This is a genomic window from Koromonas soli (genome assembly GCF_059726265.1).
On record NZ_AP040872.1, the window covers coordinates 3,276,051 to 3,391,393 of the forward strand.

General features: G+C 57.4%; 90 protein-coding genes and 5 tRNA genes (2 of these 95 cut by a window edge). 38 read left to right on the forward strand and 57 right to left on the reverse strand.

All coding sequences use genetic code 11. From position 1 onward, the window contains the following. A protein-coding gene (locus AC6IY8_RS14200; protein ID WP_497775180.1) for a carbohydrate binding family 9 domain-containing protein crosses the window boundary here: on the forward strand, positions 1-1,451 show its 3' portion. Its footprint begins 709 nt before the window's first position; 1,451 of the gene's 2,160 nt are visible here — the last part of the coding sequence; its start codon lies off the left edge, out of view; the stop codon is at positions 1,449-1,451. Positions 1,452-1,456: 5 nt separating this feature from the next. Here AC6IY8_RS14200 and AC6IY8_RS14205 read toward each other — a convergent pair whose 3' ends face one another. From AC6IY8_RS14205 to AC6IY8_RS14215, 3 genes are read right to left on the reverse strand one after another with little or no spacing between them, the layout of a single operon-like run. After that, on the reverse strand, positions 1,457-1,816 hold the full coding sequence (locus AC6IY8_RS14205; RefSeq protein WP_497775181.1) for a carboxypeptidase-like regulatory domain-containing protein: 360 nt from the start codon (positions 1,814-1,816) through the stop codon (positions 1,457-1,459). Positions 1,817-1,849: 33 nt separating this feature from the next. Further along, the gene (locus AC6IY8_RS14210) at positions 1,850-2,227 is read right to left on the reverse strand and encodes a hypothetical protein (protein WP_497775182.1); all 378 of its coding nucleotides are present in this window, start codon (positions 2,225-2,227) and stop codon (positions 1,850-1,852) included. Beyond that, entirely contained in the window at positions 2,214-2,465 is a 252-nt protein-coding gene (locus AC6IY8_RS14215; RefSeq protein ID WP_497775183.1) for a hypothetical protein, read from the reverse strand. The genes AC6IY8_RS14210 and AC6IY8_RS14215 overlap by 14 nt, the downstream gene beginning before the upstream one ends. A 72-nt stretch (positions 2,466-2,537) precedes the next feature. On the opposite strand from AC6IY8_RS14215, the gene AC6IY8_RS14220 reads away from it, so the two are divergent. Then, positions 2,538-3,935, forward strand: a complete 1,398-nt coding sequence (locus AC6IY8_RS14220; RefSeq protein ID WP_497775184.1) for a M28 family metallopeptidase — start codon at positions 2,538-2,540, stop codon at positions 3,933-3,935. Positions 3,936-3,949: 14 nt separating this feature from the next. Beyond that, entirely contained in the window at positions 3,950-4,825 is an 876-nt protein-coding gene (locus AC6IY8_RS14225; RefSeq protein WP_497775185.1) for a rhomboid family intramembrane serine protease, read from the forward strand. 71 nt (positions 4,826-4,896) lie between these two features. Here AC6IY8_RS14225 and AC6IY8_RS14230 read toward each other — a convergent pair whose 3' ends face one another. Genes AC6IY8_RS14230 through AC6IY8_RS14240 form a run of 3 tightly spaced genes read right to left on the reverse strand, consistent with a single transcriptional unit; the run spans position 4,897 to position 7,642 of the window. Further along, entirely contained in the window at positions 4,897-5,235 is a 339-nt protein-coding gene (locus AC6IY8_RS14230) for a hypothetical protein (protein ID WP_497775186.1), read from the reverse strand. Further along, a complete protein-coding gene (gene pyk, locus AC6IY8_RS14235; protein ID WP_497775187.1) occupies positions 5,232-6,752 on the reverse strand; it encodes a pyruvate kinase in 1,521 nt (506 codons plus the stop codon). The genes AC6IY8_RS14230 and pyk overlap by 4 nt, the downstream gene beginning before the upstream one ends. A gap of 2 nt (positions 6,753-6,754) precedes the next feature. Continuing rightward, complete coding sequence (locus AC6IY8_RS14240) at positions 6,755-7,642, reverse strand: YihY/virulence factor BrkB family protein (RefSeq protein WP_497775188.1); 888 nt, start codon at positions 7,640-7,642, stop codon at positions 6,755-6,757. A gap of 160 nt (positions 7,643-7,802) precedes the next feature. Between AC6IY8_RS14240 and AC6IY8_RS14245 the strand changes: the two genes are divergently transcribed. Further along, on the forward strand, positions 7,803-8,135 hold the full coding sequence (locus tag AC6IY8_RS14245; RefSeq protein ID WP_497775189.1) for a hypothetical protein: 333 nt from the start codon (positions 7,803-7,805) through the stop codon (positions 8,133-8,135). A gap of 43 nt (positions 8,136-8,178) precedes the next feature. On the opposite strand, the gene AC6IY8_RS14250 is transcribed toward AC6IY8_RS14245, so the two are convergent. Then, entirely contained in the window at positions 8,179-8,661 is a 483-nt protein-coding gene (locus tag AC6IY8_RS14250; RefSeq protein ID WP_497775190.1) for an aminoacyl-tRNA deacylase, read from the reverse strand. Between the two features lie 326 nt (positions 8,662-8,987). Here AC6IY8_RS14250 and AC6IY8_RS14255 point away from each other — a divergent pair, with 326 nt between their 5' ends. After that, positions 8,988-9,341: a hypothetical protein gene (locus AC6IY8_RS14255; RefSeq protein WP_497775191.1), complete on the forward strand. Its 354-nt coding sequence runs from the start codon at positions 8,988-8,990 to the stop codon at positions 9,339-9,341. Between the two features lie 113 nt (positions 9,342-9,454). Here the strand turns inward: AC6IY8_RS14255 and AC6IY8_RS14260 are convergent, their stop codons facing one another. From AC6IY8_RS14260 to AC6IY8_RS14315, 12 genes are all read right to left on the reverse strand, one after another. Next, entirely contained in the window at positions 9,455-9,949 is a 495-nt protein-coding gene (locus AC6IY8_RS14260) for a GNAT family N-acetyltransferase (RefSeq protein ID WP_497775192.1), read from the reverse strand. 16 nt (positions 9,950-9,965) lie between these two features. After that, positions 9,966-10,589: an LOG family protein gene (locus AC6IY8_RS14265; RefSeq protein WP_497775193.1), complete on the reverse strand. Its 624-nt coding sequence runs from the start codon at positions 10,587-10,589 to the stop codon at positions 9,966-9,968. Positions 10,590-10,710: 121 nt separating this feature from the next. After that, a complete protein-coding gene (locus AC6IY8_RS14270; protein ID WP_497775194.1) occupies positions 10,711-11,646 on the reverse strand; it encodes a hypothetical protein in 936 nt (311 codons plus the stop codon). A 70-nt stretch (positions 11,647-11,716) separates the two neighbouring features. Next, entirely contained in the window at positions 11,717-15,208 is a 3,492-nt protein-coding gene (locus tag AC6IY8_RS14275; RefSeq protein WP_497775195.1) for a glycosyl hydrolase family 28 protein, read from the reverse strand. A 307-nt stretch (positions 15,209-15,515) separates the two neighbouring features. Beyond that, positions 15,516-21,179 carry an Ig-like domain-containing protein gene (locus AC6IY8_RS14280; protein WP_497775196.1) on the reverse strand — a complete coding sequence of 1,888 codons (5,664 nt, stop codon included), beginning with the start codon at positions 21,177-21,179 and terminating at the stop codon, positions 15,516-15,518. Positions 21,180-21,396: 217 nt separating this feature from the next. Then, positions 21,397-23,556: a glycoside hydrolase family 28 protein gene (locus AC6IY8_RS14285; protein WP_497775197.1), complete on the reverse strand. Its 2,160-nt coding sequence runs from the start codon at positions 23,554-23,556 to the stop codon at positions 21,397-21,399. 66 nt (positions 23,557-23,622) lie between these two features. Beyond that, positions 23,623-25,368, reverse strand: coding sequence for a hypothetical protein (locus AC6IY8_RS14290; RefSeq protein ID WP_497775198.1), 1,746 nt, complete (start codon positions 25,366-25,368; stop codon positions 23,623-23,625). Positions 25,369-25,481: 113 nt separating this feature from the next. Further along, positions 25,482-27,002 carry a UxaA family hydrolase gene (locus AC6IY8_RS14295; RefSeq protein WP_497775199.1) on the reverse strand — a complete coding sequence of 507 codons (1,521 nt, stop codon included), beginning with the start codon at positions 27,000-27,002 and terminating at the stop codon, positions 25,482-25,484. Between the two features lie 87 nt (positions 27,003-27,089). Beyond that, the gene (locus AC6IY8_RS14300) at positions 27,090-28,646 is read right to left on the reverse strand and encodes a tagaturonate reductase (RefSeq protein ID WP_497775200.1); all 1,557 of its coding nucleotides are present in this window, start codon (positions 28,644-28,646) and stop codon (positions 27,090-27,092) included. A 13-nt stretch (positions 28,647-28,659) separates the two neighbouring features. Next, positions 28,660-29,340 (reverse strand): bifunctional 4-hydroxy-2-oxoglutarate aldolase/2-dehydro-3-deoxy-phosphogluconate aldolase, encoded by a 681-nt coding sequence (locus tag AC6IY8_RS14305; RefSeq protein ID WP_497775201.1) that lies wholly within the window; start codon positions 29,338-29,340, stop codon positions 28,660-28,662. A 10-nt stretch (positions 29,341-29,350) separates the two neighbouring features. Continuing rightward, positions 29,351-30,445: a PfkB family carbohydrate kinase gene (locus tag AC6IY8_RS14310; RefSeq protein WP_497775202.1), complete on the reverse strand. Its 1,095-nt coding sequence runs from the start codon at positions 30,443-30,445 to the stop codon at positions 29,351-29,353. Positions 30,446-30,453: 8 nt separating this feature from the next. Continuing rightward, positions 30,454-31,791, reverse strand: coding sequence for an MFS transporter (locus AC6IY8_RS14315; protein WP_497775203.1), 1,338 nt, complete (start codon positions 31,789-31,791; stop codon positions 30,454-30,456). Positions 31,792-32,343: 552 nt separating this feature from the next. Between AC6IY8_RS14315 and AC6IY8_RS14320 the strand changes: the two genes are divergently transcribed. Together AC6IY8_RS14320 and uxaC are read left to right on the forward strand one after the other, a co-directional pair. Continuing rightward, positions 32,344-33,129 carry a FadR/GntR family transcriptional regulator gene (locus AC6IY8_RS14320; protein ID WP_497775204.1) on the forward strand — a complete coding sequence of 262 codons (786 nt, stop codon included), beginning with the start codon at positions 32,344-32,346 and terminating at the stop codon, positions 33,127-33,129. 24 nt (positions 33,130-33,153) lie between these two features. Continuing rightward, positions 33,154-34,593 (forward strand): glucuronate isomerase, encoded by a 1,440-nt coding sequence (gene uxaC, locus AC6IY8_RS14325; protein ID WP_497775205.1) that lies wholly within the window; start codon positions 33,154-33,156, stop codon positions 34,591-34,593. Between the two features lie 66 nt (positions 34,594-34,659). Here the strand turns inward: uxaC and AC6IY8_RS14330 are convergent, their stop codons facing one another. From AC6IY8_RS14330 to AC6IY8_RS14410, 17 genes are all read right to left on the reverse strand, one after another. Beyond that, the gene (locus AC6IY8_RS14330) at positions 34,660-35,019 is read right to left on the reverse strand and encodes a hypothetical protein (RefSeq protein WP_497775206.1); all 360 of its coding nucleotides are present in this window, start codon (positions 35,017-35,019) and stop codon (positions 34,660-34,662) included. Positions 35,020-35,190: 171 nt separating this feature from the next. After that, complete coding sequence (gene rpoC / locus AC6IY8_RS14335) at positions 35,191-39,399, reverse strand: DNA-directed RNA polymerase subunit beta' (protein WP_497775207.1); 4,209 nt, start codon at positions 39,397-39,399, stop codon at positions 35,191-35,193. A 230-nt stretch (positions 39,400-39,629) separates the two neighbouring features. Next, the gene (gene rpoB, locus AC6IY8_RS14340; RefSeq protein WP_497775208.1) at positions 39,630-44,111 is read right to left on the reverse strand and encodes a DNA-directed RNA polymerase subunit beta; all 4,482 of its coding nucleotides are present in this window, start codon (positions 44,109-44,111) and stop codon (positions 39,630-39,632) included. A gap of 832 nt (positions 44,112-44,943) precedes the next feature. Beyond that, on the reverse strand, positions 44,944-45,324 hold the full coding sequence (gene rplL, locus AC6IY8_RS14345; RefSeq protein ID WP_497775209.1) for a 50S ribosomal protein L7/L12: 381 nt from the start codon (positions 45,322-45,324) through the stop codon (positions 44,944-44,946). 318 nt (positions 45,325-45,642) lie between these two features. After that, on the reverse strand, positions 45,643-46,191 hold the full coding sequence (gene rplJ / locus AC6IY8_RS14350; RefSeq protein ID WP_497775210.1) for a 50S ribosomal protein L10: 549 nt from the start codon (positions 46,189-46,191) through the stop codon (positions 45,643-45,645). A gap of 80 nt (positions 46,192-46,271) precedes the next feature. After that, the gene (rplA, locus tag AC6IY8_RS14355; protein WP_497775211.1) at positions 46,272-46,985 is read right to left on the reverse strand and encodes a 50S ribosomal protein L1; all 714 of its coding nucleotides are present in this window, start codon (positions 46,983-46,985) and stop codon (positions 46,272-46,274) included. Positions 46,986-47,213: 228 nt separating this feature from the next. Beyond that, positions 47,214-47,645, reverse strand: coding sequence for a 50S ribosomal protein L11 (gene rplK, locus AC6IY8_RS14360; RefSeq protein WP_497775212.1), 432 nt, complete (start codon positions 47,643-47,645; stop codon positions 47,214-47,216). A gap of 82 nt (positions 47,646-47,727) precedes the next feature. After that, the gene (gene nusG, locus AC6IY8_RS14365; RefSeq protein ID WP_497775213.1) at positions 47,728-48,408 is read right to left on the reverse strand and encodes a transcription termination/antitermination protein NusG; all 681 of its coding nucleotides are present in this window, start codon (positions 48,406-48,408) and stop codon (positions 47,728-47,730) included. A 45-nt stretch (positions 48,409-48,453) separates the two neighbouring features. Beyond that, positions 48,454-48,711, reverse strand: coding sequence for a preprotein translocase subunit SecE (secE, locus tag AC6IY8_RS14370; protein WP_497775214.1), 258 nt, complete (start codon positions 48,709-48,711; stop codon positions 48,454-48,456). Between the two features lie 90 nt (positions 48,712-48,801). Next, positions 48,802-48,876 (reverse strand) — tRNA-Trp (locus tag AC6IY8_RS14375). Positions 48,877-48,959: 83 nt separating this feature from the next. Continuing rightward, entirely contained in the window at positions 48,960-49,112 is a 153-nt protein-coding gene (rpmG, locus tag AC6IY8_RS14380) for a 50S ribosomal protein L33 (RefSeq protein WP_497775215.1), read from the reverse strand. A 172-nt stretch (positions 49,113-49,284) separates the two neighbouring features. Continuing rightward, positions 49,285-50,469 (reverse strand): elongation factor Tu, encoded by a 1,185-nt coding sequence (gene tuf / locus AC6IY8_RS14385; RefSeq protein ID WP_497774670.1) that lies wholly within the window; start codon positions 50,467-50,469, stop codon positions 49,285-49,287. A gap of 247 nt (positions 50,470-50,716) precedes the next feature. Next, positions 50,717-50,792: transfer RNA gene (locus AC6IY8_RS14390), tRNA-Thr, on the reverse strand. A 37-nt stretch (positions 50,793-50,829) separates the two neighbouring features. Next, positions 50,830-50,904, reverse strand: a tRNA-Gly gene (locus AC6IY8_RS14395). A 10-nt stretch (positions 50,905-50,914) separates the two neighbouring features. Then, the gene (locus tag AC6IY8_RS14400) at positions 50,915-51,154 is read right to left on the reverse strand and encodes a hypothetical protein (protein WP_497775216.1); all 240 of its coding nucleotides are present in this window, start codon (positions 51,152-51,154) and stop codon (positions 50,915-50,917) included. Positions 51,155-51,209: 55 nt separating this feature from the next. After that, positions 51,210-51,296: transfer RNA gene (locus AC6IY8_RS14405), tRNA-Tyr, on the reverse strand. A 273-nt stretch (positions 51,297-51,569) separates the two neighbouring features. Further along, positions 51,570-51,645 (reverse strand) — tRNA-Thr (locus tag AC6IY8_RS14410). Between the two features lie 302 nt (positions 51,646-51,947). Here AC6IY8_RS14410 and AC6IY8_RS14415 point away from each other — a divergent pair. The 3 genes from AC6IY8_RS14415 (at position 51,948) to AC6IY8_RS14425 (ending at position 54,499) form a co-directional block, all read left to right on the forward strand. Next, positions 51,948-53,018, forward strand: coding sequence for a hypothetical protein (locus AC6IY8_RS14415; protein ID WP_497775217.1), 1,071 nt, complete (start codon positions 51,948-51,950; stop codon positions 53,016-53,018). 90 nt (positions 53,019-53,108) lie between these two features. Next, positions 53,109-53,393, forward strand: coding sequence for a hypothetical protein (locus AC6IY8_RS14420; protein ID WP_497775218.1), 285 nt, complete (start codon positions 53,109-53,111; stop codon positions 53,391-53,393). Positions 53,394-53,530: 137 nt separating this feature from the next. Continuing rightward, positions 53,531-54,499 (forward strand): ABC transporter ATP-binding protein, encoded by a 969-nt coding sequence (locus AC6IY8_RS14425; protein WP_497775219.1) that lies wholly within the window; start codon positions 53,531-53,533, stop codon positions 54,497-54,499. A 31-nt stretch (positions 54,500-54,530) separates the two neighbouring features. On the opposite strand, the gene AC6IY8_RS14430 is transcribed toward AC6IY8_RS14425, so the two are convergent. Further along, a complete protein-coding gene (locus AC6IY8_RS14430) occupies positions 54,531-55,946 on the reverse strand; it encodes a response regulator (protein ID WP_497775220.1) in 1,416 nt (471 codons plus the stop codon). 189 nt (positions 55,947-56,135) lie between these two features. On the opposite strand from AC6IY8_RS14430, the gene AC6IY8_RS14435 reads away from it, so the two are divergent. The 4 genes from AC6IY8_RS14435 (at position 56,136) to AC6IY8_RS14450 (ending at position 60,825) form a co-directional block, all read left to right on the forward strand. After that, positions 56,136-57,056, forward strand: coding sequence for a peroxiredoxin family protein (locus tag AC6IY8_RS14435; RefSeq protein WP_497775221.1), 921 nt, complete (start codon positions 56,136-56,138; stop codon positions 57,054-57,056). Positions 57,057-57,260: 204 nt separating this feature from the next. After that, on the forward strand, positions 57,261-57,581 hold the full coding sequence (locus AC6IY8_RS14440; RefSeq protein WP_497775222.1) for a PadR family transcriptional regulator: 321 nt from the start codon (positions 57,261-57,263) through the stop codon (positions 57,579-57,581). After that, positions 57,578-59,077: a hypothetical protein gene (locus AC6IY8_RS14445; protein WP_497775223.1), complete on the forward strand. Its 1,500-nt coding sequence runs from the start codon at positions 57,578-57,580 to the stop codon at positions 59,075-59,077. The genes AC6IY8_RS14440 and AC6IY8_RS14445 overlap by 4 nt, the downstream gene beginning before the upstream one ends. Positions 59,078-59,229: 152 nt before the next feature. Then, the gene (locus tag AC6IY8_RS14450) at positions 59,230-60,825 is read left to right on the forward strand and encodes a hypothetical protein (RefSeq protein WP_497775224.1); all 1,596 of its coding nucleotides are present in this window, start codon (positions 59,230-59,232) and stop codon (positions 60,823-60,825) included. Positions 60,826-60,919: 94 nt separating this feature from the next. Here AC6IY8_RS14450 and acnA read toward each other — a convergent pair whose 3' ends face one another. Next, entirely contained in the window at positions 60,920-63,613 is a 2,694-nt protein-coding gene (gene acnA / locus AC6IY8_RS14455; RefSeq protein WP_497775225.1) for an aconitate hydratase AcnA, read from the reverse strand. Positions 63,614-63,912: 299 nt separating this feature from the next. Here acnA and AC6IY8_RS14460 point away from each other — a divergent pair, with 299 nt between their 5' ends. Then, positions 63,913-64,608, forward strand: a complete 696-nt coding sequence (locus AC6IY8_RS14460) for a hypothetical protein (protein WP_497775226.1) — start codon at positions 63,913-63,915, stop codon at positions 64,606-64,608. Positions 64,609-64,662: 54 nt separating this feature from the next. Here AC6IY8_RS14460 and AC6IY8_RS14465 read toward each other — a convergent pair whose 3' ends face one another. After that, a complete protein-coding gene (locus AC6IY8_RS14465) occupies positions 64,663-66,126 on the reverse strand; it encodes a GH39 family glycosyl hydrolase (RefSeq protein WP_497775227.1) in 1,464 nt (487 codons plus the stop codon). Between the two features lie 151 nt (positions 66,127-66,277). Here AC6IY8_RS14465 and AC6IY8_RS14470 point away from each other — a divergent pair, with 151 nt between their 5' ends. Then, positions 66,278-67,372 carry a hypothetical protein gene (locus AC6IY8_RS14470; RefSeq protein WP_497775228.1) on the forward strand — a complete coding sequence of 365 codons (1,095 nt, stop codon included), beginning with the start codon at positions 66,278-66,280 and terminating at the stop codon, positions 67,370-67,372. Positions 67,373-67,436: 64 nt separating this feature from the next. Here the strand turns inward: AC6IY8_RS14470 and AC6IY8_RS14475 are convergent, their stop codons facing one another. After that, the gene (locus tag AC6IY8_RS14475) at positions 67,437-68,486 is read right to left on the reverse strand and encodes a biotin--[acetyl-CoA-carboxylase] ligase (protein ID WP_497775229.1); all 1,050 of its coding nucleotides are present in this window, start codon (positions 68,484-68,486) and stop codon (positions 67,437-67,439) included. 78 nt (positions 68,487-68,564) lie between these two features. Here AC6IY8_RS14475 and AC6IY8_RS14480 point away from each other — a divergent pair, with 78 nt between their 5' ends. Next, positions 68,565-69,485, forward strand: a complete 921-nt coding sequence (locus AC6IY8_RS14480) for a DMT family transporter (RefSeq protein ID WP_497775230.1) — start codon at positions 68,565-68,567, stop codon at positions 69,483-69,485. 58 nt (positions 69,486-69,543) lie between these two features. On the opposite strand, the gene AC6IY8_RS14485 is transcribed toward AC6IY8_RS14480, so the two are convergent. From AC6IY8_RS14485 to AC6IY8_RS14500, 4 genes are all read right to left on the reverse strand, one after another. Then, entirely contained in the window at positions 69,544-70,449 is a 906-nt protein-coding gene (locus AC6IY8_RS14485; RefSeq protein WP_497775231.1) for a pirin family protein, read from the reverse strand. A gap of 70 nt (positions 70,450-70,519) precedes the next feature. Next, positions 70,520-71,077 (reverse strand): YceI family protein, encoded by a 558-nt coding sequence (locus tag AC6IY8_RS14490; RefSeq protein ID WP_497775232.1) that lies wholly within the window; start codon positions 71,075-71,077, stop codon positions 70,520-70,522. Between the two features lie 170 nt (positions 71,078-71,247). Beyond that, complete coding sequence (locus AC6IY8_RS14495) at positions 71,248-71,814, reverse strand: YceI family protein (RefSeq protein ID WP_497775233.1); 567 nt, start codon at positions 71,812-71,814, stop codon at positions 71,248-71,250. Positions 71,815-71,898: 84 nt separating this feature from the next. After that, positions 71,899-73,269 carry a hypothetical protein gene (locus AC6IY8_RS14500; protein ID WP_497775234.1) on the reverse strand — a complete coding sequence of 457 codons (1,371 nt, stop codon included), beginning with the start codon at positions 73,267-73,269 and terminating at the stop codon, positions 71,899-71,901. Between AC6IY8_RS14500 and bcp the strand changes: the two genes are divergently transcribed. Beyond that, positions 73,268-73,729, forward strand: a complete 462-nt coding sequence (gene bcp / locus AC6IY8_RS14505) for a thioredoxin-dependent thiol peroxidase (protein ID WP_497775235.1) — start codon at positions 73,268-73,270, stop codon at positions 73,727-73,729. The two genes, AC6IY8_RS14500 and bcp, sit on opposite strands and share 2 nt — an antisense overlap. A gap of 122 nt (positions 73,730-73,851) precedes the next feature. Here bcp and AC6IY8_RS14510 read toward each other — a convergent pair whose 3' ends face one another. Continuing rightward, the gene (locus tag AC6IY8_RS14510) at positions 73,852-74,985 is read right to left on the reverse strand and encodes an L-dopachrome tautomerase-related protein (protein ID WP_497775236.1); all 1,134 of its coding nucleotides are present in this window, start codon (positions 74,983-74,985) and stop codon (positions 73,852-73,854) included. A gap of 318 nt (positions 74,986-75,303) precedes the next feature. On the opposite strand from AC6IY8_RS14510, the gene AC6IY8_RS14515 reads away from it, so the two are divergent. After that, complete coding sequence (locus AC6IY8_RS14515) at positions 75,304-76,818, forward strand: carboxylesterase/lipase family protein (protein ID WP_497775237.1); 1,515 nt, start codon at positions 75,304-75,306, stop codon at positions 76,816-76,818. Positions 76,819-77,704: 886 nt separating this feature from the next. Beyond that, the gene (locus AC6IY8_RS14520; protein ID WP_497775238.1) at positions 77,705-78,322 is read left to right on the forward strand and encodes a DNA-3-methyladenine glycosylase; all 618 of its coding nucleotides are present in this window, start codon (positions 77,705-77,707) and stop codon (positions 78,320-78,322) included. Positions 78,323-78,417: 95 nt separating this feature from the next. Here the strand turns inward: AC6IY8_RS14520 and AC6IY8_RS14525 are convergent, their stop codons facing one another. Beyond that, complete coding sequence (locus tag AC6IY8_RS14525; RefSeq protein ID WP_497775239.1) at positions 78,418-78,663, reverse strand: hypothetical protein; 246 nt, start codon at positions 78,661-78,663, stop codon at positions 78,418-78,420. A gap of 147 nt (positions 78,664-78,810) precedes the next feature. On the opposite strand from AC6IY8_RS14525, the gene folP reads away from it, so the two are divergent. The 3 genes from folP (at position 78,811) to AC6IY8_RS14540 (ending at position 80,899) form a co-directional block, all read left to right on the forward strand. After that, the gene (gene folP, locus AC6IY8_RS14530; protein WP_497775240.1) at positions 78,811-79,743 is read left to right on the forward strand and encodes a dihydropteroate synthase; all 933 of its coding nucleotides are present in this window, start codon (positions 78,811-78,813) and stop codon (positions 79,741-79,743) included. A 125-nt stretch (positions 79,744-79,868) separates the two neighbouring features. After that, positions 79,869-80,300, forward strand: a complete 432-nt coding sequence (locus tag AC6IY8_RS14535; RefSeq protein ID WP_497775241.1) for a BON domain-containing protein — start codon at positions 79,869-79,871, stop codon at positions 80,298-80,300. Between the two features lie 35 nt (positions 80,301-80,335). After that, positions 80,336-80,899: a general stress protein gene (locus tag AC6IY8_RS14540; RefSeq protein ID WP_497775242.1), complete on the forward strand. Its 564-nt coding sequence runs from the start codon at positions 80,336-80,338 to the stop codon at positions 80,897-80,899. Between the two features lie 87 nt (positions 80,900-80,986). Here AC6IY8_RS14540 and AC6IY8_RS14545 read toward each other — a convergent pair whose 3' ends face one another. The 4 genes from AC6IY8_RS14545 to AC6IY8_RS14560 all read right to left on the reverse strand — a co-directional run bounded on the left by AC6IY8_RS14545 (position 80,987) and on the right by AC6IY8_RS14560 (position 83,904). Beyond that, complete coding sequence (locus AC6IY8_RS14545; protein ID WP_497775243.1) at positions 80,987-81,430, reverse strand: RsbRD N-terminal domain-containing protein; 444 nt, start codon at positions 81,428-81,430, stop codon at positions 80,987-80,989. A gap of 147 nt (positions 81,431-81,577) precedes the next feature. Further along, positions 81,578-81,874 carry a transcriptional regulator gene (locus AC6IY8_RS14550; RefSeq protein WP_497775244.1) on the reverse strand — a complete coding sequence of 99 codons (297 nt, stop codon included), beginning with the start codon at positions 81,872-81,874 and terminating at the stop codon, positions 81,578-81,580. Beyond that, positions 81,867-82,496, reverse strand: coding sequence for a hypothetical protein (locus AC6IY8_RS14555; protein WP_497775245.1), 630 nt, complete (start codon positions 82,494-82,496; stop codon positions 81,867-81,869). The genes AC6IY8_RS14550 and AC6IY8_RS14555 overlap by 8 nt, the downstream gene beginning before the upstream one ends. 160 nt (positions 82,497-82,656) lie before the next feature. Beyond that, complete coding sequence (locus AC6IY8_RS14560) at positions 82,657-83,904, reverse strand: metallophosphoesterase (RefSeq protein WP_497775246.1); 1,248 nt, start codon at positions 83,902-83,904, stop codon at positions 82,657-82,659. Positions 83,905-84,065: 161 nt separating this feature from the next. On the opposite strand from AC6IY8_RS14560, the gene AC6IY8_RS14565 reads away from it, so the two are divergent. After that, entirely contained in the window at positions 84,066-85,457 is a 1,392-nt protein-coding gene (locus tag AC6IY8_RS14565) for a deoxyribodipyrimidine photo-lyase (RefSeq protein ID WP_497775247.1), read from the forward strand. Between the two features lie 117 nt (positions 85,458-85,574). Here the strand turns inward: AC6IY8_RS14565 and dtd are convergent, their stop codons facing one another. Continuing rightward, the gene (dtd, locus tag AC6IY8_RS14570; protein WP_497775248.1) at positions 85,575-86,024 is read right to left on the reverse strand and encodes a D-aminoacyl-tRNA deacylase; all 450 of its coding nucleotides are present in this window, start codon (positions 86,022-86,024) and stop codon (positions 85,575-85,577) included. A gap of 222 nt (positions 86,025-86,246) precedes the next feature. On the opposite strand from dtd, the gene acpP (AC6IY8_RS14575) reads away from it, so the two are divergent. The 3 genes from acpP (AC6IY8_RS14575) to fabF all read left to right on the forward strand — a co-directional run bounded on the left by acpP (AC6IY8_RS14575) (position 86,247) and on the right by fabF (position 88,103). Beyond that, the gene (gene acpP / locus AC6IY8_RS14575) at positions 86,247-86,492 is read left to right on the forward strand and encodes an acyl carrier protein (protein ID WP_497775249.1); all 246 of its coding nucleotides are present in this window, start codon (positions 86,247-86,249) and stop codon (positions 86,490-86,492) included. A 124-nt stretch (positions 86,493-86,616) separates the two neighbouring features. Beyond that, positions 86,617-86,862, forward strand: a complete 246-nt coding sequence (gene acpP, locus AC6IY8_RS14580) for an acyl carrier protein (protein WP_497775250.1) — start codon at positions 86,617-86,619, stop codon at positions 86,860-86,862. A gap of 2 nt (positions 86,863-86,864) precedes the next feature. After that, entirely contained in the window at positions 86,865-88,103 is a 1,239-nt protein-coding gene (gene fabF, locus AC6IY8_RS14585) for a beta-ketoacyl-ACP synthase II (protein WP_497775251.1), read from the forward strand. 235 nt (positions 88,104-88,338) lie between these two features. Here fabF and AC6IY8_RS14590 read toward each other — a convergent pair whose 3' ends face one another. Continuing rightward, positions 88,339-89,010 carry a TetR/AcrR family transcriptional regulator gene (locus tag AC6IY8_RS14590; RefSeq protein WP_497775252.1) on the reverse strand — a complete coding sequence of 224 codons (672 nt, stop codon included), beginning with the start codon at positions 89,008-89,010 and terminating at the stop codon, positions 88,339-88,341. Between the two features lie 159 nt (positions 89,011-89,169). On the opposite strand from AC6IY8_RS14590, the gene AC6IY8_RS14595 reads away from it, so the two are divergent. The 7 genes from AC6IY8_RS14595 (at position 89,170) to AC6IY8_RS14625 (ending at position 100,281) form a co-directional block, all read left to right on the forward strand. After that, positions 89,170-92,319 (forward strand): efflux RND transporter permease subunit, encoded by a 3,150-nt coding sequence (locus AC6IY8_RS14595; protein ID WP_497775253.1) that lies wholly within the window; start codon positions 89,170-89,172, stop codon positions 92,317-92,319. 32 nt (positions 92,320-92,351) lie between these two features. Continuing rightward, on the forward strand, positions 92,352-93,704 hold the full coding sequence (locus tag AC6IY8_RS14600) for an efflux RND transporter periplasmic adaptor subunit (RefSeq protein WP_497775254.1): 1,353 nt from the start codon (positions 92,352-92,354) through the stop codon (positions 93,702-93,704). Further along, positions 93,704-95,215 (forward strand): efflux transporter outer membrane subunit, encoded by a 1,512-nt coding sequence (locus AC6IY8_RS14605; RefSeq protein ID WP_497775255.1) that lies wholly within the window; start codon positions 93,704-93,706, stop codon positions 95,213-95,215. The genes AC6IY8_RS14600 and AC6IY8_RS14605 overlap by 1 nt, the downstream gene beginning before the upstream one ends. Before the next feature lie 22 nt (positions 95,216-95,237). Continuing rightward, positions 95,238-95,981: a hypothetical protein gene (locus AC6IY8_RS14610; protein WP_497775256.1), complete on the forward strand. Its 744-nt coding sequence runs from the start codon at positions 95,238-95,240 to the stop codon at positions 95,979-95,981. A 38-nt stretch (positions 95,982-96,019) separates the two neighbouring features. Continuing rightward, complete coding sequence (locus tag AC6IY8_RS14615; RefSeq protein ID WP_497775257.1) at positions 96,020-96,424, forward strand: hypothetical protein; 405 nt, start codon at positions 96,020-96,022, stop codon at positions 96,422-96,424. 194 nt (positions 96,425-96,618) lie between these two features. Next, the gene (locus AC6IY8_RS14620; RefSeq protein WP_497775258.1) at positions 96,619-97,554 is read left to right on the forward strand and encodes a DmsE family decaheme c-type cytochrome; all 936 of its coding nucleotides are present in this window, start codon (positions 96,619-96,621) and stop codon (positions 97,552-97,554) included. 15 nt (positions 97,555-97,569) lie between these two features. Next, positions 97,570-100,281: a hypothetical protein gene (locus tag AC6IY8_RS14625; RefSeq protein ID WP_497775259.1), complete on the forward strand. Its 2,712-nt coding sequence runs from the start codon at positions 97,570-97,572 to the stop codon at positions 100,279-100,281. Positions 100,282-100,500: 219 nt separating this feature from the next. On the opposite strand, the gene AC6IY8_RS14630 is transcribed toward AC6IY8_RS14625, so the two are convergent. The 5 genes from AC6IY8_RS14630 to AC6IY8_RS14650 all read right to left on the reverse strand — a co-directional run bounded on the left by AC6IY8_RS14630 (position 100,501) and on the right by AC6IY8_RS14650 (position 111,001). After that, a complete protein-coding gene (locus AC6IY8_RS14630; protein ID WP_497775260.1) occupies positions 100,501-101,397 on the reverse strand; it encodes a glycoside hydrolase family 16 protein in 897 nt (298 codons plus the stop codon). Positions 101,398-101,439: 42 nt separating this feature from the next. Then, positions 101,440-104,913, reverse strand: a complete 3,474-nt coding sequence (locus AC6IY8_RS14635) for a 1,3-beta-D-glucan phosphorylase, GH149 family (protein WP_497775261.1) — start codon at positions 104,911-104,913, stop codon at positions 101,440-101,442. Next, positions 104,910-105,932, reverse strand: coding sequence for a glycosyl hydrolase family 17 protein (locus tag AC6IY8_RS14640; RefSeq protein WP_497775262.1), 1,023 nt, complete (start codon positions 105,930-105,932; stop codon positions 104,910-104,912). Before AC6IY8_RS14640 ends, AC6IY8_RS14635 begins: the two co-directional genes overlap by 4 nt. 34 nt (positions 105,933-105,966) lie before the next feature. Continuing rightward, positions 105,967-107,394 (reverse strand): MFS transporter, encoded by a 1,428-nt coding sequence (locus tag AC6IY8_RS14645; RefSeq protein WP_497775263.1) that lies wholly within the window; start codon positions 107,392-107,394, stop codon positions 105,967-105,969. Between the two features lie 142 nt (positions 107,395-107,536). Further along, entirely contained in the window at positions 107,537-111,001 is a 3,465-nt protein-coding gene (locus tag AC6IY8_RS14650; RefSeq protein WP_497775264.1) for a carboxypeptidase-like regulatory domain-containing protein, read from the reverse strand. A 181-nt stretch (positions 111,002-111,182) separates the two neighbouring features. Here AC6IY8_RS14650 and AC6IY8_RS14655 point away from each other — a divergent pair, with 181 nt between their 5' ends. The 4 genes from AC6IY8_RS14655 to AC6IY8_RS14670 form a co-directional block, all read left to right on the forward strand. Further along, a complete protein-coding gene (locus AC6IY8_RS14655; RefSeq protein ID WP_497775265.1) occupies positions 111,183-112,250 on the forward strand; it encodes a LacI family DNA-binding transcriptional regulator in 1,068 nt (355 codons plus the stop codon). 290 nt (positions 112,251-112,540) lie between these two features. Beyond that, entirely contained in the window at positions 112,541-114,298 is a 1,758-nt protein-coding gene (ilvB, locus tag AC6IY8_RS14660; protein WP_497775266.1) for a biosynthetic-type acetolactate synthase large subunit, read from the forward strand. Between the two features lie 62 nt (positions 114,299-114,360). After that, on the forward strand, positions 114,361-114,966 hold the full coding sequence (gene ilvN / locus AC6IY8_RS14665; RefSeq protein WP_497775267.1) for an acetolactate synthase small subunit: 606 nt from the start codon (positions 114,361-114,363) through the stop codon (positions 114,964-114,966). 95 nt (positions 114,967-115,061) lie between these two features. Beyond that, positions 115,062-115,343: the beginning of an MFS transporter gene (locus AC6IY8_RS14670; protein WP_497775268.1), read on the forward strand. Its footprint extends 954 nt past the window's final position; the window shows 282 of its 1,236 coding nt (coding positions 1-282); the start codon lies at positions 115,062-115,064; its stop codon lies off the right edge, out of view.

Below are 115,343 nucleotides of genomic sequence, written 5' to 3' on the forward strand. Positions count from 1 at the left end.
TTAATCCGGACTTCGCACAGGTGGAATCGGACACGCCGCAGAATGTGCTCAATCAGCGGTTCGAGGTGTACTTCCCTGAGAAACGTCCATTTTTCCTGGAGAATGCAAATTTCTTTGAGGCACCGCTGATCTCGGTAAACCAGCAGACGCGTCTTGTATTCACCCGGCGCATTGCCGACCCGAAATACGGGTTGCGGTTAAGCGGCAAGCAAGGACCATGGAATACGGGGTTTCTCTACGCAGATGATTGCGCGCCGGGAAAGATCGTTGCACCGGCAAACCCGGATTATCACCGCTGCGCCACCTTTGGCATCGGGCGCGTGAGTCATGACCTCGGCAAGCAGTCGAGCGTTGGAGCGATGTACACCGACCGCGAGTTCAACGGCACATTCAACCGGGTCGGCGGGCTGGACGGCAATTTCGTGCTGAACAAGAACTGGACCGCGAGCTATCGCGGCTATATGAGTTCGACGCTCGACCGCGATGCAGGATACCTCTTTGGCCAGCACCATGAGGGCGTGCTCATAGGCAGCGGGCTACGCTTCACGTTCAATGTGCAACTGCTCGACATCACGAACAACTTCCGCGCAGAAGCCGGATTTGTGCCACGCACGGATCAGCGCGCGATCAATCAGTACGGGCATTTCTACTGGCGTCCGAAGAGCAAGTGGCTGGTGCAACATGGGCCGGAGGAAAATGCGACTCAGCTATGGGATCACCGGGGCACAACTCTGCAACAGGTGGTGAGCTTCGACTACGTAGTTGAATTTCATCCGAACATCATCGTTGCGCCGATTATTGCGTATGAATCCGATGTGCTGCGCCCGACAGATTTCCCGGGATTACCGGGTAACCGGCAGTATGTGCAAGACGCGGTAGGACTAGTGTTCAAGGGCACTCCGAAACGATGGCTGACATGGAATACGAGGATCATGCGGGACGGCACACCGGTGATCGTGACTCCACCGGGACAGATGCCCTACACCGGCGACGAGACGGCGATCACGCAAACTCTGGGTGTGAAGCCCATCAGCGGGTTGCAGATCGACAATACCTACATCCTTGAGCGAATTGTGAATGGCAAGAACCATCATGCGGTGTTCAACAGCCACATCATTCGTTCACGGGTGAATTACCAGTTCACACGCGAACTCTCGTTGCGCGTGATCGGGCAGTACAACGGGCTCATCGCAAACACGAACCAGACTTCGCTGGCGACGCAGAAGAACTTGAATCTCGACGTGCTGCTCACCTATCTGCTGCATCCGGGGACGGCCGTGTACATCGGGTACAACTCGAACATGGAAAACATCGATCCCGGGCTGTGCATGCATCTGCCGGGTTCGACGGAGTGCGACCCGAACGGCACAGGAGTGCTGCGCACGCGCAATCGATTCACGAACGATGGACGTCAGTTGTTTGTGAAAATCAGTTATCTATTCCGCAGATGAAAAGGCTATTTTTCGAGCTTGAGGTTGATGTGCGCCTGCTTGCGGGTGTCGAATGAGCTGAGGGTCTTGACCTGGCTCTTGTGGCCTTTCCACTCGGCGCGGATTTCGTAGTCGATGTTGGGAGAGAGATTGTTGAAGCGGTAGCTGCCGTCCGGTTCGGTAATAAAGGTACTGACGGCGAGCGTGCGAGTGTTCTTGAGATAAACGATGGCGCTGGGAACAACCTTGTCGTCGTGGTCGAAGATCTGACCGGTGAGATTGCGCGGAGCCGTGGTTTCGTCGCCCTTTTTACCGCCGAACAGTTGGGCGCTCAAGCATGCGGACAGCAATACGATGGCCGCAGTAATCCATAGAACTCGACGCACGGTACACCTCCAGTCGCAAGACTACTTAGGATTCTACTCCTTGAGGTGTACGCCGATATCGACGCGCTCGTCACTTTCTACGTGTATGTGGGTTTCCGATAGCTTGTCTTTAGAGCGTTTCAGATCCGGAATGAGGACGTAATCGGCTTTTTGCGCCGGGACGCGGAAGGCGAATTCGCCACGATGATCCGATATCGCCTCCCAGCGAAACTTCTTTTCGCTGGCCCGACGCAATTTCATGCGGACGCCGTACACCGGACGCTCTCCCGGCCCCCACAGGGTGCCGAAGATCAGAGCATACGACGCAGGCTTTTCACTACCCATGGCGGGCGCGACACAAGCAGACAACCACAGCACAAGAACCGCCGAGGTCGCCAGAAGCCTGAGCCGGCGCCGCCTAGTAATCGCCATCTTCGTCGGAATCTTTCAGCTCTTCGTCCTCCTCATCGCTGACCTTGGTCAGTTCAAGAGGGCCGACACTAACGACTTCGAAATCACTGCCGCACTCGGTGCACGATACGATTTCGCCTTCGTCTAATTCATCTTCTTCAATATCCAGATCGCTCTCGCACTCTGGGCACAGGACCATGATTTCCTCCACCATCTTTCTCAAGCCGCAGATGCTTGCACACACGCTGCGTCCCGCCATTTATATTTAGATTCTCTTCCGTGCAGCGTCAAGTGGCGTCACACAAAGAAGTGACTGACTCGGAGCGTTTGGATGCTGAAGATAAATGTAAGGAACTTTTTTTCTGTGTGCGGGCTCGCCCTTCTTACCTGCTACTGCCCGGCACAAAATGCGTCGATTTCACCGGATAAGCTCGATTCCACAGCTCCCGATCCAAAGATTCAGCGGGCGGTCGCAGCCGTCTCGGCCGAGCGACTGAAAGCGAGCGACCTGACTCTGGTCAATTTCGGAACCCGGCATACCCTTGGAAGCTCATTGCCAGCGGATAAGCATCCGGGGGTGATCGCCACACGCCAGTGGCTGACAGCACAGTTGGAACAGATCGCGAAGGACTGCAAAGGCTGCATGGAGGTGAAGGGCTACTCATTCACGGAAGGTCCGGCTGCGCGTATTCCACAAGCGGTGGAGCTGACCGACGTGTACGCGATACAGAAGGGGACCGACCCAGAGGCCTCCAGGCACATGGTTGTAATCTGCGCGCACTATGACACGATTGCGATGGCGCGCATGAACGACCCCGAGGCTCCCGCTCCGGGCGCGAATGACGACGGCAGCGGCACCAGCCTGGTGCTGGAAGCGGCGCGCGTACTAAGCCAGCAGAAGTTTCCGGCGACGATCGTATATGCAATCTTTCCCGGCGAGGAGCAGGGACTGTTTGGCAGCCGCGGTTTCGCGAGAATGGCGAAAAATGAGGGTTGGAAGATTGAAGCCGTGCTGAGCAACGACATCGTGGGCGGCGACAACACGCGCGACCAGCAGGGCCTGGTACGAATCTTCTCCGAAGGGCTTCCCGCGGCGGCAACGGAGGCCGAAGCCCGACGAGTACGCCTGCTAGGCGCGGAAAACGATTCGCCGTCGCGTCAACTGGCGCGGTTCGTGGCTTCGGACGCAGTGCCATATCTGCCATCGAAGAGTGTTCATCCCAAAATGATCTTCCGGCAGGATCGTTTCCTGCGCGGAGGCGATCATACGCCGTTTAACGAGCTTGGCTTCTCCGCGGTTCGGATTACGGAGTTCCAGGAGAATTTTGACCACCAACATCAGCTTCCCCGGCAGGAAAACGGCATCGAATATGGTGATTTGCCGAAGTTCGTGGATTTCGAGTACCTGGCCGGAGTGACGAGGCTCAACGTAGCAGCAGCGGCGCTACTCGCTTCAGCACCGGCCGCGCCTGCGGATGTTAAGCTCGAAACCAAGGCGCTGGTGAACTCCAGCACGCTGCACTGGACAGCCTCTCCCGACGGGCGCGCGTCAGGCTACGAAGTTTTGTACCGAGACACGACAGCCCCACAGTGGGAGCATGTCATTCCAGCAGGTCGGGAATCGCAGATCACGGTGCCGCAATCGAAGGATAATTTCGTATTCGCGGTTCGCGCCTACGATGCGCAAGGACACCGCAGCCTGGCAGTGTACCCGGCGCCGGAGCGATAACGCAGAGGAGAACTATGGCACGCGGTGGACCCGCAACGACGTTTGGATTTCCCCCGTTCACACGCGCGGTGAAGGCGCTGATCATCATCAACGTGGCCGTGTACCTAGCCATGCTGCTGATCCGGCTTACGGTGCCCGCACTGAACGTGTTCGTCCAGTACTACCTGTACCTGCGTCCCGTGGCCGTCGCACACGGATTTGTGTGGCAACTCCTCACATATGGGTTCATCCATGACCCAGGTGCCATCTCGCACCTGCTGTTCAACATGCTCGGCCTCTGGATGTTCGGCGCGCAGTTCGAGATAGACTTTGGCACGCGGAAGTTCTACGAGTTCTATTTCTGGTGCCTGATCGGTGCGGCTCTGACGGCACTCGCCGTGGGAGCGATTGGCATCATCGCCTATCCGCACGTGCCGATTCCGCTGTTTTCAATCATGGGCCAGATCTGGACTCAGCCCGCTATCGGCGCATCGGGCGCGGTTTACGGACTGCTGATCGCCTTCGGCATTCTCAACGGCGACCGCCAGGTGTACATGTTCCCGCTGCCGATCGCGATCAAGGCGCGCTACATCGTCGCAATCTGGTTATTCATCTCGTTTGTGAGCGCATTTGGCGGCGCAAATGGTGTTGCAGAGTTTGCTCACCTGGGCGGCGCGCTGTTTGGCTGGCTCTATCTGCGATTTATCCCACGATATGGATTGCAGACGGTCGCCTCGGAAGGAATCTTCGGTATTCGCAATCGCTACTATCGTTGGAAGCGGCGGCAGGCGGCCAAGAAGTTCGAGGTTTATATGCGGAAGAACAAGCGCGAGGAATATTTCGACGAGAACGGCAATTTCCGGAGCTCCTCGATCGATAAGAAGGATGATGATTCAGGCTGGGTAAACTAGTTTCGACGGAACAGAAACGTGAAGGCCCTGCGTTTGCCATGGCGGCAAACGTGGGGCCTTTCTGCTGGAAGCTAGACGCCGCTCTCAAGCATGTCTTCGACGATTCCCTCTTGCGTCGAGAACACGGGCTGAAGCTCTTCGTAGATGGTGTTGATCGTGCCGAACTCGTGCAGCTTCTGCCAGTAATAGTGGACGGCGGGATCCTGCATGGCCGTGTTGCGGGCTTCTTCCGATACCCAGATGCGCATATGCACCAGGGTTCCGGGCTGCTTGCGATCATGGAACAGCATGTCGCGCGAATATTGTTTTGAGTACATCATCGCGTAAAACTCGCGCAGAAAAGCCATCATCTCCGGCTCTTTGCCGGTATGCGCTTTCATGATCGCCATCGACCGGATCGAATCGCTCATCGTTTGGAGTCCTTTGCTCTTGTTTTCTTCTGTTTCGCGGCAGGCCCGCCAATCGCCGGACGAATGCGATGCAGGCGAATGAAATTGGTCGAGCCCTGAAGCACCATGCGGGTTCCGCCAACAATCGCCACAATGTCGTCGGTGGTCGCAACTCCGGTGCGGCGCAACTCGGCTTCGGTCGCCTGGATCATCTCCTCTACCGTGTGCGGCGGGTCGATAAGTACGGGCCGCACTCCCCAGTACAGGTTCAGGCGATTGCAAACCTTCTCCACCGGAGTGAAGGAATAAACCTCCGCCCGAGGACGGTACTTCGAAATGAGTCCAGCGGTGTTGCCGGTCGCGGTAAATACGGCGATACCGCGCAGATTCAAGTCTTCACCTACATGGGCCACACTCTCGCAGATTGCCTCGGGAATCGTCAACTCGCGGGCATCACGGCGCTGAATGGGTGTGACATTGCGAATGTCGGCTTCGGCCTCGACTACGATGCGAGCCATCATGCTAACAGCCTCGCGCGGATACTTGCCGGTCGCGGTCTCGCCTGAAAGCATGACCGCATCCGAACCGTCGTAGATCGCATTGGCCACGTCGCTGGCCTCAGCGCGCGTGGGGCGCGGATTCTGAATCATGGAGTCCAGCATTTGCGTTGCGGTAATGACCGGCTTGCGCCAGCTCTGGGCGCGACGGATGACGTGCTTCTGGATGATGGGCACACGCTCGGGCGGCACCTCGACACCGAGGTCGCCGCGAGCCACCATGACTCCGTCTGCGATTTCCAGGATCTCCTCAAGGTTCTCGATGGCTTGCGGCTTTTCAAGCTTCGCAATCACCGGGGTGTCACATCCGGCTGCGGCGATGATCTTCTTGACAGCCTTTACGTCAACGGCGGAGCGAACAAACGAAATCGCGACGGCATCGACGTCGGCTTCGAGACCGAAGGCGAGGTCTCGTTTGTCCTTGGGCGTAAGCGAAGGGACGCTCAAGACCGCGCCGGGAAGATTGATCCCCTGGTGTTCGCCCAGCATGCCGCCATCAACCACCTCACAGAGAACGTCGTCGCCACGAACTTTCAGCACCTTGAGCGAGAGCTTGCCATCGGAAAGCAGGATGCGCGAGCCGGGCTCGGCTTCCTTAGCAAGCGTCTTGAAGGTAGTGCCTATGAGCTCGGCTGTGCCCTCAATTTCTTTGTTGGTGATGGTGACGCGCGCGCCACGAACAAGGTTCACCGGCTGATGATTGCGGAGAGTGCTGGTGCGAATTTTGGGCCCTTGCAGGTCCTGCAGCACGCAGACGCTGCGTCCGAGCTGGGCAGCAACCTTGCGCAGCGTGTGAATGCGCTCCAGATGCTCCTCGTGAGTTCCGTGCGAGAAGTTCAGTCGCGCGACATCCATGCCCAGCATGAGCAATTCGCGTATTTGTTGCTCGCTGTTGGAAGCCGGACCGAGTGTGCAAACGATCTTGGCGCGGCGTCGCGCCATGGGCTGAAGTTGATTCTCCTCGGCCAGCAATGCTTTCACGTTCATATTCCTTTTGAATTCCCTTCACCGGCGGCTTCCGGTTCAAGTTTGGAGAAGGCTCCAAACAGGTAGCGCGGATAGCGAAGCGCATTGAACTCCGACCCAATCAAGACAACCAGAGACACGAGGTAGAGCCAGATCAGCAATGCAATCGCGGTTCCGACCGAGCCATAGATCACGCCGTAGTCCGCATAGTGGCGCAGATACCACCCGAAGATGGTGGTGGATGCAAACCACAACCCCGTTGCAAGCACGGAACCGGGCAGCACGCGATGCCAGGGCTGCGTGCGCGGCAGTCCGTGATGATAGATCAAGGCCAGCACGGCGATTGTAGTAACCACCGCAATGAGCCAGCGCAGGACGGTCCACACGGCAAGAATGTAGATGTCAAGATCATGATTGGCACGAAATGCCAGCCAATGTTCAATCTGATGTCCGAAGGCCAGCAGAAAGCTGGCAAACGCCATGGGAAGTCCGGCCATGAAAACGAGCATGAATGACACCATTCGCTCCTTGGTCAGATTCCACGTCTTCGGAAGTTGATAAGCGCGGCGGAAGCCTTCCATCCACGAAATCATCACGCCGGAACCGGTCCAGAGCGTGATGGCAGAAGTCGTGACAATCATGCGAAAAGGCGCCGGTTTGCGTCCTTCAAAAAACGTCAGAATAGAAGGAGCGGTTCCTGAAGGCATGATGCCGCCAATTGCAAACGAAATTTCACGTATGAGACTTAGAGTGCTGTGAGACGCAGTAAGAATGGATGAAATAAGAAGAACGGCAGGAAACAGGGTCAGAATAGCGGAAAAAGCCGTAGCTTTCGCGACCGCAAACTGGTCGTGCTCCAGCGTTTTCACAAGTGCAATCTGTACCTGCTTCAGGAATCGCAGCATAGACGTGCTGTGCCTGCATTCTCCAAGGCCAAAGTTGGCCATAGTGATTGTAATCGACAGGCCAACCCTGCGGAATGGGCAAGCTGCCCTCCGAACCGTTATATTCCTGAGCCCGACCGCTGCCGCACAACCTCGAGACGGACGCAACCCTCTGAGGGATATGAAACAAGCCAAGACCCATTCCTCAAGAAAAAAGGTTGACTCGAAGCCCTACGCAAAGACTTCCCGTTGCTGGCCGGGGTACGAGCCTGTGCCTGGCAAGAGCGAACACCAGGAAGGAAGTTGCCGCAAAAAGCCCGCCAGCCGGAAAGCAGGCAAGGAAGTAGATCGCGAAACCGCGCGCAAAAAACAGATCAAGCTGGGCGGAACACGCGCAGAAGAAGCACACACGAAATCGCCCGATGCGGCCGAGCGCAGAGCGCATTCCAAGCGTCGCACCAGCACCACGACCTCTAAGAAGAGCAGGACCTCGAGCGCCAAGGCAAGCCGATGAATGCGGAAAGCACCGGCGGAGTGAGCCTCCGCCGGGTTGCGACCTATGCCGCGTAGGTGACAGAACGTGTGGCGAATTCGATGACCGTGGGATTTACCAGCCGCTCAAAATCCTTGTAAGCAAGCTGGATCAGTTCGAGGTGCGAACCAGCGTTGAATGCTATCTCCTTATCACGGGTGAGAGATGGATCGGCGTACACTGGCACTCCATAGAGGTTTCCGAATGGGGGCATCGCTCCGACCTCACAGTCGGGAAAGCGATCTTTGAAATCGCGTTCGCTGGCCAGAGAGACCTCAGCGCTCTCGGTTTGTCTGGCAAAGGCTCTTAAATCGACATGCTTTGAAGCAGGCAGCACAGCCATGCAGAGGTGTCCGTCTTTCTTCAGCATGACGGTCTTCGCCAGTTCGTTTCCAGAGATGTGTGCACTCGCCGCGACACCCTGGGATGTATATGCCATGCTGTGGGTAATAACGACGTACTTGATGTGATTGTCATCGAGAAACTCGCGAAGCTTCCTGATGGGCATAGAACCTCCTGTCGTGCGCGGTTGGGATTGCGCGAGGTGCGTACCGGAGACGCACCGGGTAGCTTAAGAGGTATTGCTCTCTGGCACTGCCGTCCGGGCTCGTCAACATACGCGGAAGGCGACGTATATTCTACGTCCATAGCGAGCTGTGTGAAGGGCTCGCAGAGCCTTAGTACGAAAACCATCCCAAAGCCAGAGCGGCCCACGAGAATTTGACCTCGCAGGCTGCAAGTCGCAGATTCTAAGAGCGATAGAAATGATAACCCCGGAGCTTTCCAATTGCGAAAAGTCGTGTTATTTTCTCCGCGGTTGCGATGGGAGGCAGTATGCAACTCCAACTTACGCCCAACGAACTCCAAGTCCTTAATGACGCTCTTTCACGGCAGAACCGGGAACTCACTCAGGAGATCGCCCATACGGATCATCGCGAATACAAACTGATGTTGAGGAAGAAACTGGAGAAACTGATCATCCTTCAGGGCCAGATACTGCACGACAAATATGTGTCGAGCGACGAGAATAGCGCACTGCTCTCCGAGGTGCTCGACGAGCGAGAGCGCTCACTTTATTTCGAGATTGCGCGAACAGATGACCGGCAGTTCAAGCATCTCCTGCAGAAGAATCTTGAATGGCTGGAGAGCGCGCATAGCAAGATTGTAGAAACTCGTGCGGCTGCTTGAGGGCAAACTGATTGGCGTTCATTCAATGAACACAGGAGATGGCGAGGCTAATGACAGCTCGCCTCCCTGGTATGAATCGAATGCGCAGTGGGCGAGAATCGGCGATACTGCGCTTACAACTGCTTTTCCATCTTGATCAACTCAACTGGCATCGTGAGCTTTCGACGCAGGTCCTCGTGCGGCTCCTCAATGCCTGTTTCTACATAACCAAGACTGCGATAGAGAGGCGGGAGCGCGGTGCGCAGGCTGACGACGGCAATCTCTGCGATCTTGCATCCGGCTGTGCGTAGTGCCTGCTCCGCCGCGTGCATGAGCGCCTTGCCGATGCCTTGATGCTGATGTCCCAGGCTTACGGCGAGCATGCCGATGTAACCTCGCTCACCACGCACTTCATAGTACGCAGAAGCTAGTAACTCTGAGCCGCGATGCGCGAGTAGGAAGTGACCGGTGCGAAACTGCTGCACAAGCTGCTCGCAACTTGTGCGTGGCCGGTTCACAAAGAACGACTCTACTTCGAACGCGGCATTCACCAAGGTCATGATCTCGGGTATGTCGTCGGTCGTTGCTTCGCGAATGCAAAGTCGGGCTGGCTGTGTTGAACTCTCCACAATCGGCTCCAAAGGTTTACGGTTTCACTCCGGTGTCAGGGCGGGCTGCGATCCATTTCGCTTCCAGAGGCGCGGATTCATACTCCCGAATTGCCCGCAACAGCGCCTCCGGATGGCGCTCACTGATGACCATCGAGCGTCCGGACTGCTTGAGGAATCCCTGCTCGGTAACATGATCGAGAAAAGATGCGAGCCCGTTGTAGAAACCTTCGCAGTTTAGGAACGCAACGGGCTTGGAGTGAATGCCGAGCTGCGCCCAAGTCCAGATTTCGAAGGTCTCATCCAGTGTGCCAATGCCGCCTGGCATCGCGATGAACGCATCGGAAAGCTCCGCCATCATCGCCTTGCGCTCGTGCATGGTCGTGGTGATGCGCAGATCGCTCAGGCCGAGATGCGCCACCTCGCGATCGACCAGTGCTTGCGTGATGACGCCGATGACCTCGCCTCCTGCGGCGAGCACGGCATCGGCAATGGTCCCCATGAGCCCGACAGATCCACCGCCGTACACGAGGCCGATACCCTCGCCCGCCATTCGCGCGCCAAGTTCGCGAGCTGCTTGCGCGTACTCGGGACGTGCCCCAATGCTCGATCCGGAAAAGACACAATACCGTCGCCGAAGCTTACTGCCGACTACCGTCATTTTGCGAAAACTCTCCGAGAACCAGATATATATTCTTGATTATGACGATCGTTTGAACCCTTCACAACAGACGAGAAAAGGCGACCCCCGGAGGGCCGCCTCAGTCACTGCGCAAGGACGGCTAGCGGGAGACCGCCTGAAAGAACTCGGTCTTCAACATCGCCTGAAACTTGGAGTCATCTGCCCTGAATTTCACTATGAGCCTGCCACTGTCGGATTCGACTTCGATGCCGTCCATCGCGCTCTTTTCAACCGCGCTTCCGGCGGCTTTCTTGTACAGAATGCCTGCCTTGATCAGCGCCGACAGAGTACCCGCCGTGAATGAGTCTGAGGTCTGCACGTTCAAACCAAAGTCGATCCCCTGCTGCAGGTCCAGCGTGTATCGAGACGCCAGAAGGCGTTTTTTGATCATGTCGTAATCAGCGAGAGACGCAGCCTCACCCAGGGCCGAATGCAGCATATACTGTGTCCCTTGCTGGTCAAGAACGCTCCAGATCGGGGCGGCACCGGCCTCGGCAATGGTTTGCATCATTTCCGTGTTCGCGGCGATTCCGCGCTGATCTCCATCTCGAACATCAAGGCCATCCTTCACGGAAGCAGGCTCGCCAAAGCACATTGTGTCGTCATCCAGGAACGTCATTACAAACCCGCTGCCGATAGACCACAAATCCGAATCACGATATTTTTCGCTCTTCAGTTTTTTCAATTTCAGCCGGGCCACGATCTTCTTCGGTTCGAACTGGCCGCTCGCCACACCAAAGTTGCGTAGCGTTCCCTTCGCGTTCCGGTAGGAAACGAAGGCCAATTGTTCGACATCCGCGTCCGGATTTACGCCCAAGCCACGAAGCGAGGTTTCGAAGAATCTCAGGTTGTCCGGCAGTATGCGATTCTTTAGAGCGATTCCGCTTGATGAGTTACGAAGGACACGGTAGTCCACAGAGACAATCTGCTGAAGCTGAGACGGAAGCACGGTACGCGCGCTTGTTCCCAATGGGGTCGCCAGAGCACTTGCGCAAGATAGAGCAACCACTAACAACACAATTGAAATCTGTCTCATGATTACCTCTACGCAACATGCACAACGGGCTTGGCGATTCTCATGCGCCAAGCCCGCGCGTTTGCATGCCTCACTTGATGGTCAGGGTTACTGCAAGCGACGATTGCGATGTAACGGTGCTCGACGACGTAGCCGGCGAGGATGAGTTGCCACCACAAGCTGACAACGAGATGAGCAATGCAATCGCAAAGAAAGCGAGTAACACCTTTCGATGAGCCGATTTCCTTCGCTTAGCTCCGAACCAAAGCATCGCAAACGGCATTGCCAACAACCCGCTCCAACTCGCCATCAACTTGCGAGATTGCGAGTTCGCGGAAAATGGCTGAGTTGCCGTAAAAATCACGGTGAATTGATAGGTCCCCGGAACTGCAGTCGCTGAGGTCGCAACCGCAATTGTCTTGTCCGCGCTATTGAACGCTCCACACGAGACGCCAGCAGGCAGATTGACGCACTCCGCAGAGAGCGACGGATCAACGCGAACGCTCGTTGATGCGACTTGTTGCCACGTGGACACCTGGAGCGATGCAGACTGTCCTCGAGCAACGGTCAGGCTTGGATTCGCGGACGTGACAGTCACTGCTCCTGCTGTGTTCGAAGCGGTGTCGATCGCAAAAGTCATGGAAGCGCTGCCACCACCCGGCGCGGGAGTGAAGACCGAAACCTCCGCGGTCCCCACATTTTGCAGATCGATATACGTGATTGCCGCAGTCAACTGTGTAGCGCTTACAAACGTGGTATTGCGGGCAGTGCCATTCCAACGCACAACCGAATTTGACGTAAAGTTTGCGCCTGTCACGGTCAGAGTGAAAGCCGTGTTTGCCGGCGCAGATGCGGGACTTAAGGCAGTGATGATCGGTGCCGAAGCCGCTGGCGGCGCAGAAATGGTCAGCGTTCCAGATCCGGAAGCATTGGTATAGTTCGCGTCGCTGCTGGTGAAGTTCGCCGCAACGGAGTATGAGCCAACAGCAGAGGGCGCGGTGGCAACTCCGTTGTAGGTGATTGCCATTGTGCCGGTGACCACCACGTTGCCGATTCCGGACGCGACTGCACTGCAGGGATGAGGGTTGCCATCAGATGTAGCCGAGGGACAAGAGACGGCTACGACTGGCGTAGCCTTTGCGATCGCGAGTGTACCGGCGGCACTGCTGTTGCCGTAGGCAGAATCAGTGCTGGTGAAGTTGGCGCTGACCTGATAGGTTCCCGCCGCGCTGGGCGCAGTGTTACTGCCTCCGTAAGTGATGGACACTGTTCCGTTCACGGCCTTTCCGTCAGAGCCGAGTGTCGAGGCGGTGCAATCATGCGCGTTTCCGTCGTAGGTCGCAGCCGCGCAAGACAGCGTAGTCACAGTCGGGATCACGCTGATCGTCACCGTGGAGGCAGGCGAGGTGGCAATAGCAAAATCCACATCTCCGCTGTAGGTCGCAGTGATTGAATGCGTGCCGAGCGCAAATGTGGTCGTCAGGTTTGCAGTTCCGTCAACCACGTTTGCGGTCCCAAGGAGCGTGCTGCCGTCGAAGAACTTGATTGTGCCTGAGGGCAGAAGGCTGTTGGCGGCGCTGATGCTTAGTTGGGCGCTGAGCGTGACGGCCTGAGTCGGTCCCGCAGCTTGGGGCGTTGCCGTGACAGCAAGCAACGGCGTGTCCTGAGCCACGGTAACACTCAGCGGAGACGAACTGGATGCGCTATAAACAGCGTCGCCCGAGTATGCTGCGGTTACAGAGTAGGTCGCACCCGTTAGCGAGTTTGACGTCAACGTCGCGACGCCATTTACCACCGGAGCAGAACCAATGTTTAACGATCCGGCTGAAAACAGCACCGTACCGGTGGGCGTGCCTCCGGCAACCGTGGCGGTGAATGTGGCCTGATTGCCTGCTATCGGAGAAACCGGCGAAACCGCGACGCTTGTACTTGTCGCCGTGCCGCCGCCCACAACCAGGTTGTAGTTACCGAACGTGATCGCCGAATAATTGCCATCGCCGGAATACTGCGCCGTGAGTGCATGCAAACCGGATGACAGGGGGTTCAGCGCGATGCTCACCAGTTCCGTTCCCGTCCTGCCCGAAGCAGCGAGTGTTGCCTGCCCAACCTGCACGGTACCGTCATAGATAGTGACAGTGCCAGTGGGCGCCGGCAACGCCAGTCCGGCGTTGGGATCTGCAGCAAGGGCCTTGAGATAGTCGGCATAAGCGATGTCTTTGGTGGTGAAAACCTGTGCCTGGACCATCAGGTTGCTTCCGCTCGAGACCTGTTGCGGACCTGGGATCAGTTCACCGGCGATTGGCGAGAAAACTGAAAAGCCCGGAGCTGCGGCATCGGGGCACGAGTATGGAGACGCCGAAGAAGAGATAGTGTTTGTCAGAGTGACGTTCTGTTGAGACAGGTTCAGATCGCCTAATTGCTGGGCGAAGTTCACCGGGTCAGGTCCAAGCGTCACAATCGCGTTCTGCGGAGTGTGGTCGCCGTACTTCGTCTGGAAGTCTGAGTTGCTCGCGATGGGAGCGGTACTGATATTGTCAACGACAACGTTGCTCAGCGTTACATCGGTCGGGACCGCGGGGCTATATCCCTGGATGAGGACCTGGTGCACTGAAATCCCACCGCCGGAAGCACGCGTATTCTGGACGGCGTGCAAGTTCTGCACGAGGATATTCTTGTAAGAGGGGATGTAGTTCCCTGTCGTGCTCTTGCCGGAGTAGAAAGGATCAAACCATATCGGGTAACGAACATCTTGCGTACAGATATTGCGATATGCGAGGTGTTGAACCAACCCGCCTCGGGATACGTCCGACTTAACATGGACGGCAGCCGCACTGCCATCATTGGGATTGCCCGAGATCGCAATGTTATTCACCAGCATCCTGTTAACGCCGTTTGCGGTGTAGCTGCCGATCGAGACGCCATGGCCATTGCCAAAGTAGTTGTTGGTTATGGTTATGTATTGCGCGCCGGGAGCCTTGTCCCCTCCAACCGCGATCTGATCATCCCCCACGCTGATGAACGATTTGTTGATGGTCACATTCGTGGAATAGCCGGGGTCGATGCCATCTGAATTTCGCGCGTCATATGGCGAAGTCACCTTCACGTCCCAGGCTGTGAAATTCGTATCGGTGTTCAGCCCAACGTGGACCTTCGGGGAATTCACTAAGCGAACCTTGTATAGCGTGAAACGGTCCGTGTTGGTGACATTTAGCAGACGGGGATTGTTCTGGTTCAGATTGAGATTATCTGCATTTCGCGCCAGATCCCACCACGTAAGGCCGGAGCCACTCAACATCGGCATATTCCCGCGACCATCGATGGTGCCGTATCCCATGATCCCGGCGCCGTCAGCGCGATTTGCGGTGATGACGGGGCTGCAATAATTGCTGCCAGTCTGGATCGTGCCGCAGTAGTTCGATCCAGTATCGAAATCCTGCGGGTTGCGCGAAGCAAACACGGTCACGCCAGCATCCACGATCAGCGTGACGCCCTTGACCATGTTGATCTGACCAATGAGATATGCGTTATTGCTTGCGCCATCGGTCGCCAACTCCACAGCTTGTCCCGCCGGGCAAGCGTTCATCGCGTTCTGAATCCTTGCGGTATCAAGCTGCGTTTCGCTGGAAATCGTTCCAAGCGCAGCACCGGCACTCAACAGGGCTGTCAGTTTTGTGCAAACAGGCGGAAGAACTGGCTCGTTCACCGAGCGTGGGTCTTGGGCTTGCAGAAAAGTTAACGCAAGCAGGACGAAGAGAAGTACTCCAGAAACACGCCGACAAGACTTCATATAACTCACCCTCAATAAATGCCAGAACGCTTCCTACAGCAGAGCAAGAATTGTCCCGAGACACTTCGCAGTCGTGCCTCGGGACATACGTTAGCTATCGGTACTACGGCTGAGGATTCCAGCCACCGGGGAACGTGGAAAAGATGTTCGCCCTGGTGTCATAGCCGTAATTGGTTATGTCACTCGGCGTCATCTGATAGCTGTTGGCAGATCGTGCTGAAACATCCAGCAGATTGCCTGACAGATCCATGCTGCCTTGTTCGCGCCAGCCACTTGCCGCTGTAGCAGTGGACGGGTTGGGCAACGGATTGCCAGAGATGTTGGCCGCCCATCCCACGGGAGCGATATGAGTGTCCATCTTGCAATTGATGTACAAGACGTTGTCCACCCATGAACCGGACTGCGCGCGGGCTAGGTACGTTGCCGCGCCGGCGCCAGTGGCAACGGTCTGCCCACCAGGTCCCGTTCCCTGAGTCAACGCGCTGTTCAGGAAGACGAACCCCTTCTCTCCAGACACGGTGCGTGCCTGCACGAGGTATCCGCCTGAGGGTGTGCTGGATTGCGTATCGCCGACCTCGCGAATCTCGCTGTTTTCGAACAACGACACACGATTGTTGCCCCAGATGAAGTCTACGTTTCCGGTAACTAGCGTCTGGTAGAACCAACTGTACCCCTTCACTTGCAGGGTGTCCTGTTCGCTATCGAACTCGGCGTTCTTGGCGACTAGACGTCCCGTGTCGTTATTGAAGTAGATTGTCTCAGCCTGATTGGAAACGTTTTTGTTGCGAAGGTGTGTGTTCTTCAACGTCAGGTTCTGAAGGGTGAGCAGATCACTGCCTTCGACGAGGAAGACCGCGCGTCCACCTGTCAACGAAGGCGATGCAGCGGAACTGCTGCTACCCGAGCCAGAATTGAACTGCTCATAATTCTCGTACTGAATGAAGGTACCCGACTGCCCTGCACCGTTGATCGTGACGCCGTTGACATTGCGCAGGAACAAGAGCTCCTGGTAGGTGCCACTTGCAACATTAATCGTGGTCGGCACAGTCGGAGCATTCTGCATCAAGTAATTCAATGCGCCCTGCACGGTGCGGAAGTTCGCATCAGTGCCGGTGGCATTGACCGATAGAGTGATGAGTCCCGATGCCGGAGCATTTCTCGTCGTAAAACTCCATCCGCCGACTTTACCGATTCCAGTAAAGTTCTGGCCCGACAAGGTGCCCGTAATCGAGCCATCCGAAATCGCCACGTAATAGCTGGTGTTGTACGCCAGCTTGGACTGGTGCGGCGCGATGACGACGCTGTTGCCGGAAATCCAGATCGGCGTGGTGTTCACGGCGCGAACGTTGCTCGAGTAATTCAGACCAATAAGGTCCGTCGCACCCGAGAACGGGATGACATCCACCAGGCTATCGTCGTCGCTCTTGAAGATGCGAACCGACCCGTTGCCATTCAGTGTCGGCAACGAATCGAATGTCAACGTCAAGTGGTCGTCTATGTAAGCATCAGTCTGTCCCGGAGCTGGCAACAACTGCCCGGCGCCGAGAGAGTAGGTCGCCGCAGGCTGAACAAACTGCGGTCCCACGGTAGCGCTCACCGTCACCGAAACGTTCGGATCGGAGGCGCTGAAGAACACGATCTTCGCCGTGCCCGCGCCGACGGGAGTGAGGTCAACCTTTGTGCTGTCTCCGCTCTCCATGCTTGCCGTTACTATGGAGGGATTGCTGGACGCGACATAGTACGTGTCCGGAGTGCCGTCGCCCTTAAGAGCCGTTACGGTGAGTGTGGTAGGAGCGTCGCCCACCTCCGCCGTGTAGGCCGTCGCGCCTGCGCCCATTGCCGTCTTAACCGTAAGCTGCGCGGGTTGCGTGGGCTTTTTGTTAGGATCGCCGACTCGAATATCGTCGATGAGGAATGAGCGGTTCGACGTGAACAATCCTATCTTTCCACTGGTCCAGGTCGTATCGTTGCCGGTGCTGTTGATCTTCACACCGTTCAGATACACCGTACCTACGCCACCGATAAGTTCGTAACGTACTGTGTACCAGGTTCCAGTGCTGCCGTTCAGCCCCATAAGGTCGAACACTTGCTTGCCGCTCTGAAAGGACCGGCCGAGAGTGAGAGTGGTACCACTGAGCTTTGCCACACCCGCCTCGAGTGCCCCCTGCGTAGGAGGCGTTTGCAGATTCATGCCGCCATAGTTCCAGCCCGGAGAAGTGGCGGGACTTCCTGGCGTGGTCGGAGTTTGGAAACGGGCGATGAAGTACAACTGCTTGCTGCCCGTGCCGGAGGTATTATTCACCGGCTTAATGCGTGCCTCTACAAAGTAGTCGTTGGGATTGCTGCGGCTACCCGTTGCCGCTTGCCACGAGCTGTCCTTGATGAGTGCAACTACGCCGCCCGCAGATCCTGCCGCGTACTGCAATACATTGTTGCCGGCCACGTTCGCATCCGCGATCACGGAGAATGTGCCACCGCTGAGCGGAGTCAGATCCCAGTTGGAAACCGTGTTGTTGCCAACGGTCTCCGCCTGGAAGTCGTCGCAGAACCATTCCGTCCCATCGCATCCCGAGGTCTGCGACTTGACGGTCAGCGCAACCGTTGTTTTCTTGCCGGAGCCGCTGGTGATCGTGATGTTAGAGGTGCCCACCGCGACCGGAGCAATCGTGAGCTGATCGTCAGTGACCGTAGTACTCGCAACCGCTCCGTTGTCGTCAGCCGAGACGGTGAAACTATCTGGCGTTATGCCATCGGATTTCACGGCTGAGATGATCACGACATGCGAAGATCCGCCTACATTCGAGGTGTATTTGGTAGTCGGAGGCGTCAGCGTGATTGCGGAGGCATCCGCCCCAACGGTCACTGTAATCGTGGCAGTAAGGCCCGAGCCGCTGCTAATGGTGAACGTTGCTGTGCCCATACCAGTCGGCGTGATGGTGAGCGTGTTTCCAGTAACAACCGCAGTTGCAATGGAGCCGGTAGTATCGCCGCTGGTTACCGAGAACGTATCCGCCGTACCGTCGCTCTTCACCGCCGTTACCGAGACGTTGATCGGAGCGCCTCCGACAGTCGTCGTGTAGGTCGCGGTTGACGGCGAAATCGTGAGTGAGGTCAGGTTCGCCGTGATCGTAGCAACAATCGTGCTCGTGAGCCCGGAACCGGTCGTAATCACGATGTTGGCTGTGCCTGCCGCTACCGGGGTTATGGACAACACGTTGCTATTGGCCACAACGGTAGCAACGCCCGTGTTGCTCGAAGATACAGTGAACGTATCAGGAGTGACACCGTCATTCTTGATCGCAGTTACGGTGACGTTATAGGCAGCACTGCCGACCATTGCTGAGTAAGAAAGCGCGGATGGCGAGAGCGTGAGGCTTGAATTGGTCGTAACTGTTGACGCTGAAATGGTGGCAGCAATTGTGCGTGTAATCTTCGGATTGGAGCCACTGGTGAAGATGATATTCGCTGTTCCCGCTCCAACAGGTGTAATCGTTACGACATTGCCGCTTGCTGTGGCTGTGGCTACCGCCGTGTTGCTGGATGACACGGTGAAAGTATCGGGCGTAATACCATCCTGCTTGACCGCCGTTACATTCACTAAATAAGGAACGCTACCCGCCTCGGCTGAATAAGTTGTTGCATTGGGAGTAAGTGCAAGCTGCACCGCGCCAACTTTGATGTCGTCGATCAGGAACGACTTGTTATAAGTGAACAGTCCCACCTTACCGGCAGTGAAAGTTGTATCCGCGACGGAAGCGCCCATCTGTACGCCATCGACGTACAGCGTCTGAACACCCCCGATGATTTCATAGTGCACGTTATACCATTGGCCATCGGAACCCCCTTGTGTGCCCTGAACAAGAGGAATCGTGGTCTTCGACACTTGGGAGATCGTGCCAGCCTTCATGTAGCCGACATCTACCCTGGTAGTGCTCTGCAGGTTCATTCCGCCGAAATACCAATTGTTGGGATCCTGGTAGCGGCCAATCATGTACAGCTCTTTGTTGCCCTGCTTACTGTTGTTCTGAGGCTTGATGCGCGCCTCAAAGTAATAGTCCGACTTGTTCGGCATGTTTGCCCATACCGAGTCCTTGATGAGCGCAATTACCTGCCCCGGCGCAACGATATCTAACGAAGAGGAGCCAGCGGTGTATTGCAGCACCATATTGGCTGGAACGGCAGGATCGGGTAGCACGCTGAATGAAGCGTTGCTGCCAAATGGCGTCAGATCCCAGTTGTTGCTGTTGCCAGAGGCGAAATCATCGCAGAACCACTCCGTGCCGTCACATCCGGAAATGCGCGCGGCAGTGATCGTAGCCGCAATCGTGGTCGTCACATTAGGATCAGATCCACTTGTGAAGACGATGTTGGCCGTGCCCGCAGCAATTGGCGTGATTGTGACTACGCTCCCACTGGCGACAGCCGTCGCGACGGCCGTATTGCTTGACGTGACGGAATATGTGTCGGACGTTACTCCGTCAGCCTTGAGGGCCGCGACGTTCACAATGTATGGCGTGCTACCCGCAGCAGCGGTATATGTCTGAGCAGCAGGAGAAAGGGTAATTCGCGCCTGAGTGCTGGCCGTTATGGTTGCAACGAGTGTCGTTGTGAGGCCATCACCTGTAGTAAACACAATGCTTGCGGTGCCGACTGCAACCGGCGTTATGGTTGCAACGCTGCCGCTTACTGCGACGCTCGCTACTGCAGCATTGCTCGATACTGCGGTGAAGGTGTCGGGCGTTACGCCGTCATTCTTGATGGCAGTTACAGTTACATTGTACGGAGTGCTGCCAACGCTCGCAGAATAAGCAAGAGTTGAGGGTGAGAGCGTCAGTTTGGGGCTCGCCGTTGCCGCAGAAACGGTTGCAACAATGGTGCGAGCGATCTTCGGATTGGATCCACTGGCAATCACAATATTTGCAACACCTGCTGCCACCGGCGTGATTGTGACAATTTGGCCACTCACAGAGACGCTTGCCACACCTGGATTGCTGGACAGGGCTGTGAAGGTATCCGGGGTCACCCCGTCGTTTTTCACTGCCGCTACGCTCACGTGGTAGGGTGTGCTACCGGCAACGGCACTATAGGTCAGGGCTGAGGGGGAGAGGGAGATCGCGGTCTGATCGGGCGCGATGGTCGCCAAAATCGTGCGGGTCACAGCGGCATTCGAGCCGCTCGTGAACACGATGTTCGCAGTACCGGCCGCCACCGGAGTAATGGTCACCACATTACCGTTGGCAGAAGCGGTGGCCACAGCAGTATTGCTGGATGACACGGTGAAGGGACCCGCGGTTACGCCGTCCTTCTTCGTGGATGTGACTGTAACCGTATAGGGAGCACTGCCCGCAATAGCCGAATACGAAGTAGTCGCTGGAGACAGCGTAATCTGTGTCTGATCGGCCGCGATCGTCGCTATGATCGTGCGGGTGATTCCAGAGCCGGCGGTGAACGCGATGTTCGCGGTACCTGCCCCGATTGGTGAGATGATCGCTGTGGTCCCATTCAGCGACACGCTTGCCACTGCCGGGTTGCTGGATGTCACGGTGAATGTATCGGACGTAACTGGTGCGCCCTTGGTGGCAATGACGTTTACCATGTAAGGAGCGTCGCCAACGATGGCCGAATAACTCAAGGCCGAGGGTAAGAGCGAGAGTTGTGCAGGAGTTGGAGGTGTAGCGCTACCCTTGCCATTGCCTCCGCATCCAACCAGTATTCCCAAACAGGCGACTATGATTACGGCTAAAGCCTTGCGAATGTCGAACCTCATGCGTCCCCCTTGGCGCATCGTCTGTATCTCCAACTGCTCATCTACGCGGGCCCACAATCTTCAGTGAAACCTTGCTCTTTGTGTTACCTATTGCGACGGCGCAAAAGGCGAGGGCTCTCATGCTTGAGCGCGGCCTGCAACTCACAACGAATAAGTCAGACTCACCCCACCATCACCCGCTCAATGCAGGCGATGGCGAGAGTGAATCTGCTTAGATTTAGTAGGTGACCGGCATCGGCCAACTGCTTCCGGTAGGACTGGTCAGCGATGGGAAATCAACATACGCCTGGCTACAGTCCACTACTTTCTGTTTCACCTGAGTCGGATCCAGAAATTCAACCGGAGTAACTCCCGTCACGACTACTCTCTTTTCAGCATCAGTGAGGAGCGGGAGATTCACCAACCCGGAGAGCGTCAGATTCGCATCAGAGTCGATCACTCCGAGGCTGGTCGGTGAATCCGTCACAACATTGTTCAGCGTCATCACCAGCGGGTACTGAGGATTGCTGGTCGTGGCCTGGAAGCCTTGCAGCTTGACGTCTGTCTTGCCTTCAATGCTCACGTTGCTGAGATGAATGTCGTGAAAGTTTGGAATAGCTCCGCTGCCCGCCTTCGTGCTGTAGTAGGGCGTGAACAGCAGTGCATTTTCCAGGTTCTTCATGCAGATGCTCTCGTAGTAGATGTTCATGACCTCGCCACCACGAGCTTGGTCCGACTTGATGCGCAGTCCCTCTTCTCCGCCATTGAAGCTGTTGTCGTACACGTGCACATTGCGAACACCTGCATTTGTCTCCGAACCGACTGAAATGCCATGTCCTGCATAAATATGGTTATGTGCGATCACAATGCCGTGAGGAAGGGTCGAGAATACGCCACGATCTCCATCGATTCCAGGCAGGCCCGAACCAGAAACGCTCGGGTTATTGCTTCCCTTCAGCGCGATGTCATCATCGCCGCTGCTGATGTAGTTGTAAGCAAAGTAGGCGTTCTTCAGATATCCGTCGAACGCGATCTTTCCTGCGGAAGAGGTAGCGCCACCGCTACCCGTAGTAAGCGCGACTGAGGTCAGCTTTGAAGAAGATCCCGGATCGAAAGAGTCGGTATTCTTTACGTTGCCCTCAATGCCATTTCCGCCGGCGGTAAACAACGCGCCTGTATAAAGTGGATTACCATTGCCCGCCGGAGCCTGATACGCCGCGAGCGACGGAGTTTGTACTTTGACGTTCCAAACGATAAGGCCATCGATTCCGCTTGGAACTACGTGGAAGTTCGCACTGTTGTTTAAGGTGATCTTGTACAACGTGAGATTCTTGGCGTAGTTGTACACCATCAAGCGGGGCACGGACTGCGAACTATAACCGGTCGTGCCGTTCTCGACCATGTTTCCCAGATAGGCCAGATCCCACCAGGTCATATTGCGCGCGGTAGATTTGGAATTAACCACTGTGCCTCCGTTGTCGCACGGAGTGCCATCGGGCGCGAAAGCAGACGGGGACTTGGCGTAGTACGCGTAAGTGTTGGAGCAAGTCAGGTCGGCCTTCAACAGGGGATAGTACTTGTTGGTTGTAACGATCTCGGCGTAGCCCCTGCCGTCGATCGAGCCCTCACCCATGACAGCGGAGTTGACCAGGTTCGTACCAGAGATGAATGCGCTGCAGTTGCTTGAGCTCCCAGCCTTGCTCGAGCTCACCGCTGTGTTACCGCAATACGTGGTGGCGCTGGGCAGGTAGGTCATCACATCGCGCGATGCGTAGAGCGTGACACCCTTATCAATCCACAAGGTGACGCCGGATGGCAGAACCAAAGGCCCACTGATGAAGGCGTTGCCGCTACCACTGGTGCTCTTAACCAGGCGCACTGCAAACTTTGACGACCGATACTGTAGCTTCGACAACTCCTCGGCGGAAGCACCCGAAATGTTGGTGTACTTGTTGCCTGCGGCAGTTTGAGCTGCGGTCTGGGTTACAACGGCTGCGGCATCGGCCTGATAGATGGCCGATCCCACTTCGGCATCTACCGCTGCGCCGCACGCATCGAGCGCTGCCTGAATTCGCGCTTGATCGGGGTTCGTTGTGGCAGTATTAGCGGCAACGCCGACTCCCGCAATTGTTGGATCTGCCGCAGGCGGCAAAGAACCGTCCGTGAACGAAACCAGTGAGTTTGAAGCCTCAAGCGTTGTACACACCTGGGCAGCGGTGGGCAGCTTCGGCTCGGGCGGCAACATCGCATCCGTAGCAGTCGAAGTTCCGACCTGAACCGTCTGAGCAGGCTCTTTATAACTCGTTCCTCCACATCCCACCAACGCAGTCATCACAAATGACAGCACAATCAACAATGCTGCCTTTGCCATCGATTTCTTTTGATCTGATGTCTTCATTCGTTCCTCCTTGTAGCCAGGGGCCAACTGGCCCGCGCTCCGGCGCAGGGCCAGCATCAGAAGCAGTTAGGGCAGCACAAAACGTATGGAAGTCATAACAATGTCGTCGCGGCCTTTCGGTTCGCCACCGACAGCCCGCCACGTATTGCGGTGCAGGTGCTCATAGTTCATTCCGTACTGCAGCGTGCCGTATGACCCGCGAATAAAGCGATACCAGAAGCCGGCAATCACCTGATTGAGATCGCGGTTCTGACCAACGCAAGTCGGCAGGTTCGGCGTAGGCACTTCAACCTGGCATTCCTGATTGCTGATGAGCGGGCTTCCATAACCAGTGCCCAATCCGTTCGAATTCAGATAGGCTGCGCGCTGGTAGTACTCGTTGCCTTCATAGGCAAACATGGAGAGTCTCCAGTTGGGACGATATTCCAAACCAGCGGAGACATGCAGCTGTTTGAGAGGAACCGGACTTCCATCCGGATGCAAGGTGATGTCGGGACCGCCGCCAGATCCATAACGACCGATTCCTTCACCGGCAAGACCTTCGGTGATTAAATCCAGCTTCTTCGTCAGCGGAAACTTGGTGCTCAGGCCCACACCTGCGCCATAGGCGCTGAAGTTGGTTCCATTGTTGCGAGTGCGGAAATAGCGATAGATGCCCTTTAGTTCGTAATGTCCCCAGCCCGGTTCGATGTTGATCTTTGCAATAAGATCGGGAGCAAGGTTCGTGGAGAAACCGTTTGCAACGCCCGCAGCATAAGGAATGACATCGCTGGAGGGTGAAGTCGCATTCGTACTGGTGTTCAGCCCAAACATGTATTCCGGTGCATTGGTTGAGCTGTAGGTGGTTTCAGGATTCTCGGCCGAGAAACCAATCCACACCTTGTTATTGAAATTCTTGGTGACGCGGAAGGCTGTCTGCCGTTCCCATACATGTCCAAGAATGAACGAACCCTCAATCAAATCTCCGGGTGCGCTATCTTCCTGTCCGGTCGACATTCCTTCCTTATGGCGCACCATCAAGCTCCACATCTGACCACCGGTGAAGCTCCAGCCATTCTTAAAATCGGAACGAATCCACAATTGACGCTGGCGGGGCGAGAAGCTGTTGGACTTGATGTCATTAGCTGCAGTGACACCGTAGAAATCAATTTCACCAAAGCCCGTGAGGTCGATATTGCGATACTTTGTCTTTATCGCAATGGACGCACGCGTTGCACGTGCGCTGGCGTGAAATTCGCTGAGGTTTGCATTGGCCGTGCGGTCGAAGGGAACCCCGCCAAGACTGCTACCCATGTCAGAGTTTTCATTGTGCGTACGGAAGACGCTCTCGGCCGCGATGAATCCACCGGGAATGATCAACAGCTTCTTATAGCGCAGGGCCAGGGGATTTTCGAGCGCGTCCAGCCGTGCCTTGCTTTCCTTCACACTCGCGTTCGTGGCTTCCAACTCCAGCGGCGTGACCGCGGGAGCAGCTTGCTGGCTCGTCTTATTCGTGAGCTGCTCATTAGCTTTTTCAAGCTGCTCCGATCTGCGCTTCAGATCCAGCTTGAGCTCCTGGATTTCCTTCTGCTGCTCATCGACCTTCTGTTCCAGCGCTCCGAGCGTGTCTGCAAATTTCTTGAGCTGACTCGATTCCGAATTCGCATCCGCAGCGGTCTGGGCAACAGCGATTGAAGGGACAAAAGATAAGGTGAAGAAGATCACCAGTCCAACTAGAGGCTTCCAACAGAAAGCGGTCCCCTTCTTGAACTGAGTATTCGTCAAAGGCTTGACGACTTGCGAGAGTTGTCGAACAACTTGATGATTCACCATGTGTTTGTATGGCCTTTTCAGTTTCCAAAAGTCGGTTGCTGCCTTGCTGCTGGAAGACGTAATCCGATCGAGAACTTTGAACACTTGCCGAGACAGTCGAAACAGAATCAGGTTTACAGCGTTACCCCGTCCTTCCAGATCGCTATCTCTCGATATCCATTGATTTCGCTCTTCGTGCGCTTGCGTCCGGATGCGACATCAAGCACGAGACTGAATAACTCATCGGTCAACGTGTCCATGCTCGCGCTTCCGTCCGCAAGAGGCCCGGCGCTAAAGTCGATCCACCCGGGCTTGCGTTCGGCTAATGCATTGTTCGTGGAAATCTTCACCGTCGGAACCGGGAATCCCATGGGCGTGCCTCTTCCAGTTGTGAAGAGGACCATATGAGCACCTGCAGCGCTTAAGGCCGAACCCGAAACTCCGTCATTTCCCGGCCCATTCAGAAGAGCAATCCCCTTCAGGCCTGTCGCTGCTTGCTGTCCGTAATCGAGCACCTGCTTGATGGCAAAGGTGCCTGCTTTCTGGACGCAGCCGAGCGACTTCTCGGCCAAAGTCGTTATGCCACCTTCTTTATTTCCGGGCGATGGATTCTCGTCGATGGGCTCGTCGTGTCGGCGGAAATATTGACGGAAGTTATCGATCAGTCGAATTGTTCCGTCGTGGACGCTTGAGCTCACTGCGCGATCAAGCAGAACTCTCTCAGCTCCGAACATCTCCGGAACCTCAGTCAAAATGCTTGTTCCGCCACATGCTGCGAGTTTGTTTGCGACCCGGCCAACAAGCGGATTGGCGGTGATGCCGGAAAGGCCATCAGATCCGCCACACTTCATGCCCAGCATCAACTCCGAAGCGGAAATCGGTTCTCTGTGAAACTGTCCTGCGTATTCCGCAAGCTCGTGAACGAGATTGATTCCTGTGTCGAGTTCGTCTGTTACTTCCTGCGCATTGAAGTACCGCACGCGATCGCTGACATCACTTCCTAGATACTTGAGAAACGACTTCATACGGTTGTTTTCACAACCGAGTCCAACCACCAGCACACCCGCCGCGTTCGGATGCTTAGCCAGTCCGGAGAGAAGCAGCTGCGTGTACTTCAGATCGTCTCCAAGCTGTGAACATCCAAATGGGTGATTGAAAGTATGGATACCTTCCACTGCACTGCCTTCACGCACTAATTCTCGGGTGGCGTGCTCAGCGATCTGTGTGGCAACGCGGTTGACACATGCGACCGTGTTGATAATCCAGATTTCATTGCGAATTCCAGCCGTTCCATTTGATCTGCGGAAACCATCGAAGGTCGGCACGACTTTCCCCGAACCGTTACGCGCTACAGCGCTTGTATCCGTGCGCGAGACATACGTTCCGCACTCCAGTTTTTCTGCCAGAGAGCTAGCCACGTTATGAACGTGGACATGCTCTCCTGGATGAATGTCCCGCTTAGCAACGCCGATCGGGTATCCATACTTAACGACTGCAGTTCCCGCCGGAATGGCTCGCAAGGCGACTTTGTGACCAGCCGGAATGCTGTTAACTGCCGTTATATTTTCCACACCCTGGCCTTCAGAAATGCCGCGCAACGCTACCGCGACATTGTCTTCCGGGTGGATCTGGAGAATGACTGCTTGAGAGTTCATGAAAGTAAAGTTGACTCCTGCTCTTTAGGTACGGGTGCTTCGAATAACTGTGATAAAAGTCCGACTACCACTGCTTACAACCAAGCCCTACCCTACTTTCGCAAGAGCAGACGCCATTCCGTCTTTCACGATCATCAACAGGTATTCAGCTATCGCCGAGGAAAGGCCTGAGATCGCCCGAAGGTCCTTTCCCCACCACTCTGTTTGTGTAAGCACGGCCTCAGCCAGCACAGTGAGCGACGCCAGTGTTCCGTCACATGCGGACCATAATTCAGCAAACTTTTTCAGAATTGAAAGGTCATCCGTAATCAGGTATTCGCTTCCGTTGCATTGTCCGACCAGAGAGGCACCCCGAATTTCGCTTCCCCGATAGAACGCAATCAGCGCCGCGAGCCCAAACGTCAAACGCGCAGGCAGCTTGCCATTCACGGCCACGTACTTCTCCAGCGAAGGCAACACACGCGCCTTATATTTGGAAACCGAGTTGAGCGAGATACTCAAGAGGGCGTGCTTGATGAAAGGATTGCTGAAGCGTTCGAAAACATCGTCGGCAAACTTATCCAGCTCTTGCTTCGGCAGGCTGAGGGTTGGAATTACCTCTTCAGCAATTGCCTTCTTCATGAACCCACCAGTGAGAGGATCGTCCATGATTTCGCCAACATAATTCTTACCCGCTAAGAAGGCCGCAAGAACAGAGCATGTGTGTGCACCGTTGAGGATACGTACTTTCCGCTCTCGGTAAGGAGTCATGTCCTTCGTCCAAACGACATTGAATCCCGCTTCCTTGAGTGGAAGTTCTTTTGCAACATGCTCGGGAGCTTCGATCACCCACAAGTGGAACACTTCGGCACAGTCGAAAAGATCGTCCTGATATCCAGCCTTCTTCCATAGTGCTGGGGCTTCTTCTCTCGGGTATCCCGTGACGATGCGATCGACAAGAGTGTTTGTGAAGGTATTGGCCTTTTGCACCCATTCCACAAAGCCCGCTTCCAACTGCCAGTTGGCTGCGGTTTGCAGTAAGGTTTTCTTCAGGTTGGCACCATTTCGATCGATCAGCTCGCAAGGCAACAGGACGAACCCCTTGTCCATGTCTCCATGGAATGCCTTGTACCGCTCAAGGAGGAAGCGCGTTAGCTTGGCCGGGTAAGAGCTGGGAGGACAATCCGCCGCTCTGTCATCCGGATTGTATGTAATGCCAGCTTCGGTCGTGTTCGAAACGATCCAGCGCAACTCAGGATTGTGAGCACATTGCAGATAAGCATCGAAGTCGCTATACAGATCGATGCCTCTACTTATGCAGCTTATGACCTGCTGTTGCTCGACAACCTTGCCGCCCTGAACACCACGCAACAATAAGGTGTACAGTCCGTCCTGCTGATTCAGCTTAGGAATGAGCCCCTGCGCGACGGGTTGAACGACTACCACTCTGCCGTTGAACAACCCTTTCCGGTTCATTCCATCGATCATCCAATCGACAAATCCGCGCAGGAAATTGCCTTCGCCAAATTGCAAAACTCGTTCAGGAAAGCCGGACGCCGGCACCGTTTGAACAAGACTTCCCTCGTTACTTAACAATTCCGCACTAAGAGGCGGCAGGATTCCCGAACTCGTAGTCATTTCGATATCACTCTCTTTTTCTGCCATTGCTGCTGTTCGGCTAATTTCCGGCGTGCATGGTTTGGGTCGAGTTTCCGCCTCGAACTTTTGTCACGATAGCGACGTACTTCGACGCAGTTTCCGTTATTACCTCGGGCTTTCCCTGGGCGATTGCTTTCGTATCGACGAGATCGCTGCCCACTCCGAGTGCGACAGCGCCTGCGCGCAGGAATTCCTCTGCCGTTGCGAGCGAAACACCCCCGGTGGGTATTAGCTTGAGCTGAGGCATGGGACCATGCAGCGCCTTCAGGTACTTCGCGCCTCCCACGGAACTGCACGGGAATACCTTCACGATGTCGGCACCGGCCTCCCACGCGGTCAGAACTTCGGTTGGAGTCAACGCTCCGGGGAGCACTGCAATTCCATATCGCCTGCACAACTCGATCGTCTTCAGATTGAGCACCGGGCTGACAACGAACTGCGCCCCTGCAAGCATGCAGGCCCGAGCGGTTTCGGGATCGAGGACGCTTCCTGCACCGACGAGGAGCCGACTTCCGTATGTCTGGACCAGAGTGCGAATCACCTCGATTGCTCCTGGCACAGTCATCGTGACTTCCATGGTCGAGATGCCGCCCTTGATAATTGCTTCTGCCGTCGCGACCGCTTGTTCAGCGGACTCAGCACGCAACACGGGCAACAACCCGGTTTCTTCTATTTTTCCAAGGACCTGATTTTTCTCCATGACTTCTCCTCTAACGCAACACGCGAGCCGTGCCGCCCTTCATAACTCGTTCCACTTCTTTCAGCGTCGCCATTGTGGTGTCGCCCGGCGTAGTCATCGCCAGGGCTCCATGTGCCGCGCCACACTCAACCGCATACTGAGGCCCTTTGCCGGAAAGGAATCCATGGATCAGGCCCGAGGCAAAGGAATCTCCGCCGCCAACACGATCGTAGATTTCAAGATCAGGACGGCTCGTGGCCTCGTAGAACTGGCCATTCATGTAGCAGATTGCGCCCCAGTCATTGCGGCTCGCGGTAGTGGCCTTGCGAAGTGTGGTTGCAACCACCTTGAAGGGGAACTTCGAAACGACTTTCTTGATCATCGCCTTGAAGTTTTCAGCCTGGATGTCGCCGATGTTTTCATCGACGCCCTCTACTTCGAAGCCCAGCGAGGCGGAGAAGTCTTCTTCATTGCCGAGCATTACATCGACATAGGGAGCAATAGCGCGATTGACTTCCTGCGCCTTTGCTTTCCCACCGATTGCTTTCCACAACGAGTCGCGATAGTTCAGATCGTAGGAAACAATCACTCCGTGACGGCGAGCAGCCTTCATTGCTTCAAGAGCGACCTCGGGAGTTGTCTCCGAAAGCGCACAGAAGATGCCGCCGGTGTGGAACCATCTTGCGCCATACTCACCGAAAATTTTGTCCCAGTCGAAATTGCCAGCTTTCAATTGGGAGACGGCCGTGTTGCCTCTATCGGAACATCCCAACGCGGAGCGAACTCCAAATCCACGCTCCGTGAAATTGAGACCGTTGCGTACCGTGCGTCCCACGCCGTCATAATCGACCCAACGTACAAATGACTGATCTACTCCACCCTGATACATCAGATCTTCGATCAACCGACCTACTGGGTTATCCGCCAGAGCCGTAACTACAGCTGTGTCATACCCAAAGCAACGCTTGAGGCCGCGAGCGACGTTGTACTCTCCGCCACCCTCACACACATCAAAGGACCGCGTCGTCCAAGTGCGCTTATCGCCCGGATCCAATCGCAACATGACTTCGCCAAGACTGACCTGGTCCCACTGGCATCCTTGCTTTTCTTTCACGTTCAACGACATTGAAACTCCTAAGAAACAGAACTTTCTGCCAGCACCGCGTCGATACCTGCTGGCTCAAGGTTTGGAGCCAACAACTGAAGCAGCAGCAGTGAGAAGAGATATACAGATCCGACCAGAACGAACATGGGGAGATAGCTACCAGTTAGCTGCAGGACGAATCCGGTGAATGTCGCAATAAACATTCCGGCGATACCACCGACACACGTCCCCATTCCAACGATCGACGCAACCGCACGTCGGGGGAACATGTCGGACCCGACTGTGTACATATTTGCCGACCAAGCCTGATGGCTGGCGCACGCCAAAGAGATAATGGCAACCGCACCCCAGAGTGACGAAATTCGCGCAGCGAGAACGATAGGCGTCACCGTAGAGGCAAAGATCAACATCGCCGTCTTGCGTGAACGATTCACTGACCAACCGATCTTGAGAAAGTGCGAAGACAGCCACCCGCCAAAGATGCTGCCCAGGTCAGAAAACAGATAAATTACAACGAGAGGAGGACCCAGCTTACTAAGGCTCAGACCATGCTGCGTGTTGAGAAATTTAGGCAACCAGTAAAGGAAGAACCACCAGATAGGATCCGTCAGCCCCTTGGCGAGAATGAAGGCCCACGCTTGGCGATGTGCCAAGAGTTGAAGCCAGGGAATCTTCGCTTCCTGATCCGGCGCATCGCTCTCGATGTATTGCAACTCGGCGGCTGATAGACGGGGATGCTGCCGCGGTTTCCGATACGTCATCAGCCAGAGGACGATCCATGGAGCCCCGCAAAGGCCGGTGATAATGAAGGCCGCACGCCAACCGTAATGAACCGCTATCCAAGGCACGACCAATGGAGCGATGATGGCGCCGATATTGCTGCCGGAATTGAAAATGCCCGTGGCAAACGCACGCTCCTTACGAGGGAACCACTCCGCAACGGTCTTGATCGCCGAAGGGAAATTTCCCGCTTCGCCAAGTCCTAACGAAAAGCGTGCAACACCAAAACCGAAGGCACCTCTCGCCAAGGCATGCCCCATGGAGGCGATGCTCCAGATGGCCATCGCGATCGAATAGCCTACCCGTGTGCCGATCCTGTCAACAATGGCACCGAAGGCGAGAACGCCACCGGCATAAGCGGCGACAAACGCGGTGACGATATATCCATACTGAATCTCGTTCCAATGTAGGCTCGTTTGTAACACCGGAGCGAGAATGCCGAGTACCTGACGATCCATGTAATTGATCGTGGTCGCGAAAAACAACATCGCGCAGATTACCCAGCGATGCCGTCCGATATTTCCCTTAGCGCCGCCGCAATCGTCCGCTACGACATTCAAAGCTGCGTTCGCGCTGTTAATCGCCATCGTTGCAAACCTCTCAATCGTTGTTACAAAGGGCCTTCGCCATCACCAAATCGAGGAATGCCATAGCTCCTGCACACGAACGCTCTGCTTGTTTCGGGTCCATGTGTGGTCTGACCAATTTGGTATGCACATACGTAATACTTTGAGCTACCAACGTGTGTCAATAAAAATTATTTATATGGAACAAAAATATTCCGGATGAAGCGCTGGAGCTCGCCGAGCCTGCAAGAGTAACAACTTGTGTATTTTGTGTCAGTTATTGTGAAACACCGATGCTGTGCAGTACAGGAAATGCTTTAAACGGGAACGCCGCCGTGGCAGTTCATGATGCTCGTGCAAGGAAACGTAATCCTGGTCCTGAGCGCCCGAACGAGGGGAGTTTCTACAATGGTCATACCACTAACCCCTAACCGAAGAGAGCACCAGACATCAATTACATGTTGCATATTGCAATTTGGCGCGCAATAATTCACTGCCAACGTCGTAGTGGTTTTACCAATTGGGAAAAGTTGTCTGTCGTGCGGTTCAGGGCAGAACGGAGTTTTGCGAACCATGGGAACCTCTGTATTCACAAAACCAAAGAGAGCGCCAGGCACCAAGCTTGCTGTCGTAAAAAGACCGCGCGAACAGGCATCCGAAAAGCAGGCATCCGAGCAGGTGTTGAACTACCTGCGAGAGCTGATACATGCCGGAAAACTGAAGCCGGGAGATCGCCTTCCAGCGGAACGGACGTTGGCTGCCGATTTACGAGTCAGTCGGCCAACGATCAGGGCCGGATTGCGCAGCCTTGTTGCAATGGGCATTCTTGACGCACGTCGCGGCTCGGGCACCTACGTTGTAAACATCGATAGCCCTCCCGTGCTCGATGCCAGTCCCCTGACGTTGATGGCGACCTTGCGTGGATTCACAAAGGAAGAGATGTTTCAGGCGCGTCTTGCTTTGGAAACAGCGGCGGCGGGGCTTGCGGCTGAAAATGCCACGTTCGAGCAATTGGCATTGCTCGCAGAAGAACTGGCCGGCATTTTCGCCTCAATTGATCGCCCGGAAGCCTTTCTCGTGCACGATGCCAAGTTCCATTCATTGGTAGCAGCAGCGTCTAACAATCGCATTCTTGCGGCACTGACAGGGATGGTGGTCGCCGCAATGTACGACGTGCGAAAGACAACAGTTAAGCAAGCTGCCGACCTGAAGGAATCCGCCGAAATGCACCAGAGGGTCTATCGTGCAATTCGCAATCAGAATGCGCAGGAAGCAAGAGACGCGATGCAGGACCACTTGAACCGCGCGCACCGGGCGCAACTCATGGAACCTGCAGCGCCTGATCGCAAGAATCGCTGAATACAAGTAGTTGCTGGAGTGCTTATGTGTGCTTTCATTCATGAAGATTTTTTGTTGAATAATCCTACCTCCAAGTTGCTATACCATTCGTTTGCCGAGCAGGAACCGATTCTGGACTACCACTGCCACCTCTCGCCCAAGGACATTGCGCTCAATCGTCGCTTCGAAAATTTGTTCGAGATTTGGCTTGAAGGCGATCACTACAAATGGCGCGCTATGCGCACACACGGAGTCGATGAGTCCTTCTGCACGGGAAACATAGCGCCTTACGACAAGTTCCTTGCGTGGGCGAAGACCGTACCGCATACTCTGCGCAATCCGCTCTACCACTGGACGCATCTCGAGTTGAAGAGGTATTTCGGAATTACCGAGCTTCTCGACCAGAACACGGCACAATCGATATGGGAACGGGCCAACGCACAACTGGCGACTGACGAATTAACCACACAGGGCATTCTGCGCAAGTTCAAGGTTGCGGCCCTTTGCACCACCGACGATCCGAGCGACGATCTCCTGTACCACAAGCAGATTTCCGAAGCAGGAATTGAGACGAAAGTGTATCCGGCGTTTCGTCCCGATAAGGCTCTTGCCGTTCAAATACCAGAAGCGTTCAACACGTGGGTTGCGAAGCTTGAGGAGGCAAGCAACGTTGAGATCGGAAGCTTCAGTGCATTCCTCGATGCGCTCAAGCAGCGGCATGATTATTTTCATCTGATGGGCGCCCGGGTTTCCGACCACGGGTTGGATTCCTGTTACGCGACACTCTGCACCGAATCGACTGCGGCTGACATATTCAGCAAGGTACGTGCAGGCGTGGCCGCAACTCCTCTCGAACATGAGCAGTTCGCTTCGTTCCTGATGTTGTTCTTTGGACGGCTCGATGCTGAAAAGGGCTGGGTCAGCCAACTTCATGTTGGAGCTCTGCGCAACACGAATACGCGCATGTTCCGCCGACTCGGCCCAGATGTGGGTTTTGACTCTATCTCGGATCGCTCGCAAGTCGAAACACTGCGCAGATATCTCGATCAGCTCGACAGTGAGAACTCATTACCCAAGACGATCCTGTATAACCTGAATCCCGCCGACAACTATGCCTTCGCAACGATGATTGGCAATTTCCAGGATGGCTCGGTCGCCGGCAAAATGCAGTTCGGCAGCGGTTGGTGGTTCCTCGATCAGAAGGAAGGGATGAGCTGGCAGATGAACGCACTGTCCAGCGTAGGCCTTCTCTCGGAATTTGTTGGGATGGTAACAGACTCGCGTTCATTCATGTCTTACCCACGCCACGAATATTTCCGAAGAGTGCTCTGCAACCTGCTGGGCACCGACATTGAGCGCGGAGAGCTTCCGAACGACAAAGAATCCGTGGGGGCGATGATACGAAATATCTGTTTCCACAATGCTCAGGCTTACCTAGGCCTTGAGACCGGCAAGCTGAACGCCGAGACCGCAACAGCTCGGTAGCTTACCTGCCCACGGATCAGCAGAAAGTCCTCACCGCAATGAGGACTTTCTCTTTTTCTGGGCAATCTACTTCGGAGTTTTTTCCGAGCTATCCGTCTCCGTGGTCGTCGTAGTTGAGTCCGCGTGGGAGGACGACTCCTGCTTCGTCGGATGCGTCCTGCCTGAACTCTGGCTTTCGATATTCGTGTTTGAATTTTGGCCGTAACCGGAATCGTTGTTCAGAGTGCTGGAGTCGGAACTCGCGCTCGGAACCGCGGGGCCTGCATAGGGCTGATCGTGTCCCGCTCCAACCGGATTCTCCATGTTGGGTTGAGCATCCCGGCTATTCTGCTCATCGTTGCTCTGACTATGATCGCGGCCTGACTGCGCTAACGCCAGACCCGAACCAAGTACAACAACTGACAACATGCCCAGAATCTTCTTCATCCCTCAAGCCCTCCTGCGTGTCCATGAAAATTAGAGTGGCAGAGAATAGTTCGGGTTCGCTCAATCAGCGCTGATCTGAGAATTCGACCTCGCTAATTCACTCGAAAGAAAAGGGCCGCGTCCGAAGACGCAGCCCCTAGTTGTTGCGATTGCTCGATAAAACCGAGCAGTTTAGCTTTCGGTGGTGAGTTCTTCCGCTTCGTTCTCGCCTTCGGTCCGCATAAGCTCGAGGTTGCGTTCGAACTCCTCCTGCTCCTTGCGGATCTCTTCCTGAACGTTTTCGGCAGCGGCTTCGAGTTCCGGAGCCAGTTGCACGTTGCGGTAGTACTCCATGCCGGTTCCGGCAGGAATCAGGCGGCCGACGATGACGTTTTCCTTGAGACCGCGCAGGCTGTCCATGGAGCCAGTGATGGCTGCCTCGGTGAGCACGCGGGTAGTCTCCTGGAACGACGCCGCCGAGATGAAGCTGTCGGTCGAGAGCGAAGCCTTGGTGATACCGAGCAGCAGTGCACGACCAGTGGCCGGCTTGCCGCCTTCGGCGATCACTCGCTCGTTCTCTTCACGGAAGCGGAACTTGTCGATCTGCTGTTCAAGCAGGAAGTTCGTGTCTCCCACATCCTCGATCTTCACCCAGCGCAGCATCTGGCGCACGATGACTTCGATGTGCTTGTCGCTGATGGCCACGCCCTGCAGACGATAGACTTCCTGGATTTCATTGACCAGGTAGGCCTGCAGTTCCTTTTCGCCGAGCACGGCAAGAATGTCATGCGGGTTCAGCGGACCATCCATGAGCTGTTCGCCAGCACGGATGCGTTCGCCTTCCTGCATGTTGATGTGGATGCCGCGGGGAACCGAGTATTCCTTTTCGGTGCCGTCGTCGGCGACCACATACACCTTGCGCTGACCCTTGGAAACTTCGCCGAACTTCACCACACCATCGATTTCGCTGATGATCGCGGTTTCACGCGGCTTGCGGGCTTCGAAGAGTTCGACGACGCGCGGCAGACCACCCGTGATGTCCTTGGTCTTCGTGGTTTCACGAGGAATCTTTGCCAGCACATCGCCCGGCGAGACCTCGTCTCCGTCCTGCACCATGAGGTGAGCGCGCGAGGGCATCAGGTAGCGCTTGTTGCCCTTGGCTCCCTTGATGACCAACGCCGGCTGGCGCTTTTCATCTGGGGAATCGATCACAACATGACGCGACAGGCCGGTGACTTCGTCCACTTCTTCCTGCAGCGTCGTGCCATCGATCAGGTCCTTGAAGGCCACGGTACCGCCGATTTCGGTGATGATCGAGAAGGTGTAAGGATCCCACTCGAGCAGCGTCTGTCCGAGCTTCACCTGGTCGCCTTCGTTCACCTTGAGGTGAGCGCCGTACACGACAGCGTAGCGTTCCTTTTCGCGCCCCTTGTCGCCCAGAACCACGATGGAACCGTTGCGGTTCATCACCACAAGTCCGCCGTCCTTGCTGCGAACGGTCTGGAGGTTGATGAAGCGCACCGTGCCGTTGTTCTTGGCTTCCTGACGCGACTGCTCGCTGACTCGCGATGCCGTACCACCGACGTGGAAGGTACGCATGGTCAACTGCGTTCCAGGCTCACCGATGGACTGTGCCGCGATAACGCCGACGGCCTCGCCCAACTCGACCAGGCGACCCGAAGCAAGGTTGCGTCCGTAGCACTTGACGCAGACGCCGCGCTTGGATTCGCAGGTCAGCACGGAGCGGATCTTGACGCGCTCAATGCCTGCTGCCTGAATCTGTCCAGCCAGATCCTCGGTGATTTCCTGGTTGATGTCGACGATGACGTTGCCTTCGTAGTCCTTGATCTTCTCAAGCGAGACGCGGCCCACGATGCGGTCGCGCAGCGCTTCGATGACGTCTCCGGCTTCGACGATCGACCCGACGTAGATGCCATCGGCCGTGCCGCAGTCGTACTCGCTAATGATCACGTCCTGCGAGACGTCAACCAGACGGCGAGTGAGGTAGCCCGAGTCGGCCGTCTTCAGAGCCGTATCGGCCAAGCCCTTACGAGCGCCGTGCGTCGAGATGAAGTACTGCAACACGGTGAGACCTTCGCGGAAGTTCGCCGTAATCGGGGTCTCGATGATTTCACCAGAAGGCTTGGCCATCAAACCGCGCATACCGGAGAGCTGGCGGATCTGCTGTTTCGAACCGCGGGCGCCGGAATCGGCCATGACGTAAATCGGATTGATCACGCCGGCCTTGTCGCGCTTCTGCATGTTGCCGAACATCTCGTCTGCCACCTTTTCGGTGATTCCCGACCAGATTTCGACCACCTTGTTGTAGCGCTCGCCCTGGGTAATGGCGCCGTCGAGGTACTGCTTCTGAACGGCAATCACCTGGTTCTGAGCATCGCCTACCACGGCCTTCTTCGAATCCGGAATGACCATGTCGTCGATGCCGATCGACAGACCCGAACGCGTTGCCGACTGGAAGCCCAACAGCTTAACTTCGTCGAGCATGCGAACCGTGGTCTCAAGACCGAACTTGAGGTAGCAGAAGTTCACCAGTTGGCTGATGCCCTTCTTCTTGAGCAGGCCGTTGATGTACGGCATCTCGGAAGCAGCAACGCGAAGGCGATCGTTAAGGATCGCGCGGCCCACAGTGGTGTTCACGAACTGACGGTCAAAGTGAACTGGCTCGGTGTGCGTGATTTCCTGATCGTCGTACGCAGTCGTCAGGTCGATCACTTCGCCCGTGTAGCGCAGACGGATCGGGGTCAGGGTTTCGACCTCGCCAGCCTCGCGCGCCAGCAGCACTTCTTCGATATTGGCAAAGGCGCGGCCTTCGCCCTTCGCATCCACCTTGGCCTTGGTCAGGTAATAGATACCGAGCACCATGTCCTGCGTAGGAACGGTGATCGGCTGGCCTGACGCGGGCGACAGGATATTGTGCGACGCCAGCATGAGGACGCTGGCTTCGACCTGCGCTTCCGGCGACAGTGGAATGTGAACGGCCATCTGATCGCCGTCAAAGTCGGCGTTGAAGGCGGTGCAGACCAGCGGGTGAATCTTGATGGCCTTGCCCTCGACCAGCACCGGCTCAAATGCCTGAATGCCCAAACGGTGCAGGGTTGGAGCGCGGTTCAACATGACCGGATGGTCCTTGATGACCTCTTCCAGGATGTCCCACACGATCGGTTCCTGCTGCTCCACCATTTCCTTGGCCTGCTTGATGGTCGAGCAGTGCCCCGTCTGTTCCAAGCGGTGATAAATGAATGGCTTGAACAGTTCCAAAGCCATCTTCTTCGGCAGACCGCACTGGTGCAGCTTGAGATCCGGGCCGACCACGATGACCGAACGGCCAGAGTAGTCAACGCGCTTGCCGAGCAGGTTCTGGCGGAAACGGCCCTGCTTGCCTTTGAGCGTATCGCTCAACGACTTTAGCGGACGGTTGTTGGCACCGCGCAGTACGCGGCCACGGCGGCCGTTGTCGAACAGAGCGTCCACCGCCTCCTGCAACATGCGCTTTTCGTTGCGCACGATGACTTCGGGGGCGTGCAGGTCCATCAGCTTCTTGAGACGGTTGTTGCGGTTGATCACGCGGCGATACAGATCATTGAGATCCGAGGTCGCGAAGCGGCCACCGTCGAGTGGAACCAAGGGGCGCAACTCCGGCGGAATGACCGGGATCACGTCGAGAATCATCCACTGCGGCTTATTGCCGCTCTTACGGAATGCCTCGGTGACCTTCAACCGCTTGGCATATTTCAGCCGCTTCTGCAGCGAGGTCTCGGTGCGCATCTTTTCGCGCAACTCCACCGTGGCCGTCTCCACGTCCACGCGCTTCAGCAGTTCCTTGATGGCTTCGGCGCCCATCATGGCCTTGAAGCCCGTAGCGCGATACTGCAGGTCGAGTTCGCGGAACTTAACTTCGTCCTTGATGATCTCGCGTTCCTTTACCGGAGCTTCGCCGGCTTCGACCACCACGTAGGCTTCGAAGTACAGCACCGACTCCAGATCGCGGAGCGAGATATCGAGGATGTGCCCGATACGGCTGGGCAGGCCCTTGAAGAACCACACGTGCGAGCAGGGCGAAGCCAACTCAATGTGGCCAAGTCGTTCGCGGCGCACCTTGCTGAGCGTAACTTCCACGCCGCACTTGTCGCAGATGACGCCGCGGTGCTTCATGCGCTTGTACTTGCCGCACAGGCACTCCCAGTCTGTGACCGGGCCAAAGATGCGGGCGCAGAACAATCCGTCGCGCTCCGGCTTGAAGGTTCGGTAGTTGATCGTCTCCGGCTTGGTTACTTCACCGTGCGACCAGCTGCGAATCTTCTCCGGCGAGGCGAGCTGAATCTTGATGGCGTCGAAATCCGCAATGTTGTTTCCGAGATCGAATGGGCTCGAGCGGTACAAATTGCCTCCTCACCTGGACGTTCGGTTTAGCGTCCAGGACTTGCGGCCTTGCGCGGCCGCCCTTCGGCTTCCGGTCGTCGGATCCCAAAATCGTTGGCCGTCAGAGCCAACTTCGTTGGGAGCCGTCAATTTCTTCCCGCCTGCTGCCGGAAGCGCAGCCTGCAGGTTCAACTCATAAGTGCGAGAGAGCGGTGGACACCGGCTGACGACCGGTGCCACCCTCCAAATCGCTAGTCGGCCGCCGCAGGAACAGGAGGCTCAGCCGGAACACGCGGCTTCACCTTCACCAGTTCCACATCAAGACACAGCGCCTGCAACTCGCGGATCAGCACGTTGAACGACTCCGGCACGCCGGGCTCGATGGCTGCTTCGCCCTTGACGATGGCCTCGTAGATCTTCGTACGGCCATATACGTCGTCGGACTTCGCGGTCAACAGCTCCTGCAGAATGTAGGCCGCACCGTAAGCTTCCAGCGCCCACACTTCCATTTCGCCGAAACGCTGTCCACCAAACTGCGCCTTGCCGCCCAGCGGCTGCTGGGTAATGAGCGAGTACGGTCCGATGGAACGCGCGTGGATCTTGTCGTCAACCAGGTGAGACAGCTTGAGCATGTAGATGTAACCGACCGTTACCGGCTGCTCAAATCGCTCGCCCGTCATGCCGTCGTACAGGTACGTCTTGCCCGAGGTCGGCAGTCCAGCACGCTCCAGCAGCGCTTTGATCTCAAACTCCTTCGAGCCGTCGAATACCGGCGAAGCGAAGTAGCAGCGCTCCTGTAGATCGCGTGCGATCTTGATCAGCTTCTCGTCGTCAATGCCGTCAAAATCCGGAACGAACGGCATGCCGGTGAACAGCTCGCGAATCGACTTGCGGGCCTGCTCAGCGCCGTTGCCGTACTGGCCCAGCAGCTCGGTAAGCTGCTTGCCGATTTCGGCTCCAGCCCATCCAAGGTGCGTTTCCAGAATCTGTCCGACGTTCATACGGGAAGGCACGCCGAGCGGGTTCAGCACGATCTCCATCGGCGTTCCGTCTTCGAGGTAAGGCATATCCTCTTCCGGCAGAATGCGCGCGATGACACCCTTGTTGCCGTGGCGTCCGGCCATCTTGTCACCGACGGAAAGCTTGCGCTTCATGGCAACATAGACCTTGACCAGCTTGATGACACCCGGCGGCAACTCGTCGCCCTTCTGAAGCTTTTCGATCTTCTCGCGGATGATCTTGCGCAGTACGTCGATCTGGCGCGAGGTCATCTCCTCGATTTCATCGATCTGCTCATTTACACGTGGATCCTTATCGTTGAGCTTGATGCGCTTCAGGTTGCGGGTCGAGATGCGCTCGATCGTCTCGCGATCAAGAACCGTGTCCTTGGTCAACAGACGCTTGTTCGTGCGCTCGTCGTGCAGGTCAGCCTGCACGGTCTTTCCACCCAGCAATCCTTCCAGTCGCTTCAGCCGTTCGTCGGTAAGGATTCGGATTTCGTCCGAGAGGTTCTTTTCGAGACGTGCCACCTGCATTGCTTCGATGGCCTTCGCGCGCTCGTCCTTTTCCTGGCCCTTGCGCGAGAAGATCTTCACGTCCACCACCGTGCCTTCGATGCCCGGAGGGCACGTCAGCGAGGCATCGCGAACATCGCCGGCTTTTTCGCCGAAGATGGCGCGCAGCAGCTTCTCTTCCGGCGTAAGCTGGGTTTCGCCCTTCGGCGTGACCTTGCCTACCAGAATGTCGCCTGCCTTTACATTGGCGCCGATGCGGATGACGCCGCTCTCGTCGAGATCGCGCAGTGCATTCTCACTCACGTTGGGGATGTCGCGGGTGACTTCTTCCGGCCCCAGCTTGGTGTCGCGCGCTTCGATTTCAAACTCCTCGATGTGCACCGAGGTGTAATAGTCTTCGCGAACCATCTTCTCGGAAACAAGGATGGCGTCTTCGAAGTTGTAACCACGCCATGGCATGAAGGCCACCAGCACGTTGCGTCCCAGCGCCAGCTCGCCGTTATCGGTGCAAGGACCGTCGGCAATTACCTGCCCCTTGACCACGCGATCGCCCTTCTTCACGATGGGCCGCTGGTTAATACAGGTGTTCTGGTTGGAGCGCTTGAACTTCGTGAGCTGATAGATGTCACTGCCCACCTCGCGCGAAAGCTGCATCGGATGATGCTCGCCTTCAACACGAACGATGATGCGCTCGGAGTCCACCGAATCGATGATGCCCGAGCGGCGGGCCAGAATCACAGCTCCCGAGTCACGCGCCGTAACGCCTTCCATACCGGTGCCGACAATCGGAGCCTGTGCGCGAAGCAAGGGAACCGACTGCCGTTGCATGTTCGCGCCCATCAGTGCGCGGTTGGCGTCGTCGTGCTCGAGGAAGGGAACCAGCGAGGCCGCGACCGAAACCAACTGCTTCGGGCTGACGTCGATGTAGTCCACTTCGTTCTTGCTGACGAGGACAAAGTTGCCCTGCTTGCGAGCGTTCACCAAGTCGGTGACGATGTTGCCACGCTCATCAAGCTCGGCGTTCGCCTGCGCGATGGTCCACTTGTCTTCTTCCCAAGCCGATAGATAGAAGGAGAACGGTTCATAATCGACCGCCTTCTTGTTCTTTGCGCGCAGCTCTTCGTTCACCTTGAGAACTTCGTCCTTCTCGAGGTGATCGCCCACCTTGTACTCGCTGTCACCGGCGTTGAGCACGGTCACGTGATCGAGCACGCGTCCGTCCTTGACGCGGCGGTAAGGCGACTCGATGAAGCCGTAGTCGTTGATGCGCGCATAGCAGCTGAGCGACGAGATCAGACCAATGTTCGGACCTTCCGGCGTTTCAATCGGGCAGATGCGGCCATAGTGCGTGGGGTGAACGTCGCGAACTTCAAAGCCCGCGCGTTCACGCGACAGACCGCCTGGTCCGAGTGCGGAAAGACGACGCTTGTGCGTGATTTCCGACAGCGGATTGGTCTGGTCCATGAACTGCGACAACTGCGACGAACCGAAGAACTCGCGGATGGCGGCCATGACCGGCTTGGCATTCACCAAGTCGTGCGGCATTGCCGTAGACATCTCCTGGTACACGCTCATCTTTTCCTTGATGGCGCGCTCCATGCGGACGAGGCCGATGCGGAACTGGTTCTCCATCAACTCGCCCACGGCGCGTACACGACGGTTGCCGAGGTGATCGATGTCGTCCACCGAACCGACGTTCTTGCGCAGCTTCAGCAGGTAGCTGATCGTGGCGTAGAAATCATCCGGCTCCAGCGTGCGGACCTTGCGGTCGGTCGCATCTTCGTTGTCAAACAGCTTGATGTTGAACTTCAATCGGCCCACAGCCGAGAAATCGTACTTGCGGGGATCGAAGAACATGCCGTGGAACAGCGCGGTGGCCGTATCCAGGGTCGGCGGATCACCGGGACGCAGCTTGCGGTAGATTTCGATCAGCGCTTCCTGCGGAGTCTTCACTGAGTCGCGGCGCAGCGTACCGGCAATGACCGTGCCCACGTCATCGCGTTCCGGGAAGAACAGGTGAACCTCAGTGACACCGGCGTCAATCATCTTCGCCAGCTTATCGGCCGTCAGTTCGTTGTTGGCTTCAAGAAGAACTTCGCCGGTGTTGGTGTCGATGACATCGGCTGCGGTGTAGGCACCTTCCAGGTCGCCCAGATCGATCTCGATTTCGCTGATCTGGTTGGCGTGGAAGTTCTTGAGCACGCTGCCGGTCACCTTGCGGCCGGAGTGTCCAATCTCTTCGCCACCACGGCTCTTGACCGAGTGCGACAGCTTCATGCCAAGCAGGTTGGTCGGACGCTCGGAGCCGGGCTCCAGGGTCCAGAACAACTTCTTGTCCTTGAGCGCGATCTTGTCCACAGTGTAGAACGTACGCAGGATTTCTTCATCCGAACGCAATCCGAGGGCGCGCAGGAAGATCGTTCCGAGGAACTTGCGCTTGCGATCGATGCGGACGTACAGGATGTTCTTCTGATCGTACTCGAACTCAACCCACGATCCGCGATAAGGAATGATCTTGCCGAGGAAGTAGGTGCGGTTGTTCGCCGTCTCAAAGAACACGCCCGGAGAACGGTGCAACTGCGAAACGATTACGCGCTCGGTGCCGTTGATGATGAACGTGCCGTTGTCGGTCATCAGCGGAATGTCGCCGAAGAAGACTTCCTGCTCCTTGATGTCGCGAATCGTCTTGTTGCCGGTCTCCGCGTCCTTATCGAAGATCGTAAGGCGCATGGTGACCTTCAGCGGAGCGCTGTAGGTCATGCCGCGCTCTTCGCACTCGGGCACGTCATACTTCAACTGCATGCCAACCGGGTCGCCGCACTTTGAGCAGAAGTCAGGGGTGTTCGCGTTGTAGGTGCCGCACTTCGTGCAAAGCACGTCGCCAGGATGGAACGGATCGGTGACGACCGTCGATCCGCAGTTACGGCAAGTGGTGCGCAGGTGATTGAGGCCCTTGAGGTGGCCGCACTTGCACTCCCAGTTGCCGATGGAGAAATCTACAAACTCGAGCTGCGAAACATTGCGAAAATCCGTGATCGGAAACACAGATTGAAACACTGCCTGCAATCCAGCGTCATCGCGCTCGCTGGGCAACTTGTCCATCTGCAGGAAGCGATCATAGCTGCGCTTCTGAACTTCAATCAGGTTAGGGATTTGGATGGTCGCCGGAATCTTGGAAAAATCGAGTCGTTTACGATTGGCGATTTTCTTCTCTGCCATTTGAACTCCTCAGGATTGCCATACCCGCTGTTTTGCGGGCTCCGGCGCCGCGTTCGCCGGAGGCATTTCGTGCGAATGTTTTTCGCACTCGCAAGCTGCCGGATCATGCACGGCAACTCGCACACAATGTTCGCCACCCGGCCGCGTACCGGACAGCGAAAGAACTTTAAACAGAGCTGGACTGCTGTCGTGACACTACGAAATCATCATGAACATACAGACGATGCGGGTGGGCAAGACCTTCTGCGACAATCGTCGCCACGGTCGCTGCGCAAGGTTTTTCTAAGACTGGCTCACCAGAAACACAAGAACCCCGAGAGACACAATATCCCTTGGGCGTCATTGAAGACGTCGACAACGTTTGCCCCGCGTGCTGGGGCTCCCGATGGGTCACACCGGTACGCAAAATGTAAGTTTCCCGCGCCAGTTCTTGAGAGCCTGTTCTTCAGCTAACCATCCATCCAGGAGCTGGGGGATAATGGTAGCTGCCGCCGTTCTTCTTTAGACCGTACAGCCTCTCCGCATGAGGCCGCACACGCTTTCCACCGAGGAATTCTGCGGCTCACAGAAGATGTGAATCCGCTCCGCTTCCTGGGCCAACACTTAAATTGATGCGTCCGCTCCTACGCATCAAAAATCAGAAATCGCAGGGCACATATAGCTTTGCTAGCTTTGCCCATTCCGATTTCGATATCTATTGATTCTACAACAGAAATGCGTCTTTCGGGGACTACGAGAGGTATCCAGATTGTAAATATTCGCAAACACAGATAAGTGCCGGGGCACATAACGTGCCCCGGCTTACCTGTTCGCGGCCCGTAAGCCGCTGAAACTACTTGACGTCGACAGTCGCGCCAGCGTCAACGAACTTCTTCTTGATCGTCTCGGCTTCTTCCTTCGTCACGCCTTCCTTGATCGGCTTGGGAGCGCCATCAACCAGGTCCTTGGCTTCCTTCAGACCCAGGCTCGTGACTTCGCGAACGGCCTTGATGACGTTGATCTTGTTGGCGCCAGCGGCGGTCAGGATCACCGTGAACTCAGTCTGCGCTTCCGCAGCCGGAGCAGCAGCCGCAGCCGCACCACCAGCAACGACCACCGGAGCAGCCGCCGCAGCGGAGACGCCCAGGGTCTCTTCCAGTTCCTTCACAAGCTGCGCAGCTTCCAGCAGCGACAGTCCGACAATCTGTTCCTTCAAAGCAGCCAAATCAGCCATGACCTTATCTCCAATATTGATTCAAAATTCGTTGTGGTTCGGCTATCTCCGGCAAAAGCGGCGATTCTGGAGTTTTCGGGCGGCCGCCACGCAATCACTGCGTTGCTTCGACTCGTGCTCCGATTTCGGAGCTCTCCTGCCGCTGCCCCAGACAAGGCTGCGGACTGAACCTGCTTTCGACAACAGACAACACAAGCCGTTACTCACCGGGACGACCGACAACGGGCGTCCGCCCGGCGTGGTGCAAGCCCGAAGGCGCGCACCGGAACCCTTTCAAACTGCGGCACAGGTCTGAGCTGCCGCGCGCTTAGGAAGCGATTAAGCCGAAGCCGCCTCGCCACCCTTGAACTTGCTTTCCTTGACGCCCTGATCGACCACGACGGCCATCTTGCGTCCCACGCCAGCCAAAGCCGTAGCCAAGCGCGTAGCCGGAGCGTTGAGCAGGAACAGCAGCTTGCTGTACAGCTCGTCCTTCGAAGGCAGGCCCGCCAACGCATCGATCTGCTTGATGTCGACAACCTTGCCTTCGACCACGCCAGCCTTGAAGCTCAGCTCTGGATTATCTTTTGCATACTTAGTCAGCGCCTTCGCCAGGGCGACAATGTCTCCCTGCGTGTAGGCGATCGAGGTGCGGCCCTTCAGCGACTTCGCAACCTCTTCGAATGCCGTGCCAACCGAGGCGCGCTCGGCCAAAGTGTTCTTTACTACGCGATACTTCGCGCCTGCTTCGCGGATCGACTTGCGAAGCTGGTCGTCCTGGGCCACGGTGAGCTTGCCGTATTCAGCGATGAAGCCGTTTTCTACACCCTTCAACTCGCCGGCGAGCACTTCAACCTGTTCGATCTTCTTTGCCTTAGTAACAGCCATTGCAGTTCCTTCTTGAAATCTTGTCTGGGGCGGGGTAGTGCCCGCCGGCAGCCTCGCGGCCGCTCAAACCTCTTGGGGCACTACTTCGTCTTCAGTGCTGCTTCCAGCGCCAGCGTGTCCAGCGGCACTCCGGGGCCCATGCTCGAGCTAATGTAGCAGCCCTTGATGTACTTGCCCTTGGCAGCGACCGGCTTCGCCTTAATGACGCTACTGATGACTGTACGCGCATTGTCCACGAGCTTGTCGGAAGTAAACGAGATCTTGCCCACTGGCACGTGCACCAGTGCCGTCTTATCCGTGCGGAACTCGACTTTGCCGGCCTTCACTTCGGCGACGGCCTTGGCGATGTCCAGCGTGACGGTTCCGGTCTTCGGGTTCGGCATCAAGCCGCGGGGACCCAACACCTTACCGAGGCGACCCACCGAACGCATCATGTCCGGCGTTGCGATCACGGCATCGTAATCGGTCCAGCTTTCCTTCTGGATCTTTTCCACCAGCTCTTCGCCGCCCACGATATCCGCGCCTGCCGCTTCGGCTTCGCGCTGCTTTTCGCCGGTGGCGAGAACCAGAACCTTCTTGCTCTTGCCGAGTCCGTGCGGCAGAACCACCGTGCCGCGAACCATCTGGTCGGCATGCTTTGGATCGACACCCAGACGAAGGGTCACATCGACCGTTTCGTCGAACTTAGCGAACTTCACCTTTTGCAGCAGTTCGACTGCTTCCGGCAGAGCATAAGCGCGAGCTTCTACCTGGGCGCGAGCCTTCTCAATGTTCTTTCCTGACTTCTGTGCCATTCCATACTCCTGTCTTCCACCGCTGCCAACTTTCCGACTCTCCCGCGATGTTCTGCGTTCTTCGAGTCCCCCGTGACCGTTTCCTTGGACAGGGCTGACGAACCGTGGTTCTTGCGACCGGGGATCTGTGCGATCCACGGAAGATTTCTTTCGCCCACCAGCGCGCAGTGTTCAGGTGGCCCACTCAACATTGTATTCGTTGAGTGGGGCTACTGATTCAATACTAAACTATGCGGTGACTTCCAGGCCCATCGAACGCGCCGTGCCCTTCACGCTCTTCACGGCTGCTTCGAGCGATGCGGCGTTCAGATCCGGCATCTTCTGCTTGGCAATTTCAAGAACCTGCTTTTCGGTCACCTTGCCGACCTTATCCTTGTTCGGTGTGCCCGAACCCTTGGCGATGCCAGCCACTTTTTTCAGCAGCACGGCTACCGGCGGGGTCTTGGTGATGAAGGTGAACGTACGATCGCTGTAAACGGTGATGACCACCGGAACGATCAGTCCGGCAAGTTCCTTGTTCTGCGTGCGAGCGTTGAACTGCTTGCAGAACTCCATGATGTTGACCTGGGCCTGACCAAGTGCGGGACCAACCGGAGGTGCCGGAGTCGCTTTGCCGGCTTCGATCTGCAGCTTAACGGAACCTGTAACTTTCTTTGCCATTGCTAAACCTTCCTTGTTGCCTTGCCACCTCGGAGTCTAGGGTTTTCGGCTCCGCAGTACTTTGTGACAGAAGCTGAAATCGTTACGCCAATACCTTTTCCACCTGGCCGAATTCCAACTCCACAGGAGTCGAGCGACCAAAGATGGTGACCATCACTTTCAGTGTTTCGCGGTCCTCGTTAACCTCGTCCACCACGCCGGTGAAACTCGCGAAGGGGCCTTCGGTGATGCGAACCGTTTCGTTCTTTTCGTACTTGATCTTGAGCTTGGGCTTTTCCTTGCTGTCAGCTACGCGATAGACGATCTGCTTGACTTCTTCATCCGACAGGGGAGTCGGCTGCTGGCCCGTGCCCACGAATCCCGTGACCCGGGGCGTGGACTTCACCATGTGCCAGACTTCATCGTCCATGTCCATCTCAACCAGAACATAGCCGGGATAGAACATGCTTTCGCGGGTGTACTTCTTGTTGTTGCGGATTTCCGTGACCGTCTCGGTCGGAATCAAGACGCGGCCCATGCGGCTCTCCAGGCCAAATGCCCGGATGCGCGACTCCAGAGACTCCCGAACCTTCCGCTCGAACCCCGAGTAAGCGTGGATGATGTACCACTTCATCCGCGGGTTCCCGGACGTCTCCGGCGACTCCGACGCAGGCGGAGTGGCGGGCGCGCCGATCTCAGGAGTTCCCTCGGATGATGATTCCTCGGGCTTTCCTTCCGGCATCTGTCCAGACCCGTTGCTCTCGTTATTAAGATTGTCTTCCATAATTCCCCTGCGCGCCGGCCACTCGGACTGCGCGGCGGGCCCTCATTAGTGTGTGCTGAAGTACTTAAAAACCCCGTCCAGCGAACGACCAATCACGCCGTCAACCGCCCAGAAGTAGGCACCGAAGATGAACACCGTGATGATCACCACCAAGGTCGTGCCTTCCACTTCCTTGCGTGTCGGCGTCGTCACTTTTCGCATCTCATTGCGAACGTCGCCGTAAAACGACTTGATACGCTCAGGCAAGCCTTTCACCTGTTCCACGAAACCGGGTTGCGCGGTTACCGCTACTGTCTTTGCCATACATCCTGCTTTCGCTTGAGAACCCCTGGCGGATTCCACCAAGCCGCTACATCTGAGATCTGTTTGCCATGGAACCATGAAACAAGGTCATGGCAGGGGCGGAGGGATTCGAACCCCCAAAAACGGTTTTGGAGACCGCCGGTTTACCGTTGAGCCTACGCCCCTCTGTTACTACCGGACTTCGCAAACCTTATAGCTGTCCACCTTCGGCGCCTTTGGCGCGAAGCGCGTGGACAGCTCCCGCGAGCTTACTTAACTTCGCGATGGTCCGTGTGCTTGCGACACTTACGGCAGAACTTGCTGAACTCGAGACGTTCGGTCGTGGTCTTGCGGTTCTTGGTCGTCGAGTAGTTCTTATTCTTGCACACAGTGCACTGGAGCTGACAAATTTCGCGGGGCATCTACTTCTCCTTTTACCCGACAGGTTCCCTGCCGAGCCTTGTCCGGGTCCGTGCCCGGAAATCGACGACTGAATAACTCACTCGCCGAGGTGCAGCTTGAATCTCAACTGAACCGGGAGTCCCAGACCCGCTTCTATCGGCAGGCCCGGGTTCCCAATCCCTAATCTCAGAGTTACAGAATCTCGGAGATCGTGCCGGCGCCCACGGTGCGGCCGCCTTCGCGAATCGCGAAGCGCAGACCCTTTTCCATGGCCACAGGCGTAATCAGTTCCACTTCGATCGTAACGTTGTCGCCAGGCATCACCATCTCGGTGCCTTCCGGCAGCTTCGCCACCCCCGTCACGTCCGTCGTGCGGAAGTAGAACTGCGGACGATAGCCGTTGAAGAACGGAGTGTGACGGCCGCCTTCTTCCTTCGACAGCACGTAAACTTCGCCCTTGAACTTGGTGTGCGGGGTGATCGAGCCGGTCTTGGCCAACACCATGCCGCGCTCGACGTCTTCCTTCGCAATACCGCGCAGCAGCAAGCCAGCGTTGTCACCGGCCATACCTGCATCGAGCTGCTTCTTGAACATTTCGACGCCGGTCACCACCGTCTTGCGGGTGTCGCGGAAGCCCACGATTTCGACTTCCTCGCCAACCTTCACCTGACCGCGCTCGATACGGCCGGTCACCACCGTGCCGCGGCCCGAGATCGAGAAGATATCTTCAATCGGCATCAGGAAGGGCTGATCGATGGCACGAGCCGGCAGCGGAACGTTCTTATCCACCGCTTCCATCAGCTCGTCAATCGTCTTTTCCCACTTCTCTTCGCCATTCAGCGCGCCCAGCGCCGATCCACGAATCACCGGCAGATCGTCGCCCGGGAACTTGTACTTCGACAGCAGTTCACGAACTTCCATCTCGACCAGGTCGATCAGCTCAGGATCTTCAACCGCGTCGCACTTGTTCAGGAAAACCACGATGTAGGGCACGCCAACCTGGCGGGCCAACAGCACGTGTTCCTTGGTCTGCGGCATCGGACCGTCGGTCGCCGCCACCACCAGGATCGCGCCGTCCATCTGCGCCGCGCCGGTGATCATGTTCTTGATGTAGTCGGCGTGGCCCGGGCAATCCACGTGGGCGTAGTGACGGTTGCCCGTCTCATACTCCACGTGCGCCGTGGCAATCGTGATACCGCGCTCGCGCTCTTCCGGCGCATTGTCAATCGAGTCAAACGAGCGGAACTTGATGTTCGGATTGTGCTTTGCCAGCACCTTCGTGATCGCCGCCGTCAACGTCGTCTTGCCATGGTCAATGTGACCAATCGTTCCAACATTCACGTGCGGCTTGCTGCGGTCAAATTTCTCTTTCGCCATTGCCCTTTGCCCTAAATATTACGGTGAATTTTTTGCGTACTTCTCGCGCAGACCCGGTGCTGGTTCGTCGGGATCGGCAACCGCCACTGATGTTACTTGATTCGCGGCAGAATCCGTCTTGCACCACAAGGCGACCTGCGCGTTCCGGCCCCGCCGGCTACTCGCAATCGCCTTCACTCAATCCCCGAACCCACAACAGCCCTCCCCAAAGGGAGGGCCGCGGTTAGGTTCGGCCTTACTTAGAAAATGGAGCTGATGACCAGGATTGAACTGGTGACCTCTCCCTTACCAAGGGAGTGCTCTACCAACTGAGCTACATCAGCATTTACAACTCGCAGTATATACGACCTGCAGAACTTCTGGAGCGGGAGACGGGAATCGAACCCGCGACCAACAGCTTGGAAGGCTGAGACTCTACCACTGAGTTACTCCCGCCCGCTACAACCTACTCTTGCCCGGAACGGCTACGCTCTTCCAACACTTCGCGCCGGTAATGAATCCAGCTTCGAAACGCGAACAACGCCAATAACACCAGCGCCACTCCGCGAACACTTACATCCAGCAATGGCGCGCCATCAGGTCCGGTGACCGTCCTGATTGTTTCCGGACTTAACGTCGTCCATTCCAGTACGCCAAGCCCAGCGAAGATGAGCATCGCAATTCTGAACTTCTTCGCTGTCGCCATACGCCTCAATCATACGCCGCCACGGCGAGCCATGCTCAAGCCGGACAGCAAAAAATGGTGCACAGGGGAGGATTCGAACCTCCGTAGACCTAAGGCCGACAGATTTACAGTCTGTTGGTTTTAACCACTCACCCACCTGTGCGAAAACTCTTCTGAATAGCACCGAAGTGCGCATCGGTTCCGCGCTAACTTTTGAAAGATCTGACAGGCATATGACCCGCCGCGGAGCAATCTTTGTGTCTGGCTCGCCGAACGCTTACGGCCAGACCCGCAAAACCGAACCTCACCGCTGGCGGCAATCGCCGCACAATCAGCCTGTCCGGTAGATCCTGTTGGAGGGCGTTTCTTCGAAAAGACGACCGCACTTGGGATCTTGTCTCGCCGTGCATCCGCTGGTGCATTGCGAGACGGAACTTGGAGCTGGCGAAGGGATTTGAACCCCCGACCCTCTGATTACAAATCAGATGCTCTACCAGCTGAGCTACGCCAGCCCACCAAAGCCGTTTCCTGCCAAACCACTACCGCGCTTCGGAAAACTGAACCGGCGTCCGGGACTCCAAAGCGAAGATAGCACGTGACCCTGCATTGCGCAACTCGCTTTCCGTTACCGGCGCCTGGTGCTAACGTCGTGCTATCATTCGGCACCAAGCATGATATTACCTGAAAAGTTTTGGAGTGGCTACCAATCCGGCAAGCCCGCTTTTGCCGCCAACTCCTCCTCATCTGCTCGCACTCTTTTTTCCGCCTGCGCGACATCCCTTCGCATCCGCGTTCGCACCGCCACCACCCAGTCATGAGAGCCAGGCGTCGCCTATTCATCATCTCGATTTGTGTTCTGTTGTTTGTAGCAGCCGTGGCCTCGGTGGTGCTGCTGCGCAAGCAGGCCGCGCCCGAAGCTGCAAGACTGCTGCCTGAAGCCGATGCCGTTATCTACATCGATTTCGGCACGGTACGCAACCTCACCGCCTTCGATCAGCAGCAATTGCCGCGACTGGCTCCGGGCTATGAACAGTTCGTCAAAGACACCGGCTTCGCCTTTGAACGCGATCTCGACGAAGCGGCAATGGCCGTGCATCGCAGCCCCAATCGCGGAGCCACGCGCTATTCGGAAATCCTCGTTGGTCACTACGACCAGATTAAACTGGCGCAATACCTGCGTCAGCACGCGCGCTCGATCGAGAATTATCGCAATGTCGATGTGTTCGCCATTCCGATCGAGAACCGCACATTGCGGGTCGCGTTGCTCGCGATTGACACTGTGGCGATCTCCAACGTCGATGACCCGAGCATCGTGCACGGCATGATCGATCGCTTCAAGAAAGTCGCGCTGCCTTTTGGCGGACCGGTTCTTGTTCGAACCTACTACAACAAAGTTCCGCTCGGCAGCCTGCTCTGGGCCATTTCTCGCATTCCGGCCTCCAACTTCGGATCCAGCACAAAGGCTCAGCAGGCGTCATCGTTTACGCTACCGGGAGGCATCGACGTTGGACTGCCCAGCGATAGCGATGTCGTCGTCTCGTTGCGCATGTTGACCACCATTCATGCGCGAGCCGAGTTTTACACGCAAAGTGAGGATGCAGCGCGGAACTTCACCGAGCAGACCTCCACGTTTCTCACTTTGTTCCGCAGCATTCAGGCAAACACGGCTCCGGGGCCAGGAGATACGGACGTAAAAGCTGTTTTCGATTCGATCAAAGTCACGCAGAAGGGCGAGCGCGCTGAGGTCACGGCGACGATCCCACCAAGCTTTCTGCGCAAACTTGTGAACGATCCGACACGCAGCGTCACCGGCGAGGAACCCACGCCCGCCGCTCCCGCGACCCAAACACCGGCAGCAAAACAGCCTGCCGGTAAACAAAAGTAAAGCGGGCCTGCAAAGGCCCGCTCAGCAGTTCTCACACCTTCCCTCCCTGCATCCCATTCATCACGCAAATTTCTGCATTTGGGGGAGGAGATGAAGAAAATTCGTTTTGTACTAGGTTCGACGCTATTGATTTCCGCGCTGCTGGCAGGCACCGGATGCGCCGAACGCCGCCACGGCTACTATGACCCTTACTACCATGACCGCCATCGTTGGGGACCAGACGAAGACCGCTATTACCACGAGTGGTATGTGCGGACTTATCCAAACCGCGATTATCGCGAATACCGGCGCCTCGAAAAGAAAGAGCAGGAGCGCTACTGGCATGAACGTCACGAGCACGATCGTGACCATGACCACGATCACGATCACCACTGATCGGCTAAGCCCCACCCTGAAATGGCACGCTGGAGTTCAGGATGGGGCGCTCGCCCTGATCACCACTTGTTCATTCCGCCCACAGTACCGACCACACACTCTGACATCGAATCCTCAACTTGTGTTCCAATAAATCCGTGCTCCTTGAGCTTCGCAATCTCACGGTTGAGTTCCCCACGGCCCGTGGGCCGGTCGCGGCCGTGCGCGATATTTCGCTCGCGCTCAACTCGGGAGAAACACTTGCCCTGGTAGGGGAATCTGGCTCCGGCAAGAGCGTCACTTCGCTGGGCATCATGGGGCTGCTTCCGCCGCAGGCACGCATGACAGGCGAAGTGATGCTCGAGGGCCTCAACCTGCTCAACGCCTCGCCAACCGAGTTGCAGCAGCTTCGCGGTACCCGCACGGCAATGATTTTCCAGGAGCCCATGACCGCGCTCAATCCTGTGATGCGCATTGGAGACCAGATCGCTGAAGCCGTGCTCGCCCACGCGCCCGCCACGACACGCGAGCAGGTTCGCCAGCGCGCCATCGAAGCCTTGCTCGAGGTCGCCATCCCCGACCCCGAACGTCGCTGGCGGGACTATCCGCACCAACTCTCCGGTGGCCAGCGCCAGCGGGTGATGATCGCCATGGCCATTGTGAATCGCCCCGCACTGCTCATCGCCGATGAGCCCACAACGGCACTCGACGTCACGGTGCAGGCACAGATCCTGGCGCTTCTGGACGACCTTCGGAAACGGCTCGGACTTGCCATGCTGTTCGTCTCGCACGACCTGGCGGTCGTCAATCGCATCAGCGACCGAATCGCGGTGATGTATGCCGGGAGAATCGTTGAGACCGCTTCTTCCGCCGAGCTTTTTGCTCACCCGGCACACCCCTACACGCGAGGACTGCTTGGCTCGATTCCAACTCTAAAGACAGATCGCAGCGAACCCCTGCGCACGATTGAAGGCTCAGTGCCATCGCCTGGAGCACTGCCGCGAGGATGCGCTTTCGCTCCGCGCTGCCCTCTGCATATTGCGCCGTGCGATGCAGCGGTTCCGGAGCTCACGGAGGTCGCGCCTAGCCACTTCGTACGCTGCATCCGCGCTGGTGCAACCTCGTAGCTGCCGATCTGCGCGGCGGCCACTCCTCGGCTCACCCTTTTTTCGAATCGTCATCGACAGTGACTGCGGCGAGCACGGCCCGCACGGTTTCCGAGATTCGGTCCAGCATCAGGGATGACTCTTTCACCAGCTTGCGCACATCCTCGGGAACGTCCGCGTGTGTCTGCATCAGATGCATGGTGAAAGTCATTGCCGCGAGCGGGTTGTTGATTTCGTGCGCCAGTTCATTCACCAGTTTGCGCTTACTGGACAACTCGCTTGCCAGCCGCTCCGCTTGCTGCGCTCGCACGTGCTCGCTCAAATCCACCACGTATGCCGCCCATTCCAGCGGCTCCAGACTTAGCCGCACCGCTCCACACATTGCGGGAGTGCGCTTGCCATCGCGCGTAACAAATTCCTTCTCGTAAGGCACACATACGCCGTACTCGCGCAGTTGCTCGATGCCGTTCTGGTCGAGTTCATGATCCTCAGGAGCGCTCATGGCTGACCAGTGAATGGCTTTGGATCTGATCTCCTCGCGCGTGTAACCCACCATTCGCAGGAACGCATCGTTAGCATCCATCACCGCTCTTTCGTTGCTCATCACGACGCCCAGGTGGGCCGAGCGAAACAGGTGCGATAACGAATTCTGCAGCGATGCGGGAACCTCCGACTGGTAGGCGCGGATGGAGATCTCCAGCAGTGCATGGTGGCTCTCTCCCATGCGCAGCACGTCGTGGACCAGGGTGCTCAGGTTGATCCCCAGCAGGTTTGCCTCGATCACCTGTGCAATCGTGCGCTGCAGAATTCGCGTTTCCGTCACAACCTGCGGAATCGTGTATCCCTGCTGGTAGCGCACGCGTCCATGAATCTGTGCCGCGTGGAATGCCTGCGCGCTGATTTCATTCGAGGCCTCGTCGATGCGCGCAATTAACTCCTTGAGCACATCGCCAATGTGATCTGTGCGCTCCTCCCTGGTCAACCGGATCGCCATGAGATCAGGCTGCTGCTCGACTTCCTGCAGCCAAAGGTCTGTGATCGCTTGCAGTCGGTTGCGCAGGACGTCGGAAACCCGCTGCGTTCGCGTCAGTGGCGTGGATTTCCGTGGATTCTCCGCCCTCTCCAGTATCGTATTCACGAGCACATCGATATCGGTTGGCTTTACGAAGTAATCGTCCACCTGATTGCGAATGGCGCGCAACGCCGTTTCGAAATCCGGGTAGCCCGTTAGGATGAAGGTCGCGGCTTCCGGTTGCGTCCTGCGCATGGCGCTGACAACGGTGAAACCGTCTCCTGGTTCGCCAATGTTCATATCCGACAGCAGGACGTGAAACCGCCGGCTATGGATCAGCTCCAGCGCCTGGGGGACGCTGGAGGCGGTCGTAACATCCATGCCGCGCGCTCTCATGAGTTCCGAGAACGTCTTCAGCAGAGCGGCGTCGTCGTCGACCAACAGTAAACGTTTCACTCGGAAACTTATGATGCACAATCGGTGAGTTGAACACGCATAAGAACTGCGGGACGCGCACTTTTCTCGTGGATAACACTCCTACGCCCCACCTGCATCCCATTCTCCAGCAAGCGTTAAACTCGCACCCGACGCCTGAAACCTTTATCATGCAGACGCGGGGTTTTGCCGCCCCACACGGAGGCACCCATGTTCGGATTCACGCGCTATAACTACGACCGTTTTCGCCGAGAGATGCTGCAGGGCCACGCTTCTGACCGCTGGAGCCGGGCTCCGGAGCCCGGCGATGAAGCGCCCGGCTTCGAGTTGCGCTCCCTTTCCGGCGACGTGGTCAAACTCTCCGATTTCAAAGATTCCCGCAACGTAGTCGTCACGTTCGGTTCGGCCACCTGTCCGCAAACTGCCGCTTCGATAGGCGGCCTGCGCTCGCTCGCCCGCGAGTTCCCGCTCTCAGAGGTGGAGTTCCTTTTCATCTACGTGCGGGAAGCGCATCCAGGCGCCGAACTGCCGCCGCATCACTCCATGGCCGAAAAGGCGCGTGCCGCGATGCTGCTGCGCGAGCAGGAACACATCGATTTCCCCATCCTCGTCGATGAACTTGGCGGCGAGACCCACCGCAAGTACGGCGCACTGCCCAATGCCTCGTTCATCGTGGACAAGAGCGGAAGGATTGCCTACCGCTCGCTGGCCAGCCATCCTGCTTCACTCGGCGCCGCCCTCGAAGAACTGCTCGAGCGCCAGAAAGAGCGTGGCGTTCAGCACGCCATCGTGCACGGCGGCGAAGACACCATAACGCCGTCGCTCAAAACCTTCCTGAACGCCTACCGTGCGATCGAGCGCGGTGGATACGACGCGGTAGTCAATTTCCGTGGCGAACTCGGCTTCCCTGGCCGCGTAGTCCTGCGCGGCGGGCGCCTGGCTCGTCCCATGACTGAGCACCCGGCGATCACGATCACGACTGCTGTCGGCGTCGCTGCCGCAATTGGTCTCGGCATCTGGGCGGGATACGAACTGCGCAAGCGCCGCTTTGCGCGCCGTCCTTATGACGCCTATCGCAAGCTCGAACACCGCCCCGCCGACGAAGACGATTACAGCGCCGTCGGTATCTGAGCGAAACATTTCGGCCCTTCACCAATAAGCGCCTCCGGTCTGGTGCCCCACCTCTGCCCACCGTTGGCAGAGGTGGGTGTTTTGCTTTTGCTCTCGTAGTTACTTTTTGTCAGCCTGAGCGAATCAAACGATCGCTACGAAGTTCCTCTCTCCGACATAATGTGTTTGACATAGTAACTCTACATATGTAGAGTTACTCGCGCCATGCTCACCCCGGTTCGACTCTCGCCTCAAACGCTTCTGCTGCTCGACGCCCTTGTTGCCGATGCATTCTCCTGGCACTACGGCTACGACCTCAGCCACGCGACCGCGCTCAAGTCTGGAACGCTCTACCCCATCCTCATGCGTCTCTGCGAACGCAAATGGCTCGAGACCCGCTGGGAACCTTCCAAGGAGGGTCGCCCGCCGCGCCACATGTATCGCCTGACGGGAGCCGGACTGAAAGCCGCACGTAATGCCCTGACGAGCGATAGCCGCAAGGGTGCGAAAAGCCGTCCCATCCTCGGCCAAGCAGGCGCCCAATGAAGACGCTCATCGAAGTCTTCACTCGCTGCCTTCTTAAACTCGCCGTGTCCATCAATCCTCCGGAGCAAAGCGAGTGGACATCCGCGATGCTCGCCGAATCCGACCTGATCAGTTCACATTTCGAAGCTTTCCGCTGGGCTGTCGGCGCGCTCTCTTTCTCCTGCCGATGCCGACTGCTCGCCGCGCCAGCCACTATATGGGAGAACCTTGTCATGAATCGCACATCGCGTTTTTCCGTGCTCGCACTGCTGGCTGTGATCTCGGCGCTGTTTGCCACCTCAACGTTTCGCGATGCTGCCGAAATCCTGCCAGCTTCTCTCCGCCTTGCCTCCGGCCATTCTGTAATCAGAGCGGATCAGCTTCGACACATCGCAATCGAGGCTGAGCGAAGCCGCGATGCCTCGGCTCTCGCCTTTGCTTCCATCCATTTCGACAGTTCCACAGGTTCGTCGGAAGCTATGAGCTTCGCCAATAAGGCAATCGCCATCGATCCCTCCCTCTCGTGGATTCGCTATTTCGTAATTCGCAACTACTGGCGGCTCGACAACTCGAGCACCACATTTGCGGCTGAAATTCCGCAAGTGATCGCGTCCGACCCCGATAACGCGGTTGGATACCTGCTGCTGGCCGACTCCATTCATCGTGCCGATGGCAAGCTGATGATTCACCGCGCCGAATGGCAATCGGCCATGAACCACGCCTTCTCTGCACCCAACTACGACAACTATCTCTATCGCCGTCTGCAACTCTACCGCCAGGTGATGAAGAGGCACGACCTGCCACCTTTGGAGGCGACATCAGCGATGCTCGCCACAGGATCTGTCAGTGCCTCAGACGTTATGTCGTACGGCAAGCAGTTGATCTCCTCTGGAAACTCGCGGGACTGCGCCAAGGTCATTCGCTTCGCTGCCATGATTCAAGGCGGACAAACAACCTTCGAATGGTACATAGGAGAAAACTTGCGCAATCTCGCGCTTCCAGCTCTCGGCAAGCAAGTCTCATTGCCGCTCGCTGCTCCGCCCCGCACAGTGTTCGCGTCAGCCAGCTACTCCCAGATCTCCTCCGGATACCAGTTGGACGCGATTGTCGTTCAGATATCTTTGTTACTCGCCGTTCTAGCCACCTCAAGCGCTTTGATTCTTGCAGCCATCGTTCTTCTTCGCCGCAGTGCTTCCGGGCGACTGCAAGGCCTGCTTCGTGCAACCGTGGCAGTCGCAATCGCGGATGTACTTCTCACCTTCATCGCCTATATCCCTTTTGCCATTGCATACCGTGCGTACCAGCGCGCGGCGACTGTGCAAGACGCAGCTATGCACGCGACAGCATTCAAAGCCTTTCACACCTTGCCGTGGAACGTTTACCTATTTTTCATCAGCAAACAGGCGTCTTTCTACGGGTGGCAGGCGTTGATCCTGGGCCTCGCGACGGTCCTACTGCTGCGCATAGCCTTCCACATTCCGCGCAATCGGCGGAATGCAGTGCCCCACGCAGTCTGATTTCACGGCTCGGACTTGTCCGGAGCGATCGACATGTGACTTTCGTGCGCTGCATGTATACATATAAGTCTTTCCAGTGTTGTACGATCGGCCTACCCTGAAGATTCCTGTCCTCTCAGGTGTCAGGTGATCTACTTCACAGGAGCGCGCTGTTGCCTCGCTTGGTTCACAATCGGCTCTCGCTTGCAAAACTCTTCATTTCTGCCCTGCTCGTGATTGCGATCTCTCCCACGGCGTGGTCGCAGGCATCTCCCGACGAGAGCCTTGCCGACTACGCTCGCCGGATCCGCAGTGAAAAGAAGAATCGCGTTCTGGTGAATGCCGAACAAGGCAGAGAACTGCTCAAGGCCGTCGATGAGATCACTACCTTTTCCAGCCAGGACAGCGGATTCCCAAAGCTTGCTCCCATCCGGCGAAAGCTCATCGGACGCACCGAAGCCGAGAAGCACCTCACTCACCAGGCACAGGAAGAAGCCGACATGGCGCGCCGCACCGAGGAGACGACGATCGTGCTCGAGAAGTTCGGCATGCTACCGCCAAATTTCAAGCTGCAGGCCGCTAGCGACGATTACGTTATGAGCGGCATCGCGGGTTATTACCAGTTTTCGGACAAGACCATGTATCTGCTCAACTGGATCCCGCTGGAATTGCAAAAGACGGTGATGGCCCACGAACTGACGCATGCCCTGCAGGACCAGAACTTCGATCTCGACAAGTTCTCCAACGCCAAAGTGGTCGCGCCCAAAGCGCAACTGAAGGTCGCGCAGGAAGACACGGCTGAGGGAACGCTGGCGCGCCGAGCTGTGATCGAAGGTCAGGCATCGCTGGTCGGCGTCGATTATCTGTTGAGGGATACGGGCATAAGCTTTGCGGACTCACCTCGCGCCCGCGATCTAGCCGAGCAATTTGTACAAGAAAGCTACAACCCTCCTCTTTCGGTTCACAATGCGCCGCGAATCCTGCGTGACATCATGCTGTTCCCATATCGCGAAGGAATGCAGTTTGAACTGGCTCTGCTGGAGCACGGTGGACGTCATGAGGCTTTCCGGGAAGCATTCCGCCGCCCGCCGGTCAACACGCATCAGGTGCTGCAACCCGCCGCTTATCGCAGTAACGAGCGCACGCCAGTGGTTGAGATTGGCGATCTCAACCCAGTACTCGGCAAAGCGTATGAGCCCTACGACTGCGGAACTCTTGGCGAATTCGACGTGCAGATGATGGTCCAGGAATTCGGCCGCGAAAATGATATCTACTCGGTCGCGCGCAACTGGAATGGTGGCTCCTATGTTGCGATGAAGCGCGCAGGACTGCCAGCCGACAAACAAGTAAACACGGCCGACATTTCGCTGATCTATGTCTCCCGCTGGAAGTCGTCGGAAGCCGCGCAGCGCTTCGGCACCATTTATCTTCAGGCGATCCAGAGACGCATGCCAGCCAGCACCGCCACTCAATCCGAGTGTGATGAAGACAAGTGCTTCAGCGCGTTGTGGGAGCAGCACGCCTCTACCAGCGAAGGGCCCGTAAACATCGAGCTCTGGCCCGGAAACTTGCTGGTCATCACCCATGGCCTTGATGACGCAACCGTGGCAGCCGTGCGCCCCTTGGTACTACACCCACAGCATGCGCGTGCCTCCATGAATCCGCAGGAACTCACTCCGCGCCTCTTCGCCATCCCTGAATTCCAGGCGCTCTCGCATCAACTCGGCGAGGAGTTCAACCGCGAATTCGTGGAACGCTTAAAGCAATAAACGATCTTTTCCCCGATACAACTACAAGAAGAAAGGCGCGGACCTAAGTCCGCGCCGTGTTTTCTCGCGACGCCAAATGTCGCGAGTTCCTCAGCTACCTCAACAACTGACGAATTACGTACTGCAGGATTCCGCCATGCTGGTAATACAGCACCTCCTGCGGAGTGTCGATTCTGAGCGTAGCGTTGAAGATTTTCACCGTTCCATCTGCAGCCGTCGCCTTTACCTGCACGGTCTTGCCCGGAGCGAAGTTCTTCAGCGCCTCATCGAGTCCTACAATCTCGTAGCTCTCTTCTCCGGTGATGCCGACCGTGTCCGGCGTCTGTTCCGGCAGGAACTGCAGCGGCAAAATTCCCATGCCCACCAGATTCGAGCGGTGGATGCGCTCGAAGCTCTCGGCAATCACTGCTCTCACGCCCAGCAGCAGCGGCCCCTTGGCAGCCCAGTCACGCGACGAGCCCGAGCCATATTCCTTTCCGGCAATCACGATGGCTGGCACGCCCTCGGCCTTGTACTTCATCGCCGCGTCGTAGATCGTCATCTCCTCGCCGCTCGGAATATGTTTCGTGTAGCCACCCTCGATGTGCGGCACCAGTCGATTGCGAATGCGCGTGTTAGCAAAGGTTCCGCGCATCATGACCTCGTGGTTGCCACGCCGCGAGCCATAGGAATTGAAATCCACCGGCTGCACACCATGCGCGATCAGATACTTGCCCGCCGGACTGTCCTTCTTGATCGACCCTGCCGGAGAGATGTGATCTGTCGTCACCGAATTGCCCAGCCGAGCCAGCACCCTCGCGCCTTTGATGGAGGTCACAGGTTTCGGCGCGAGGTCCATCCCCTCAAAGTAAGGCGGGTTCTGGATGTAGGTGGATTTCGCATCCCACGCGTAGGTATCGCCCGCCGGAACTTTCAGGCCCCTCCAGCGTTCGTCACCCTCCAGCACGCTGGCATAGCTCTCACGGAACATCGACGAAGTGATCACCTTTCTCACCACGTCATCCACTTCCTTCTGCGTCGGCCACACGTCCTTCAAATACACCGGGCCATCGTTGCCCGTGCCGATCGGATCGTGATACATGTCGATCATCTCGCCCGCTAGAGCAAAGGCCACCACCAGCGGCGGCGACATCAGGTAGTTCGCGCGTACCTCGGAGTTAATTCTTCCCTCGAAGTTTCTATTGCCTGACAGCACGCTCGCGACCACAAGGTCATTCTCCGCCACGGCATCGGAGACCGGCTCCGGCAGCGGACCGGAGTTTCCAATGCAGGTCGTGCATCCATATCCCACGAGGTTGAAGCCGATCTCATCGAGATACTTCTGCAATCCTGCTTCGCGCAGATACTCTGTCACTACCTTTGACCCCGGAGCCAGCGAGGTCTTCACCCATGCCGGACGCTTCAAGCCCTTCTCAACAGCCTTCTTTGCCACCAACCCGGCCGCCACAAGTACATTGGGATTCGAAGTATTGGTGCAGCTAGTGATGGCCGCGATCACCACACTGCCATGTCGCAACGCAGTCTTGTAGTCGGTCGAGTTGCGATCCGCTCTCACCGTTTCCGGCTTCGTAGTCTTCGCGTCGGGCTTCAGCAAGGAAGGCAGCGCATTGCCAAACGATGCCGCAGCCTGCGACAGCTCAACGCGATCCTGCGGACGCTTCGGCCCGGCAATCGAGGGCTCAATCTGTGCCAGATCGATATGCAGCACGTCGGAATACTCGGGCTCGGGCGAACTTGCGGTGTGGAACAGTCCCTGCTCTTTGTAGTAAGCCTCCACCAGCGCAATCTGCTCATCGCTGCGTCCGGTCAACCGCAAATACCGCAGCGTTTCCTCGTCCACCGGGAAGATGCCGCAGGTCGCGCCGTACTCGGGAGCCATATTCGCAATCGTTGCGCGATCCGCCAGCGTCAGTGTTCCGAGACTCGGCCCGAAGTATTCGACGAATTTGCCAACCACGCCTTTCTTGCGCAGAGCTTCGGTAACGGTAAGCACAAGGTCGGTGGCGGTTGATCCTTCTCTCAATTCTCCGGTGAAGCGCACGCCCACCACCTGCGGAATCAGCATGGACGCCGCCTGCCCCAGCATGGCGGCCTCGGCTTCGATGCCACCTACTCCCCAGCCCAGCACGCCCAACCCGTTCACCATCGTTGTGTGCGAGTCGGTGCCCACCAGCGTGTCCGGATAGGCCACGGGATTCTTGCCCGCCTGCTCCAGCACGAACACCACGCGGGCCAGATACTCGATATTGATCTGGTGCACAATGCCCGTATCCGGCGGCACGATCGCAAAATTGTGGAACGCGCCCTGTCCCCAGCGCAGAAACGCATATCGCTCCTGGTTGCGCTGGAACTCCATCGCCGCGTTCAGGTCGAACGCCTTGGCAGAACCGAACTCATCCACCTGCACCGAGTGGTCGATCACCAGCTCAGCCGGTTGTAGCGGATTGATCTTGGTCGCATCGCCGCCCAGCCTTGCCATGGCGTCGCGCATAGCCGCAAGGTCCACCACAGCAGGAACGCCCGTGAAATCCTGCAGCAGCACGCGGCTCGGCATGAAAGAGATTTCCTGCTCGGAAGCGGTCTTCGCCGTCCAGGAACCCAGCGCGCGAATCATCTCCGCCGTCACCGTTACTCCATCTTCACGGCGCAGCAGGTTCTCCAGCAGAATGCGCAGCGAGAAGGGCAGCCGCGCAGTGTTGAATCCGTGTTTATCGAGAGAGGAAATGCGGAAGAAGTCGTACTGCTTGCTCCCAACCTTAAGCGAAGAACAGCTGCCGAACGTATCCATAGATCGCCTTGAGTGTGGAATTTTCGGGCGAACACGGCCACCCCGCCGCATTCCCCCTCCAGGCCAGCCCGGCTCCCCGCAGACACCCCACTGCGAATCGCCCTACCGGCCGAATACAACAGTGTATGCCGAACCGCAGAATCGCGAAACTGCGGCCCTAGCGTGCGCTCGAACTTACAGTTGTACGCTCCGCTGTGGTGAAGTAATCTGCTCCGGAATCAGAAAACGCACAGTTTTCTCAAGGTCGCCATGGAAGTTCGCTTATTCGCCAGATTCGAGCGCTGCAAGCAGCCGTTCTGGTGCTTGTCCTAGTCACTGCGTCTCTTCTCATAAATATTTTCCATCCCTTTCTTCCTGCTCAGAAGTTCAAGACGATCGAGGCGGGCAAGGTCAACATTGTCGAGAAGGGGATCGTGAAAGCCACACTGTCCAACTCTGCAGGATTCAAGATCCACGGACGTGCTCACGACGATGTTCGTTTCTCCGGCCTGATGTTTTACAACGAGGAAGGCGAAGAAACGGGAGGCCTGGTGTACCAGGGAAAGGCAATTCCCGGCGGGCAGGACGCAAGCGTCTCGATGACATTCGATCAGTACCGGCAGGATCAAAACATCTATCTTCATCATGACGAGCACAAGGATGCGACCGGCTTCACAATCGACGACGGACTCTCCGTCCTGACACGCCCCGATTTCACAAATCAGAAAGAGGAATATCAACTTTACGGTCAGCTCGACAAACTTCCCCAGCCGGAGTCCGATGCACTTAAATCGCAATCAGCGCAAGCAGGAAACATAAGCACCGGGCGAGTCTTTCTCGGTGTTCGCCGCGGCCAGCAGAACGGTCAGGCTTACGACAACACTGGAGTCTTTATCAGAAACAAGTGGGGACGGTATGCAATGAAGATCTATGTCGATGACGACAACAAGCCTCATTTTGAGGTGTTCGACCCACTTGGAAAAACGGTACTGTACGATCTCGTCGCGAAACACTGAAGCGCGCACGGGGGCGTCACATCCTGAGCGGAGCGAAGGCTCCTCGAGGTGCCCTTACTCCTCGCACTGTACCTCGTCCACCGCCACCCGATCTCCCCTGACGACTCCCAAACTCACTCGCTCCGAATGCGGATGCACGACACCCAGAACTCTCCCCCGCACATCGAACTTCCATAGCGTCTCCGCGGCGCACGGAAGCGTTACCGTGATACGTTCGCGCCTCCGATCCTCGGCCATCCCCGTGTGCTCCTTCACTTCCCCCGGGGCCGAGCTTCGCAGCCACGCGGTAAGGATCAGCTTGCCATCTTTGCGCTCCAGCAAATGCACGATCGATTTTGACTTCTCCTGCGCGTCCACTTTCATCCGTGTATCAGCTACACGCACCGGATGCTCCATCAGCCTGCTCGCAAATTTCATGGCATAGAACGCCGGCTTGGGGCGGCCATTCACATCCTCGATTCCGAGATGCGAATGCACCTTGTCGTCCGGCATCCTCTTGTCCGAGTAGCGGAAATCATCGATGCGATACCACCCAGCCAGACTCGCATCGCCCTCAGCCACGGCCAAGGCAAAGGTCTTAAAGAGAAACTCCGCCGCATACCGCTGCGTATGCTCGTAGCCGTAGTAAACATCGCCTCCCGAACTCGAAGCCTGCGCCGGGCGGTAGCGGTAGTCCGCATACCCCAACTCATTCATCCACATATCGAGCGGCTTCGGTGTTGCCTCGATCATCTTCTCCATCTTTCGCGCCCGCGTGCCGTAGGTCTGCTCTGCGCGTTCCTGATCCCAGGATTCCGGATAGCCGTGCATAGCGACGACGTCCACCCAGCGATAGATCTCCTGCGGCCCCATGAGCCCGGCCATAAATTCCGCCGGTCCGTGACTCATCCCGGCAAGCACGATCACCGCGTCCGGATCGCCCTCGCGCACCGCCTTCGCACCAGCCCGCACAAGTTCGGCGAATTCCTGCGGGGTGCCGCGCCAGTAGTCCTCCATATCCGGCTCATTCCACAACTCCCAGCTCTTGATGCGACCGCGGTATCTTGTTGCGAGTGCCTTCATCATCCGGGCAAACATCGCCGCATCCCGCGGCGGCTGCTCCCAGAACAACTCCTTCTTCCGCGCCGCCCACTCCGGCGTGTAGGCCACGTACGGAATCACCTGCACTCCCGCTTTCTCGGCCTCATCCACCAGCATGTCCCAGAACGCGAAGTTGTACTTCCCCTCCTCAGGCTCAATGCCGTTCCAACTGAAGGCACAGCGCAGATAACGCGCTCCCACCTCGCGTGCCACGCGCAGATGCCTGCGCACCCGCGTCCGCGTATCGCGGCCATCGAAGTAGTCATCGCCAATGGCAAATGCCATCTGGAAGTATCCTTGAGCATCCGTCTGCGCCCGCCGCGAAACCACGAAACGTTTCAGCGGGAGTCCCTTTTCCTGACGCGGAGCAGGAGCCTGCGCATGCCCGAGCAGCGCGATTGCCAGAAATGAAATGAAGAGCGATCGTCGAACCCACATAGGTCCCGACAGCTTCACCTCAGCTTCGCGCTGGTGTCAATTCCAGAGCTCCTGTTGATGTACTGTGGTCACATGGATCGATGTTTTCGCGTTGCCCTGCTCAGATTCCTCAGCTACTCTGCTTTGGACTCAGTCTCTTTCAGAGGTCGATATGCGTAATCGTCTCCCGCTGGTGCTTCTCCTCGTCTCTATTGCGACACTCAGTGCTACAGCCCAGATTCGCGCCACGACCGAGGACGGTCGGGCCGTAGTTCTTCGCAGTGATGGGACGTGGAATTTCGTAGCACAGCCTGCAAAGCTGTCATCTGCCGCGCCGCGGTTTCAGAAGAGCGTATCAGCTACGCAAAGGATCGCTGCTCCTCACGGAGAATTCTCGGTATTCATAGATCCCGCGCGTTGGAAGAGAAGCAAGAATGATGATAACAAGCTCACTCTCGAGTCCAGCAATGGTAAGGGCTACGCGCTGTTTATCTCCGAGGCGATCTCCATCCCCACCAGTTCCCTTCGAGAGCTGGCCCTGCACAACGCGCAGAAAATGGATCCCGGCGCACACATCGTTGCCGAAGAAAAGCGTGTCGTGAACGGCCGCGAGATTCTCTGCCTTCAGATGGAAGCCAGCTACCTGAACATTCCATTCACATATTACGGCTACTATTACGGCGGCAGTTCCGGCAACGTTCAGCTCGTCGCCTTCACGCAACGGGCGCAGTTCCCGGAGGTAAAAGCTGAATTCGATGACTTCCTCGATGGTCTCGAAATCACCGACACGCCGGTGGCCGACGTACCGGACGTTCAATCGCTTTCACTCAATGACGGACACTTCCATATCGCCTTCAACACCCGCAAGTGGAAGTCACCGGAGAAACTTGAAGGGTTCAAGCTCCGGCTTACGAATCTCAAAGGAAACGCATGGGTGCTGCTCATTCCTGAGAATCTATCCTTCCCACTCGACTCGTTCCCTGATTTCGCTTTGAACAACGCAAAAGAGCAGGACCCGAATGCCAAGGTGCTCCTGCGCGAGAAGCGGAAGGTGCACGGACAGGATGTGTGGTGTCTCAAAACTGCCGCCACGGTGAGCGGGCTTCCGTTCATCTACTACGGCTATTACTACAGCGGAACAGCGGGAAGCATGCAGGTGGTTGGCTATACGACGACCGGCACCTTCCAGGAAGTTGAATCGGATTTCGCCGAAATCATGGATACGCTCGAAATTAGCTCCTCCGCGAAAGCTGGCGAAGAGCACTGATCCTGGCATAGCACGGTGCACGACTGCCCACCTTGCATTAGAGCGTTCAGGAAGGGGTGCTCGGCTATCTTTTCCGAACGCCTCCGCTCAGTACCTTCCGCATCACGCCATTGCTCTCCACACGCAAGAACCCACGCGCATCCAGCCCGCGAGTAACGCCCTCATAGCCGCCGTCTTCTTCGACTGTCACCGCGCAATTGCAGCAATAGCTCGAGTGTTTCTCAAACCGCCGCAGAATGCTTTCCCGCGCGGAATCCACTCCCTGCTCCAGCGCCTTCTGCTCGCGGTCGAGGTCCCTTAACAATGCCGCGACTAACTCCACGCGAGAGAATCTCCTTCCCGCCTGCATTCGGAGCGAAGTCGCAATCGCAGCCAACTCCGGCGAAAACGCAATGTTATTCACATTCATCCCAACGCCCACAACCACAAACCGCACCTTTGAGAACTCCGCATTCAGTTCGGTGAGAATGCCGCAGAATTTTTTGCCGCCCATCATCACATCGTTCGGCCAGCGCAGATCACCCCACAATCCCGTGACCTCGTGCACGGCCTCCACCACCGCAAGGCCCGCGACCAGCGACAGCGTAATCGCATCTGTTGGCGTCAGCCGCGGACGCAGCAGTGCCGAACAGTAGATGCCATCGCCCAGATCGGATTTCCACGTATGGCCAGCGCGTCCCTTGCCTGCCGTCTGCTCCTCTGCCAGCCACACCGCTCCTCGGTAGCTTGCGCTTCCATCGGCGTTGGCTCCGAAATCCGTTGCGCCTGCGCGCATGGCGGTGGCGTTCGTCGATCCAATTGTGACGTAGTGGTGCACGTTCCCGGCGAAGATCGTCTCGGCAATCCTCGGCTCCAGGACTTGGGCCAGCGGCACGTCCGCTTCGCCTTCGAGCTGCCATCCATCCACGCTTGAGCCCACTACCGGAATACCCATCCCGCGCAACTGCCCGGCGATCTTCGGCAGATCGCTCTCGCTCACCCCCGCCTCCGCGGCCCACGCCTTCGCACTAAGCTCTCCTCGCGAATGTTCGAGCGCTAGCAGCGCCCGTCCCAACTCTGCACCTGTCTGTACGTTCTCTTCGGCCATGCCAAGAGTATAGAAGAGCTTGTGCATCGCAACGCGCGGCCATGTGGCACCGTTCTCGACAGCATCGATGTGAAATCACGCCGCCGAATGTGCGACAGTGTCAGTATGTCTGAGTTGCGGAATCATCGAGCGCTGGGTTTCGGCGCGTGCGCGCTTGCGAGTTCGCTCTGGGGTTGCGGGTTCTTCTTCGGCAAAATTGCTTTGGCCGAAATGGGCTTCGCTCACATGGTGCTTTATCGATTTCTATTGGCTATGGTGGTCCTGGCTCCGCTTCTGGTCACACACCGTCCCGGCTTGCAACGCCGCGAATGGGGTCTTCTCCTCATAGCTTCGTTTTTAGGCGTCCCGCTGCAGTTTCTAATTCAGTTTCACGGTCTCTCGCTCACGACCGTAAGCCATGCTTCGCTGATGGTTGGGACCATGCCTGTGATTCTGGCCGTTGGCGCGGCCATCTTCGCACACGAGCGCATGGACCGGCTTGGTTGGATCGCGCTGATGGTGTCCACGTGCGGCGCTGCGCTCATCGCGCTCAGCGGGAGGAGCCGCGCCGGGGCTGGTCATCCCTCGCTCGCGGGAGACCTGCTCGTAGTGCTCTCCTTGCTAATCGCGCTCTTCTGGGTGCTGTTGAATAAGCAGCTTGTAACCCGGCACAGCCCGATTGTGGTCACAGCCTACGGACTGCTTCTTGGCACAGTGATGCTGGTCATCTGGGTTCCGAGTCTGCATGGAACTCCGCCCTTCGCAAGCGTTTCACTGAAAGCATGGATGGCACTTGCCGCGAGTGGCGTGCTGTGTACCGCATCCACTACGCTGCTGTGGAACTGGGGAATGACACAGGTTCCAGCATCGCAGGCTGGCGTGCTGCTGAATATCGAGCCGCTAGTGGGGAGCCTGCTCGGAGTCCTCGTGCTCAAGGAGACCTTGGGAGCAAGTGCCTGGGCAGGTGGCGCGATGATTCTCGCTGCCGCTGTGACCCTGACTACACGCAGCAAGACACATGTCCGGCGACCAGCGCAACTCAGCTAAGCCACCAAAACAAAAACTCCCGGCACACTCACCGGGAGTTTTTTGATTGCGCAAACGCTCACCGCTTCTTGATGAACTTTCCTTCCTGCAGTTCGATCATCGCCTGCTTGAGTTCACCCGGATAGTTCATGACAATTGGGCCATACCACGCGACAGGTTCTTCGAGCGGCTTACCTGAGACCAGCAGGAAGCGAATGCCTTCCGGCCCGGCCTGCACGACAATTTCGTCGCCTCGATCGAACAGCACGAGCGAATGATTCGTCGCATCGTAGACCGGCGAATCATCACTGGCAGCCGCGTTCTCGGTCAGCACAGCGCGCGGCTCGGAAGCATCGCGGAACGTCCCTGCTCCCGCGAATACATAGGCAAACGCATTGCGAGTCACATCCACCTTGATGCGCTTCCGCGTGTTCGGCGGGACCGAAATATCGACATAAGCCGGATCGGCGGCTACGCCTTCCACTGGTCCGCGCTTACCCCAGAACTCACCACAGATGATCCTCGCCTTCGTCCCATCGTCTTCGGTCACTTCCGGAATCGCGCTCGATGGAATGTCCTGATAGCGCGGATCCGTCATCTTCAGCGAGGCTGGCAGGTTGGCCCACAACTGGAAACCATGCATGCGGCCACGCTCATCGCCGCGCGGCATTTCCTGGTGCAGGATGCCGCTTCCAGCCGTCATCCATTGGACGTCTCCGGCCGTCATTTTGCCCTTGTTGCCCAGGCTGTCGCCGTGCTCGACCGACCCGGCCAGCACGTAGGTGATCGTCTCGATCCCGCGATGCGGGTGCCATGGGAATCCCGCCAGATAATCTTCCGGGTGTTCATTCCGAAAATCGTCCAGCAACAGAAACGGGTCGAACTCTTTCGTCTTTCCAAAGCCAAACGCGCGCTGGAGTTTTACACCCGCGCCTTCAACCGTGGGCTGCGTCTGGAGAACTTGCTTTACAGGGCGAAGCGACATTAGGTACCTCTCTTCTAAACGTGCCGCGACCGCTCATGCCGGGCCGCGGCGGCGATTCTAATAATTTGATTCAAGCCTTTACGAACTGCACGTCAAGCGTGATCGTGACGTCTTCGCCTACGAGAATCCCTCCGGTTTCCAATGCTGCATTCCAGGTCAAACCGTAATCCTTGCGATTGATCTTGGTAGTCGCCGACAGGCCAATACGGGTATTTCCCCATGGGTCTTTCCCCGGCGCGGTCGGACCTTCGACAGCGAAGGCTACCTTGCGGGTGACCCCGTGAATTGTGAGATCGCCCTCGACGGTCAACTCCCCGGCACCATTCTGCGCGACGCTCGTAGAATTGAACGACAGCGTGGGGTACTGTTCAACGTCGAAGAAATCGGCGCTCTTCAAGTGCTTGTCGCGTTCAGGCTCGCGCGTGTCGATGGAGGCGGCGTCAATCGTGGCCTCTACTTTCGATTTGGTCACGTCGATTTCGTCGAAGATCAGGCTTCCGGAAACAGCAGCAAACCGTCCCTTCACGTTCGAGATCATCATGTGTTTCACCTTGAACTCGGCGACGGAATGAACCGGGTCAATGTTCCAGGTCGTAACTGCGGTTTGCGGTGTAGTGGCTGCGCTCATGGCTTAATTCCTCTCTCAGTTCAATTAGATGTATTACCACATTAATCGTTGCAACAAATGTTTCAGCAGGTTTCTCCCTTGCAGCTCAATATCCGTTGGGTTCTAGCGTTATTGCCATCCAAACGAAAGCTCCCGGCACACGCCGGGAGCCGTTTAGTCGTGGTCGCCGCTTACTTCCCGGCTTCCACGTTCAGCTCCACTTTCACGTCCTTGCTCACGCCCACGCCCGTGGGGTCATAACTCACGTGATAATCGAACCGGTTCAGCGTGAGCGATGCTTCGACTCCCAGCCGAGGCTCGCCTTTCATGCCCTTGCCCCGCGCCAGCGTAAATGGAATCTCCACCAGCTTCGTGACATCGCGAATCGTCAGATTGCCGGTAGCAACATACTTATCGGCCTCGACATGGCGAATGCTCGTGCTCTTGAACGTGATGTCCGGATACTTCGCGGTGTCAAAAAACTCGGGGCTGTTCAAGTGCTTGTCGCGTGTCGCGTTATCGGTAGAGATCGTCGTGGCCTTTATCACAGCCGTGACCGTACTCTTCTCCGGCGCCTGCGGATCGAACTCAATGGTTCCGCTCACATCCGTAAACCGTCCACGCACGGTGGAAATGCCCATATGCTTTACCGAGAAGTTAGCTGACGAGTGCGCGCCGTCGATCTTGTACGTATCCGCTGCCAGGGCTAAAGAACTGGTGGCCAGCACGGCCGTCAACAGCAGGAAGAGCTTTTTCATGTCCTCATCTCCAAATAGTTGTTTAAACAACTATACACCCAGTCAGATTCAACAACCTTCCTCTGCGATGCACAAAATTTCCGGTTATCGCGCTGCCGTCTCAATCAGTGTCTGTAAGCCGAAGCCATTTATGCGTCCGATCATCCAGCTCACGCCATCGCGCTTCTTCTCGCGAAAGAGCAGTGCCGCTCGCCCATAGCCATCCGGGTCGAGCGCATCTACCAGCCGTACCTCGGGATAAAGATCGAGTTCGCGCGGGTCACTGATTGCGCTGAAGAGCTTCACCAGCTTGCCTTCATCCTCGCGCGCCACCACTGTCACCACCCAGCTACGACCCTGCGGAGCCGCCGGTGAATAGCGTCCCGAATAGACGACCGTGGCGTAGTTGCTGTAGTCCAGGTCGTAGGGAACGAACTGTTCCTCCGTCAGGGAAATCGCAGGCAGCGCTGCGCTCCTTGTCGCAGGCGCCTTCTTCGCCGCCGTTCCATTCTTTGCCGCGGGAGAACTTACTCCCGCGAGCGAGAGGCCGCGCTGCGAAGCCATCCGCCGCAACTCAGAGGCGGCCAGTTCGCGCGCCAGCCCTTCCAGCTTGTTGCGCTCCCCCTCATTCGCCACATAGATCAGCGGCTGCATCTCCGAAGTCGCCGCATCGCTGATGGCCACTTGCCGTGACACCGGCTCTTCTTTCTTGAAATCCGGAAGGTCGCGCCCGCTCTGCTCCTGCACCGGCTTGCCACGTCGCAATACCGGATGATCCGGATCATCGCTCGGCGTCAGTTCAGCCTTTGGCACCACTGGATGGCCAACGCTCGCATTCTTACCATCGTCGTCGTCCTTACGTTGCAGCTTTGGACGGGTCGCATCCTCTCCTGCCGCATTCGAATCCTCCGAGCCAGCACGTTTATGCAATCTCGGACGGTCTGGATCATCTTCCGCCGGGCTCGCATCCGCCGTCTTTGCCGTTTTCCCGGATGGCGTGTCGCCCTCGCTGCCCGCCCGCCTGTGCAGTACCGGCTTCGTCGGATCCTCGACTACAACGGGAGCCACAACCGCCTTCTTGGCGGCGACAGCGGCCTCATCCGCCGCCGACTTGAATCGGCCATTGCCAAACCATGCATCCGACGTCGGGTCCGTGCGTGTTGCACTCTTCAGGGTGAATGTGCCAAGCGGCTTGCCGTATTGCTGCACTTCGTACACGGTGTCCGAATACAGGGTAAAAGGCACTGGCGTCGCGCGATACAGATCGGCGTCGTAGAAGCGCTTCTCGTAATAGAAACTGACGGGAATCAGTCGCCGCGTTCCATTCTTGTAGGTTTCCACCACGCCCACGGCCCGCGGAGTCTTCTTCTCCGGCTGCGGAGCCCTATACTGTGCCTGAATGGAAACGGAAAGCGCACCAATCGCCACCATCAGCGTGACGGCCTCTATGACTTTGCGGTATAGATGTTTCATCATGGACGTCAACGATCAAGCTCCCGACTTTACTTTGCCCGATGAAAACGGAGAGCCCGTTACACTCTCCTCCTTCAAGGGTAAACCCGTCGTCTTGTTCTTTTATCCCCGGGCCAACACGCCCGGATGCACTATCGAAGCCTGCGGCTTCCGCGACCAGTATGGCAAGCTCATCCGCGCCGGACTCACCGTGCTTGGCATCTCGCCCGACACTCCCAAGGCGCAGAAGAAATTCCAGGAAAAATACGAACTGCCCTACACCCTGCTTGCCGATGCCGATAAAGAAGTCGCCAAGCTGTTCGACGTCCTCAAGGAAAAGAACATGTACGGCAAAAAGGTGATGGGCATCGAGCGAACCACGTTTCTGATTGCCCCTGACGGAACCATCTCTCAGGTCTGGCGCAAGGTTAAACCGGAAGGCCATGCCGAGCAGGTTCTCGACCACGCCAAGGCCCACAAATAGCCAGACCCGATACTTCGGCGCATCCTTCTCTCACTCAGATGCGACCACCCCACCCTGAAACTTGCGATTTTCGTTCAGGGTGGGGCGGTCGGGGTTCAATTTGAATTAGGAGAGCACTCTCTCTAACGGATTCTTTTCGCCCCGACCTTCACCCGGAAGAGCACGTACGGCTTCTGCCGAAGATCCTTGCCATCATGAAACGTCGGCTGACGATGCAACTGGTTTGCTGTCACGTACAGGTAGCCGTCATCTCCGAGACTGAAAGTATCCGGCCACAGCAGTCGCGGATCGTGCACCAGCGTTGAGATTCCTCCCGCCGCTGTGATCTTGTGAATCGAATTGTTCTCATAATCCCCGGCATACACGTTGCCGTCTGCGTCCGACTCCAACCCGTCCGACGCGCCCTTGCCCGTGACGACCTTCACGGTCGCGGCCACCTTGTCGTCCGAAGCCGATTCGTCGCGCAGCGCCTCGGTGCTGACGGCATACAACTTTCTTCCAGACAGCGCCGAGTAGTACAGCGTCGCGCCGTCGGGACTGATTGCTATGCCATCGGAATTGATCGCCAGCGGCTGGCCATTGCTTAGCACCGGCTGCCCTTCGACAATGGCCATGAAGTTTGCTTCTGCCTGCACGCTCGGATGTTTCGCCAGCTTGCGCCAGCTCTTGCCTGTATTCAGATTCACCACGATGATTCCACCCTTGCCTGAATCCGTGATGTAGGCAAAGCCATTGCCCAGATCAAAGCGCACATCGTTCAGATACGTGCCCGGCACCGCCACCTCCGGCGGCACTGCTATGGTCTGCAACAGCTTTCCGCTCGAGAGATCAATTGCCACCAGCTTCGGCCCGCCAGACACCGGGCCTTTGAACATCGGTGCGCCGGTATCGAGCACCCATAGCCTGTCCTGCGCATCTACCACGACGCTCTGCACGCAGATGAAATGATGCGCCGCGTCGGCCTGGTCATCGCGATTGATCTCCGCATTGGGATAGGCGACCGCGTTGCCGTTCTTTACCTCGGCCACGGTGAACGCCACCTGATCGCCCCAGCGCGGAAAGTTCACAAAGATTCTTCCCTGCCGCGAGACAGTTACGCCAGTCGGCATCGGTCCGTTGAAGGTCGCCACCACTTCCAGAGCACCGACTGGTTTATCGGTCGCCAGTGCACTCGCACTCTTCTTCTGCGCCACCCCTGCAACGGTCATTCCTGCGATCAACGCACACACTGTCACTCCGCGCATCAGTGCCTTCATTTAATGTCTCCTTTCGCTCGCAGAACAGCCATCCCGCTTACCACTTCATAGGATGCAGAACTGCGAAGCCCACTATTTTCGCGGCTTTCAAGACTGCCATGTTCTCCGTGGGTGCTGCGCAATCTGGTCTGCTGCGGCGAGTTCCGCAAACTGCGGCAAAGCATTCGGCAAATTCATTGCATGTCGGCCAGATTTGCGTTCTCCTATTGTGAGCTGTCCATAATTCGTTTGCATCCACGAAAGGAACGAACCCACGTGTCTGGCAAACTGCTCAACCACGCACTCATCACTCTTCTCCTACTATGTTTTTGCAGTTCCTTGCCCGCCGAGCAGAGACCCGTTGTAAAGGTCACCGGCGGCGAGATCGTTGGTCGATCCACGCAGGATTCCAAAGCCGCAAGCTTCCGCGGAATTCCATTCGCAGCTCCGCCCGTCGGAGAATTGCGCTGGCACGCTCCTATGCCTGTTGTTCCATGGACCGGTCAACGCGATGCCGGCGAGTTTGGCGCACCATGCGCGCAGGTCGATGGGGGCTGGAACTCGCGCGACGCCCGCGACGGCAAGGAAGATTGCCTGTACCTCAACGTGGACACGCCTGATCTAAAGCCCCGCAAGCCCATCCCCGTCATGGTTTGGATCCACGGCGGAGCCAACGCCGGGGGAAGCTCACGCGGCGGACACGCCATCGAGAATCCGTTGACGCAACACGGCGTTGTCTACGTCTCGGTCGAGTATCGCTTGGGATACTTCGGGTTCCTTGCGCATCCCGAGCTCTCGAAAGAATCTGGACACGGCGCCTCTGGAAACTATGCGCTGCTCGATCAGATCGCGGCATTGAAGTGGGTGCGCGACAATATCGCAAAATTCGGCGGAGACCCCAAGCAGGTGACGCTCTTCGGTCAGTCCGCTGGCGCGTACGACATCACGATTCTCATGACGAGTCCGCTGGCGAAGGGTTTGTTTGCGCGTGCCATTGAGCAGAGCAGCCCAACCATCGTCGGCAAGCGACGTCCGCTTCCATTGGCGCAAACCGAACGACAGGGCCAGCAGCTTGCTGAAAAGCTGCACGCCCCCGCACAGGGCGCCGTCGCCTACATGCGCACGCTTTCAACTGCGGATATCATCAAAGCTTCGCCTCCTTACGGACAGGGCGGACTAATGGCGAGCATCGACGGCTATATAGTGCCGACCGATCCGGCCGCCGTCTACGCACAGCACAAAGAGCACCCGGTTCCGCTTATCATTGGCAGCAACTCGCGCGAGTTCCAGTTCGCGGGAGACAATGCAAAGCTCAAACCAGCAATCGAGGAGTTCTTCGGCGCATCGTCTCCTGCGGTGCTTGCCGCATATGGTCTTTCCCAGAACCCTGGCCCGCAAATTCCTGAGTACGGCACACCGGGCGAACAGTTCACGACCGACACGTCGTTCCGCTGCCACGCCTCGATGATCGCAGACCAACACAGCCAGATTGCCCCGACTTACCAATACGAGTACTCCCACGCATTCGCCGGAAGGAAGCTCCCGGGCGCCATCCACAGCGATGAACTCGGAATCGTTTTCGGCACGTTCTACCTGGCGCCTCCCAATGATGCCGATCGTAAGGTGTCCGCCACGATCCAGTCCTACTGGACGAACTTCGCAAAGACCAGCAATCCAAATGGCAGCAACGCACCGAAGTGGCCGGCGCACGATGCACAGTCACGCGCCTACATCAGGTTAGCCTCCGACGGAACACACACCAAATCCAACCTGCGTGGCGAGATATGTTCGCTGTATAACGCTTCCAACTCAAACACTACTCAGGAAACATCGGTGAGTGCCTCTGGTCATTGAGGCATCCGGCCTACGAGAAAAGGACGTCACACATGTGGCGTCCTTTTCTCTGCCCTGAGTCGCAGGGCGCGAGCATAAGAGGCCTTTCAAGCACTCTTTCGGCTTGAAATCAATCTTCGGAAATCGGGGACAAAGAACGGAACTCCTGACTGTCGATAGGCGTCGTATGTTGGACCGTACGCATCCAGCAGTCTCTCTTCTTCATGCTTTGAACCCACGAAAAGGTATACGGTCGCAAGCACATTGAACAGCAGCAGGTTCCGTGTCATCGTCGGCTCAGACCAGAGAATAGGCAGGGGAGAAAAGTTCAAAGGGTGCCTGCTTGCGACGAATGGACCAGTCACATTCATCCTGCCGCCTACCAGCCTTGGACCCTGAGCTTCAGCTTCATGCGGTTGCGCCTCACCCGCTGTTCCCGCGAGTGCCGATCTCACGCCAACCAGTTCCGACACACCCACCTGGCGTGCAGTCCAAATCGCATAGAGAAGCCCCGCAGCTTGAACAAGGCGAAGACCCGTTCGTGCAGTCCCTCTCACGTCGTAAAGCTGCAGACTGGGAAGCCGCCGCGCATACGCGTACAAAGCAGCGAGCCCAATCACCGCCTGTGCGTTGAAGAACAAGCGGTACGATGATCCACACGTGCACGCTCCCCGAACAAATCCTCTGCTGCTCTCTTTGCGCGCCGCGAAGCGAGCATGCTATGCACCACGCAATACGCCGCTGTGGCAAAAACGAACTTAAGAGGCGCCTTCATAGCTTTCGAATCCCTTCGCCGACTTGGAAGCAGGGCAAGGTGCAAAGGTGCGCCGAACTAATCGTCGGAAGTCTCATTCGCGGGCTGCTATGGTATTTACCAGCGATGCCCCGCAAACCCAAGTTCCCACCCTTGCCCCGCGAATTCTTCTCCCGCGATCCCCGCACGGTTGCGCGCGAACTCTTGGGAAAGCTCCTCATCCGGCGCGAGGGCTCGCTCATCATTTCCGGACGCATCGTCGAAGCCGAAGCCTACCTCGGAGCAGTCGATCCCGGAGCCCACGCCTACAACGGCCAGACGCCGCGCAACGCTGTGCTCTTCGGCTCTCCGGGCCATGCTTACGTCTATTTCATCTACGGGAATCACTACTGCACCAACATCAGTTGCATGCCGCCGGGCGATGCCGGATGCGTTCTGCTCCGAGCTCTTGAACCCGTCCACGGGGTCGAGTCCATGGCCGCGCTTCGCGGGCTGCAACTCGGCAGCGACCCGCGCCCGTCGCAATTGCGCCTGCTCACCTCCGGCCCGGGGCGCCTCTCACAAGCGCTTGGCATCGTACGCCAGCGCGACAACGGCAAAGACCTCTGCTCACCCAAAAGCGACCTGTACGTTGCCGGCGATAACTCCCCTGCGCCCGAGGTCGTCTGCACCCCGCGCATCAATGTCACTCGCGCTCCGCACGACCTCTGGAGATACGTTATCCGCGGCAATCCATTCGTCTCTGGAAAACGCGTTCCCGTAAGCAAATAAAAAAGCCGCGCCGAAGCGCAGCCCGATTCCATTCTCGTATATGTTTTGAGGGCAAAAGACCCGCTACCGCCCACAGCTGCCAGTTTTTGCCAATGTCAGTCGACGGTTTCCGTTGCGTTCAGGAACGTCTTGCGATCAACGTGATAAACCGCTCGTCCCCAGAAGAACTGCAACGCTTCCCGCCCATTCCACTTCCATCCATTCCACTTTTCAAGTTCGGCAGATACGATCGCACCCTCATCCACATACACCGGCGCGCTTTGTTCAGAATGAAAAGCGATGAACTCCCTTGTGGCCTTATAGGTCCGCCGTACGTCTCGCGGTCGTTCGAGACTCAGCATCGATAATATTCCTCGCAGATTGTGGATGCCCGCATTCTGCTACTCTGCTTTTTCACTGTCAATCTCTCATTTCAAAAACATACTGCTTCGACACCTTGGTGCCAGAGATCCCGCTTCGGTGCAGGCTTTTACTGCTACAATCCCGCCATGCGCCCGCGCTTCCAGTGGAATCTTGGCCGTCGAACACTCACGCTTGGTGAGCGCACGCTGGTCATGGGCGTCCTCAATGTGACGCCCGACTCCTTTTCCGACAGTGGCGAATTCTTCAGCCCTGATGCGGCGGTTGAGCACGGCCTTAAGCTGCTGGAACAAGGTGCCGACATTCTCGATATCGGTGGCGAATCCACTCGCCCCGGCACTCCGATCGCGCTCAGCGATGAGCCTCCACCGGCTGGCGCGGTGACTGCGCGCCAGGAACTCGACCGCGTTCTGCCCATCATTGAGGCCATCAAGCGCGAACGTCCGCAGGCTATCCTCTCCATCGATACATATAAATCTACGGTTGCGCGTCACGCCATCGCTGCCGGCGTTGAAATCGTAAATGACGTGAGTGGATTTCTGTGGGACTCCGCTATGGCCGCCACTGTCGCAGAGCGCCCATGCGCCGCCATCCTCATGCATGTTCGCGGACTGCCGCACCAGTGGATTGATCTGCCGCCTGAGCCGGACATCGTCTCGCTGGTTCGCGAAGGACTTCGCGAGCGAGTCCGCGGAGCACTCGACGCCGGTACGGCGCGAAACTCCATCGTGCTCGATCCTGGTTTTGGATTCGGTAAGAAACTCGACGAAAACTATCCCTTGCTCGCGCAGTTCAGTGAATTTCAAAAACTCGGATTTCCGCTGCTTGCCGCAGTTTCTCGCAAGGGCTTCCTGGGCCACACGGTCTCACGCCGGCTCGCCGAAATCACTCCAAGTGCGAAGGCCACGGTCATCCCACCCGAGGCTCGCGACATTGCGACCGTGGCGGCCAGCGTTGCGGCCGCACTCGCGGGAGCCCACATCGTGCGCGTTCACGCCGTGCGCCCGGTGATCGAGGCTCTCTCTATCGCCGACGCAATCCTCCGCACTCGATCGTGTTGAAGATCTTTGTTTGCGCTGGTAGCTTGCTCCTCCATTCCTGTAAGCTCGAAACCATTTCTGCTGTTACATCTTCTGCCGCACTGCGCCCATCCTAGCCGATACCAAACAGTTCAATGGAGGCAGGAATGATTCAGGGCAGAACCCTGTCGTTGTTGCTCCTCGCCGGAGTCGTGGCCCTTGGTGGCACCTGCCTCGCGGCAGCTCAGGACCAGACATCGACCTCAGGCCACGCTGCAGACAACACGAAGACGAACACGAGAGATCGCGATCCTTCGGCACTCACCGCGGATCAGCAGAAAGAGAATGTGTCGGACCGCGAACTTGCTCGTCGAGTTCGTCGCGCCATCGTCTCAGATAAATCTCTCTCAACCTATGCGCACAACATCAAGGTCATTGCGAAAGATGGCACCGTCACTCTAAAAGGCCCAGTCCACTCCGATACAGAGAAACAAGCATTGGAAGCGAAGGCCTCTGAAGCCGTAGGACAGGACAAGATCAAGAGCGAAATCTCGGTCACCGACAAACAGAAACCATCAGCGATGAGTTCTCAGCAGTAAGGGCGGACATCCGCTACGAACTTAGGAGTTATTGAATGGCAGGAAAGAATACAGCAGTTTACGGCATCTACCCGAATCGAAGCGCAGTTGAGATCGCGGTCGATGAATTACGTGCCAATGACTTTCGAAACGAAGATATTTCGGTTCTCTTCTCAGACAATCAGGGGACAAAGGACTTCGCACACGAGAAGGCAACCAAGGCTCCTGAAGGCGCCACCACCGGCGCGAGCACCGGAGCTGTGATTGGCGGCGGTCTCGGGTGGCTCGCCGGAATTGGCGCACTCGCAATACCCGGTGTTGGCCCGCTCATTGCCGCAGGCCCCATCGTAGGAGCGTTAGCCGGCCTTGGCGCCGGAGGAGCAATCGGCGGCATCGCCGGAGCGCTCATCGGAATGGGTATTCCCGAATACGAAGCTAAACGATTCGAGGGCCAAGTCAAGCAGGGCGGAGTTCTGCTTTCTGTTCATTGCGACGATTCGAACTGGACCAGGAGGGCGAAGGACATTCTGGAAAGAACCGGCGCACAAGAGGTTTCTTCCTCCGGCGAAGCATCCGCAGATGTCCGCGAATCCGACCGACCATATCGCAAGGTCGGCTAGACAACACGTTGCTCAAAGTCTGCAAAAGGGGCGGTCCATCCGCCCCTTTCTATTTTCTGCCGCCCTCGAGTAAGCGACGGATTTACCTTACGCGGCTCTTGCGCGCGCACTCTGCTCATATCCCGCCAGCGCGTAGTAGACCGCTCGATCAAAGAACCGGTCCAGCGTCTCAAGGAACTCTAGCTCTCCATAAAGCTCGAGCGCCCGTTCGGCTGCCACTTCGCGATAGACGTAGCTCCAGAGCTGTTCCTTTGAAAGCATCAGTGCCCACGCCAGTTCATGCGAGGGCACACCCTCCCGTGCCCGCTTCGCGCCGACATTGTGAAAATGCTGTTCCACATCGGATTCCGTCTTACTGAGCAACCACTCTCCCAAATGCGAATACAGCAGAACCAGCGATGAGCGGAGTTCTTCTTTGTTGATGTTGCGATAGCTCGGAGTGCGCTCTGAAACCAGCAGCTTTGCCATCAGCGTTTCTGCTATTTCCTCACAGTGTTTCTCAATAAGTCGTACCAGCTTCAAACCAAGCATCGCCTCACCTCTCCGCGTTTTTGATCAGAGAAATGAGGGAGCGGATGCGCAAAATCGCGCCACTCTCAATACCTCATTTTTGAGATTCCCCAGCGATCCCACTGAGTGTAGCTGCTCGGCGAGAGGTTAGAAGAGAACACAGCGGTTTCAGAGCAACTCCCGCATTCTCTTTCGATAGGTAGCGAAAGCTGTGCGCCCTTCCTTCGTCAGTCGAATTACTGTACGTGGAATCTTGCCGCGAAACGTCTTCTCGATTTCCACGTACCCGGCCTCTTCCAACTTGGCCAGATGGCTAGAAAGCGTGCCCTTGTTCAGTTCAGTTTCATGCGCCAGATAGAGATAATCACATTCCTGCAATCCTGAGAGCAGGGCAATGATCATCAATCGCCCAGGCTCATGAATCACCCGATCGATCTTTGATAATGCGAGTATCTGGCTATTCATGGCTTCCATTCAGGGCAGGCTTCGTGCCACGGATGTAGATGACCAACGTGGCAATGCCCGACACGATCCACACCAGCGCGCTGAAAGACATCGTGAGCCAAACGAAGCCGTCTTTCACGAACACTGCAACGGCCATCAGCACAATCGCCATAAGCAGGATCAGCCAATTCTTCCAGGCGTGCTTTCCTCCACACTTCCACACCACGATGGCGTACGCCGCTACGTTCAGAGCGTTGCCAAATATCCGCATTGTGCTGAGGTGATTGCGCTGAAGCAGCACAATGGCACAAGCCAACGCCCCTGATGCCACGCAAATGAGAACCAGAGAACGCATAACCTCGCTTCGTGCCTCGCCTGTGATCCTTAGCGGCAGCGCATAGCCCGTCCTGGGATACGTAAAGCGATTCTTGATTGCACGTATGAACAGCGCTCCTGCCGCGATAAGAACCTGTGGAAAGGCAACCATGATCAACAAGGTCCAGCCGCGCTGGCCCGCATGGCGGGACACCGCTTCGGACAACAATCCCGCAGCCAATACCGACAGCATCATCCAGCCGAATGCAATTTCGGTGGTGCCGTCCACGTTTTCGTAACGTTTAGATCGCGCTATCATCTCGCTCAATGGTCTCTCATTCAGCCACCCCGTCATGAGGTCTGAACTGCCTGTCAATTCGCCAGCTAGTTTGCACCGCCAACCGGAATTAGGCAATGATTCGGCTCTGTCATTTCTTCCTCGTTCCGAATTTGGGAATACATGGAAGGACTGGGGCGTGCTCTTACAACTAAGCGTTGGTCGCACGCAATGTGATCAGGCTGATTTCCGGCCTTGCGCCCAGGCGTGCCGGAATGCCGAGCGTTCCCAACCCTCGATTCACGTACAGCATCGCCGTTCGCGTGCGATCAGCCATAGGACGTTCAAACCGACCTGCAATGAACTCGGTCATGAATCGCGCAGGGCTGATTCCATGGTTCAGGATCTCGAGGTTGATCTGTCCGCCGTGCGTGTGCCCTGCAAGAGAGAGCTCAATCCCAAGTTCCGCCGCGCGATAAAAGGTGTTCGGATTATGCGATAGCAGGATGTTCGGCATGTCCCTGCGCACAAGATCTTCTACAGCCTGCAATTGCGGAGGCACATGGCCGCCCCCCTGAAGTAGTTCGCGCTGATAGTCAACACCGATCAGGTTCAGCCGCGCGTTTGCACACTGCAGTTGCATCGCCTCGTGCCGCAGCAACTTCATTCCGTAGCGGTGAAACAGTGCTTCGGCCTCATCCTCTGCATCAGCATAGATTTCGTGGTTGCCGTTGCAGCCCCACACGCCAAGCGCTGCTCTCAACCCACTTAGCTCGCGGATGCAGTCCTCTAGCGGATCACCTTTCTGACTCAGCAAATCGCCGGTAATTACGGCAAGGTGCGGCTTCAGCGCATTCGCCATATCCACGGCCCGGCGCAATTCCTCGGCAGGCATGAAGTCGCCGATATGAATGTCGCTGAGTTGAACGATGCGAAACCCATCGAGCGCGGCAGGAAGGGTTGGCAACGGAACATCCACGCGCACTACTTCGAAACGCAAGCGCTCGCGCGCAAACCCGTACACCGCGCCTACAAACGGCAGAGCTCCCACGACGCGCATCGCATGAACAAAAAACGCCCTGCGCTCCGGGCTCTCAATTCCGGCAGCGCTCTGGTTCTTGCGAACGCGATTCAGCCGCATCCAGAGCCACTCCGCGCCATGTACGGCCTTCAGGCAGAAGTAGGCGAACGTCGAAGTGAAAACCCAAAGCTGCACGACAGGAGAAAACACCGAGCGCACCGAGTCCGGCAGAAAATGATGGAAGATGCCGTCGAGCAACAGCGCAAACACCAGAGCACCAGCCAGCCCGAGTAGAATTCGCGTTGCATTTCGCAGCCCATTCGGTCTAAGCCGTTCTGCCACTCGCCATCCACGTGCAAACCAGAACCTTTGCGGAAAGAACAGCACGCCGGTGAGGATTATGTGCCGGATTGCAACGAGTAGAGGGATGTGAACCAAAGGTTCTCCTGGGCGACTGATCGCTCGAATGTATTGCTCGTGAGTTACTCAGCAGTTTAACGCACCAGCATGAGGAGCACTTCTGCTGGAACCGTGAGCGTGGCGGACGCGGCGTTTATGCATCCCTGAGACTCTGGGCTTTCCTGTAGTCTATTGAGTCCATGCAAGACCTCGCTGCGATTCTGGCCAGCTACAAAGAGCGTGTGACAACGCGGCGATCCGGCACTGCTCAGGGCCGCTCAGTTGTGTATTGGATGCAGCGCGCGCAACGTGCTCACGATAATCCGGCACTCGACTTAGCGGTCGAACTCGCAAACGCGCTGCGCTTGCCAGTGGTGGTCTTCTTTGGTGTCGTGCCCTACCCGAATGCCAACCTGCGGCATTACGCGTTTATGCAGCAGGCGTTTCCTGATACTGCGCAACGTCTGGCTGAGCGCAATATTGCTTTCGTTATTCGCAGACATCCGCACAGCGATGTTGCAGAGTTTTGCGACGAAGTTGAAGCCGCGCTCCTCGTGGGAGATGAGAACCCGATCCGCGAAGCTCGGCACTGGCGCGAAGCGCTGACAAAGAAGCTTCGCATCCCGTACTACATGGTCGATGCGGATGTGGCCGTGCCAAGTAAATTGCTGCTGAAAGCACAATACGCGGCACGCACGATACGGCCACGTTTGGAGGCGCTTGCGGCTGAATACTTGACTGCGTGCAAGAATCCGAAAGCCAAGTATGAATTTACGCAACGCGTGGAATCGTTCGACGCAGGCGCGCCGGATTTCGACGTGACTGCAGGATGGGAGAAGCTCGACCGCAGCGTTGCTCCGGTCGCAAGCTTCAAGGCAGGAACAACGGAAGCGTTGCGGCGTCTGAGCGACTTCATCCACGATGGGCTTGCGCATTATCCCGTGTATCAGGGTGCGCCGGAACGCGATGCAACCAGCCACATGTCTCCGTATCTTCACTTCGGACACATAAGCCCGGTGACGATTGCACTCGCTGTTCATGCGGCTAAAGTGGCGAAGGTTGCCAAGGAGAAGTACCTCGATGAGCTGATTACATGGCGCGAACTGGCGATCAACTTTGTGAGCTACAACGCTGTGTACGATTCCATCGAGTGCGCAGAGCCGTGGGCGCATAAGACGTTGGCTGCGCATGCTTCCGACCCGCGCCCAGTGCTGTATAGCCGGGCGCAACTGGAGCAGGCGCAAACGCATGATCAGCTATGGAATGCAGCCCAGTTGCAGATGCTTCACGCAGGGTGGATGCACAACTACATGCGTATGTACTGGGCGAAGAAGATTCTGGAGTGGTCGCCATCGCCGCAGGTAGCGTATCAAACGGCGGTGTACTTGAACGATAAGTACTTTCTGGATGGGCGCGATCCGAGCGGGTATGCGGGAGTGGCATGGGCGATTGCGGGGAAGTTCGACAGGCCGTGGTTTGAGCGCCCGATCTTCGGAGTAGTTCGCTATATGTCGGGCAATGCGGCTGCGAAAAAGTTCGACTCGGCACATTACATCCGGGAAATGTACAAACTGGCGGGACGGCCACTCTGATATCAGAGCGCTAATGGCAGGCGCCGAAGGGTTGCCGGAGCGAGCAATGGGGCTGAGAACGGGGCGAACATTAGCAATCTGGTAACGACTGGGCGCGGAGCGATGACGAATGAGTACCTAAAACGTTCTTTTGGAGTCGAGCAGGATGGTCACGGGGCCGTCGTTGACCAGTTCGACCTTCATTTCGGCCTGGAACTGACCGGTCTCGCAACGCAATCCGAGGGAGCGAATCTGCTCAACGAAAAATTCATATAAGCTGCGAGCCCGTTCGGGACGAGCTGCGGCGTCGAAGGAAGGACGCTTGCCGCGGCGGGTGTCGCCGTAGAGGGTGAACTGGCTGACGGCAAGGATCGCGCCGCCGACTTCGGCAACGCTGCGGTTCATTTTTCCTTCGGAGTCTTCAAAGATTCTGAGGGCGGCGATTTTCTGCGCCAGGTACTCGGCGTCTTCTTCGCCGTCTTCTGAGCCGACGCCGAGCAGAACCAGTAAACCGCGCTCAATCTGGCCAATAGTTCTGGATTCAACGGTGACGCGAGCCCGGGAGACTCTTTGGACGACAGCTCTCATTCTGTGAGTAGATATCATGAGAGTACAGATTGGATAGTGACCTTCTGGCTTCCGCCCAGGGGTTCATTCCCGCACTCTGGCTTCGTTTATTGCCAGTTGCGCATTGACCTTCACAAAATCGAACGGTTAGGATGCTAATCGGAATCGTCTGGCTCAAAGGAATATGAGAAGTAGGCCGCCTACTTGCCGGACGGCTCAACTTTTTGCAGGAGGCGCCAACACATGGCTGCAGTAGAAGAGAAACTGAAACAGATTATTGTCGAGCAACTGGGAGTGGATGAAGCAGAAGTCACCTCCTCGGCCTCGTTTGTAGACGACTTGGGCGCCGACTCGCTGGACATCGTGGAACTCGTAATGGCCTTCGAAGAGGCTTTTGACATCGAGATTCCGGACGAAGATGCTGAAAAGATCAAGACCGTGAAGGACGCGGTGGACTACATCAGCGCACATTCCAAGGCTTCGAAGTAACAGGCTGACCAGCATCTCTGTACAATAGATTCAAGAAGAAACGGCCACAGCAGCCCACGGGACCTTACTGTCCCGGCGTGTGCCGTTTCGATTTCAACGTTTCCGTTTCAATAAGGAGAATCGAATGGCTTCGTCGGACGAGAAAGTCAAACAGATCATCGTGGAGCAGTTAGGGGTGGAGGAGAGCGAAGTCACCGCCAACGCTTCTTTCCAGGACGACTTGGGTGCGGATTCACTGGACATCGTCGAACTGGTGATGGCGTTTGAAGAAGCCTTCGAAATCGAAATCCCGGACGAAGACGCAGAGAAGATCAAGACCGTAAAGGACGCGATCGACTACGTCACCGCGCACTCGAAAGGCGGGAAGTAAGCTTGAAGCGCCGAGTCGTTGTCACTGGTCTTGGGCTCATTTGTGGCGTTGGCAATACCACGCAGGAGGTTTGGGCAAGCCTCCTGGCCGGAAAGAGCGGCGTCGCCCCAATTACCGCCTTCGATACAACCCAGTTTGCCTGCACGATTGCGGCCGAGGTCAAAAACTTCGACCCGTTGAACTTTGTTGAGAAGAAAGAAATCAAGAAGATGGGACGGTTCATCCACTTCGCGCTGGCTGCGGCCACCGAAGCGGTGAGCATGTCCGGGCTGAAGATTACGCCGGAGAATGAAGAAAGCGTCGGCGTCTATATCGGTTCAGGCATCGGCGGATTTGACGTCATCGAGCGCGAACACACGGCGCTGATGGAAGGCGGTCCGCGAAAGATTTCTCCGTTCTTCATTCCTGCCGCTATCGTGAACCTTGCCGCCGGGCATGTAAGTATCCGCTTTGGCGCGAAGGGTCCGAACATGGCGAGCGCCACGGCCTGCACGACCAGTGCTCACGCGGTGGGCGACAGCTTCCGCATTATTCAGCGCGGCGATGCCGATGTGATGATTGCGGGCGGAGCTGAAGCCTCGATCACTCCGATGGGCATTGGCGGGTTTGCCGCGATGCGCGCGCTCTCGACGCGCAACAATGAACCTGAGCGTGCCAGCCGTCCGTGGGATCGCGACCGCGATGGATTCGTGGTGGGCGAAGGATCGGGCATCCTGATCCTGGAAGAACTGGAGCACGCAAAAGCACGCGGCGCGAAGATTTACGCCGAAGTGGTGGGCTACGGAATGGGCGGAGACGCCTACCATATCACCTCTCCGGCACCGGAAGGCGCGGGCGGATTCCGCGTGATGCGCAATGCGGTTCGTGATGCAGGATTGCAGCCGAGCGACATTGGCTACGTCAACGCTCACGGTACCTCGACCCCGGTGGGCGATGGACTGGAAGCATGCGCGGTCCGCAATCTGTTTGGCGATCACAAGATCGCTGTAAGCTCCACGAAGTCTATGACCGGCCACCTGCTGGGCGGCGCGGGCGGACTGGAAGCAGGCATTACGGTAATGGCTCTGCACGAGCAGACACTCCCACCGACGATCAACCTGGAAAACCAGGACGAAGAGACGGCTGGGATGGACTTTGTGCCCAACAAGGCGCGCAAGGCTCAATTGGAGTATGCGCTGTCGAATTCGTTCGGGTTCGGTGGAACGAATGGGTCGCTGGTGTTTAAGAGATGGAGTGAGTAGGAAGGATTTTGTGAAACAGCCCGGCTTCGGCCGGGCTGTTTTGCGTTTTGGGGGTAGAGGGTCAGGTGGGAGTTCGGAGGTGTGTAGGGGTCCTTCGGCTTCGCCTCAGGATGACAGCATAAGAGCAAAGGCAGGAGCAAAACACCCACCAAGAACAACAGCAGAGGCAACTGCCCCACCCTAAACTCGCGAAAAGCGCGAGTTTTAGGATGGGGCGCCCGACAGGGCGAGATCCTCACTTATATGTGGGGGCGCCGGAGGCGATGGCGGCTCGGCGGCGTAACCCGGATTTGCCACGGGCGCCATCAAAGACGAGGTCGCAGAGTTCGTCAACGAATGCTGGCGTGAGTTTCAGGTGGCGGATGAGAAAGCGCATGTAGATGGGGCCGTACAGCGAATCGAGCACAAGATCGAGATCGAGATCTTCGGGCAGTTCTCCGCGATCGATGCCACGGCGCAGGGTGGCGTAGGCCTCGGCGCGGCGGGGCTTGAGGAAGCGTTCGCGGAAGGCACGGATGAGGGTGGGGTCACTCTGACCGGCTCCCAGAATGGCAGCAACAACATTGCCGCGGCGGCTGCGCATGATCTTAATTAGCTGCCGCATTTGCAGGGAGATGTCTTTGCGGACGGCACCAGTGTCGGGAAAGTGCAGCTTCTGAGTGACACTGCTGGCGAAAGCGTCTGCCACGAGAGCAGCCTTGGTGGGCCACCAGCGATAGACGGTCGCCTTGCCAACCCCGGCCTCGGCGGCCACGCTCTCAATAGTGAGATCAGCGAATCCGTTCTCTCTGGACTCGAGAAATTTAAGAGTGCAAGTAAGGATGGCCTGATGCGCGCGCTCGCACCGTGGACGCCCCGGAGAGCGCTTGGCCGTCGTTTCGTTACCAATATTTACCTTCTTATTCATCGAGGCGATGCTAGCATGCGTTTTGGGGTACTTGGTAGAATTTTCTATCAAGTTAAATCTAAGACGCTCTGTATCGAATCTATATACAGCACAGGGCGGCAGCCGTTCTAAGCGACTCGAATACTCTGTTCAGCCGGTACTCTGGGGTGATTCCTTTCCATGTGGATTGTTGCTTTAGCTTTAAGGCGTCCCTACACATTTGTAGTGATGGCGCTGCTTATTCTCATTCTGACGCCCATCACCGTCTTGATGATGCCCACCGATATTTTTCCGGAGATCGATATCCCGGTGGTTTCGGTGATCTGGTTCTACACGGGCATGTCTCCGGAGGATATGGCGAACCGAATCGTCCTGAACTCTGAACGCGGCATCACGACGACGGTCAACAATATTGAGCACATGGAATCGCAGTCGGTAAGCGGATTGGGAATCATAAAGATCTACTTCCGGCATGGTACGAGCATCCAGACCGCAATCGCGCAGGTTACGGCAATTACCCAGACCACGGTTCGCTCGCTGCCGCCGGGAACTACGCCTCCGCTGGTGATTTCCTATAGCGCATCGACCACGCCGATTATTCAGCTTGGGTTGAGCAGCAAGACGCTTCCAGAGCAGCAGCTTTTTGACCTTGGGCAAAACTTCTTACGTACATCTCTGGCGACGGTGGAAGGCGCGGCCACGCCTTATCCCTATGGCGGCAAGATCCGCCAGATACAGGTCGATCTCGACCTGCCAAAGCTGCAGTCATATCGCATGGCCCCGGTCGATATCGTGAACGCGGTGAACGCGCAGAACCTGATTCTGCCGACGGGTACCACGAAGCTCTCAGACCTGGAATACAACGTGGAGATGAACGGCACTCCGCAGACGATTGCAGAGCTGAACGATTTGCCGGTGAGGACCACGAACGGTTCTACTCTGTATCTACGCGATGTGGCGCATGTGCGCGACGGGTTCGCTCCGCAGACGAACATTGTGCGGCAGGACGGCAACCGTGGCGCGCTGATGTCGATTTACAAGAACGGCAGGGCTTCGACGCTGCAGATTGTCGCTGGGATTAAGGGCATCGTGCCGCAGGCGCAGCAATCGTTGCCTCCGGAGCTGAAGGTCAGTTCGCTGTTCGATCAATCGCTGTTTGTGCGGGCCTCGATCAACGGCGTGCTGCATGAAGCGGCGACGGCAGCGCTGCTGACGGCATTGATGATTCTGCTGTTTTTGGGCGACTGGCGGCCGACGATCGTCATTCTGATTTCGATTCCGCTGTCGATCTTCTGTTCGATTCTGGCGCTGGCTGCGATTGGCGAGACGCTAAACATCATGACCCTGGGAGGACTGGCGCTGGCGGTCGGAATCCTGGTGGATGATGCGACGGTGGAGATTGAAAACATCGAGCGAAACCTTGCGATGGGCAAGGAAATGCGCCAGGCGATTCTGGACGGCGCGCAGCAGATCGCAGTTCCGGCATTTGTCTCGACGCTGTGTATCTGCATTGTGTTCGTGCCGATGTTCTTCCTGACGGGCGTGGCGCGGTTCCTGTTTGTGCCGCTGGCGGAGGCGGTCAGCTTCGCCATGCTGGCGAGCTACCTGCTCTCCCGAACGCTGATTCCGACGCTGGTGATGTACATCATGCGCGGACACGAGCACAAGGCCGGGGGACCGAAGACCTTCATGGGAAGGTTCCAGCGCGGATTCGAGCGCAAGTTCGACGAGTTCCGTCATGGCTACCAGGCAATGCTGGAAACGACGGTGGCGCACCGGGGAGTGTTCGTCACGGGCTTCCTGATGTTCTGCCTGCTGTCGCTGGGGCTGATTGTGTTCCTGGGTGAAGACTTCTTCCCGCAGGTGGATGCAGGGTTGATGCGTCTGCATGTGAGGGCGCGTCCGGGACTGCGCGTTGAAGAGACGGCGAAGTTGTGCGACGAGGTCGAGAAAGAACTGCATAACCAGATTCCGGGGAAAGAGATTCAGACGATTCTCGACAACATCGGACTGCCGAACTCGGGTATCAACCAGTCGTACAGCTCCTCGGGAACGGTGGGCAGCAGCGATGCAGAGATTCTGATCTCGCTGGATCCGGAGCATCACAAGCCTACGGCGCAACACATCAGGCGGTTGCGCGAAGTGCTGCCGCAAAAGTTTCCGGGGGTGGAGTTCTTCTTCCAGCCAGCGGATATCGTGACGCAGATTTTGAACTTTGGACTGCCGGCGCCGCTGGATGTGCAGGTGATTGGGCCGGATATGCAGAGCAATTACGCGATTGCACAGCAGATCTCAAACCGCATGCGGCATATTCCGGGCACGGCGGATGTGCATGTGCAACAACTGCTCTCTTCTCCGACGCTGCACCTGGACCTGGACCGCACACGCATGCAGCAGGTGGGACTGAGTGCCCGCGACGTGGCGCAGAGCGTGCTGATCTCGCTGAGCGGCAGCTTCCAGACATCACCGAACTTCTGGCTGAATCCGAAGAACGGCGTGACCTACCAAATGGCGGTGCAGACGCCGCAATATCGCATCACGAGCCTGGATGACCTGATGGCCGTTCCGGTAAACGCTCCGCAGGGATCGCAGTTGATGGGAAACCTGGTGCAGGTGCATCCGGTGGCGCGCCCGGCGGTGGTGAACCACTTCGGCATTCAGCCGGTGATCGATGTTTACGCCAGCACGCAGGATCGCGATCTGGGCGCGGTGGCGGCGGAAACCGACAAGGTGATCCAGAGCTTCAAGGGACACCTGCCTCGCGGCACGCAGATTGTGCTGCGCGGACAGGTGAGCACGATGCGCTCGTCATTCTTCGGCCTAGGCGTGGGATTGCTCGGCGCGATTGTGCTGGTGTATCTGCTGATTGTGGTGAACTTCCAGTCGTGGCTCGATCCGTTCATTATCATCTCGGCGCTGCCGGGTGCGCTGGCGGGCATTTGCTGGTTCCTGCTGCTGACGCACACGACGCTGAGCGTGCCTTCGCTGACGGGCGCGGTGATGTGCATGGGCGTGGCGACGGCGAACTCGATCCTGATGGTGAGCTTTGCACGCGAACAGATGGATGAAGGCGTGCCAGCGATTTCGGCGGCGGTCTCGGCAGGATTCACGCGCGTGCGCCCGGTGCTGATGACGGCGCTGGCGATGATTATCGGCATGGTGCCGATGGCGTTGGGCTTTGGCGAAGGTGGCGAACAGAACGCTCCTCTGGGCCGCGCCGTGATCGGCGGACTGCTGTTTGCAACGGTGGCGACGCTGTTCTTCGTACCCAGCGTTTTTGCAATTTTCCATAGCCGGCTGGAACGGCGGGCACAGGCGCAACAGGAATAGTTGGATTTAGGTTTTTACATCGGAGTCAAAGCATGAGTACTGAGAACGACTTGAAGCACACTCTGCCGCAAGACCAGCAGGCGCATGGCACCGAGCAACACCACGTGCAGACGCAAGCGGAGCGGGACCAGGAAATCGAGGAACTGCAACAGCACTCGAAACATCAACCTCCGCACGTGGAGCGTCCGCCGGATGTTCCTCCGGCACCGCCGCGGCGCGCGCTGATGTTCCTGGCAAGTGTGGTGCTGCTGTTGTTGATCGCGGGCGGACTGACGCTGATCGCAAGGACGAGCCACGAAAACGCGCTGGCCAAAGAGACGGAGAAAAGCGCGGTGCCGGTGGTGGCCGTGGTGCATCCGGTGCCGGAGAAGCCAGAGGAAGAACTGGTGCTGCCGGGCTCGCTGCAGGCCTTCAAGGAATCGCCAATCTATGCACGTACGAACGGCTATCTGCTGCGCTGGTACAAGGACATTGGCAGCCGCGTGAAGAAAGGCGAGTTGCTGGCACAGATCGAGACTCCGGAAGTGGATCAGGAGTTGAACCAGGTTCGGGCGGCACGGCAGCAGATTCTTTCGCAGATGCAGTTGGCGAAGATCAGCGCCGACCGCTGGGAAAATCTGCGCAAGACGGACTCGGTTTCCGCGCAGGAAGCCGATCAGCAGGCGAGCGGATATCAGCAGAGCAAGGCCAACCTGGCGGCGGCAGACGCGAATGTGCGCAGGCTGGAACAGCTTGAGTCATTCAAGAATGTGTATGCACCGTTTTCGGGAGTGCTGACGCGGCGCAACGTGGATCCCGGCGCGTTGATTAATGCAGGAGCGGGCGGGCGCGAAATGTTTGACCTGGCCCAGGTGGATACGCTGCGCGTGTTTACCAGCGTTCCGCAGGCGTATGCGCCTTACATCAAGGTGGGATCGAAGGTTGCGGTCACGTTGCAGGAGTTTCCGGGAGTGAAGTTCACGGGAACGGTGGCACGCACGGCGGAGGCAATCGATCCGGCGACACGCACGTTGCTGGCGGAAGTGGACGTGGAGAACAAGGACGCAAAGCTGCTGCCGGGATCGTTTGGGCAGGTGCATTTTGCCGTAGGCGCGAACGTGCAAAAGCTTACGGTGCCTGTGAACTCGATGCTGTTCCGCGCCGAGGGGCCTCAGGTGGCTGTGGTGGGAGCGGACAACAAGGTGCATTTGCGCCGATTGAACATTGGTCGCGATTACGGTGCGACGCTCGAAGTGTTGAGCGGGCTGGAGGCGAACGAGCAGATCATCATCAATCCTCCGGACTCGCTTGAGGACGGCCAGCCGGTGAATGTTTCGCAACCTGCTCCAGCAGGAGGGCCGCAACAGCCGCAGCCCGCTGGAACTCAGAAAGGAAGCGCATCGTAATGCGCGGGGGACGGAGAGCGAAACAGGCAATCTACTCTGCCGCACTGGCGATGCTGGGACTGGCGGCAGGATGTTCGGTGGGACCGCGTTATCAGCGGCCCGCGGCAACGGTTCCGACGACCACGGTGCCGAATGCATGGAAGACCGTTGCACCGTGGGAACAGGCGGCACCGAAAGACGCGATTCCCAAGGGCGCGTGGTGGCAGGTGTTTCACGACCCGCAACTGGACGCCTATGAGCAGCAGTTGCTGAAGGCCAACCAGTCGCTCGAAGTGGCGCGCAACAGGCTGGAACAATCGCGCTCGCTGGCTCGGGCGGCGACGGCGGGGCTGTTTCCGCAGCTCTCGACCGATCCCGGGGCAGTAAGACAGCGTGGGTCGGGGAATCGCGCGCTGAATGGAGCGAACCCGGCGCTGTTCTCGTCCGCTCCATACACGCAGAACGTGTTCACGGTGCCGTTCCAGATCAACTACGAGGTCGATCTCTTCGGACGCGTGCGGCGCAATGTGGAAGCCGCGAACGCGACGCTGCAATCGACAGCCGCCGACTTGCAGAACTCGCAACTGGTGCTGACGGCAGAGCTGGCGGCAGACTACTTCACACTGCGCGAACTGGACTCCGAGTTGATGGTAGTGGAGGAGTCGGTTGGCTACGAGCGCAGGGGCCTGGAACTGGTGAACAACCGCCACAATGGCGGAGTGGCAAGCGGGCTGGAAGTGGCGCAGCAGGCGGCTTTGCTGGATGCGACACTGACGCAGGTGGCGCTGGTGAAGCAGTCACGCGCGCAGTACGAACATGCCATAGCGGTGCTGGTGGGCGAGCCGGCCTCGAGCTTTACGATCGCGGCGGCTCCACTGAATACAACGCCTCCGCCGCTGCCACTTGGGGTTCCTTCGGACGTGCTGGAGCGGCGTCCGGATATCGCTTCGCTGGAACGGCAGATTGCGTATGAAAACGCGCAGGTCGGCATTGCAAAGACTGCGTTCTATCCGCACATCACGCTGGGTGGCTCTGGAGGATTGCAGAGCCGTGACATCACAACGCTCGTCAATGCCCCGAGTTTCTTCTGGTCACTGGGGGCTGACGCGCTGGAACCGATTTTCCAAGGGGGACGCAACCGCGCCAACCTGGCAGCGACACGCTCGGCATATGAGGCTTCGGTAGCGAACTATCGGCAATCGGTGCTGCAGGCTTTCCAACAGGTAGAAGACAGCATCAGCAACCTGCAAACGCTGGCGCAGGCGGCGAATACGCAGGCGGCGGCAGTGGAAGACGCCCGCAAGCAACTGGCGATTGCCAACAATCGCTATGTCGGCGGCGTGACCACGTATCTCGACGTTATTACGGCACAGAGCACTCTGCTGACGAACCAGAGGCTGGCGACACAGTTGCTCGGGCAGCGTATGGTAAATTCTGTGTTCCTGGTGAAGGCGTTGGGCGGCGGTTGGGATGCAAGTGAGCTGAATCAGCAGGTGGTACATCCGCAGGCAGGACAGATTATACAGCCCTAAGTAGAACGAATCGAGGGAATGGATGCCACGTCTGCTGTCATTGATCTGGACAACTACCGCGGTACTGCAATGGTGCCTACTGGGCGTGATCCTGTGGCGGCGAACATGGCGTCGCCACCCCGCGTTCTCCACCTTCATCGCTTTCTGCTGCGTGAAAACCAGCCTGCTGATGTGGGTGGGGCTTTCCAATGGAAACTTGTATTTCAAGGTCTATACGGCGCTGCACGTAGTGGCGGATCTGCTGCAACTGGGGGTCTTTGCGGAGATTTTTGCCGCAGTCTTTCGTCCTTATTCCACTCTGCCACGAGTGACGCGGCAGTGGCTGGGGCTGGCACTGCTGCTGATTGTCGCGGTCAGTGTCGGCTCAACACTGGCAATGCCGGGCGGCAATGGCGGGCCTTTGCTGAAACTTCTTTTCATCGCGATGCGCTCGGCCTCGATACTGTTCTGCGGAGTATTTGGCCTGACGGTTCTGACATCGAGCTACTTCGGAATTCCTTGGCATCCGGAGACGTATGGGATAGGAGCAGGCTTTCTGACGTATTTGGGTGTTGACCTGATAGCCTGGATTCTACTCACAACGTCCTATGGAATGCATTGGATCGACACGCTGGACGAGTTCAATATGTCTGCGTATGGAATCGCGTTGATCGTCTGGATGGCGTATCTTGTGAGAGTCGGGCCTGCGGCTCAAAGGCTGTCGCTGGCGCAGATGCGAAGCTTTCGGGAGGCGCTTAATCCCGACAATAAGAGGCTGGATTCCTGATCTGAATAGTCGATCGCTTCAATGGGGCATAGCAGCAGATGATTAACGCGCGAAATATCGAGGTGCGATCGATCGAGGAACTGATCGCAGCATTGCATCCGATAGGCAAGGCAGAGTTGGGCGAAGAAATGACGCTTGATGGTCTGCGCGCGATGAAAAACAACGTCTCTGCCGTACTCTCGTTCACCATTCATTCGGAAAAACAAGGCGAAGAGGTATCTGCCGAATATACCCGGATGCTTGAGGAAGTACGTCGGGAGTGCCTGGCAATGAATGGAATGATCTCGCGCATGATGTTCCGGCAGCGGTGGCTCTTTGCAAAGAGTTCGCTTGATGAGCTTCGCGAAGTAAAAGGGCTGTACGAAGGAGTGGCGCGGAGAGCGAGCCGCATATGCAGTTTTGCATCTCCAAATTTGCAGAGCACGTTGCTCGAATCGTTCTAGGCAGATCCACCTTCCAGAGCTAATCTTTCTCTTTCCTCGCAATTCTTTGGCAACCTGCACCTGCAAAGACCAAATCTCATCCCGAAATGATTTGAGAGTCTGAAATTCTCTCGGGCCCGCAACTAGTCGAAACAACTCTTTGATGATTCGCCTGTCTGCGAAAGGCCCTGTGGTCTTTCGCGAAGGAGTCGCGAATGACAGAGCCTCCGCGAGGTAAGCTGAATTCCGGTCGCCTAGTCTTACCTGTTGCCTTCCTGTTCGGAACGGCATTGTTCACCTTAGCCCAAAACGCCGGCGCTCCGCAGCACGTGGTTGGGAGCAACGTGCCGACACCCACCTACAAAGCAGACTACGTTGGCTCGGACACCTGCAAGGGGTGTCACGAAGATCAATTCAAAAATATCGAAACAAGCCCGCACTATAAGACGAATATGCCGAAGATCCGCGGCGAGGCGGCGCATGGCTGCGAATCGTGCCACGGACCGGGGTCGGCACACGTGGAGGGAGGCGGCGATAAATCGAAAATCTTCCGCTTCACGGAGGCGCGCGGCGAAGATGTCAGCCGACGCTGCCTGAGCTGCCACGAATCGAATCCCGAACAGCGCGACTTCCTGCGCTCGACACACAATGAGAGCGGCGTGAGCTGTATATCGTGCCACTCGGTGCACCACTCGAAGCTCGAATATCTGCTGGTGCAGAACCAGACGCCGCTGTGCTTCTCGTGTCACGCGGAGCAGCGAGCCGACTTCCAAAAGCCTTTCCACCATCGCGTGGAAGAAGGACTGATTGCGTGCTCGGATTGCCACAACGCGCACGGAACAGTGCGCGGACGACAACTGCGAGCGACAGCCGACCAGGACGCGATCTGCTTCAAATGCCACAGCGATAAGCGCGGCCCTTATGTGTTTGAACACGAACCGGTAAAGGTGGAAGGGTGCTCTTCCTGCCACTTCCCGCATGGTTCGACCAACCCACGCATGCTTTCAACCGCACGAATCAATTCGCTGTGCCTGCAGTGCCATGCCGCAACGTCGGCGATTGGACACTCGCAGAACACGAGAATTCAACAGTGCATCGACTGTCACTCTCAGATTCACGGCTCGAACCTGAGCGACGTCTTCTTCAAGTAAAGGAGGAGAAAAGCGATGAAGAAATCCGTAAAACAACTCTCGCCGCGGCTTCTCCATACGGGAAGAAGTCCGCTGGAAACAGCGCATGAAAAGAATCGCTGGCTGGTGGCGGTATCGGCGGTGGTGCTGCTGGCACCGACGCTGGCTAGCGCCCAACTGGCAAGCCAGATGGCGGCTCCGCAACAGGACGCACAGCTTGAAGATCGTGGCTCGATCGGGCGGATTATCGGCAACTACACGGTGCAGCAGTCGGTCGAGTTCGGCGGACGCATTACGGACACGAACGGCAATCCGCAGATGTACAACACGCTGGTGAACCTGCACAGCGGCCCGCGACTGTTGGAACAGGAGCTGACGATTCGTCCGATGACATCGACGAGCGGCAACCCGTTCGACCGTCTGTATTTGAACAGCTTTGGGTTTGGCGGCGACCCGGACAACGTGGCTCGACTGCGCGTGGAGAAGAGCAAGTGGTATGACCTGGTGCTGCTCTACCGCCGCGACCAGAACTACTTCAACTACAACCTGTTTGCGAATCCGGAGACGCTGAACATAGGGATTACGAACTGCTCGACCGTGACGGCCAGGGCAGTGAATCCGTGTACGGCAGCATTCAATCCGCAGACAAGCTTTTTCTTCACCAACAGCCCGCATCTGCAGTCAACAACGCGCAACATGGGCGACTTTAAGCTGACACTGCTGCCGCAGTCGGCGGTGAGTGTGCGCCTGGGGTTTTCGCGCAATGATGACAAGGGAACGGTGAATTCGACGCTCGAGGATGTGGATGTCGGCCTGACAGAGCCGAGCAAGTGGCGGTCGGATCGCTGGAGTGTCGGAATTGATGTGCATGTGCTGCCTCGGACGACGGTGAGCTTCGACCAGTTCTTTGAGCATGACAGGGTCGATACAAGCTTCGTCAACAGCAGCGTGAACCCGTTTACGCTGGGAGCAGGCGGGCCAACGGTGTACACCCCGGTTTACTACCCGCCGTGTTCGGTGGCGGTGGCAGGACGTCCGCAACCGTACATCATTGCGCCAGGAGTGCTGAATCCGCTGTGCAATACGGGCGTATTTGCGTATCGGCGGCAGTACAACATCCGCACGTTCATTCCGACATCGCAGCTGTCGTTTCACTCGAACTACTTCCGCAAGCTGGATGTGACGGGAAGCGGCACCTACAGCTCGGGAAACTCGAAGATGTCGAACCTGAACGAGGCATTCTTCGGCCTGGTGGCACGCACAAACAACACGCTCTTCACCACGGTAGGTCCGGCGAATACGAATCGCATTTCGTCGAATGCCGATCTTGGGCTGACGTATCACATGAACCGAAGCTGGAGCTTCTCGGACAAGTTCCGCTACTTCTACTGGCGCAATCCGGGAGCTTTTGACGAGCTGGTTGCGAGCTGCTACTCGAACCGAGCAACGGGCGCAAATCTGGGCACGGGGACCGGAGCGCCATGCCTGATTCCGGGCGTGGTGACATCGGGATTCGCACCGTCGGGAACCGCGAGCTCGGCTACGACCTACACCGCGTTGCTGGGCGAGCGCTCGTATTTCAACACGGCACTGCTGCACTTCAACCCGAGTCGCGCATTTGGCGCATACGTGGGATATCGCTACGGCAGGCGCGAGCTGAGGAGCAGCTATTCCGAGGCAGGCACGACCACGGCGATTGTGGCAGGCGCACTGGGACCGGCTGTAGTGGGAGAACCGCTGGATATTCCGCTCTCGACCGATCGACTGAATCAGCACACAGCGCTGTTTGGGCTGGTGGTGCGGCCGACGAACGCTTGGCGCATCAACATCGACGCCGAACTGATGAGCGCCGATAACGCGTACACCGAAATCTCTCCGCGGCATGAGCAGCGCGTGCGAGCAAACACGGTGTACAAGCTGAACCGCTGGTCAAGCATCAACGCCGGTGTGCACTTCATTGAGACACGTAATCGCTGGGCGCAAGACTTTGGCGGACTCGGCGTGAACCTGTTCCCTGCCGCGTACGCGCCAACGTATGGGACGCTGAGCCACAACCGCTACTACACGTTTGGAGCAAGCCTGCAACCAACCGAACGCGTCGGTATCGATGTGGGCTGGACCTACATGGACCAGAAGTTCACGATACCGGCCTGTATGGTGCTTTCTTCGCCGACGATTGTAGCCGGTGGGGCTCCAACGGTGTGTCCGGTGACGACGAACCAGCCGTCGGACCCGGTACAGATGAACATCACGGCGAACCAATTCACGGTTCCGCTGAACCAGCTCTATCAGGAAAACACGCATACGGGGTACGCGATGTTGCGCTTCCGCCCAGTACATCGGGTGACCCTGCATTTGGCGTATGACCTGACGAGCACAACCGGAAGCGACAAGTGGCTGCGGGGAGACAACAATCAGCCGCTGCAAGTGCTGGGCGACGCGTTCGGCAACTCGCCTGGAATTCCCGGCAATCCTGGAACCGTGGTGACGGGCGCGACAACGAGCGCGGGCACGATTCCGTTCCTCGGGCCGTTCCCCAATCAGCCACTCGGCCCACAGGTTTTTAACTGGCATGTGCTGAATGCGGGCTTCGGGATTGAGGTGGCCAAGGGAGTGATGCTCAAGGGCTACTACGGCTACTACGACTACAACGAAAAAGAAGGCAACATACCGGCAGTCCGGTTTGTGGCAGTTCCACGCAACTTCCGGGCGAACATGGGAACGTTGTCGCTGAAGTACGCGTTCTAAGATGGGGTGGACCTGAAGGGGCGGAGGTGGGGTAGGGGTCCCTCGCTGCGCTCGGGATGACACCTTAAGAGCAAAAGCAAAGGCAAAAGCAAAGGCAACGGCAAAAGCAAAGACAAAGCAAAAGCAAGGCAATGGCAATGGCAAGGCAACGACCCCACCCACAAAAAAGCGAAACGCCCCGAGAAGCTCGGGGCGTTTTTGCGTGTGGCGACGAGAAAGCTACTGGCGCTTAAAGACGTGAACGTAGTCCACAAGCATCTGCTGCGGGAACTGAGTGGTGGAGTCGGGGTTTCCGGGCCACTGACCGCCGACAGCGAGGTTGAGAATCATGAACATGGGCTGCTGATCGAAGACCCACGAAGAGCTGGAGGTGAAGTCCGTGCTATGGATGGTTTCGTAGTTGTTGCCATCGATGTAGAAACGGACCACCTGGGGCTCCCACTCAACGGCATAGACGTGGAAGTCATCGCTGAGATTGCCGGTGGGAATGCTGTAGCTGCCGCCCAGTTGTGTGGCTCCGGAGCCGATGGGGCCGTGCAGCGTGCCGTACACGGTGGCCGGAGTCTTGCCGATGTTCTCCATGATATCGGTTTCGCCACAGCTTGGCCATCCGGCCGAGGTGATGTTGTTGCCCAGCATCCAGAAGGCGGGCCACATGCCCTGTCCGGCAGGAATCTTGATGCGGGCTTCAAAACGCCCGTACTGCTGCGAGAACAAGCCCTGGGTTTTGAGACGCGCCGAAGTGTAGGAGACGGCACCGGTGTTGGCGTCGGTGTTCTTGATGGCCGTGATGACGAGATTGCCGCCCGCGACGTGCACGTTGGCTGTGGCGTTGGTGTAGGTCTCAAGTTCGGAGTTGCCCCAACCACCAGCACCGAGATCGTAGGTCCACTTGGCGGGATCGGGCGCGGAACCATCGGCTCCGTTGAAATCGTCGGCCCACACCTGGGTCCAGGTTCCGTTCCAGTTATAAGTGCTGCCACTGTTGTTCTGGTTGTTGTTGCTGGATGTGGATCCGCCGCCTCCTCCGCAGGAGGTGAGCAGCAGGAGAGCGCCTAGGAAAGAGAGGACAAGACCGAGTCTTGTGGCGAGGCGATGATTGCGATTTGAGCTCACGTCAAAAACTCCTCTGAAACGGGGTGCTACTCACCCCCGGAACTAGTTAACTGAAACTGTGGAGAAGAAAACATCCAGGCGCTGGATCTGGCCGTCGCGCTGGAAAATGCTTCTGCTGGTATCTGCGTCCAATGCGTCTCCGGCGAAGGCTCGAGTGGAGCCGTCGGCGCGGGTGACGATGACCTGCCGCGGACCAACGCGATGCGCGACGACGGGCACCTGGCACAGAGTGAAGGCAAGGCATCCGGGCACAAGGTCGAGGCTCTGTGGCTTGCCGTTTACATCCCAGAAGTTGAAGGTTGTCGGGTCTTCCAAGAATTCATCGCTGGTGATGAGTTCGCGGAGGAAATGAACTTTTCCGGACGAAACCTCGACACCCATTTCACCGAGACGGGCGATGAAATCTTCTTTCACCTGTCCGGTCATGCCGGGCTGTTGCGCTCCGGCGAATCCGGGCGTGTGCGAGTAGGGATCGGTGGGAACAGCACCGTAATTGGCTGGCGTCTTGTGAGTGCCGAGCCCGTCGCGAACGCTGTTGTAATGGGCACGCAGTTGGGCGAGCAACGGCTCGGGAGCACCCTCGCGCACGGCTTCCGTGAGGACCTCGCGGACGGCGAGCAGGAGCTTGGAAACCATGTGCCAGTAAATGCAGCCGATACCTTCGTACTTGTAGAACGATCCGGAACGCCCGGTGAAGAAGCGATGCTGGAAAACCTCTTCGTAGAGTTCGCAGATTTGGTCGGCTTCACGGCTGGCGAGCGCGGCGAGGTCGGGTTCGGTAATGCTTGCCAGCACGTCGCGCAACAGGGATGCGTTATGCAGCGACGCGTTGAAGTGTATGCCTCCGTCGAGATCGCGAACGACAATGCGGTGGTCGCCACGCTGGATCATGGCGGTGAGCAATGGCAAGCGTGAGACGGAGCCGGAGCTGACATTGTTCTTATCGAGGAACGAAGGCAGCACCTTGTAGGGGTAGAGGATGTAGCTGTTCTGGTCCTCGCGATAGAGCGGGCTCTCGCGCAGGGCGTCCAGAAGTTGAATGGACTGGCGCGGCGTGAGGGCTCCGGAGCTGAGAGCGGCCACCTGCCCCTCAAGCATCAGTGGCAAGTGCTGGACGTGGATGCTCGCGGGGTGAATCTTGATGAGGTTGTAGGAGTGATAGAGGCCGTCGCTGCGGCGATTGGTCGCAATCGAGGCTTCGATGTGCTGGAGCGCGATGTCGAAGAAGCGCGTGAGCTGTGCGACATCGAGTGTGCTCTGGCCCTTGGCAAAGCCCTGGGCGTAGATCTGCTGACGATAGTGCGAGGCTGCCTCGCCGAGCAGGTCGAGGATCGCTTTGCGTTCCGCGTCGGTTGTGGAGGCGCTGGATGGGAGATGGTGTTCGAAGGCAGCCTGCAAGGCGGTGAAGAATTCAGCGACCTCGGAGGAAAGAGTGACCTGAGGAGCACCGCTCGATGTGAACAGATCGCGTGCGAACACGAGGAAACGACGCAGATAGTAGAGCGTGACCATCGACGCGCCATTGCCTACGAGGGCGTTGTTGGCGTCGTTCCACTCGGGGCGCTGGGTGTTCATCCAGATTCCGGCGTTGGGGACGAAGTTGGAGAGCTTCGTCAGGAGAACGATCAGAAGCTTTTCGGCGAGGTTCGACTTGACGATTCGGCCGTTTGGATCCGCGAGGGCTTTGCCGTCAGCTCCGAGTTGAGAGGCACTTTCCATGGTGCGGCGGTGCGCGTCGAAGTCGAAGTCGATGGTGCGCTGCGGATCCTTGAGCAGGTCGGCGTAGGGCAGGATGCGATACGGAACGTTCGCGTAGGAGAAGACGTCGCGTGACAGCAGTTCGGTGAGGCGCGCGGGTTCGTAACGCTGGGCCTGCTCGAGCAGACGGAGAAGATAGATGACCTGGTGATCGCCCCAGTATCCGATGAAGGACCATGCGTCGTGGGGATCGAGAACTTCCCAGTCGTAACCGTCGCGGGTGATGCGATACGGGTTGTAGCCGTCGGGCGTAGAGGAATCGAGGAACTTGAAAATCATGCTGACGGCGAATCCGGGATAGGAATGGCTGAGCGCTTCCCAGTTCTGGAAGATGTCGCGCCAGTTGCCCTGATAATCGAGGATCTTGCGGCCCCGCTCGTCTTTTACGCGGATGTTGAAGATGTTCCACGGGCGGCTGGGATCGCCGTGACGGCGGCTGAAGGTGAGCGGGAGGTACTCGTAGGTGATGCGCTCAAGATCAGAGTCGTTCTGCTGGCGCACGCGCGCAAGGAGATCGCTGTGAGAAAGGCGCTCGGGCAGCGAGGCCAGGAACGGGGCGTGGCTGGCGGCGACGCGACGGTTGATTTCCGCGACGAACCTGGTGAAGTCGGCGCAAGAGATGGAGTAGCTGTCGTCGGGAATGCCGCCGCGCATGATGTTGAACAGGGTGCTGGCGAAATGATGCCAGGCGCTCGCTTCATCTCCGGTCTGCTGGAGGCCATCGGCCGCGGCGACGAGGCGCACGAGGCTCTGGGTGCCGAGTTCGATGTCTTCGTCGATGCTGGTGGCGAGATCGGCCGCGTGCTTGAGCTGATGAAGGATGCCGCGTACGGCGGCGGAGTCTTTGTTGACGTCGGCAACGATTATCCACTCGCGGGTGGCTTGCGGAGCAAGGTCGAAGGAGGCGTGGACGAGGTAGGCTCCGCGCTGACCGTGAATGTCGATCTCTTCGGTGACTTCACTGCCGGTGCGGAATGCGTCGAGTTGGGCGCTGCTCAGAAGACGAACAGGGAAATCGAGGCCGATGCTCCAGACGACGTTGGCGCGAAGAGATTCACTTGGCTCGGGACGATCAACAGGGACCGAGGTCAACTGGAACATCGCCAGGCCGGTCTCGGGCTCGAGTTCGCTGCGCTTATAGCCATCGACCAGCGTGCTGTATTCCAATTGGAAACGACGGGTGACGCCAGCGGGCATGAGGTTTTGCAGGCCGTCGACGAGTTCGATTGACTGCGACGAGGAGCGAAGATTGGTGAGGCGAGCGGTGCGGACGAATCCGAAACGATCACTGATGGCCCACTCGTAGGCGAACGAGAGCTCGAGGTGGTGGTGAATTTCCTCGAAGATGATCTTGTTGCCGTAAACACTCTTGTAAAGATTGCGAGTGATAGATGAGTGCCTGGATTCGGACTGGGTGCGAATGCTGAACGGTTCCCAGAGGACCACGTTGGGCTTGCGGCAGACGCGAAAAACGGTCTTGCTGCCGGTGGATTCGCTGCCGTCGTGGATGCGGTCGTCGGTGTAATACGGGAAGAGCGCGTTGTCGGGGTCTTTGCGCCCGGCAGTGAGGCCACCGTTGCTGGAGATGAACAGGTAGTGATCCGAGTGGCTGACGATGCTCATGAAAAACGGCGGCATGGCATCGTAGTTGGTGATGCGATAGAAGCGCTCGCCACGCACATCGACGAAGCCGCCTTCGGCTTGCTTAAGCGCAGGGCTGAGGGCCGCTGCGCTGGTTACGGATTCAGAGGCGTTCATTGTCCCACCTTTGCCTTGGGCTCCCCGTCGTAGGAGGGCGAAGTGGGTCCGGTCGGCTTTAAGTCTGGATAGAGTTCGAGGACAGCGGGCTTGGCTTTGCGGCTTTCGGAGAACAGGCCCCAGTGTCCCTCGGTGCCTTCACCTTTCCACGGCTCGTCGAAGGCTTCGAAGAGGAAGGCAGTCACGTTGTTCTTGCGTGCCCATTCGGTGATCTGGTCGAAGTAAACCTTCTGCTTGCGCTCGTCTCCAGCGCGAGGCACGTGCTGAGAGCCCTGCGTGTAGGTTGGCCAGCCAATCTCGCCGAGGACGATGGTCTTGCCGGGGTGCGCCTGGTGAACCTTCTCGTAGTTGGCAACGGTGCCGGAGAATCCGGTATCGATGTCCTGCTTGCCCCAGACGGGATAAGTGTGCAGGGCGATGAAGTCCACGTGATTGACGAGGGCAGCGTTGGGCTGGATCCAGTAGAGGAAGTCGTCATCGACCGTGATGGGAGCCTTGACGGCCTTACGCACGCGCTCGACCGCCTCAATCATGGCAGCTTCGGTCATCTTGTGGTCGGACCAGGAGACGAGTGCTTCGTTGCCTACGCTGACGGCGGCGATGAGTTCGGGATACTTGTTGGCCAGGTAGATGCCACCGGCGATCTGTCGCTCATTTTCGAGATCGTGGCCGGGCGCGCCGGAGAGCCAGATGCCGAGCATGGCCTTGAGCGGAAGATGGTGCTCGCGGATGACCTGCAGGACATCGGCACTGTGCTGGTCGGAGCCGTAGAGGCGGACGAGACTCCAGTGGCGCGAGAGGATGGTGAGGTCCTCAAGCACCTGCGGCTGAGTGGGAAAGAGATTTTTGTCCGGATGCTGGCCGGTGCGGTATCCGGAGTAGCAGATGGCCTCGCCGTTCCATTGCTGGCGTACGAGGTCCACCTGGGTTGCGGCCTTGGGGGCCGGTTGTGCTGCGCTGAACTGAGCTGCGACGAATAAGAATGCCAGTACGATGCACGCTCGAAAGATCTTCTTCATTGCGATCTCCGTCTTCCTGAGCTAATCCGATTTTTTAAGACTGCAAGGCCTTGCGTTGCTTCAAATCACTTTCGATCTTCACCATCGTGGTGTCGTCGAGTTCATAGAACAGAACCGCGGCGGCAGAGAGGAATCCGACGACGGCCGGGAAGAAGCTCATCATGTAGCGAATGCCCACCTGCACGTGATAGGTCTGCTGGATGTTAGCGTGGAATCCGACAAGACCGATCAACCACAGGAACAGAGAGCTTCCGACAGCCCAGCCAAGCTTCTGCGAGAACGATGCGGCGGAGAAGACGAGGCCAGTAGCGCGACGGCCATTCTTCCACTCGGAGTAATCAGCAGTGTCCGCGTAGAACGCCCAGAGCAGCGGCGATGTAGGAGCGAACAAGGTGGAGATGGCGATGTGGGTGACGAAGATGAGCGGCACGTTGCTGAGCGGCACGAAGTAGAAGAGAACCGTCAGCATGCTGGCCAGGCTCATGAGAATCATGTAAGCGCGACGCTTGCCACCGAGTAACTCGGATAGCGGGCGCGCCATGGAGGCTCCGAAGATGACGCCTGCGGTGCCGAAGGCCATGAACCACGACGCAAGTGAACTGGAATCCAGCTCGGCCTTGAGGTGATAGCCAAAGAGGTTGTAGTTGACGTGGTAAAACTCGCCGGGACGCAGGACACAATACTTGAAGTAGTAGAGGATCGCGCCCATACGGATGGAAATGTAGAAGACAGCGAAGATTCCGATGAAGCAGACCATGACCCACGGAACGTTGTGGAACAGGTCGCGCAGATCGCTGCGGAGGGCGGTCGTCTTCTGCTGCTCGGGCTGTACACGTTCACGGGTGGAGATGAAGGTATAGAGGAACAGGAAGATGGCGAGAACACCGTAAACCACCATGGCCCACTGGAATCCCTTTTGGTCGTTGCCCTTTCCGAAGAACTTGACCATGGGGATCGTAAGGCCCTGCACCATGAACAGACCGATGTAGGCGAGTACGAAACGATAGCTGGAAACGCTGGTGCGCTCGAGTGAGTTGGGCGAGATGACACCCATCAACGCTCCGTAGGGAATGTTGATGAAGGTGTAGGCCAGCATGATGAGGCCGTAGGTAACGTAGGCGTAGATGAGTTTTCCGCTGGGCCCGAAGTTGGGAGTCGTGAACATGACGACGCCCATGATGGCCATGGGGAGGCATCCCCAGAGCAGGTAGGGACGATAGTGTCCCCAACGAGTCTGCGTGCGGTCGGCGATGACGCCCATCACCGGATCAATGAAAGTGTCGGGGATACGAACGACGAGGAACATGGTTGCCGCGGCAGCGGCGGTGATGCCGAAAACGTCTGTATAAAAGAATGCCAGGAAATTGAGAAACATCTGCCAGTAGAAATTCGAGGCAGTATCACCCAGCCCGTAGCCGACCTTTTCACCGAATGAGAGCTTGTCGCTATTAGTAATCGTCATACCTATTAACCTTCGTCTGCCGTGCAGACTGTACAGGCTGTGGGCGCAAGTGCAGGCAAAACCGAACCGCGCAACTTTCACGCGGCTTAGTTGCGATAAAACTCTGGGCAGTCTTTCGACTGCCCAGAGGGAGGTTGGATTGTTAGAAGGTGAAGCGCGCTCCGAACTGTCCGACGCGTCCGCCAAGTCCACCGTAGTTGAGGATCTTGCCGTAATTCGGGTCGTTCATGTTCGTGACCGGGCCGCCGTCCTGGTGGCGATTGAATACGTTGAAGAATTCAAGCCGCAGGCTCAGCTTGTACTGCTCGTTGCTGCCGAACGCGACAGCCTTGCTAACCGACATATCTTCGGTAGCGAGACCAGCGTTACGGAGGTTTTCGAGGAAGTTACCAGCCGTGCCCAACTGACCAGGCGCCGGGTTCTGGAAGCAGGTGGTGTTCAGGTACTTCTGACCAATCTCGCGCGAGCCATTGGTCAGCTTGCAACCCGGAACCAGGTTGACATACACACCGTTGAACCCAGGGTAGCTGTTCTTGGAGTGGATGGAAACCGGCGAACCAGTGTTGTAGTGATAGCCCAGGTTCATGGTCCAGCCGCCGATCACATCGTTGAGCAGGGTGCCGGCGTTGGTGCCCAGCAGCTTGCCTTTGCCGAAGGGCAGGTCATAGATCACGTAGCCCTTGACGATGTGGGTCATGTCGAAGTCGGCGATGTTCCTGCGCTCGGTCTTCAGGTCGTAGATGTTCTGGATGGCACCAGCCCACCACAGTTCGTTCATCGAGGTGTTCACGTCGCCGCGAGTTCTCGAGTAAACGTAGCTGCCCTGGAGAGTGAGTCCGTGCGAGGCGCGCTTGGTGATGCTGGTCTGCAACGCCTTATAGGTGCTGTTGCCAAGCGGAGCGCCGACGGAGAACATCGGGCCGTATGCCGCCGAAGCCTGCGGATAGGGCAGGATTCCGAGGTAGTTCGGGCACCAGCCACCATAGATGCAAGCATTGTAAGGCTGCTTGGAGTTGCGATAGCTGTCAGTCCAGTTAGCCGAGTTGTAAACGCCGTTGAACGTGCCGTCGGGCAGAAGCGATTTCTGCATGTCGGCAACGGTCGGCTGGTTGGTGAGCAGCGTGCCGCTCTGGAGGTGATAGCTGGCGCTCTGAATGTAGCTCACGTCGATCTTCGTGTCCTTCGTGAGTTCCTGCTGAACGCCCAACGTGAACTGCTGAGTGTTGCCCGGTGTGAGTGCGCGGCGGTCGGTGTAAACCATCGTCCACTGCGAGAAGTCGGGCGTCTTGCTGCCAGTCACCGTGCCAACGTATCCGTTGTCCCAGTTGAAGGCACCGGCGTTGTTAACCGGCTGATAGCCCGGGTTGAAGCTGTACGGGACTGCGCCCCAGGTGTTCATGTTGAGAGGCACGTAGAAGATGGAGTAGGTACCACGAACGACCGTCTTCGGCGAAATCTGGTAAGCAGCGCCGACGTGAGGGGCAAAGTTGTACCAATCCTGCTTCTGTTCCCAAGACTGGCCGCCGCTGGTCAGGTATTCCATTTGACCCTGCGTGCCGGTAACCGTGTTCTTGTCGAGGATGTTGAAGTTGGACCAGTGACCGAACTTTTCCTTGTAGGGATTGTTGTAGTCCCAACGGAGGTCGAGGTTGAGGGTCAGCTTCTGGGTGACCTTGATGTTGTCAGCCGCGTATAGAGAGAAAGTCTTGCGGCGTCCGTAGATCCAATCACGCGTGCTGAGGCTGCCGGAGTTGGCGTTGCCAAGCAGGAAGCTGGCGAACGGGCTGCCGTTGCTGTTGTAGCTGTTGCCCGTGCTGAGCGGATCGAAAGTTGCGCTGTACACGCCTTCGTCACCGTGGCTGTTGAACTGCATCGCACGGAACTCGGCGCCGAACTTCAGAGTGTGACGGCCCTTCACCATGCTGACTTCGTCGCTATAGATGAAGGTGTTGGCAGCATAGAAATCGTTGAACTGGCTGCCCAGTCCGCCGAAGTTCCAACCGTTGTTTGCGAGGCAGCAGTTGCCGTACCAGCCACCGTTGAAGTTGATCTTCGGGAAGTTGCCGATGCCCGATCCGAGGCCGAGGTAGTTGCTCCAGTCACCGCTCTGGGACTTGGCAACGCTCGGGTTCTTGAAGCGGTTCAACGCGAAGTGGAACGTGTTGATCACGTTCGGGCTGAAGTTGTAGGAATCCGACAGGCGGATCGAAGGCGACTTGGTGTCGTGCTCGTACGAGTTGGCGAAGGGGCCACCGCTGGGAGCGTTGGGAGACCAAATGCCACCCTGGTCGGCCAGGATGCGGGGGGAGAAGTTGTAGATGAACGCACCATTCATGCGGTGCTTGTCGCTGATGTTGTAGTCCAGCTTGATGCTGGTCTCGTCGATGTGGTTCCACGGCACGGTCGCGCCAGGCATGGCGTTGTTCTGTGCGCGGTTGGTTTCCGGCTTGTAGTACTGGTGATAGATGCCCAGGATCTTCTTGGTTACGGGGCTGAATCGCGCAGTCGGAATTTGATTGTTGGGGAAAGGCTGTCCGGTCTTGGGATCGATGATGCCGCCGGGAGCAGCTGGCGTCAGATCGGCATAGGTCGCGAACGTGCCGTCAGAGTTCATGCCCATCATGGCGTCGGTCGGGACGCTGGCACCAGGAGCTCCGAGGCTCCAGTTGCTCTGCATGTAGCGCTCGAACGCCGTGTAGAAGAACAGCTTGTTCTTGATGATCGCGCCGCCGCCGCTCACGCCCCAGTCAGACAGGGTCTGAGACTTATTGAGGTACACCTTGGCGTTGGTGGGATCATTGATGGCGCTGAGCTTGGAGTTGGCGCTCAGAGCATTGAGAGCGGAGTCGTGCATGAAGCCGAAAGCGGTTCCATGCCAGTTGTTGGTGCCCGACTTCATTTCATAACGGAACACGCCACCACCGGTGCGTCCGGCTTCGGCGCTGATGCCTGCGGTTTCAACCTGGAACTCCTGCACACCTTCCATCGGCGGCTGAGTTTCAGAAATGTAACCACCCAACTGGGAGACGGCGGAAACGCCGTCGATCATGACTTCCTTGCTCAATGCAAGGCTGCCGTTGATGTGGGAAGAATAATCCGAACCTTCTGCGCCCGGAACATAGGCGAAGATGAAGCTCGACAGCGAACGTCCGCCAAGTACGTTCAAAGGCAGCTCGCTGACGGCCTGGTTGTCGAGGTTGGTGGTGAGGTTGGCGGTTTCAGTCTGAAGAACCGGAGCGGCGGCAGTTACCTCGACCACCTCGGTCTTGGCGCCGATTTGCAGCGCAGTGTTGATCTCGGCGACCTGACCGACGAGGAGCGTGATGCCCTTGCGGTCCAAGGTCTTGAATCCATCTTTCGAGTAGCTAATGGCGTAGCTGCCAACCGGCAGACTGCCTACGCGATAGTTGCCGAGATTATCAGTCACGACAGACCACACTGCATTAGTACCCACATTTGTTACCCGAACCTGCACTCCGGGCAACACAGCAGTCGACGAATCTTTCACCGTGCCTGTGATGGTCGCGAGGTCGGATTGCGCGAACAGCAACCCTCCAAACAAAAGCACGACCAACAAACAAGCGATAGCGTGGACTCTTCGCTTCATTGTGCTTCCTCCTATTCCCAGTTACAGCAGAGACAACAACAGGGTCAGATCGCCGGGAACCTCTTTGGGAACATCTGCGATCTGAACCGATTTAGTAAGCCGGGTGAGATTTGAACCCAGAGCAGCTGGTTTTGTCAACAATTATCTGAACCGATTTAGTAAACCGTGCTACTCTATCCCGGTGACCAAAGCGAACGAGGCCAACGGGAAACCGAAAGTCACACTGAAATTTCTGGCAGAGCAGCTGGGACTTTCACGCACGACGATCTCGTTTGTGCTGAGCAACTCACCGATGGCACAGACGATTGCGCCCCAGACAAGGGAGCGCATCCTGAAGGCCGCGCGGGATTACGAGTATCGCCCTAACTTCCTGGCGCGCTCGCTCAGCCAAGGTCGCAGCTACCTGATCGGCGTGCTGTCGCCCGACCTGGCGGAAGGCTACGACGCAAGCCTGCTGGCGGGAATCGAACAATACCTTCTGCAAAGCGAATATCACTTCTTCATCGCCAGCCACCAGTGGTCGGAATCGCGCATTCAGCGGACGGCAGAGCTGTTCCAGGAGCGCGGAGTGGAAGGAATCATCCTGGTTAACAGCGATACGTTCCCAGAGATCAACATGCCGCTGGTAAGGATCGGGCGGCACGATCCGGGGCTGAAGGGAACTTCGCTGATGGTCAACAACCATGAGGGCATTCGGCTGGCACTTGAACATCTGGTGGAGCTGGGGCACAGGAAGATCGCCTTCATCAAGGGACACGAAGGCAGCGCGGATACGGCGGATCGCTGGAAGGCGACACAGGCGGTGGCACGCCAACTTTCTATTCATATTGATCCTTCGCTGGTGGTGCAGTTAAAACGCGGCGGAGCGCGCCCGATGGTGGAAGAGGGGATTGCCTGCGCCGAAGAACTGCTGCCACATCGCGACAAGTTCACGGCGCTAATGGCGTTCAACGACATCTCGGCAATTGGCGCGATCAACCGGTTGCGCGATGCGGGGATCAGCATTCCAGATGATCTTTCCGTGGTTGGATTCGACGATGTAATCGAAGCCTCGATTACTTATCCGCCGCTGACGACGGTGCAGCAGCCGCTGCGGCTGATGGGCGAGACGGCGGCAAAAGAGATCATTTCGGCCATCACGAACGGGACGCAGGACAGGAAGATTGTCTTTACACCGAAGCTGATCGTTCGCCACTCCACGGCCCCGGCGAAGCCCATGCTACAGGCGGCCCGGAAGCATTCGAATTAAGAACGACTTATAGCGGCATTCGAAAAGCGGATTCAGCGCAGAATCTGTTGACCAGTACCGCTTGTCCCTATAGGCTAGGCGCTACCATTATTTTCCAGCAGCCACTGGACCCGACGGGGTTTTCGTCCCCGACCACCTAAGAACAAATAACAAGGAAAACGATCCTCGGAAGCGATTTTCGGAAGCCGAGGGGCTACTTGTCACATTTGAACTAAGTACCGGCACAGCCGTACACAAAAACAGTTTCCAGCCGAAGCAGCGAGGAAACGGAAAAGGAAGGAGCTAAATAGATGAGCGAACAACCTGCATCCACAACCAGCCAGCCTGCACGCCTTACGGGTGCGGAGATTGTATGGGCCACACTTGAGGGCGAGGGCGTTCGCGAGGTATTTGGCTATCCCGGTGGAGCCATCCTTCCTATCTACGACGCGTTGCGCAAATACCCCATCCGGCATGTGCTGGTGCGGCACGAGCAGGGCGCAGCCCACATGGCCGATGGTTATGCACGCGCCTCGGGGAAGGTCGGCGTGGCGATTGCCACCTCGGGGCCGGGCGCGACAAACCTGATCACCGGTATTGCGACGGCGATGATGGATTCGGTGCCGCTGGTCTGCATTACGGGGCAGATTTCGAGCAAGCTGTTGGGCACGGACGCTTTCCAGGAAGTCGATATCACGGGCATTACGCTGCCGATCACGAAGCACAACTACGTGGTGACACGCGCGCAGGATATCGCTCCAGTGCTGCGCGAAGCATTCATGATTGCGAGCTCGGGAAGACCGGGGCCGGTGCTGGTGGACATTACAAAAGACGCGCAGCAGGGATCGGCGGATTTTGATTTTGCGGCCGCGGCGCCGACACCGCATCGTCCGCACCCGATGCTCTCAGCTGAGAACGATGCGATCAACGAGGCAATCAAGCTGATCCTGGGGGCGAAGCGCCCGATTATTCTCGCCGGACACGGCATTCTGAAATCGAACGCGGTGGACCAGGTGCGCACGCTGGCGGAGCGGTTGCAGATTCCGGTGGCTTCGACACTGCTGGGGCTGGGGGCGTTCCCGGCATCGCATGATCTTTCGCTGGGCATGATGGGAATGCATGGCGAGGCTTGGGTGAATCAGGCGATTCAGCAGTCGGACTTGTTGATTGCCTGCGGCATGCGTTTCGATGATCGCGTGACGGGCGTGCTTACGAGCTATGCGCCGAATGCGAAGAAGATTCATATTGAGATCGATCCTTCGGAGATCAACAAGAACGTAAAGGTCGATGTGCCGCTGATCGGGGACCTGCGCGAGATTCTGGAGGCGCTGCTGCCGCATATTGCGCCGAGGCAGAACGCGGCGTGGCTGAAAGCGGTAAGCGCGCTGAAGGGCGATGCCGCGGTTCGCGACATCAAGAATCTGCCGGACTTGGGGCATCTGTATGCGGCGCACGTGATCCACGACCTGTGGCGCGCAACGGATGGAAAGGCCATCGTAGTGACCGACGTGGGCCAGCACCAGATGTGGGAGGCGCAATATTACAAGCACGACGCGCCGCGAACCCTGATTACGTCGGGAGGACTGGGCACAATGGGATTTGCTCTGCCCGCGGCGATCGGGGCGAAGATGGCGTGCCCGGACAAAGAAGTTTGGGTGATTGCGGGCGATGGCGGCTTCCAGATGACGGCAGCCGAGCTCTCGACGCTGGTGCAGGAGCGGCTGGACATCAATATTGCTGTGATCAACAACGGCTTCCTCGGCATGGTGCGCCAGTGGCAGGAATTTATGTATGAGCGCAACTATGCGTGCTCGCCGATTCTGTCGCCGGACTTTGTGAAGCTGGCGGCGGCGCATGGCATTGAAGGAATGTCGGTGAACAAGCGGGCGGATGTGCTGCCGGCGGTGGCAAAGGCTCGCAAATCAGGCGGGCCGTTCCTGATCAACTTCATGGTTGAGAAAGAAGACGCCGTGTACCCGATGATCGCCCCCGGATCGGCACTGGATGAGATGATCCGACGTCCGGCGAGCGGGCGCGATCCGCTGGTGGAGACTTCCGAGGAGCTATAACGGCTCGCGGTTTGTGGACTGAACGACTTTGCTAACCCGCTGACTTGGAGAAAGGTCTGGTTATGCTGCACACATTCGTTGCACTGGTGGAAGACAAGCCCGGCGTGCTGACCCGGGTCGCCTCGCTCTTTCGCCGATTGAATATCAACATCATCTCGCTGACGGTGGGCCACTCGGAGCGATCGGATGTGTCGCGCATGACGATTGTGGCCGAAGCGGCGGCAGGTGCGGGTCACCGCATTAAGGCTTCGCTGTTCAAACTGGAGAATGTGCTCGACGTGGACGATGTCGGGCAGTTCTCGTGCGTGACGCGGGAGCTGGCACTGATCAAGGTGGCAGCGACGCCGCAGACGCGGGCACCGATTTTCCAACTGGCGGAGATCTTCCGGGCGCGGGTCGTCGATCTGGCGCCGGAGTCGCTGATGCTGGAAATTACGGGCGTTTCGTCGAAGATCGAAGGCCTGATCCAAGTGCTGATGGAAGGCGATAACCAGATCCTCGAAATTTCGCGCACGGGCCGGATGGTGATGCGACGCGGCCAGCACACTTCGCGAGTGCTCGATGCAATGCGCGTACCGAGCCCGGAGGATGAGCCGATCATTCCGGTGACGGCGACGGGCGAGGCGAGCCTGGAGCTGGTGCCCGGCGACCCGAACCATCCACTGTAATCCTGAAGAATTCCGATGGGGGCGCTTCTTCTGCTGCGGAGAAGCGCGCCAGTCATGTATGCTGTCGCTCGCATTCACTGGCGCGAGGGACCGCAATGATCGGCGCATTGGAAGCCGCAAAGGACACGAGCCGCGGAAAGGCCGTCCGGCTGATTCCCGGTGTGGTGCTGGCCCAGATTTTCGGCATGCTGGGGTCGGCAACCTACGCCTCGACGCTGGCGGAACTGGCGCGGTTATGGCATCTGGACTCGACCCGCGCAGGATGGATCAGCAGCGCATACTTCATTGGCTACACGGTGGCGGTTCCGCTGCTGGTGGCTCTCACCGATCGCTTTGACCCTCGAACAATCTACCTGATCGGCTGCCTGATGGGAGCT

Excerpts from the sequence above, each read along its gene's own strand:
- AC6IY8_RS14210 (WP_497775182.1), bottom strand. The coding sequence starts at position 2,227 with ATGGCGATTACTAGGCGGCGCCGGCTCAGGCTTCTGGCGACCTCGGCG.
- AC6IY8_RS14215 (WP_497775183.1), bottom strand. The coding sequence starts at position 2,465 with ATGGCGGGACGCAGCGTGTGTGCAAGCATCTGCGGCTTGAGAAAGATG.
- AC6IY8_RS14220 (WP_497775184.1), top strand. The coding sequence starts at position 2,538 with ATGCTGAAGATAAATGTAAGGAACTTTTTTTCTGTGTGCGGGCTCGCC.
- AC6IY8_RS14225 (WP_497775185.1), top strand. The coding sequence starts at position 3,950 with ATGGCACGCGGTGGACCCGCAACGACGTTTGGATTTCCCCCGTTCACA.
- AC6IY8_RS14230 (WP_497775186.1), bottom strand. The coding sequence starts at position 5,235 with ATGAGCGATTCGATCCGGTCGATGGCGATCATGAAAGCGCATACCGGC.
- AC6IY8_RS14240 (WP_497775188.1), bottom strand. The coding sequence starts at position 7,642 with ATGCTGCGATTCCTGAAGCAGGTACAGATTGCACTTGTGAAAACGCTG.
- AC6IY8_RS14245 (WP_497775189.1), top strand. The coding sequence starts at position 7,803 with ATGAAACAAGCCAAGACCCATTCCTCAAGAAAAAAGGTTGACTCGAAG.
- AC6IY8_RS14250 (WP_497775190.1), bottom strand. The coding sequence starts at position 8,661 with ATGCCCATCAGGAAGCTTCGCGAGTTTCTCGATGACAATCACATCAAG.
- AC6IY8_RS14255 (WP_497775191.1), top strand. The coding sequence starts at position 8,988 with ATGCAACTCCAACTTACGCCCAACGAACTCCAAGTCCTTAATGACGCT.
- AC6IY8_RS14265 (WP_497775193.1), bottom strand. The coding sequence starts at position 10,589 with ATGACGGTAGTCGGCAGTAAGCTTCGGCGACGGTATTGTGTCTTTTCC.
- AC6IY8_RS14270 (WP_497775194.1), bottom strand. The coding sequence starts at position 11,646 with ATGAGACAGATTTCAATTGTGTTGTTAGTGGTTGCTCTATCTTGCGCA.
- AC6IY8_RS14275 (WP_497775195.1), bottom strand. The coding sequence starts at position 15,208 with ATGAACGCTTGCCCGGCGGGACAAGCTGTGGAGTTGGCGACCGATGGC.
- AC6IY8_RS14280 (WP_497775196.1), bottom strand. The coding sequence starts at position 21,179 with ATGAGGTTCGACATTCGCAAGGCTTTAGCCGTAATCATAGTCGCCTGT.
- AC6IY8_RS14285 (WP_497775197.1), bottom strand. The coding sequence starts at position 23,556 with ATGAAGACATCAGATCAAAAGAAATCGATGGCAAAGGCAGCATTGTTG.
- AC6IY8_RS14290 (WP_497775198.1), bottom strand. The coding sequence starts at position 25,368 with ATGGTGAATCATCAAGTTGTTCGACAACTCTCGCAAGTCGTCAAGCCT.
- AC6IY8_RS14295 (WP_497775199.1), bottom strand. The coding sequence starts at position 27,002 with ATGAACTCTCAAGCAGTCATTCTCCAGATCCACCCGGAAGACAATGTC.
- AC6IY8_RS14300 (WP_497775200.1), bottom strand. The coding sequence starts at position 28,646 with ATGGCAGAAAAAGAGAGTGATATCGAAATGACTACGAGTTCGGGAATC.
- AC6IY8_RS14305 (WP_497775201.1), bottom strand. The coding sequence starts at position 29,340 with ATGGAGAAAAATCAGGTCCTTGGAAAAATAGAAGAAACCGGGTTGTTG.
- AC6IY8_RS14310 (WP_497775202.1), bottom strand. The coding sequence starts at position 30,445 with ATGTCGTTGAACGTGAAAGAAAAGCAAGGATGCCAGTGGGACCAGGTC.
- AC6IY8_RS14315 (WP_497775203.1), bottom strand. The coding sequence starts at position 31,791 with ATGGCGATTAACAGCGCGAACGCAGCTTTGAATGTCGTAGCGGACGAT.
- AC6IY8_RS14320 (WP_497775204.1), top strand. The coding sequence starts at position 32,344 with ATGGGAACCTCTGTATTCACAAAACCAAAGAGAGCGCCAGGCACCAAG.
- uxaC (WP_497775205.1), top strand. The coding sequence starts at position 33,154 with ATGTGTGCTTTCATTCATGAAGATTTTTTGTTGAATAATCCTACCTCC.
- AC6IY8_RS14330 (WP_497775206.1), bottom strand. The coding sequence starts at position 35,019 with ATGAAGAAGATTCTGGGCATGTTGTCAGTTGTTGTACTTGGTTCGGGT.
- rpoB (WP_497775208.1), bottom strand. The coding sequence starts at position 44,111 with ATGGCAGAGAAGAAAATCGCCAATCGTAAACGACTCGATTTTTCCAAG.
- rplL (WP_497775209.1), bottom strand. The coding sequence starts at position 45,324 with ATGGCTGATTTGGCTGCTTTGAAGGAACAGATTGTCGGACTGTCGCTG.
- rplJ (WP_497775210.1), bottom strand. The coding sequence starts at position 46,191 with ATGGCTGTTACTAAGGCAAAGAAGATCGAACAGGTTGAAGTGCTCGCC.
- rplA (WP_497775211.1), bottom strand. The coding sequence starts at position 46,985 with ATGGCACAGAAGTCAGGAAAGAACATTGAGAAGGCTCGCGCCCAGGTA.
- rplK (WP_497775212.1), bottom strand. The coding sequence starts at position 47,645 with ATGGCAAAGAAAGTTACAGGTTCCGTTAAGCTGCAGATCGAAGCCGGC.
- nusG (WP_497775213.1), bottom strand. The coding sequence starts at position 48,408 with ATGGAAGACAATCTTAATAACGAGAGCAACGGGTCTGGACAGATGCCG.
- secE (WP_497775214.1), bottom strand. The coding sequence starts at position 48,711 with ATGGCAAAGACAGTAGCGGTAACCGCGCAACCCGGTTTCGTGGAACAG.
- rpmG (WP_497775215.1), bottom strand. The coding sequence starts at position 49,112 with ATGCCCCGCGAAATTTGTCAGCTCCAGTGCACTGTGTGCAAGAATAAG.
- tuf (WP_497774670.1), bottom strand. The coding sequence starts at position 50,469 with ATGGCGAAAGAGAAATTTGACCGCAGCAAGCCGCACGTGAATGTTGGA.
- AC6IY8_RS14400 (WP_497775216.1), bottom strand. The coding sequence starts at position 51,154 with ATGGCGACAGCGAAGAAGTTCAGAATTGCGATGCTCATCTTCGCTGGG.
- AC6IY8_RS14415 (WP_497775217.1), top strand. The coding sequence starts at position 51,948 with ATGAGAGCCAGGCGTCGCCTATTCATCATCTCGATTTGTGTTCTGTTG.
- AC6IY8_RS14420 (WP_497775218.1), top strand. The coding sequence starts at position 53,109 with ATGAAGAAAATTCGTTTTGTACTAGGTTCGACGCTATTGATTTCCGCG.
- AC6IY8_RS14435 (WP_497775221.1), top strand. The coding sequence starts at position 56,136 with ATGTTCGGATTCACGCGCTATAACTACGACCGTTTTCGCCGAGAGATG.
- AC6IY8_RS14440 (WP_497775222.1), top strand. The coding sequence starts at position 57,261 with ATGCTCACCCCGGTTCGACTCTCGCCTCAAACGCTTCTGCTGCTCGAC.
- AC6IY8_RS14445 (WP_497775223.1), top strand. The coding sequence starts at position 57,578 with ATGAAGACGCTCATCGAAGTCTTCACTCGCTGCCTTCTTAAACTCGCC.
- acnA (WP_497775225.1), bottom strand. The coding sequence starts at position 63,613 with ATGGATACGTTCGGCAGCTGTTCTTCGCTTAAGGTTGGGAGCAAGCAG.
- AC6IY8_RS14465 (WP_497775227.1), bottom strand. The coding sequence starts at position 66,126 with ATGTGGGTTCGACGATCGCTCTTCATTTCATTTCTGGCAATCGCGCTG.
- AC6IY8_RS14470 (WP_497775228.1), top strand. The coding sequence starts at position 66,278 with ATGCGTAATCGTCTCCCGCTGGTGCTTCTCCTCGTCTCTATTGCGACA.
- AC6IY8_RS14475 (WP_497775229.1), bottom strand. The coding sequence starts at position 68,486 with ATGCACAAGCTCTTCTATACTCTTGGCATGGCCGAAGAGAACGTACAG.
- AC6IY8_RS14480 (WP_497775230.1), top strand. The coding sequence starts at position 68,565 with ATGTCTGAGTTGCGGAATCATCGAGCGCTGGGTTTCGGCGCGTGCGCG.
- AC6IY8_RS14485 (WP_497775231.1), bottom strand. The coding sequence starts at position 70,449 with ATGTCGCTTCGCCCTGTAAAGCAAGTTCTCCAGACGCAGCCCACGGTT.
- AC6IY8_RS14490 (WP_497775232.1), bottom strand. The coding sequence starts at position 71,077 with ATGAGCGCAGCCACTACACCGCAAACCGCAGTTACGACCTGGAACATT.
- AC6IY8_RS14495 (WP_497775233.1), bottom strand. The coding sequence starts at position 71,814 with ATGAAAAAGCTCTTCCTGCTGTTGACGGCCGTGCTGGCCACCAGTTCT.
- bcp (WP_497775235.1), top strand. The coding sequence starts at position 73,268 with ATGGACGTCAACGATCAAGCTCCCGACTTTACTTTGCCCGATGAAAAC.
- AC6IY8_RS14500 (WP_497775234.1), bottom strand. The coding sequence starts at position 73,269 with ATGATGAAACATCTATACCGCAAAGTCATAGAGGCCGTCACGCTGATG.
- AC6IY8_RS14510 (WP_497775236.1), bottom strand. The coding sequence starts at position 74,985 with ATGAAGGCACTGATGCGCGGAGTGACAGTGTGTGCGTTGATCGCAGGA.
- AC6IY8_RS14525 (WP_497775239.1), bottom strand. The coding sequence starts at position 78,663 with ATGCTGAGTCTCGAACGACCGCGAGACGTACGGCGGACCTATAAGGCC.
- folP (WP_497775240.1), top strand. The coding sequence starts at position 78,811 with ATGCGCCCGCGCTTCCAGTGGAATCTTGGCCGTCGAACACTCACGCTT.
- AC6IY8_RS14535 (WP_497775241.1), top strand. The coding sequence starts at position 79,869 with ATGATTCAGGGCAGAACCCTGTCGTTGTTGCTCCTCGCCGGAGTCGTG.
- AC6IY8_RS14540 (WP_497775242.1), top strand. The coding sequence starts at position 80,336 with ATGGCAGGAAAGAATACAGCAGTTTACGGCATCTACCCGAATCGAAGC.
- AC6IY8_RS14545 (WP_497775243.1), bottom strand. The coding sequence starts at position 81,430 with ATGCTTGGTTTGAAGCTGGTACGACTTATTGAGAAACACTGTGAGGAA.
- AC6IY8_RS14550 (WP_497775244.1), bottom strand. The coding sequence starts at position 81,874 with ATGAATAGCCAGATACTCGCATTATCAAAGATCGATCGGGTGATTCAT.
- AC6IY8_RS14565 (WP_497775247.1), top strand. The coding sequence starts at position 84,066 with ATGCAAGACCTCGCTGCGATTCTGGCCAGCTACAAAGAGCGTGTGACA.
- dtd (WP_497775248.1), bottom strand. The coding sequence starts at position 86,024 with ATGAGAGCTGTCGTCCAAAGAGTCTCCCGGGCTCGCGTCACCGTTGAA.
- acpP (WP_497775249.1), top strand. The coding sequence starts at position 86,247 with ATGGCTGCAGTAGAAGAGAAACTGAAACAGATTATTGTCGAGCAACTG.
- acpP (WP_497775250.1), top strand. The coding sequence starts at position 86,617 with ATGGCTTCGTCGGACGAGAAAGTCAAACAGATCATCGTGGAGCAGTTA.
- AC6IY8_RS14590 (WP_497775252.1), bottom strand. The coding sequence starts at position 89,010 with ATGAATAAGAAGGTAAATATTGGTAACGAAACGACGGCCAAGCGCTCT.
- AC6IY8_RS14595 (WP_497775253.1), top strand. The coding sequence starts at position 89,170 with ATGTGGATTGTTGCTTTAGCTTTAAGGCGTCCCTACACATTTGTAGTG.
- AC6IY8_RS14600 (WP_497775254.1), top strand. The coding sequence starts at position 92,352 with ATGAGTACTGAGAACGACTTGAAGCACACTCTGCCGCAAGACCAGCAG.
- AC6IY8_RS14605 (WP_497775255.1), top strand. The coding sequence starts at position 93,704 with ATGCGCGGGGGACGGAGAGCGAAACAGGCAATCTACTCTGCCGCACTG.
- AC6IY8_RS14610 (WP_497775256.1), top strand. The coding sequence starts at position 95,238 with ATGCCACGTCTGCTGTCATTGATCTGGACAACTACCGCGGTACTGCAA.
- AC6IY8_RS14615 (WP_497775257.1), top strand. The coding sequence starts at position 96,020 with ATGATTAACGCGCGAAATATCGAGGTGCGATCGATCGAGGAACTGATC.
- AC6IY8_RS14620 (WP_497775258.1), top strand. The coding sequence starts at position 96,619 with ATGACAGAGCCTCCGCGAGGTAAGCTGAATTCCGGTCGCCTAGTCTTA.
- AC6IY8_RS14625 (WP_497775259.1), top strand. The coding sequence starts at position 97,570 with ATGAAGAAATCCGTAAAACAACTCTCGCCGCGGCTTCTCCATACGGGA.
- AC6IY8_RS14635 (WP_497775261.1), bottom strand. The coding sequence starts at position 104,913 with ATGAACGCCTCTGAATCCGTAACCAGCGCAGCGGCCCTCAGCCCTGCG.
- AC6IY8_RS14640 (WP_497775262.1), bottom strand. The coding sequence starts at position 105,932 with ATGAAGAAGATCTTTCGAGCGTGCATCGTACTGGCATTCTTATTCGTC.
- AC6IY8_RS14645 (WP_497775263.1), bottom strand. The coding sequence starts at position 107,394 with ATGACGATTACTAATAGCGACAAGCTCTCATTCGGTGAAAAGGTCGGC.
- AC6IY8_RS14650 (WP_497775264.1), bottom strand. The coding sequence starts at position 111,001 with ATGAAGCGAAGAGTCCACGCTATCGCTTGTTTGTTGGTCGTGCTTTTG.
- ilvB (WP_497775266.1), top strand. The coding sequence starts at position 112,541 with ATGAGCGAACAACCTGCATCCACAACCAGCCAGCCTGCACGCCTTACG.
- ilvN (WP_497775267.1), top strand. The coding sequence starts at position 114,361 with ATGCTGCACACATTCGTTGCACTGGTGGAAGACAAGCCCGGCGTGCTG.